Genomic DNA, 112,965 nt, shown 5'->3' with positions numbered 1-112,965 from the left:
CTGATCATCGTGGGTGTGGGTCTGGAGACCGTGAAGCAGATCGAGAGCCAGCTCCAGCAGCGCAATTACGAAGGGTTCCTCCGCTGATGCGAATCGTCCTCGTCGGGCCGCCCGGTGCGGGCAAGGGAACGCAGGCCGCGTTCCTCGCCAAGAACCTGAAGATTCCGCACATCTCCACGGGCGACCTCTTCCGCGCCAACATCAGCCAGGGCACGGAGCTGGGCAAGCGGGCGAAGGCGTACATGGACGAAGGCAATCTCGTCCCCGACGAGGTCACCATCGGCATGGCGAAGGACCGCATGGCGCAGCCCGACGCCGCGAACGGCTTCCTGCTCGACGGCTTCCCGCGGAACGTGTCGCAGGCCGAGGCCCTGGACGAGGCGCTCAAGGCGGACGGCCAGAAGCTCGACGCGGTGCTCGACCTCGAGGTCCCCGAGGACGAGGTGGTCAAGCGCATCGCTGGCCGCCGTATCTGCCGGAACGATTCCAGCCACGTCTTCCACGTGACGTACAGCAAGCCGAAGACCGAGGGCGTCTGCGACGTCTGTGGCGGCGAGCTGTACCAGCGCGGTGACGACAAGGAAGAGACCGTGCGCAAGCGTCTCGACGTGTACCACCGCGAGACCGAGCCGATCATCGACCACTACAAGGCCCAGGGCCTGGTGGTCACGATCTCCGCGCTCGGCAAGGTGGAAGAGGTCACCAAGCGCGCGATGGATGCGCTCAAGGGCGACAAGTAGCCAGTACGCTGTCTCGGCCGCGGTGCCCCTCGGGGGACCGCGGCCGTAGTGTTGTGTAGGTAGTCGGTTCGTGTACGTGGCCGGTTGTTGGACGGATGACGGAGAGCGGAAGCCCCATGGTGCAGATCAAGACCCCCGAGCAGATCGCGAAGATGCGTGAGGCGGGCCTTGTGGTCGCCGCCATCCACGCCGCGACGCGCGAGGCGGCGGTGCCGGGTGCCACCACGAAGGACCTGGACGACGTCGCCCGCAAGGTGATCGCCGAGCACGGCGCGAAGTCCAACTTCCTCGGGTACGGCGGCTTCCCCGCGACGATCTGCACCTCGGTCAACGAGGTCGTCGTCCACGGCATCCCGGACGACAAGACCGTCCTGAAGGACGGCGACATCATCTCGATCGACGCGGGCGCGATCATCGACGGCTGGCACGGCGACGCGGCGTACACCGCGTTCGTGGGAACCGGTCACGCCCCGGAGCTGATCGAGCTCTCCCGGGTGACCGAGGAGTCGATGTGGGCCGGCCTGGCCGCCATGAAGCAGGGCAACCGGCTCGTCGACATCTCCCGCGCGGTCGAGACGTACATCCGCCGCCAGCCGAAGCCGGGCGGTGGCAAGTACGGCATCGTCGAGGACTACGGCGGCCACGGCATCGGCACCGAGATGCACATGGACCCGCACGTCCTGAACTACGTCGAGCGCCGCCGTGGCAAGGGCCCCAAGCTGGTCCCCGGCCTCTGCCTGGCCATCGAGCCCATGGTCTCCCTCGGCACGCCCCGCACGGAGGTCCTGGAGGACGACTGGACGGTCATCACGACGGATGGCACGTGGTCCTCGCACTGGGAGCACACGATCGCCCTCACGGAAGAGGGCCCGTTCGTCCTGACGTCCCCTGACGGGGGTAAGGCGAAGCTGGCGGAGTACGGGGTCACTGTTGCTCCGGATCCGCTGGGCTGACGGGCCCCCGCCTGCGCCGTGGTGGGCGCTGCTTGGGACGATGCGTCCGGCAGTGGTGGGCTGTGCCCACCCTTCCCCAAGCTCTCGGCTTCGCTCGAGCAGGGGAGGCCCCAATCGCCCTGCGGAACGCCTGCCCACAGCGGAGGCGGCACGGCGCCGGCTGCTTAAGGATCTTCCCGATGGGGCATTCTTCCTCGATTCGTGTTTCCGGGGTGCCTGACGTAGACTGACTCGTCGGCTCTCGTGCATCCGTGTGTCTGCATGCGGCGTACGAAGTCGATCAAGGTAGTCGATTCGAAGGGCAAAGCGTGGCCAAGAAGCAAGGTGCCATCGAGATCGAAGGCACTGTCGTCGAGTCTCTCCCGAACGCCATGTTCAAGGTAGAGCTCCAGAACGGCCACCAGGTCCTGGCACACATCAGCGGCAAGATGCGCATGCACTACATCCGCATCCTCCCTGACGACCGGGTCGTGGTGGAGCTGTCTCCGTACGACCTGACGCGTGGCCGGATCGTCTACCGGTACAAGTAGATCTTGCCCGCACCCCATTCACGTGGGGTGATGGCACTGACCCGGAGAACCTCACCCAATGAAGGTCAAGCCGAGCGTCAAGAAGATCTGCGACAAGTGCAGGGTGATCCGCCGTCACGGCCGGGTCATGATCATCTGCGACAACCCGCGCCACAAGCAGCGCCAGGGCTGACGCACGACTGCAGTTCGCAGATTTTCGCGCGACGCACGTAAAGCACATATGCAGGACCCGTCCCTCTTCAGTGATGGAGGGCGACACCCCCGGTCGGAGGCCGGGGACCCAGGATGTACCACCTCTTTTCAGGAAGCGGTCGGCAGCTGGGAACGGTTCTGCTGAAGACCTCCGAAAATCAACAGGAGCCTTGAATGGCACGCCTTGAAGGTGTTGACCTCCCGCGCGAAAAGCGTGTTGAGGTTGCCCTCACGTACGTGTTCGGCATTGGCCGCACGCTGTCTCAGCAGACGCTGGACGCCACCGGTGTGGACCGCAACACCCGTGTTCGTGATCTGTCCGAAGAGGACCTGATCAAGATCCGCGAGTACGTGGACGCCAACATCCAGACGGAGGGTGACCTCCGCCGCGAGATCCAGGCCGACATCCGCCGCAAGGTCGAGATCGGTTGCTACCAGGGTCTTCGTCACCGTCGTGGCCTGCCCGTCCGCGGTCAGCGCACCAGCACGAACGCTCGTACCCGCAAGGGCCCGCGTCGCGCCATCGCCGGTAAGAAGAAGCCGGGCAAGAAGTAGTCCTCGCTCAGCGGTCTATCGACAGCTGTCGCTGCAGGACCGACCACCTCCCGTAGGAGTAATAGATGCCCCCCAAGGGTCGTCAGGGCGCTGCCAAGAAGGTGCGCCGCAAGGAAAAGAAGAACGTCGCTCACGGGCACGCCCACATCAAGAGCACGTTCAACAACACCATCGTCTCGATCACGGACCCCACGGGCAACGTGATCAGCTGGGCCTCCGCCGGCCACGTCGGCTTCAAGGGCTCGCGCAAGTCGACTCCGTTCGCCGCGCAGATGGCCGCCGAGTCGGCCGCGCGTCGCGCCCAGGAGCACGGCATGCGCAAGGTTGACGTCTTCGTCAAGGGTCCGGGTTCCGGTCGCGAGACCGCCATCCGTTCGCTGCAGGCGACCGGCCTCGAGGTCGGCTCGATCCAGGACGTCACGCCGACGCCGCACAACGGCTGCCGTCCCCCCAAGCGTCGCCGCGTCTGACGCACGTCGCTTGACCCAGGGATATTTCGGGCGGTGCGGCTCCTCGGAGCCGTACCGCCCGTACCCTTGTAACAACATCAGGGCATCAAATAGTGGGTGCCCCTGAGCTGAAGGAAACACTTCATGCTGATCGCTCAGCGTCCCTCGTTGACCGAAGAGGTCGTCGACGAATTCCGCTCCCGGTTCGTGATCGAGCCGCTGGAGCCGGGCTTCGGTTACACCCTCGGCAACTCGCTGCGTCGGACCCTTCTCTCCTCGATCCCGGGTGCGGCCGTCACGTCCATCCGCATCGACGGAGTCCTGCACGAGTTCACCACCGTGCCGGGCGTCAAGGAAGACGTCACCGACCTCATCCTCAACATCAAGCAGCTCGTCGTGAGCAGTGAGCACGATGAGCCGGTCGTGATGTACCTGCGCAAGCAGGGTCCGGGTCTGGTCACCGCCGCCGACATCGCGCCCCCGGCCGGTGTCGAGGTGCACAACCCCGACCTCGTCCTGGCCACGCTCAACGGCAAGGGCAAGCTGGAGATGGAGCTGACCGTCGAGCGCGGTCGCGGCTACGTCTCCGCCGTCCAGAACAAGCAGGTCGGCCAGGAGATCGGGCGCATCCCGGTCGACTCGATCTACTCGCCGGTTCTGAAGGTCACCTACAAGGTCGAGGCGACCCGAGTCGAGCAGCGCACCGACTTCGACAAGCTGATCGTCGACGTCGAGACCAAGCAGGCCATGCGCCCGCGCGACGCCATGGCGTCGGCCGGCAAGACCCTGGTCGAGCTGTTCGGTCTGGCCCGCGAGCTCAACATCGACGCCGAGGGCATCGACATGGGCCCCTCGCCGACGGACGCCGCCCTGGCCGCCGATCTGGCCCTGCCGATCGAGGAGCTCGAGCTCACCGTTCGGTCGTACAACTGCCTCAAGCGCGAGGGCATCCACTCCGTGGGTGAGCTCGTGGCCCGTTCCGAGGCGGACCTGCTCGACATCCGTAACTTCGGTGCGAAGTCGATCGACGAGGTCAAGATGAAGCTCAACGGCATGGGCCTTGCGCTGAAGGACTCGCCTCCCGGCTTCGACCCCACCGCTGCCGCTGACGCCTTTGGCGCCGACGACGACGCGGACGCGGGCTTCGTCGAGACCGAGCAGTACTAAGAGCTCGGCGCCGACCGTTTGATTTTGGCTGCGCGTGCGTTGTGGTTGCTCGCGCAGTTCCCCGCGCCCCTTACGGGGCGCGGTGCCACTGACCTCGGTACCTGATACGGCCGGGGCAGACAACAAGGAGAAACACCATGCCGAAGCCCACCAAGGGTGCCCGTATGGGCGGCAGCGCCGCGCACGAGAAGCTTCTGCTGGCGAACCTCGCCAAGCAGCTCTTCGAGTACGGCCGCATCACCACCACCGAGGCAAAGGCCCGTCGTCTGCGTCCCTACGCGGAGCGTCTGGTCACCAAGGCGAAGAAGGGTGACCTTCACAACCGCCGCCAGGTGCTGTCCGTCATCACCGACAAGAGCATCGTGCACACGCTCTTCACGGAGATCGGCCCGCGCTACGAGAACCGCCCGGGTGGCTACACCCGTATCACCAAGATCGGTAACCGTCGTGGCGACAACGCGCCCATGGCGATCATCGAGCTGGTGGAGGCCCTGACCGTGGCCCAGGAGGCCACCGGTGAGGCCGAGGCCGCCACCAAGCGTGCCGTCAAGGAAGACACCCTCAAGAAGGACGACGCGCCCGTCGAGGACGCGAAGCCGGTTGAGGCTGCTGAGGAGTCCAAGGACGCCTGAGGCTCTGCCTTGCAGTGAGCGGGTCCGCCCTTCGGGGCGGGCCCGCTTTCGCATGTCGGTCCGGCTGAGAGGATTGTTGATGTGAGTGATGAAGTAGAGCCCGGGTTCGTGCGGGTGCGGCTTGACCTTTCGTACGACGGCAAGGACTTCTCCGGCTGGGCCAAGCAGAAGCAGGGGCAGCGGACCGTCCAGGGGGAGATCGAGGCCGCGCTGAGGACCGTGACGCGGTCGCAGGAGACGTACGAGCTGACCGTGGCCGGGCGGACCGACAGCGGGGTGCACGCGCGCGGGCAGGTCGCCCACGTCGATCTGCCGGAGAGCGTGTGGGCCGAGCACAGTGACAAGCTGCTGCGCAGGCTCGCCGGGCGGCTGCCGCACGATGTGCGGGTCTGGAAGGTGGCCGAGGCTCCCGCCGGGTTCAACGCGCGGTTCGCGGCCGTGTGGCGGCGTTACGCCTATCGCGTGACCGACCACCCCGGCGGCGTCGACCCGCTGTTGCGCAGTCATGTGCTGTGGCACGACTGGGAGTTGGACCTCGATGCCATGAACGCCGCTGCCGAGAGGCTCATCGGCGAGCACGACTTCGCGGCCTACTGCAAGAAGCGCGAGGGTGCCACGACCATTCGTACGCTCCAGGAACTGCGGTGGGAGCGGCGGCCGGACGGGATTCTCGAGGCGACCGTGCGGGCCGACGCCTTCTGTCACAACATGGTGCGGTCGCTCGTCGGGGCGATGTTGTTCGTGGGGGACGGGCATCGGCCCGTGGAGTGGCCCGCCAAGGTGCTCGCCGCCGGGGTGCGGGACTCCGCCGTGCATGTCGTACGGCCGCACGGGCTGACCCTCGAAGAAGTCGGCTATCCCGCCGACGAGTTGCTCGCCGCGCGCAGCAAGGAAGCGCGCAACAAGCGGACGTTGCCCGGCGCCGGCTGCTGCTGAGCCGCCGGCGGCCGGGCCGCTGCCCGGCTACTGCGGGGCGTTGGCCGCGGCGGAAGCCTGGGCCTCGCCCCGCCGGTGGATCTGGCGGAAGGCGAAGCTGGACAGGTTGTCGCCGACCGTGTAGACCTTGCGCTCCTTGGGCGTGACGTCCTTGTCGCTGGTGAAGCCGGTGGTCGTGAAGTAGGCGTAGCGGCCGTAGGCGTTGTACGTGCCGCGGCAGACCGCCGTGCGGCAGAAGCTGGGCACGCCCTTGCCGGGCAGCGAGACGATCAGGCCCTTCTTCGCCTGTTCGGGCACCTTCTTGGCCTTGGCCTCCGTGTCGAAGACGGCGACGCTGACCGTCACGGCGATGTTGTCCCGCACGTAGCTGGCGCGGAAGAGCTGCTTGCAGTCGTTCTTGGTGAGGATCGTGCCGAGCTCGGGCTGGGCGACGCTCGCGCACTTCTTCGTGCTGTCCGTGGCGCCCTTCTTGTAGACGGCCTCGCCCGAGGTCAGCGTCTTGCCGGGGAAGAGCGTGTCGGCGCTGAGCGGCGCCTTGTCCTTCTTGGCGCTGGAGATGAACTCCTTGGGGTCCGGCGGGGGCGGCGGCGTCGTCTCCTCGAAGGACGGTCCTGGGTTCTCGCTCGCGCCGGGGATGTCCGCCGTCGAGGGCAGCTCGCTCGCCGGTTTGTTCGAGGCGGAGGTGTTGTCGCTGTTCGCGGAGACCACGGCGACGGCGACGGCGGCCGCGACCACGACGGTGGCGAGCGCGCCGCCGCCGATCATCAGCCACTTGCGGCGCCGGGTGCGCGATTCGGACGCCTCGGCGAGCGCCGCCCAGTCAGGGGTCCGTGAATCCCCTGGACCCCACTGAGGTCCCCCTTGCCCAAAGCTCATGCGCCGCATCTTAGACGGGGAGTTGGGGATGTTGAGCCGGGGCCGGGGGAGGTGCCCGACCTAGCCTGATCCCTATGAATACGGGCAAAGTAGCTGTAAGTGGGTGGTTGCTGCGGCCGGCGACCCGGCATGCCTGGGCGGCGCTCGGGGTCGTGCTGCTCGCCACGGTCATCCGGGCGGGGCTGCGGAACGCGGACGGCGGGATGGACAACGCCATCGTGGTGCGGGCCGCCGAGGCCTGGCTCGACGGACGTTCCCCCTACGCCGACCGGCACTTCCTCTATCTGCCGGGCGCCGTGCTCGCCGCGGTGCCGCAGGCGGTGCTTCCGCAGTCCGTCCTGCGGTTCCTCGTGCCGACGGGGGTCGCGGCCTCCCTCGTCTTCGGGTGGGGGTGTGCGCTGCGCATCCATGGGGTGGCCTGGCGCAGCCGGTTCGCGGTGCTCGGGCTGCTCGCGCTCGCCATGGGCTTCGCGCCGTTCGGGCATCTCGTCCGGCTCGGCAACTGGACCGCGGCGTCGGCGGCCGCGCTGCCGCTCGCGCTGCTGTTCGTGTGCCGGGGGAGGTGGGTGGCCGCGGGCCTGGTGATCGGGGCCGTCGTCGCCGTGAAGCCGCTGCTCGCGCCGGTGGTGCTGCTCTTCGTCTTCGCCCGCCGGTGGCGCGCGCTCGGCGGCGCGGTGCTCCTGCCCGCGGTGGTGTCGGTGGGCGCGGCGCTGGTCATGCCGGACCCCGCGGGGTTCTTCACGCGGACGCTGCCGTTCCTGCTGCGGGGCGACGACAGCTTCGTACGGCTCTACGAGGCGTCGCCCGCCGCGATCCTGCCGCGGCTCGGGGTGTCGCAGGGGGTGGCGTCGGTGTTCGCGCTCGTGGCCGCGGGCGTGGGGGTGTGGTGCGCGTGGCGGCGCTGGCGGGGCGGGGGCGCTCAGGTGCCGCGGGTGGTCGAGACGGCCGTGATGCTGATGCTGGCGGCCTTCCTGGTGTCCAGGCCCTCGTACGACCACTATCTGCTCGTCGTCGTGCCGCTGCTGCTCTCCGGGGCGCTGGTGCCGGGTGCGGTGGTCCGGGACAAGTGGTTCTGGCTGGCGCTCGTCCCACAGGTCCCCGGCTTCACCTGGCCCTGGCTCGAGCCCGGCACCAAGCGGGCCTTCCGGGACTGCGTCACGCTCTGTGTGCTGGCCTTCACGGTCGCCCGGTGCTGTCTGCGGCCGGGGGCGGTTACCCTGAATGCCGCAGAACCTCCTGAGGCGGTCGAGTCGGCGGTGCCGGTCTCCAGGTCCGCGTTTTGACCCGTACGGGGCGGCGCGGGTACTCTCGAGGATTGTTATACGTATTGGGTTTCGTCGTTCTCACGCGAAAGGGCCCTTACGTAGGTTCCCTGGAGCAGTTACCAGTGGCTCGCATACGGGCAGCGTCCCCGGCATTGTGAGCCCCAGCTGCATGATTCGCTTCCGGGGATCCGTGTGTCTGGACCCCATCCACTGAAGAAGCGAAGGCTACGAAGTGCGTACGTACAGCCCCAAGCCCGGCGATGTGACCCGCCAGTGGCACGTCATCGACGCTCAGGACATCGTCCTGGGCCGTCTGGCGACCACTGCCGCCAACCTCCTGCGGGGCAAGCACAAGGCGATCTACGCCCCCCACATGGACATGGGCGACTTCGTCATCATCATCAACGCCGACAAGGTTCACCTGTCCGGCAACAAGAAGACCCAGAAGCTGGCGTACCGCCACTCCGGTTACCCGGGTGGTCTGCGTTCCGTCCGCTACGACGAGCTTCTTGAGAAGAACCCCGAGAAGGCCGTCGAGAAGGCCATCAAGGGCATGATCCCCAAGAACACCCTGGGCCGTCAGATGCTCTCGAAGCTGAAGGTCTACGCGGGCGACCAGCACCCGCACGGCGCTCAGCAGCCGGTCCCGTTCGAGATCACCCAGGTCGCGCAGTAGTTCCGGCCACCACCCCCAAAGACGTAAGAAATTCTGAGGAGAATCGTGGCCGAGACCACCGTTGAGCAGCCGGTCGAAGAGACCGAGGTTGTTGACGTCGAGCAGTACACCACCGAGTCCGAGGCGCCCGTCGAGGGCGAGTACACCTCGGAGTCGAACGCCGCGCGCTTCGGCGACCCGCAGCCGGCCGCCGGCCTGGGCCGTCGCAAGAACGCCATCGCCCGCGTCCGGATCGTCCCGGGCACCGGCAAGTGGAAGGTCAACGGGCGCACGCTCGAGGACTACTTCCCGAACAAGGTCCACCAGCAGGAAGTCAACGAGCCCTTCAAGGTGCTCGAGCTCGACAACCGCTACGACGTCATCGCCCGCATCTCGGGTGGCGGCGTCTCCGGTCAGGCCGGTGCGCTCCGTCTCGGTGTCGCCCGTGCGCTGAACGAGGCCGACGTCGACAACAACCGTGGCGCCCTCAAGAAGGCCGGTTACCTCAAGCGTGACGACCGTGCGGTCGAGCGCAAGAAGGCCGGTCTCAAGAAGGCCCGCAAGGCTCCGCAGTACAGCAAGCGCTAATCTGCCTGCTTGTACTTCTCGTTCGCCCCGGCGGCACGTTGTGTGCTGCCGGGGCGTTCGTTTATCGCAAACCCTGGTGATGGAAGTCCGGAGGAGGACAGCAGTGGGACGACTCTTCGGTACGGACGGCGTGCGCGGTGTCGCCAACGCGGATCTGACGGCCGAGCTCGCGCTCGGGCTCTCCGTGGCGGCGGCTCATGTGCTCGGCGAGGTAGGAACGTTCGAGGGGCATCGGCCCGTCGCGGTGGTCGGGCGTGACCCGCGCGCGTCAGGGGAGTTCCTGGAGGCCGCGGTGGTCGCCGGTCTCGCGAGCGCGGGCGTGGACGTCCAGCTCGTCGGTGTGCTGCCCACCCCGGCGGTGGCGCATCTCACCGGTGCGCTGGGCGCCGACCTCGGCGTGATGCTCTCCGCGAGCCACAACGCCATGCCGGACAACGGCATCAAGTTCTTCGCGCGCGGCGGCCAGAAACTGGCCGATGAGCTGGAGGACCGCATCGAGTCCGTGTACGAGGAGCACCGCACCGGCGCTCCCTGGCAGCGCCCCACGGGCGCCGGCGTCGGCCGTGTGCAGACGTACGACCAGGGCCTCGACCAGTACGTGGCGCATCTCCTCGGCGTGCTGCCCAACCGCCTCGACGGACTGAAGATCGTCCTCGACGAGGCGCACGGCGCCGCCGCCCGTGTCTCGCCCGAGGCGTTCGCGCGCGCCGGTGCCGAGATCATCACGATCGGCGCCAAGCCGGACGGCCTGAACATCAACGACGGCTGCGGCTCCACGCACCTGGGCCTGCTCAAGGCCGCCGTCGTCGAGCACGGCGCCGACTTCGGTGTCGCGCACGACGGTGACGCGGACCGCTGCCTCGCCGTCGACCACACGGGCGCCGAGATCGACGGGGACCAGATCCTCGCCGTCCTGGCCCTCGCCATGCGCGAGCACGGCACGCTGCGCGAGAACACCGTCGTCGCGACGGTCATGTCGAACCTGGGCTTCAAGCTCGCCATGGAGCGCGAGGGTCTCTCCCTCGTGCAGACCGCCGTCGGCGACCGCTACGTCCTGGAGTCGATGAAGCAGCACGGCTTCGCCCTCGGCGGCGAGCAGTCCGGGCACGTCATCGTGCTCGACCACGCGACCACGGGCGACGGCACCCTGACGGGTCTGCTGCTCGCGGCACGCGTCGCCGAGACCGGGCGCAGCCTCGCCGACCTCGCCGGGGTCATGGACCGGCTTCCGCAGGTCCTGATCAATGTGCCCGACGTCGACAAGACGCGGGTCACCACCTCCGCCGAGCTGTCGGCCGCCGTCGCCGAGGCCGAGCGTGAACTGGGCGCCACGGGCCGGGTGCTGCTGCGCTCGTCCGGCACGGAGCCGCTGGTGCGCGTCATGGTGGAGGCCGCCGACATCGACCAGGCGCGGTCCGTGGCCGGGCGCCTCGCCGACGTGGTGAAGTCCGCGCTGGGCTAGGACGGCTGTTTGTCGGCGGTACGTTCGCGCTGCCTGGCCCAGAGGACCTTCTGGACGAGCAGCGTGAGCGTACCGGCGACGACGATGCCGAGCAGGTTGAGCAGGAGCTGCTCGGTGGAGCCCCAGGTCTGTTCCGCGTCGCCGTAGCTGAGCGCCACCGCCGCGTTGGCCGCGGCCGGGACGGTCGTCACCGAGATCGCGACGCCCACCAGGGCGCCCGACTTGGCCGAGGTCAGCGAGAGCATGCCGGCGGCTCCGGCCAGGACGGCCACGACGAACGAGAACCAGTCGGGCGCGTAGACGAAGCCGGTGTTGGGGCGCTCCTGCTCCAACTGCCGCTCGGTGAAGAGGCCGACCGCGTCCATGAAGTGGCTGAAGCCGACCGTCACCGCCATCGCGACGGCGAAGCCCACCAGGATCGCGACGAGCGAGCGCACGGCCAGGCGCGGAGCGCGCTGGACCAGGGCGGTGCAGAAACCCGCCAGGGGGCCGAACTCGGGGCCCACCGCCATCGCGCCGACGATCAGGATCGCGTTGTCCAGGACCACGCCGCAGGCCGCGATCATCGTGGCGAGCGTGATGAACGCGACGTAGGTGGCCGAGAGCGTCGACTCCTCGTGGGTCGCGTCGGAGAGCTGCTCCCACAGGACGGCGTCCGCGCCTTCGCCCGGGGCGTCCTCCTCGGCCTGGTCGGCGCGGTGGGACAGGGACAGGTCGATGTTCTCGACCGCGATCGACCCCGACTCGTCGATGCCGAGTGAGCGCAGACCGCCGATCAGCTCGTCGCCCGCCTCGCGGGCCACGTCGCACATCACGACGTCGCCCACGGGGTTGCGGGCCGCGCCGGGCACCACGGCGAGGTGGGTGGTGCCGACCGTCCTCTCGATCAGACGCACCACGTCGTCGGTCTTGTCCGCCGGGGTGATCAGGCGCAGATGCAGCATCCGCGCAGGGTACCGGGGACCACCGGGCTCACAGCTTGCGCAGGCTGAGCTTGCGCACCTTATGGTCCTCGCCCTTGCGGATGACCAGGGCGGCGCGGCCGCGCGTGGGGGCCACGTTCTCCAGGAGGTTGGGCTTGTTGATGGTGCGCCAGGTCGTGCGGGCGTAGTCCAGGGCCTCCTCCTCCGAGACCTGGGTGTACTTGCGGAAGTACGAGGACGGGTCCTGGAACGCCGTGGCGCGGAGCTTCTTGAAGCGGTTCAGGTACCAGCGCTCGATGTCCTCGGCGCGCGCGTCCACGTACACGCTGAAGTCGAAGTAGTCGGCGAGGCCCACGCGGGTGCGGCCGTCCTTGCCGGGCAGGGCCGGCTGCAGGACGTTGATGCCCTCGACGATGAGGATGTCGGGGCGGCGGACCGTCAGGCGCTGGTCCGGCACGATGTCGTAGATCAGGTGGGAGTAGACGGGCGCGGTCACCTCGTCCTTGCCCGCCTTGATGTCCGCGACGAAACGGGTGAGGGCGCGGCGGTCGTACGACTCCGGGAAGCCCTTCCTGGACATCAGGCCGCGGGCCTCCAGCTCCCTGGTGGGCAGCAGGAAGCCGTCGGTCGTCACACGCTCCACGCGGGGGTGTTCGGGCCAGCGGGAGAGCAGGGCCTGGAGGAGGCGGGCGACGGTCGACTTGCCGACGGCCACCGATCCGGCGACCCCTATGACGAAGGGGGTGCCCGACTGGGAGCCCTTCTCGCCGAGGAAGGTGTTCAGGGCGCCGCGCAGGCCGTCCGTCGCGCCCACGTAGAGGTTCAGGAGGCGGGAGAGCGGCAGATAGATGTCACGGACCTCGTCCAGGTCGATGACATCACCCAGGCCCCGGAGCTTCTCCAGCTCCTCGGCGGTCAGGGGAAGCGGCGTCTTGTCACGCAGGGCGCTCCACTCGGTGCGGGTGAGGTCGACGTAGGGAGTCGCCTCCGGCCTGTGCCGGTGGGCGCTCCGCGGGTTCGTCGCGGGTTCGGAGACCGATGAGATCACAGTCCATTGTTACGGCTGTTTGAACGGGCCGGGGGGTGGGGTGTGTCACCCCCTGCGGGGCTTGAACGGATGAGGTGGCCGGACTCGTAGGCTGCTGCCGTGATTATTGGGGTCGGAATCGACGTGGCCGAGATCGAGCGGTTCGAGGCGGCGCTCGAGCGCACGTCCGGGATGGCCGGGCGGCTCTTCGTGGAGCGGGAGTTGCTGCTGCCGAGCGGGGAGCGGCGGGGGATCGCCTCCCTCGCGGCCCGGTTCGCGGCCAAGGAAGCGCTGGCCAAGGCCCTTGGCGCGCCCGCGGGGCTGCGGTGGACGGACGCGGAGGTGTACGTCGAGGGGAGCGGGCAGCCGCGGCTTCGGGTCAAGGGGACGGTGGCCGCGCGGGCCGCCGAGCTGGGAGTGCGGTCCTGGCATGTCTCGCTCAGCCATGACGCGGGGGTGGCCTCCGCCGTGGTGATCGCCGAGGGCTGATTGCTGAGGGCTGGGCGCCGGGTGACACTCGGGGGTATGCGTATCGCGTATCCGGTGGAGACGGTCAGGGCTGCTGAGCGGGAGCTGATGGCGAAGGTGCCGGAAGGTGCCCTGATGCAGAGGGCGGCGGCCGGGCTCGCGGTGGTCTGTGCCGAGGTGCTCGGCAAGGTGTACGGCTCGCGGGTCGTGCTGCTCGTGGGGAGCGGGGACAACGGCGGCGACGCGCTGTACGCCGGCGCCCGGCTCGCCCGGCGTGGGGCCGGGGTGTCCGCGGTGCTGCTCTCGCCCGAACGGGTGCATGCGGGCGGGCTCGCCGCGTTCCGCGCGGCCGGGGGGCGGGTCGCCGCGGGCGAGGGCGTGTACGGTGTTCTCCGCTCGGCCGATCTCGTCGTCGACGGGATTGTGGGGATCGGCGGGAAGGGCGGGCTGCGGGAGCCGGCCGCGGAACTGGTCTCCGCCGTGCGCGGTGCGGGCACCCCCGTCGTCGCCGTCGACCTGCCGAGCGGGGTCGACGCGGACAGCGGGGTGGTCGACGGCGACGCGGTGCGGGCCGATGTGACGGTGACCTTCGGGGCGTACAAGCCGGGGCTGCTCATCGATCCCGGACGGGAGTACGCGGGTGTCGTGCGGCTGGTCGACATCGGGCTCGAGCCGGACCTTTCCGGGAGGGGCGGGGGCGAGGTCGAAGCTCTCCAGTACGCCGATGTCGCCTCGCTCCTGCCGATGCCGACCGGGGAGAGCGACAAGTACCGGCGGGGCGTCGTGGGGATCGTCGCCGGGTCAGCCCGGTACCCAGGGGCCGCGGTGCTCGCGGTCGCGGGTGCGCTGCGGGGTGGCGCGGGGGCCGTGCGGTACGTGGGGCACGCGGCGGACGCCGTCATCGCGCGGTTCCCGGAGACCCTCGTGTCCGCGGGTCCGCCGTCCAAGGCGGGGCGTGTGCAGGCGTGGGTGGTCGGGCCGGGGCTCGGGGACGACAGCGAGCGGCTCGCGGACGTGGTGGCCGCCGATGTGCCGGTGCTGATCGACGCGGACGGGCTGCGCCTCGCCGACGCGGCGGCCGTACGGGGGCGCCGGGCGCCGACCCTGCTGACGCCGCACGCGGGGGAGGCCGCCGCGCTGCTGGGGGTCGCGCGCGAGGAGGTGGAGCACGGGCGCCTCGCCGCCGCGCGGGAACTCGCGGGGCGGTACGGGGCGACGGTGCTGCTCAAGGGGTCCACGACGCTGATCGCGGGACCGGAGGGCGACGCTCCGGTCCGGGTCAACCCCACGGGAACACCGTGGCTGGCCACCGCGGGCAGCGGTGACGTCCTGTCGGGACTCGCGGGGGCACTGCTCGCCGCCGGCCTCGACGCGCGGGACGCGGGTGCGGTGGGCGCGTACCTCCACGGCCTCGCGGGCCGCCACGCGGCGAACGGGGCACCGGTGGGCGCGCACGACGTGGCGGAGGCGATTCCTGCGGCTTGGCGGGATGTGCGGGGGGAGTAGGGGGCGGCTGGGCGGTGCGGGTTCCCTGCGGGGCTGGGGCGGTGCGTTGCCGTCTGCGGGGCGACGTGCGGTGCTGCGGTGCCGCGCCGTGTGGGTGCGGGGCCGCGCCGGTATGTCCGTCCTCGCTATCGTCCGGTGGCCGCGGGGCTGCTTCGGCACTGGAGCGCCGGGAACCGTGCTCCGGGCAGACATACCGGCACGGCCCCTCGCGAGCGCTGCCGACTGCGGCTGTCAGCTGGTTGCTGCGGGGCAATCGGGTGGGTGGGCGGGAAAGCTTGTTCGGTCAGGGCTGGATGCGGGGGGAGCGGGCACAGGCCAGGGGCCAGGCACCGCTCTGAGACACTGGTCGGCGTTATGACTGAGACCGCACCTTTGCGTGCCCGCGCCGAGATCGACCTGGCCGCCCTCAGGGCCAACGTGCGGACTTTGCGTGCCCTCGCGCCAGGAGCCGCCTTCATGGCCGTCGTGAAGGCGGACGCGTACGGCCACGGGATGGTGCCCTGCGCCCGCGCCGCCGTCGAGGCGGGAGCCACCTGGGTGGGCACCGCGACCCCCGAGGAGGCCCTCGCGCTGCGCGCCGCCGGCATCCAGGGGCGCCTCATGTGCTGGCTGTGGACGCCGGGCGGGCCCTGGCGCGAAGGCGTCGAGGCGGACCTCGACATGTCGGTGAGCGGACTGTGGGCGCTGCGCGAAGTGTCCGCCGCCGCGCGGTCCGTGGGGCGTACGGCGCGTATCCAACTGAAGGCGGACACCGGCCTCGGGCGGGGCGGCTGTATGCCCGCCGACTGGCCCGAACTCGTCTCGCAGGCACTGCAGGCCGAGGCCGAGGGCCTGGTGCGCGTCACCGGACTCTGGTCGCACTTCGCGTGCGCCGACGAGCCGGGGCACCCGTCCATCGCAGCCCAACTCACGCTGTTCCGCGAGATGGTCGCCGCCGCCGAGGAGCGGGGCATCCGGCCCGAGGTGCGGCACATCGCCAACTCGCCCGGCACGCTGACCCTTCCGGAGACCCACTTCGACCTCGTACGTCCGGGGATCGCGATGTACGGGATCTCGCCGAGCCCCGAGGTCGGCACCTCGGAGGAGTTCGGGCTGCGCCCCGTCATGCGGCTCAGCGCCTCGCTCGCCCTGGTGAAGCACGCCCCGGGGGGTCACGGCGTGAGTTACGGGCATCACTACGTCACACCCGGCGAGACGACCCTTGGACTCGTCCCCGTCGGGTACGGGGACGGAATCCCGCGCCACGCGTCCGGCACCGGGCCCGTGCTCGTCGGCGGCAAGCTGCGGACGGTCGCCGGACGGGTGGCGATGGACCAGTTCGTGGTCGACCTCGGCGGTGACGAGCCGGCGGTGGGCTCCGAGGCGGTGCTGTTCGGCCCCGGCGACCGGGGCGAGCCGACCGCCGAGGACTGGGCGCAGGCGGCCGGCACGATCGCGTACGAGATCGTCACGCGCATCGGATCGCGTGTCCCGCGCGTCCATGTGAACGAGCGACCCGAAGAGTGAGGAGGAGCGGCACGTGAGCGAGACCAGCACGGGGGCGGTCGCGGACGCGGTGACGGAAGTCGCCGCGGCGGCCGGGAACTGGCGTCGGGCCGGCTTCGCCGGTGCCGCGATAGGTGTCGTCGCCGCGGGCGCGGCGGCCGGTGTCGCCATCGAGCGGCTGACCGTCGGCCGGGGCATGCGCAAGAAGGCGCGGCTCGCACTCGACGCGTCCGGTCCGTACGGCTCGCTGCGCGGCCTGCCGGGCACGGCGTACGCCGACGACGGCACGGAACTCTCGTACGAGGTGGACGAGATCGACGAGGGCGGGGCGGACGGCGAGCAGGCGCCGCGCCGCCGCAGGCTCTTCGGGCGCAAGGCGCCCGCTCCCGTCACCGTCGTCTTCAGCCACGGCTACTGCCTGAACCAGGACTCCTGGCACTTCCAGCGGGCGGCCCTGCGGGGCGTCGTGCGCTGTGTGTACTGGGACCAGCGCAGCCACGGCCGTTCGGCGCGCGGCAGGGCGCAGACGGACGGGACGCCGGTCTCCATCGACCAGTTGGGGCGGGACCTGAAGGCCGTCATCGACGCGGCGGCGCCCGAGGGACCGCTGGTCCTCGTCGGGCACTCCATGGGCGGCATGACGACGATGGCACTCGCCGACCACTACCCGGAACTGATCCGCGAGCGCGTCGTCGGCGTCGCCCTCGTCGGTACGTCGTCCGGGCGGCTCGGCCAGGTCAACTTCGGCCTCCCGGTCGCCGGGATGAACGCCGTGCGGCGCGTGCTGCCGGGGGTCCTGAAGGCCCTCGGGTCGCAGGCCGAGCTGGTGGAGAAGGGGCGGCGGGCCACCGCGGACCTCTTCGCCGGAGTCATCAAGCGCTATTCGTTCTCGTCGCGGGAAGTGGACCCGGCGATCTCGCGGTTCGCCGAGCGGATGATCGAGTCGACGCCCATCGACGTGGTCGCGGAGTTCTACCCGGCCTTCGCCGAGCACGACAAGGCGGAGGCGCTCAAGCACTTCGCCGGGCTTCCGGTGCTCGTCCTCGCGGGGGACAAGGACCTGGTGACGCCGAGCGAGCACAGCGAGGCCATCGCCGGCCTGCTCCCGGACGCCGAACTGGTGCTCGTGCCGGACGCCGGGCACCTGGCCATGCTGGAGCACCCCGAGGTCGTCACGGACCGCCTGGCGGACCTTCTCGCGCGCGCGGGGGCGACCCCCGCTTCGGCCGACGCACGGACCTCCAGCGGCTAACGTGGGTGGGCATGGAAGCACCGCACAACCCGGCCCCCGTGAACGACCCGGCCCCCGTGAACTCCCTCGGCATCACCGTCACCTCCCCCGAGCAGATGAGCGACCTGGGCCGCCGCCTGGCCAAGCTCCTGCGCCCCGGTGACCTCGTGATGCTCACCGGCGAACTCGGCGCGGGCAAGACGACCCTGACCCGCGGCCTCGGCGAGGGCCTCGGCGTGCGCGGCGCCGTCACCTCGCCGACCTTCGTCATCGCCCGCGTCCACCCGTCACTCTCCGAGGGACCGCCCCTGGTGCACGTGGACGCGTACCGCCTGGGCGGCGGACTCGACGAGATGGAGGACCTCGACCTCGACGTCTCGCTCCCCGAATCGGTGATCGTCGTGGAGTGGGGCGACGGCAAGGTCGAGGAGCTCTCCGACGACCGGCTGCGGGTCGTCATCGACCGGACCGTCGGCGACACGACGGACGAGGTGCGCGAAGTGACGCTGACCGGTGTCGGGCCGCGCTGGGCCGAGGCCGACCTCACGCTGCTTTCGGCCTGATCCTCGTCTTTTCGCCCAACATTCCGACAAGGCGTCGGGAAGATGTTGCGCGGCGCGCGTCGCGCGTGGTCACATGGATACCGGTACGGGTTAGGTCTACCTAACCACGTCTGCCCCCGGAGCCCAGGAGGCATCCATGTCGGCTTCAGAACATGACGCCAAGCCCCGGCCGCACGGGCTGTCGGGGCCGTCGGGGATTTCCATGCGCGACCTGCTCGCGTCCTGCGCGGCCGCGAGCGAGGTGTCCACACCGCCGCGCGATCCGGCTCCCAGGGGCGAAACGGCTACGGAACGACGACGACCTTCTTGCTGATCGTCGCGAACTCCCACATCGCGTTGCCGTCCTTGCGCGACTCGCGGATGCCGCCGGTCTTCTTCGACGGGTCGGGCTTCGGCGTCGAGCCGTCCACCGCCGCGCTGAAGCCGATCGCGATCCCGTCGACGGTCGCGAAGCGCACGACGTGCTCGATCGCCACGCCGTCCGTCCCGGTGACGGTGCCCGAGCGCGAGGTGACGGCGTACGTGCCGGGAACGGGGTCCACCGTGCTCGGCGTGACCTTGAAGGTGCGCTGCGCCTTGCCGGAGGCGCCGACCAGCCACACGCGGTCCTCGCCCACCGAGTAGACGACCCGCTCGCCCGCACCGGACTGCGCCGGCACCGTCGTCGGGTCGGCCTTCTCCTTGGGAGAGCGGGTCGTCGACGCGGAGGGGGAGGTGTCCGGTTTCTTGCCCAGGGTGTCCGGCGCGCTGGCCGAGGCCTGGAAAGCGAGGAAGCCGACCGCGGCGAGCGCAGCGGCGGTGAGCCCGGCCACGAATCCCGAGCTGCTCCTGGACACCTGCGCCACCCTCTTCGTACTCCGTACGGCTATGGGGTGACGTTAGCAGCAGGTGTGCGGCATCCCCGGGCGGCCGTGCTCCGGGCGTCGGAGCCGTAGGCTATTCGCGTGCTCTTGCTCGCTCTGGATACCGCCACCCCCGCCGTCACCGTCGCGCTGCACGACGGCACGTCCGTCGTCGCAGCCTCCAGCCAGGTGGACGCCCGCCGTCACGGCGAGCTGCTGCTCCCCGCCGTCGACCGGGTGCTCGCCGAGGCGGGCCGCAGGCTCGACGCCGTGACCGGCATCGTCGTCGGCGTGGGCCCCGGCCCCTACACCGGTCTGCGCGTCGGCCTGATGACCGCCGACACCTTCGGCCTCGCGCTCGGCGTGCCGGTGCACGGGGTCTGCACGCTCGACGGCCTCGCGTACGAGTCCGGCATCGAGGGCGGCCCCTTCGTCGTCGCCACCGACGCGCGGCGCAAGGAGGTCTACTGGGCGCGGTACGCGGACCCGCGCACCCGCCTCACGGATGCCGCGGTCGACCGCCCCGCCGACATCGCCGACGAGGTGGCGGGCCTGCCCGCCGTCGGCGCGGGCGCGGTGCTCTACCCCGAGACCTTCCCGGACGCCCGCGCCCCCGAGCACGTCTCGGCGGCGTCGCTGGCCGCGCTCGCGGCGGAACGGCTGGCCGCGGGCGAGGAACTGGCGGCGCCCCGGCCGCTGTACCTGCGGCGCCCCGACGCGCAGGTCCCCAAGAACTACAAGGTGGTCACCCCCAAGTGACATCCGTGACGACAGTCGTCCTGCGCGAGATGCGCTGGTGGGACATCGAGCCCGTCTTCGTCCTGGAGAAGGAACTCTTCCCGGACGACGCGTGGTCGCGCGGCATGTTCTGGTCCGAGCTCTCCCACGCGCGCGGCCCGACGGCCACCCGCCGCTACGTGGTCGCGACGGACGGGGAACGCCTCGTCGGGTACGCGGGACTCGCGTCGGCCGGCGACCAAGCCGACGTACAGACCATCGCGGTGGCCCCGAGCCACTGGGGCACGGGGCTCGGCTCCCGGCTCCTGACCGACCTGCTGAACGCGGCGACCGCCTTCGAGTGTGCCGAGGTCATGCTCGAGGTGCGGGTCGACAACACCCGGGCGCAGAAGCTGTACGAGCGCTTCGGCTTCGAGCCCATCGGCTTCAGGCGCGGCTACTACCAGCCGGGCAACGTGGACGCCCTCGTCATGCGCCTGACCGATCCATCAACTTCCGTACAAGGATCCGACACCCATGGCTGACTCGCGCGACCAACCTCTCGTTCTCGGCATCGAGACCTCCTGCGACGAGACCGGCGTCGGCATCGTCCGCGGCACCACCCTGCTCGCCGACGCCATCGCCTCCAGCGTCGACGAACACGCCCGGTTCGGCGGTGTCGTGCCCGAGGTCGCCTCGCGCGCGCACCTGGAGGCGATGGTGCCGACCATCGAGCGCGCCCTGAAGGAAGCGGGCGTCACGGCCAAGGACCTGGACGGCATCGCGGTGACCGCGGGGCCCGGCCTCGCGGGCGCGCTGCTCGTGGGCGTCTCGGCGGCCAAGGCGTACGCGTACGCCCTCGGCAAGCCGCTCTACGGCGTGAACCACCTGGCCTCGCACATCTGCGTCGACCAGCTGGAGCACGGCGCCCTGCCCGAGCCGACGATGGCGCTGCTCGTCTCCGGCGGCCACTCCTCGCTGCTGCTCTCCACCGACATCACCTCGGACGTGCGCCCGCTCGGCGCGACCATCGACGACGCGGCGGGCGAGGCCTTCGACAAGATCGCGCGGGTGCTCGACCTCGGCTTCCCCGGCGGCCCCGTCATCGACCGGTACGCGAAGGAGGGCGATCCGAAGGCGATCGCGTTCCCGCGCGGTCTCACCGGGCCGCGCGACGCGGCGTACGACTTCTCCTTCTCCGGCCTGAAGACGTCCGTGGCGCGCTGGATCGAGGCCAAGCGGGCGGCGGGCGAGGACGTTCCCGTGCGTGACGTGGCGGCGTCCTTCCAGGAGGCGGTCGTCGACGTGCTGACCCGCAAGGCCGTGCGGGCCTGCAAGGACGAGGGCGTGGACCACCTGATGATCGGCGGTGGCGTGGCCGCCAACACGCGGCTGCGCGCCCTGGCGCAGGAGCGCTGCGAGGCGGCCGGCATCCGGCTGCGGGTGCCGCGGCCGAAGCTGTGCACGGACAACGGCGCGATGGTGGCCGCGCTGGGCGCCGAGATGGTGGCGCGCAACCGCTCGGCCTCCGACTGGGACCTCTCGGCGGACTCCTCGCTCCCGGTGACGGAGCCGCACGTGCCGGGCCACGCACACGGCCACGATCACGTGCACGAGGTCAGCAAGGAGAACCTGTACTCGTGACCGTCGCCCTGATGTGGGAGGCCCGCGCCGCCGACGGGCGGGGCGAGGAACTGCTCGCGTGGGCGCGGGCCCAGGTCCTGGACGGTGAGCCGGTCCGCAGGGAGAGCTTCCGCGCCCCGCAGGACCGGGTCCTCGTCCTGACCTGGTGGGACGCCACGTACGACGCCGACCTCCCCGAACTCCCCGAGCCTTCCCCGGAGTTGGTCACGCGAGCAGTGCACCGCTGGCGGTTCGAGTCGGTCGGTCTGGGCTGACGCCCCGTACCGGCCGGGGATGGGTCAGGTGCGTCGCGCCTGACCCAGAAGCCCGTCGATGACCGCCCCCAGCTGCTTCGACGCGTCGTACTGCGCCGTCAGTTCAAGCCAGCGGCCGGCGAGCGCGGTCATGCGGGGGAGCTCGGCGGCGTCCGCGTCGTCGAGCATGTCGGGGAAGTGGCGCTTGCGGTCCGGCTCATCGGCGCGGCGGGCCATCGCCTGGCGGAAGACCAGGTCGCCGTAGACGCAGTGCCAGATGGTGCGGTAGGCGGCGACGGCCTCGGACGGGGTCAGACCGCAGGCTTCGCACGCGGCGATGATCTCCTCGACCATCCACAGGGCGCCCTTGTCGGTGAGGTCGCCCAGGCTGAGCACCTCAACCACCCAGGGCATGCGCGCCAGCGTGCCGTGCATGTGCACGGAGACCGCGAGCATCCGGTCGCGCGGATCGTCGGGCAGTTCGGGGCGCGGGACCGTGTCGGCCGTGCCGGACAGGGTGAGCATCAGGAGCTCGTCCTTGTCGTGCACGTGGTGGTAGAGCGCCATCGGGGTCGTGCCGACCTCCTTGGCGACCCGGCGCATGCTCAGGGCGGCCACGCCCTCCTCCTGGAGGATGCGGCGCGCGATGCCGACGATCGTGTCGAGGTCGATGCGGCTCGGGCGACCGCGCTTCCTCTTCTCCGCTACGGGCTTCGCTGCCTCTGGCGCTGGTTTCTCTGCTTCCACGTGGCTCATTGTCGCGCCCGCGCCGGGCGGTCGCCGCATGGCGTCGAGCTTTCCCGTTTATTTTCTATACGCGTATAGTAATGTGCGTGGGCATGGTGAATACCGCTGAGTTGAAGTCCTCAGGGGCCCGTTGGCTGCTGCCGGTGCTGCTCACCGTGCAGTTCCTGGTGTCCCTCGACATGTCCGTCGTGAACATCGCGCTGCCCGACATCGGCGACGATCTCGGCTTCGGCGCCGACTCGCTGCTCTGGGTCGTCAACGCCTACGCGCTCGCCTTCGGCGGCCTGCTCATGCTGGGCGGACGCCTTGCCGACGTGGTGGGGCGGCGGCGCACCCTGATCGCCGGTTTCGTGGTCTTCGGCGTCGCGAGCCTGGTGGGCGGTCTCGCCCAGACGCCGGGGCAGCTCCTCGCCGCGCGGGCCGTGCAGGGCGCCGGGGCGGCGGCCCTCGCCCCCGTCGCGCTCGCACTCATCACCGTCAACTACGCTGCCGGGCCCGCGCGTTCACGGGCGCTCGGCCTCTGGGGCGCGGCCGGCGCGCTCGGCGGCGCGGTCGGGGTGATGGCGGGCGGCCTGCTCACGGACTGGGCGGGCTGGCGCTCCGTGATGCTGATCAACGTCCCGGTGGTGCTCGCCGTGCTGCTCCTCTCCCGGCACGGAGTACCCGCCGACCGGCGCACCGGGACCTCGCCGCGCCTCGACGTGACGGGGGCGCTGCTCGTCACGGCGGGTATGGCCGCGCTCGTCCTCGGCCTCGTCCGCACGGAGACGTACGCGTGGGGATCCGGCACGACCCTGGGCACCCTGGGCGCGGCCGCCGTGCTGCTCGGCGCCTTCGCCGTCGTCGAGTCCCGCAGCCGGGAGCCGCTGCTGAGGCTCGGCCTGCTCGGGAACCGGCCCGTGCTCTCCGCGGACGCCTTCGCGCTGCTGATGTCGTCGGGGCAGTTCGCCGCCTTCTACTTCACCTCGCTCTACCTCCAGGAGGTCATGGCGTACGGGTCGACTGCGGCGGGGGCGGCGTTCCTGCCGTTCTGCGGGGGCATCGTCGCCGGGTCGGTGATCTCGGCCCGGACGGTGGGGCGCTTCGGGGAGCGGGCGCTGCTGGTGACCGGGGGGCTGCTGGGTGCGGTGGGATTCGGGTGGTTCGCCGTGACGGTCGGGCCCGACGGCACCTTCCTGGGGTCCGTCCTGGGGCCCTCGCTGGTGGCGAGCGTCGGAATCGGCATGTGCTTCGTGCCCTTGGGCGCGGCGGCGACCTCCGGTGTGGCCTCCGAGGAGACCGGCATGGCCTCGGGGCTGCTCAACAGCTCCCGGCAGCTGGGGGGTTCGCTGGGGCTCGCGGTCCTGGTGACAGTGGCGTCGGGCGTCACCGGGGAGAGGCGGGGGCCGGGCGGGCTCGCGGACGGCTACGCGACGGCGTTCGGGGTCGCCGCGGCGCTGCTCGTGGCGGCGGCCGTGGCCACGGCGGTGCTGCATCGCGCCCCCGCGCGGCCGCGACCTGCTAAAACGTATGCCCGAGAAAATTCTCCGAAGAATCCGGGCGGCGGTGTCGATCCGGGTGTCTCCCGTTCGACGCATGGGTGAGAGGCGAGGAGAAGCCCCGCCTCCACCTGTTGGGAGATCACCATGCCGCGCTTTCTGACGATGATCCGCGTCGACGAGAAGAACTCGCCCGAGGGCGGCCCGAGCCCCGAGATGGGTGAGCGCATGGGCGCGCTGCTCGAGGAGATCACCAAGGCCGGGGTGATGCTCGAGACCGCGGGCCTCACCCCGAGCGCCCAGACCACCCAGGTGCACTGGGAGGGCGGTCGACTCTCCGTCACGGACGGGCCGTTCACCGAGGCCAAGGAGGTCGTCGGCGGCTACTCCATCACGCAGTGCAAGGACAAGGCCGAAGCGGTCGAGTGGGCCGGCCGGTTCCTGAGGACCCACGACGAGCAGTGGACCGTGACGGCGGAGGTCCGGGAGATCATCGAGGGCTGACGCCCCCGACGCCGACCCTTTGCGGTGCCTCGCGCAGGGTGCTCTGATGGGTGGCCGTGACGGCCCACTCCTCAGAGCCCCCTCGCCCGGCCTCTCCTCGCCCGGCCCCTCCTCGCCAGGACACTTCTCGGCCGGACTCTCCTGACCGCGCCATCGAGACCGTCTTCCGCATCGAGTCCCCGCGCCTCATCGCGGGCGTCGCCCGGATCGTGCGCGACGTGGGCATCGCGGAGGAGCTGGCGCAGGACGCGATGGTCGCCGCCCTCGAACAGTGGCCGCGGACCGGCGTCCCCGACAACCCGGGCGCCTGGCTGACGACCACCGCCAAGCGCCGCGCCATCGACCTCGTACGCCGCAGGGAGCGCTACGCGCGCAAGCTCGCGGAGATGGGCCGCGACCTGGAGGCGGCGCCGCCCCACGTCGATGAGCCCATGGACCCCGACGACATCGACGACGACCTCCTGCGCCTCGTCTTCACCGCCTGCCACCCGGTGCTCTCCGCCGAGGCCCGCATCGCCCTCACCCTGCGCCTCCTCGGCGGTCTCGCGACGGCGGAGATCGCCCGCGCGATGCTGGTGCCCGAGGCGACGGTGGCCCAGCGCGTCGTGCGCGCGAAACGCACCCTCGCGACCAAGGGCGTGCCCTTCGAGGTGCCGTACGGGGCCGAGCGCGAGGCCCGGCTCGGGTCGGTGCTCGAAGTCATCTACCTCATCTTCAACGAGGGGTACGCGGCCACGGCGGGCGACGACTGGCTGCGGCCCTCCCTGTGCGAGGACGCCCTGCGTCTCGCGCGCGTGCTGGCGGGGCTCATGCCCCGGGAGCCCGAAGTGCACGGCCTGGCCGCGCTGTTGGAGCTCCAGGCGTCCCGTTCGGCGGCGCGTACGGGGCCGAAGGGCGAGCCGGTGCTCCTCGCGGACCAGGACCGGCGGCACTGGAACCGGCCGCTGATCCGGCGGGGCTTCGCCGCGCTCGCCCGTGCGCGGGCCACATCGACGGGCGGCCCCGGTCCCTACGAGCTCCAGGCCGCGATCGCCGCCTGCCACGCCAACGCGCCCTCGTACGAGAAGACGGACTGGCCTCAGATCGTCGCCCTGTACGAACTGCTCTCGGCGCGGGCTCCCTCACCGGTGGTCGAACTGAACCGCGCGGTCGCGGTGTCGATGGCCTCGGGTCCCGCGGAGGCGCTGCTGCTCGTGGACGCGCTCGCGGAGGAACCCGCCCTGAAGGACTACCACTTGCTGCCGAGCGTGCGGGGCGACCTGCTGGCACGTCTTGGGCGTGCGGCGGAGGCGCGTGCTGAGTTCGAGCGGGCGGCGGGGCTCACGCGGAATGGGCGGGAGCGGGAGTTGTTGCTGGGGCGAGCCGAAGCAATCAGCCCGTCCGGCGTTTGAGGACGAACTCGGCGGAGCCGGTGATCAACGGTGCCCGGGGCCGCTGCTCTCAGGAACGTCCACCGGCTGCCCGATCAGCATCGCCGGCGCGCCCGCCACCCGCGTGAGGAACACCGTCGCCGAGTTCTTGCCCTGCGGTTTCACCTTCCGCCGCAGTTCCTCCGGCTCCACCGCGGAGCCCCGCTTCTTCACCGTCAGGATGCCGACCTCCCGCTCCCGCAGCACCGCCTTCAGCTTCTTCACGCCGAAGGGGAGCTGATCGGTGATCTCGTACGCCACCGCGTACGGCGTCGCGTGCAGGGCGTCGGAGGTGACGTACGCGATGGTCTCGTCGATCAGACCGCCCTCCACCCGCGCGGCCACCTCCGCGACCAGATGCGCGCGGATGACGGCGCCGTCCGGCTCGTACAGATAGCGCCCCACCGGACGCACCCCGGGATCCGGCAGCATCGCGTCGAGCGAGGACCACAGCGATGCGCCCGAGGGCAGCAGGGTCGCGCGGTGCGAGGACGGGGTGTCCGTGCCGAACCACAGCACGGCCTCCTTCACGTCCCCGCCGTCCGAGATCCACTCCGCCGCGGCGTCGGCGGGCACCGCCTCGTGCGGGATGCCGGGGGCGATCTTCAGCGCCGCGTGCGGGGCCTTGCGGGCGGCCTCGATCGCCCAGGAGAACGGCGGGGAGTAAGCCTCCGGATCGAAGATGCGGCCCCGCCCGCCGCGCCGCGCCGGGTCCACGAAGACCGCGTCGTACGCGGACGTGTCGACCTCGGTGACATCGGCCTCGCGCACCTCGATGAGGTCGGCGAGGCCAAGGGCGTCCGCGTTCGCGCGCGCCACCGCGCAGGTCAGCGGGTCACGGTCGACGGCGAGGACGGCGACCCCGGCCCGCGCGAGGGCGATCGCGTCACCGCCGATGCCGCAGCAGAGGTCGGCCACGCTCCGTACGCCGAGCGCCCGGAAGCTCTCGGCGCGGTGCACGGCCACGCTCGTACGGGTCGCCTGCTCGACGCCGTTCGGGGTGAAGAACATCCGCCTCGCGTCCTCGGCCCCGAACTTCGCCACCGCGCGGCGCCGCAGCCGCGCCTGCGCGAGCACCGCCGTGACCAGCTCCGCCGGGTGGTCGCGGCGCAGGCGCGTCGCGACGGCCAGCTCCCGGGCCGGATCGGCCTCCCGTACCTCGTCGAGATCGAGCAGGGACCGGCCTTCGGGGGTGAGGAGCGCGGAGAAGGAGGTCAGGGCGGTCGAGGCGCGGTCGAGGTCGTTCACCCGGCCCATTGTGGGCCAGTCGGTGGATGGTGCGCGCCCGGTGGCGGTGTCGGCCCGGCAGCGGGCCTGTGAGCTGCAAAGATCCGGCGCCATGCAACTAGTACGACAAAACGACAAATTCAGTCCAAGGTGGAAGAGCCGGAGGCGGGGCCCGGCGCGGCGTCGGGCCAGGGGACAGGTGCGCGCCGGGGTGGCCGTGCTCGTCGTCGCCGCCATCGCCTCCGGCTGTGCCTCGGGCGCCGACGGCGGAGCGAACCCCGCCCCCGGTCAGCAGCGCCTGGACGCGCCGCCCGCCCGCGCCCTGGACTCCTACGCCCACAAACTCCGCGTCGCCCAGGTCGCCCGTGCCGCCGCCGCGAAGCGCTGGGGCCTGGCGAAGACCCCGCTGGCCGCGCCGCCCGCACCGGCCAAAAAGCCGACGATCACCACCCGCAAGGGGTTCGAGGTCAAGGGGCAGGCGAGTCTGCCGCCCGTCTTCACGACGATCCCGACCAAGAAGAAGATCGTCTTCCTGACCATCGACGACGGCGCCGAGAAGGACCCGGCGCTGCTCAAGATGATGAGCGAACTGCAGATCCCGTACACCGCGTTCCTCAGCGACTACCTGGTCAAGGAGGACTACGGCTACTTCAAGAAGATGCAGTCGCGCGGTGTCGTCCTGAACAACCACACCCTCAACCACCGCTACATGCCGGGCCTCTCGTACGCGGGCCAGCGCCGCGAGATCTGCGGCATGCAGAACGTCATCCAGAAGCGCTACGGCAAGCGGCCCGAACTCTTCCGCCCGCCGTACGGCAACTACAACGCGGACACGCTGCGGGCCGCCAAGTCCTGCGGCATCAAGGCCGTGCCGCTGTGGGCGTCCGAGGCCTTCGCCGACCACATGGAGTGGCGCGAGTGGGACCGGGACCTGCACCCCGGCGACATCATCCTCACGCACTTCCGGGGGCGCGAGGACTGGAAGGGCAGCATGCCCGACATGGTCCGCAAGGTCATGAAGACGGTCACCGACAAGGGGTACGCGGTGGCCAGGCTGGAGGACTACCTGTGACCGGGCGGGCGCGGGCGCGCCGCTGCCTCGCCGCGGCCGTCGCGGCGGGTGTGCTCGCGCCCGCGCTGCTCACCGGGTGCGCACAGTCGGTGGACCCGATCGAGCGCCTCGGCCGCAAGGCGGCGGAGAACGTCCCGCCGCGGAAACCGGGGGCGTCGCCCAGCTGCGCCCCGCCCGCGGGGTCGCCGGAATCCGGGCGGCACACGGCCCCGGAGACGGAACCGCCCGGCGCGAAAGAACGTTGCCCCGAGGGGCGCGGGGGCCCCTCGGCGTCCCCTTCAAGATAAGACCCGCGTCAGCGAATTAGCAGTCCGCTTGACCGAGTGCTAATCGTCGTCCTAGTCTCGGCCTTGGCACTCACCACTGGAGAGTGCCAACCAGCGACGGGCAGGTCCGGCACCCGCGACGACGGATCCACCTGGTCGCCACCCCAGACTGTTAACCCCGTAGATCTCCGAAGGGGGAGACCGGATCGTGACGACCGCCAGCTCCAAGGTTGCCATCAAGCCGCTCGAGGACCGCATTGTGGTCCAGCCGCTCGACGCCGAGCAGACCACGGCCTCTGGCCTGGTCATTCCGGACACCGCGAAGGAGAAGCCCCAGGAGGGTGCTGTCCTCGCCGTGGGTCCGGGCCGCTTCGAGAACGGCGAGCGCCTGCCGCTCGACGTGAAGGTCGGCGATGTCGTGCTGTACAGCAAGTACGGCGGCACCGAGGTGAAGTACAACGGCGACGAGTACCTCGTCCTCTCGGCTCGCGACGTCCTCGCGATCGTCGAGAAGTAATTCACCTGCTTCACCAGTTTTGCTTTTGAGTTGCGCCCCTGGTCACCCCGCTGCTGATTGCCGGGCGGCGAGGGGCGCAGTTCGTTTGAAACCGATTTTTCGAGAGGGCTGAACCGCTCCCATGGCGAAGATCCTGAAGTTCGACGAGGACGCCCGTCGCGCCCTCGAGCGCGGCGTCAACAAGCTTGCCGACACGGTCAAGGTGACGATCGGCCCCCGCGGCCGCAACGTCGTCATCGACAAGAAGTTCGGCGCTCCCACCATCACCAACGACGGCGTCACCATCGCCCGTGAGGTCGAGGTCGAGGACCCGTACGAGAACCTCGGCGCGCAGCTCGTCAAGGAGGTGGCGACCAAGACCAACGACATCGCGGGTGACGGCACCACCACCGCGACCGTGCTCGCCCAGGCCCTGGTCAAGGAAGGCCTGCGCAACGTAGCCGCCGGCGCCTCCCCGGCCGCCCTGAAGAAGGGCATCGACGCCGCCGTCGCGGCCGTCTCCGCGGAGCTCCTCGCCACCGCGCGCCCGATCGACGACAAGGCCGACATCGCGGCCGTCGCCGGTCTGTCCGCCCAGGACCCGCAGGTCGGCGAGCTCATCGCCGAGGCGATGGACAAGGTCGGCAAGGACGGTGTCATCACCGTCGAGGAGTCCAACACCTTCGGTCTCGAGCTGGACTTCACCGAGGGCATGGCCTTCGACAAGGGCTACCTGTCCCCGTACATGGTGTCCGACCAGGAGCGTATGGAGGCCGTCCTCGACGACCCGTACATCCTGATCCACCAGGGCAAGATCTCGTCCATCCAGGACCTGCTGCCGCTGCTCGAGAAGGTCATCCAGACCAACGCCTCGAAGCCGCTCCTGATCATCGCCGAGGACGTCGAGGGCGAGGCCCTGTCGACCCTGGTCGTGAACAAGATCCGCGGCACCTTCAACGCCGTCGCGGTGAAGGCCCCCGGCTTCGGCGACCGTCGCAAGGCCATGCTCGGTGACCTCGCCACCCTCACCGGCGGCACCGTCATCGCCGAAGAGGTCGGCCTCAAGCTCGACCAGGTCGGCCTGGACGTGCTCGGCACCGCCCGCCGCGTGACCATCACCAAGGACGACACCACGGTCGTCGACGGCGGCGGCAACGCCTCCGAGGTCGAGGGTCGCGTCAACCAGATCAAGGCCGAGATCGAGGCCACGGACTCCGACTGGGACCGCGAGAAGCTCCAGGAGCGCCTCGCGAAGCTGGCCGGCGGCGTGTGCGTCATCAAGGTCGGCGCCGCCACCGAGGTGGAGCTCAAGGAGAAGAAGCACCGTCTGGAGGACGCCATCTCCGCGACCCGCGCCGCGGTCGAGGAGGGCATCGTCTCCGGTGGTGGCTCCGCTCTGGTGCACGCCGTCAAGGTCCTCGAGGGCAACCTCGACAAGTCCGGCGACGAGGCCACCGGTGTCGCGGTCGTCCGCCGCGCCGCCGTCGAGCCGCTGCGCTGGATCGCCGAGAACGCCGGCCTCGAGGGCTACGTCATCACCTCGAAGGTCGCCGAGCTCGACAAGGGCTTCGGCTTCAACGCCGCCACCGGTGAGTACGGCGACCTGGTCAAGGCCGGCGTCATCGACCCGGTCAAGGTCACGCGCTCCGCGCTGGAGAACGCCGCGTCCATCGCGTCGCTGCTCCTGACGACCGAGACGCTGGTCGTCGAGAAGCCGGCCGAGGAAGAGGGCGACGCTGGCGCTGGGCATGGGCACGGTCACTCTCACTGACCCCGCTTGACGCTGCCGCGTAGCTGAACTGAGGCCCGGAGCCCCTGATGGGGGCGCCGGGCCTCAGTGTTTTCGGATGCTCGTCTGCCGGGTTTCTCGCCGTCGCCGTCTGCGGATCGGCGTCCGTCCTCGCGCAGTTCCCCGCGCCCCTTACGGGGCGCTCTACTGCGGGCCGTACTTCCTGCCCGTCCTCGACGTCACTCCGCCCAGCAGCGCCCTCGGCGTCACCTTCACCACGCCCATCAGTGCCTTGTAGCGGGGGTCCGGGATGGAGAGGGTCTTGCCCCGCGCCAAGTCGGCGAGCGCGGCCGCGACCAGCTTGTCCGCGTCGAGCCACATCCATTTGGGGATGTTCGACGTCCCCATCCCGGCCCGCTCGTGGAACTCGGTCCGTACGAACCCGGGGCACAGGGCCATCAGCCGCACCCCGGAACCGGCCAGGTCCTTCGCCGCCCCCTGCGTGAACTGCACGACCCACGCCTTCGAGGCGCCGTACGTCCCGCGCGGCACGAACGCCGCCACGGAGGCGACGTTGACGACGCCACCGCGGCCCCGCTCCCGCATCGACTCCGTCGCCGCCGACGTCAGCCGGAGCACCGCCTCGCAGTGCACCTTGAGCATCGTCAGCTCTTCCTCGATCGGCACCTCCAGGTACTGGCCCTTGTTGCCGAACCCGGCGTTGTTCACCAGGAGGTCGACCGCGTTCCTGCGGTCCGCGAGGCGCTTCTCGACGGCGGCGATCCCGTCGTCGGTCGCGAGGTCCGCGGTGAGCACCTCCGCCTCGATGCCGTGCCGGTCGTGCAGTTCGGTCGCCTGTTCCCGCAGCCGCTCGGTGTTCCGTGCCACCAGGACCAGGTTGTGGCCGTCACCGGCGAGCCGCCGGGCGAAGGCCGCGCCGATACCGGCGGTCGATCCCGTAATCAGAGCCGTAGTCATGGACCAAGGCTAGTGAGATCCGGGGACCACCGGTCACGGCGTCCGTGAACCGTACTTGTCCGCGTACTTACGAGCCGCCTCGATCACCTCGGGGTGCAGCGCGTCCCCGGCGGCCAGCAGGCTCGGCAGCAGGTGCTTCTCCGTCATCACCGCCCTGAACTGGAGGGCGACGGTGACGTCGTGCTCCGGCCGGTGCACGACGGCGATGGCGTCCCCGGCGCGGATCTCGCCCGGTTCGATCACCCGCAGATAGGCGCCGGGGAGGCCCCGCTGAGTGAAGCGCTTGACCCACTTCGTCTCGCCGAGATGTCCCTGGAACGTCTGGCAAGGGATGCGGCCCGACGTCACCTCCAGGAGCAACTCGGGCCCGACGCGCCAGCGTTCGCCGATCTTCGCGCCGCTCACGTCGAGGCCGGACGTCGTGAGGTTCTCGCCGAAGGAGCCATGGGGCAGCGCGCGGCCGAGCAACTGCTCCCACGCGTCGAGGTCCTCGCGCGCGTAGGCGTACACGGCCTGGTCGTCGCCGCCGTGGTGCCGCGTGTCGCAGACCTCGTCCCCGGCGAGGCCGCTCCCGCCGACGCCTTTCGGGCCCGGAGCTGTCACCCGTACGGCCCCTTCGGCGGGCTGCTTGTCGATTGCGGTGCCGCCCGAAGGGGCGTCGGTGTAGTCCACGGCCTTGAACCGGCCCTGATTCACGGAAAGAAGCTTCATGGCGGAAGGCTAGGCGAGCTAGCCCAAAGCGTCGACGCATTATTGGGCGATCACCCCAAGCGTCACTTATGCTTGATCCATGATCGAGGCCCGTCATCTCCGTGTCCTGCGTGCGGTCGCCCTCAGCGGCTCCTTTTCCGCCGCCGCGCGCGAGCTCGGCTGTACGCAGCCCGCCGTGAGCCAGCAGATGAAGGCGCTCGAAGCGTCCGCGGGTACGACGCTGCTGATCCGCACCGGGCGCGAGATGCGCCTGACCCAGGCCGGCGAGGCCCTGGTCCGGCATGCCACCGGAATCCTGGCGGGCCTGACGGCCGCCGAGGAGGAGGTCGCCGCCATCGCGGGCCTGCGGGCGGGCCGCGTCCGCCTCGTCTCCTTCCCCAGCGGCAGCTCGACGCTGGTGCCGAGCGCGCTGGCCGCCCTGCGCGCCGCCCACCCCGGCACCCGGGTCTCGCTCGTGGAGGCCGAACCGCCGCGCTCGGTCGAGATGCTGCGCGAGGGCGACTGCGACGTGGCGCTCGCCTTCCGCTACGAAGGCGCGTCCGCCGCCGAGGAGTGGGACGACCTGGTCGTACGGCCCCTGCTCGCCGACCGACTCGTCGGTCTCGTGCCCGAGGGGCACCGGCTCGCCAAGGCCGAGTCGGTCGCCATCGGGGAACTGGCCGACGAGCCGTGGATCGCGGGCTGTCCGCGCTGTCGCAGGCAGCTGGTCGAGGTCTGCGAAGGGGCGGGTTTCGTGCCCCGGATCGATTTCGCGACGGACGACTATCCGGCGGTGATCGGCTTGGTCGGCGCGGGCCTCGGGGTCGCGGTGCTGCCCGAACTGGCCATCGAATCTGTTCGCCCCAAAGGTGCACGCACAGTGACGGTGGAGCCTGCCGTCCAGCGCGAGATCGTCGCGCTCACCCTGCCCGATCTGGCGCAGGTGCCCGCGGTGGCGGCCACGCTGGACCACCTCGCGCGCGCCGCGGAGCGCTGAGCGCTCGGCGTGGAGTGCTGAGCGCTTCTTGGAGAAACGTTCCTTCAGGTGTGCGTGATCATGCCGCCGTGTGAGGCCGACGCCGAAGGCGCCGACGTGGTGACCAGGCGGTTGCGCGCGCGGCCCATGAGCTCTTCGCGCTCGTCCTCGGTGAGCCCGCCCCACACGCCGTACGGCTCCCGTACCGCGAGGGCGTGAGCCGCGCACTCCGCGCGTACCGGGCACCTCATGCAGACCTCCTTGGCGGAGTTCTCACGCGCGCTGCGTGCCGCGCCCCGCTCGCCCTCGGGGTGGAAGAAGAGCGAGCTGTCGACCCCGCGGCAGGCCGCGAGGAGCTGCCAGTCCCAGAGATCAGCGTTCGGTCCGGGAAGGCGGGAGAAATCTGCCATTGCTTGTCTCCTGGTAGCCGTTCTGCGCGGATACGGTGCCCACGACCGTACATCTACTGTCTAAGGAGATGAAAATATGACTCATTGGAAAATCTAGCCACAGACACCAGCAAAAGGGAAGGAAGAGGGCTAAATGGGGCATGGGTTGTGATGAAAGGTTGAGGGTCTCTTGCGCTGTCTGCTCTGTGTCCGCGCCCTCACGTAGAGTGCCGAACGTGGCTGACCGCCCCGTAACTCTTTCGGGTGACCGTCGTTGAGAGTGCGAGGCGGTTGAAAGAACAAGCGCTCGGGCAGATGTCCGAGAGCGTCAACCGCACAGGTGACGAATATGTACCAGCCTGGAGGCTCAAGGTGACGCGCAGCAGCTGTGAGAGCCGCGGAGGACAGTCATGACATCCGTCCTCGTCTGCGACGACTCCCCGCTTGCCCGAGAGGCGCTCCGCCGCGCGGTGGCGACCGTGCCCGGCGTCGAGCGTGTGACGACGGCGGCCAACGGCGAGGAAGTCCTCCGCCGCTGGGGCGCCGACCGCTCGGACCTGATTCTGATGGACGTACGCATGCCCGGACTGGGCGGCGTGGAGACGGTCCGGCGGCTGCTGTCCGCCGACCCCGGTGCGCGCATCATCATGCTCACCGTGGCCGAGGACCTGGACGGCGTGGCGCTCGCGGTCGCCGCGGGTGCCCGCGGCTATCTGCACAAGGACGCCTCGCGCGCCGAGCTGCGCGCGACCGTGACCCAGGCGCTCGCCGACCCGACGTGGCGGCTGGCTCCGCGCAGACTGCGTTCGGCCGAGATGGGCGCCGCGCCCACCCTCACCGCGCGTGAGATCCAGGTGCTCGAGGGCATGAGCCACGGCCGGTCCAACGCCGAGATCGGACGTGAGCTTTTTCTCTCCGAGGACACGGTCAAGACCCACGCCAGGCGGTTGTTCAAGAAGCTCGGCGCCTCGGACCGCGCGCACGCCGTGGCGCTCGGTTTCCGCTGGGGCCTGGTCCGATAGGTGTGCCGCCGTGCGGGCACGGCGATCCCCGCCCGCCGTGTGGTGGGCGGGGTGACGGACGCCCGTCGCTCCCCCTCGCGGGAGCGGTTGCCGTTGCTTCGCCGCCGATGCCGCATCCTTGAGGTGTGGAGTTCCTCGGGGACAGGTCGGTCGAGCGGGAGGGGAGGGCGCACGAGATGAGTTCCGGCGCACCTGCTCATAACGCTTCGGTGCACAACTACGGACGTGGTGCCACGGATCAATCGGCGCCAAGGCACCATGGACCGATGCGCGATGACAAGACGACGGTGATCGGTGCCCTCGTCCTTCGCGCGGTCGAGGGTGACGAACAGGCGACGCACGATCTGCTCGCTCATGTACATCCCCTGGCGCTGAGGTACTGCCGCACCAGACTCTCCCGACTCCCCGGAGACGCGCGGCACTTCGTGGAGGACCTGGCGCAGGAAGTGTGCGTCGCGGTCCTCCTCGCGCTGCCGCGGTACAAGGACACGGGGCGCCCCTTCGAGGCCTTCGTCTTCGCCATCGCCGCGCACAAGGTCGCCGACCTGCAGCGCGCCGCGATGCGCCATCCCGGATCCACCGCGGTGCCGTCGGACGAGATGCCCGAGCGGCCCGACGACTCCCTCGGCCCCGAGGAGCGCGCGCTGCTCAGCAGCGATGCCGCGTGGGCCAAGAAGCTCATGGCGAACCTTCCGGAGAACCAGCGCGAGCTGCTGCTCCTGAGGATCGCGGTCGGTCTCACGGCCGAGGAGACCGGGCAGATGCTCGGCATGTCACCGGGTGCGGTGCGGGTCGCGCAGCATCGCGCGTTGAGCCGGTTGCGGGCACTGGCCGAGCAGTAACGATCACCGGTCGCTCGGTGAGCGCCTTCAGGGTCCGTTCTCGACGTATGAACGTACAAACCTGATCGATGATCTTGATCGTGGAATGAGACACCCTCCGTTCCCGTTAGCATGGACATCCGCACCGATCAAGGCCATTTGGGGAAGGTGTCATGACTGCAAACGGCGGTTCTTCGACGGGGGTACCCGATAAATTCGCGACGCTCGGGCTGACCTACGACGACGTGCTGCTGCTGCCCGGCGCGTCGGAAGTGCTGCCGAACGCGGTCGACACCTCGTCCCGCATCTCCCGCAACGTGCGTGTGAACATCCCGCTGCTCTCGGCGGCCATGGACAAGGTCACCGAGGCCCGCATGGCCATCGCCATGGCGCGGCAGGGCGGCGTGGGCGTGCTCCACCGCAACCTGTCCATCGAGGACCAGGTCAACCAGGTCGACCTCGTGAAGCGTTCCGAGTCCGGCATGGTCACCGACCCGATCACGGTGCACCCGGACGCGACGCTGGCCGAGGCGGACGCGCTGTGCGCGAAGTTCCGCATCAGCGGTGTCCCGGTCACCGACCCGGCGGGCAAGCTGCTCGGCATCGTCACCAACCGCGACATGGCCTTCGAGAACGACCGCAGCCGTCAGGTGCGCGAGGTCATGACGCCGATGCCGCTGGTCACGGGCCAGGTCGGCATCAACGGCGTGGACGCCATGGAGCTGCTGCGCCGCCACAAGATCGAGAAGCTTCCGCTGGTCGACGGCGCCGGGGTGCTCAAGGGCCTCATCACCGTCAAGGACTTCAAGAAGGCCGAGCAGTACCCGAACGCGGCCAAGGACGCCGAGGGCCGCCTCCTCGTGGGTGCCGCGGTCGGCGCGAGCCCCGAGGCGCTTGAGCGGGCCCAGGCGCTGGCCGGGGCGGGTGTGGACTTCCTCATCGTCGACACCTCGCACGGCCACAACAGCAACGCGCTGAGCTGGATGGCGAAGATCAAGTCCAGCGTCGGCGTCGACGTCATCGGCGGCAACGTCGCGACGCGTGACGGCGCCCAGGCCCTGGTCGACGCCGGTGTCGACGGCGTCAAGGTCGGTGTGGGCCCCGGCTCCATCTGCACCACGCGTGTGGTCGCCGGCATCGGTGTCCCGCAGGTCACCGCGATCTACGAAGCGGCGCTCGCGGCCCGCGCGGCCGGCGTCCCGGTCATCGGCGACGGCGGTCTGCAGTACTCCGGCGACATCGGCAAGGCGCTCGCTGCCGGAGCCGACACGGTGATGCTGGGCAGCCTGCTCGCCGGCTGCGAGGAGTCTCCCGGCGAGCTCATGTTCATCAACGGCAAGCAGTTCAAGTCGTACCGCGGCATGGGTTCCCTCGGGGCGATGCAGTCCCGCGGGCAGGGCCGCTCGTACTCCAAGGACCGCTACTTCCAGGCCGAGGTGGCCTCGGACGACAAGCTCGTCCCCGAGGGCATCGAGGGCCAGGTGCCCTACCGCGGCCCGCTGGCCAACGTGCTGCACCAGCTCGTCGGCGGTCTGCGCCAGACGATGGGCTATGTGGGCGCCGCCTCCATCGACGAGATGGAGACCAAGGGCCGCTTCGTGCGCATCACGTCGGCAGGTCTCAAGGAGAGCCACCCGCACGACATCCAGATGACGGTCGAGGCGCCGAACTACGCGAACAAGCGCTGACCCCCTTGGCTGACCTCGTTCGCTGACCCGTTCTCGCCGCGCACGCGCGCGTAGGGGCGGTCCGGATTCCCCGGGCCGCCCCCTTCGTGCGCGTCGGGGATACTGGAGCGGCAGACCGAGTGCCGAAGTGCCGAAGAAGTGCGAAGTACCGAAGAAAGCTGAAGGGCCACCCACGTGACTGAGATCGAGATCGGGCGCGGCAAGCGCGGCCGCCGCGCGTACGCCTTCGACGACATCGCCGTCGTGCCGAGCCGTCGTACCCGCGACCCGAAGGAGGTCTCGATCGCCTGGCAGATCGACGCCTACCGCTTCGAGCTGCCCTTCCTGGCGGCGCCGATGGACTCGGTCGTCTCCCCGCAGACCGCGATCCGCATCGGCGAGCTGGGTGGTCTGGGCGTACTGAACCTCGAGGGCCTGTGGACGCGGTACGAGGACCCGCAGCCGCTGCTCGACGAGATCGCGGAGCTGGACACCGACAACGCCACCCGGCGCCTCCAGGAGATCTACTCCGCTCCGATCCAGGCCGACCTGATCGGGCAGCGCATCAAGGAGGTGCGCGACTCGGGTGTGGTCACCGCCGCCGCGCTCTCCCCGCAGCGCACCGCCGAGTTCTCCAAGGCCGTCGTGGACGCCGGTGTCGACATCTTCGTCATCCGCGGGACGACCGTCTCGGCTGAGCACGTCTCCGGTGCCGCCGAGCCGCTCAACCTCAAGCAGTTCATCTACGAGCTCGACGTGCCGGTGATCGTCGGCGGCTGCGCCACGTACACCGCCGCGCTGCACCTGATGCGCACGGGCGCGGCCGGTGTCCTCGTCGGCTTCGGTGGCGGCGCCGCGCACACCACGCGCAACGTCCTGGGCATCCAGGTGCCGATGGCCACCGCCGTCGCGGATGTCGCGGCCGCCCGCCGTGACTACATGGACGAGTCCGGCGGCCGGTACGTGCACGTCATCGCCGACGGCGGCGTGGGCTGGTCCGGCGACCTGCCCAAGGCCATCGCCTGCGGTGCCGACGCGGTGATGGTGGGCTCCCCGCTCGCGCGCGCCACGGACGCGCCCGGCAAGGGTCACCACTGGGGCATGGAGGCCGTCCACGAGGACGTGCCGCGCGGCAAGCGCGTCGACCTCGGTGTGGTCGGCACGACGGAGGAGATCCTCACCGGTCCCTCGCACATCCCGGACGGCTCGATGAACTTCTTCGGGGCGCTGCGCCGGGCGATGGCGACGACGGGCTACAGCGAGCTCAAGGAGTTCCAGCGCGTCGAGGTGACGGTCGCGGACTCGCAGCACAGCCGCTGACGGTTCAGTCCAGCTGACGGTTCAGTTCAGCTCTACGGAGGGCCCCGGTACGCGTACCGGGGCCCTTCTTGTGTGTCGTGGCGCCCTCAGAGGCGGTGGGCCGCGCCTGCCGGGGTCGCGCCGCGGGTGTCGAGGAGCAGTTGCGCCTTCACGGCGAGACCTTGCAGGTCGTACGTGCGGTGGTGCTGGAGCAGGATCGTGAGGTCGGCGTCGGCCGCCGCCTCGTAGAGGGAGTCCGCGCGGGGGACGGGGTGGCCGAGCACGCTCCAGCTGGGCACGTAGGGGTCGTGGTAGCTGACGGCGGCGCCCATCTCCATCAGGCGGGTGGCCACCTCCTGGGCGGGGGAGCCCTGCTGGTCGGCGAGGTCGGGCTTGTAGGTGACGCCGAGGAGCAGGACGCGGGCGCCGCGGGCCGACTTGCCGTGTTCGTTGAGCAGGGTCGCCGAGCGCTGGATCACGTACCGGGGCATCCGGTCGTTGACCTGTTGGGCCAGTTCGACCATGCGCAGGGGGTGGGCGCCGCGGCCGGGGCCGGGGATGTCCAGGGGGACGCCGTGGCCGCCGACGCCGGGTCCCGGGCGGAAGGCCTGGAAGCCGAACGGCTTGGTCTCGGCGCAGCGGATGACGTCCCACAGGTCGATGCTCAGGTCGTGGCAGAGCACGGCCATCTCGTTGACGAGGGCCATGTTCACGTGCCGGTAGTTGGTCTCCAGGAGGTGCACCGTCTCGGCCTCGCGGGGGCCACGCGCGCGTACGACCTTGTCGGTGAGGCGGCCGTAGAAGGCGGCGGCCGATTCGGTGCAGGCCGGGGTGAGGCCGCCGATGACCTTGGGGGTGCCGGCGTAGCCGTGATTGCGGTTGCCCGGGTCGAGGCGGCCGGGGGAGTGGGCGAGGTGGAAGTCGCGGCCCGCGCGCAGGCCTGAGCCCTCTTCGAGGATGGGGCGCAGGAATTCCTCCGTGGTTCCGGGGTAGGCGGGTGACTCAAGGATCACCGTGGTGTGCGGGCGCAGCCGTGCGGCCAGGGCGCGGGCGGCTTCGGCCACCTGGCTCAGGTCGAGGCTGCGGTCGGCGGCCGGAGGGGTGGGGGCGCAGATGACCGCGGTGCGCACCCGGCCCAGCTCGACCGGATCGGTGGTGGGCCGGAAGCCCCCCGAGAGCATCCGGCGGACATCGGCGGCCGTGAGGGTTCCCTCGGCGCCGTCGCAGGGCAGGCGCCCGTTGGCCAGGTCGACGGCGCGGGCGGGGTCGTAGCCGATGGTGGCGATGCCGCCGGAGACGGCGGCCTGGGCGAGGGGCAGGCCGAGGTGGCCGAGACCGATGACGGCGAGATCTGCGGGCATGGCGGTGGGCCGTCCTCCCAATAGCCGGAGCGGGACGAGCGCGCAAGCCCTGTGGACAAGGTGGACCAGCGCAATGTCAGACTAGGAGTAAATATGACCGTTATGCGGCATTGCGCTGTACCGGGCGTCGGAGTGTTGGCCGCGCGTTGTCCACAGGCGGCGGCCGAACTCAGCGGACCCGGCCAGAATCTGGGCATGATGTGAGCGCGACCACACCCGACAGCAAACGGGAGGCAGCGGTGAGGACAGCGACCTTGGGACCGGCGGAGCGTGCCGAGTCACTTGCGGGAATGGCCGAGCGGGAGCTGGATGTCCTGGTCGTGGGTGCCGGAGTGGTCGGTGCGGGCACCGCACTCGACGCCGTGACCCGCGGCTTGTCCACCGGCCTCGTCGAGGCGCGGGACTGGGCGTCGGGCACGTCGAGCCGGTCGAGCAAGCTGATCCACGGCGGCCTGCGCTATCTGGAGATGCTCGACTTCGCGCTGGTGCGTGAGGCGCTCAAGGAGCGCGGCCTGCTCCTCGAGCGGCTCGCCCCCCACCTCGTGAAGCCGGTGCCGTTCCTCTATCCCTTGCAGCACAAGGGCTGGGAGCGGATCTACGCCGGATCGGGCGTCGCGTTGTACGACGCCATGTCGATGTCCCGAGGGCACGGCCGAGGTCTGCCCATGCACCGCCACCTGACCCGGCGTCACGCCCTGCGCGTCGCCCCGTGCCTGAAGAAGGACGCACTGACGGGGGCCATGCAGTACTACGACGCGCAGATGGACGACGCGCGCTACGTGGCGACCCTCGTGCGCACGGCCGCGGCGTACGGCGCCAAGGTCGCCAACCGCGCGCGGGTCACGGGCTTCCTGCGCGAGGGCGAGCGCGTCGTCGGGGCCAAGGTCCAGGACGTCGAGGGCGGCGGGGAGTACGAGGTCCGGGCCAAGCAGGTGGTCAACGCCACCGGGGTGTGGACGGACGACACCCAGGCGATGGTCGGGGAGCGGGGACAGTTCCACGTCCGGGCCTCCAAGGGCATCCATCTGGTCGTACCCAAGGACCGGATCAACTCCACGACGGGCCTCATCCTGCGGACGGAGAAGAGCGTCCTCTTCGTCATCCCGTGGGGACGGCACTGGATCGTGGGGACGACCGACACCGACTGGGATCTGGACAAGGCGCACCCCGCGGCCTCCAGCGCCGACATCGACTATCTGCTCGAGCACGTGAACTCGGTGCTCGCAGTGCCCCTTTCAAGGGACGACGTCCAAGGGGTGTACGCAGGGCTCAGGCCGCTGCTCGCCGGAGAGTCGGACGCCACGAGCAAGCTGTCGCGCGAGCACACGGTGGCGCATCCGGCACCGGGCCTCGTGGTCATCGCGGGCGGCAAGTACACGACGTACCGCGTCATGGCGAAGGACGCCGTGGACGAGGCGGTGCACGGCCTGGACCAGCGGGTCGCCGAGTGCGTCACCGAGGACATCCCGCTGGTCGGCGCCGAGGGGTACAAAGCGCTGTGGAACGCGCGCGCCAGGATCGCGGCCCGCACGGGCCTGCATGTGGTCCGGGTGGAGCATCTGTTGAACCGGTACGGCTCACTGGCCGAAGAGGTCCTCGCCCTCGTCACGGCCGATCCCACCCTGGGTGAGCCGCTGCCCGCCGCGGACGACTATCTGCGGGCCGAGATCGTCTATGCCGCGTCGCACGAGGGGGCACGGCACCTGGACGACGTGCTGACCCGGCGCACGCGCATCTCGATCGAGACGTTCGACCGGGGCACGCGCAGCGCGCGGGCGTGCGCGGAGCTGATGGCGCCGGTCCTCGGCTGGGACAAGGACCAGGTGGAGCGGGAGGTCCAGCACTACGAGAAGCGGGTGGAGGCGGAGCGGGAGTCGCAGCGGCAGCCGGACGACCTGACGGCGGACGCGGCGAGGCTGGGGGCGCCGGACATCGTGCCGCTCTAGGGCGCTCCGTGGGCAGCCGTCACGGCGCTCCAGGGCAGAACTGGGCTGCCAGGAGTGTCCGTTCGAGAGCCGGGTCGGCCAGTCGGTCCGTGTTGACCCGGAAGGTGAGGACGCGGTCGCCGTCGCGGGTGGCGGCGGTGCGCACGTAGCTCCCGCTGATGCGGCCGTTGTGGCCCCAGACCGTGGTGCCGCAGGGCAGCTTCTCCGGGAAGAGGCCCATGCCGTAGTGGCCTTGCGCGGCACGGGTGTTGAGCATCTGGCGGAGCTGGGGCACCGGGAGCAGCCGGCCGGTGAGCAGGGCGGCGTAGAAGCGGTCCAGGTCGGCGAGCGTGGAGATCAGTTCCCCGGCGGCGCCCGCGACGGCCGGGTTGAGGGCGGTGACGTCCCGGCCCCCGGTCGTGTACGCGCGGCCGTGCGGGGGCGGGAGCGTGGTGCGGGTGCCGGGGAAAGAAGTGCCTGACAGGCGAAGGGGGGTGATGATCCGGCGCGCGGTCTCAGCGGCGTACGAACGGCCGGTGACCTGTTTGATCACCATGCCGAGGAGGACGTAGTTGGTGTTGGAGTACGACCAGCGGCCGGGGGTGGTCGCCGGGAGGGCGAGGGCGGTGCGGACCGCTTGCGTCGGAGTGAGGGGGACGAGACCTCTGGGGCCGGTGGTGTGGTCCGCGAGGCCGCTGGTGTGGGTGAGCAGCGCGCGCAGGGTGGGCGCGCGCCCGTCGAGAGCATTGCCGCGGGCGAGGCCGGGCAGATGACGTTTCACGGGGTCGGACAAGGACAGACGGTGCTCGGCGGCGAGTTGAAGGACGACCGTCGCGATGAACGTCTTGGTGATGCTGCCCGCGCGGAAGTGTTCGGCGCGGCGGATGCGCGTGGCGTCGCCGTCGCTTTTGTCGGCTGTAGGCCGGTTGACGTGGGCGAAGTGCCAGAGGGGCCGTTGGGTCGCCCGCCGGTCCGGTGGGGGATCAGGGGCTCCCGGCACGGTCGTTGACCATGGGGCCTCGCGGGCCAACAGAGCGGCGGCGGGGGCCTTGCCTCGGGTGACGAGCAACGGAAGAGTGGCCTCCGTGGCCGGTTTCGCGGCCGGTGGCGCACTGGCGGAAGCCAGGCAGATGAGGGTCACCGCAAGGGGTATGGCCAGCAGTGTCCGTGTATTGGGCATGGCGGTCCCTCCTCGTGCGGAGCCCATCATGAGGGACGTCGGACCCTGGGCGTTGACCAGTCCTTGAGTAAGGGACAATGGAGGCTCTGTCAGGGCGGGTTGCGCGGGTAGCAGCGGTAGCAGCAGAGGGGACGCATGTCGGACGCGGAGAAGACGGGTCAGTCCCGTCAGGACAAGAGCGAACGTCTCCTCTCCGGGCGCTACCGGCTGGGAGAAGTGCTCGGCCGCGGCGGAATGGGAACCGTCTGGCGCGCCAAGGACGAGACACTCGGTCGTACGGTCGCGGTGAAGGAACTGCGTTTCCCGTCGAGTATCGACGAGGACGAGAAGCGCCGGCTCATCACGCGTACGTTGCGTGAGGCCAAGGCGATCGCGCGGATCCGCAACACCAGTGCGGTGACCGTGTACGACGTGGTCGACGAGGACGACCGGCCGTGGATCGTGATGGAGCTGGTCGAGGGCAAGTCCCTCGCCGAGGCCATCCGCGAGGACGGGCTGCTCACGCCGAGGCGCGCGGCCGAGGTCGGGCTCGCCGTGCTCGACGTCCTGCGGTCCGCGCACCGCGAGGGAATCCTGCACCGCGACGTGAAGCCGTCGAACGTGCTGATCGCCGAGGACGGACGGGTCGTTCTCACGGACTTCGGCATCGCGCAGGTCGAGGGCGACCCGTCGATCACCTCCACCGGCATGCTCGTCGGCGCGCCCTCGTACATCTCGCCGGAGCGGGCGCGCGGGCACAAGCCCGGCCCGGCCGCCGACCTGTGGTCGCTCGGCGGGCTGCTGTACGCGGCCGTGGAAGGCGTGCCTCCGTACGACAAGGGGTCGGCGATCGCGACCCTCACCGCGGTCATGACCGAGGACGTCGAACAGCCGACGAACGCCGGGCCGTTGGAGAAGGTCATCTACGGCCTGCTCGCCAAGGACCCCGAGCAGCGGCTCGACGACGCGGGGGCGCGGGCGCTCCTGCTCGACGTGATCCACGCGCCGGAGGTCAAGGACGAGCCGGAGCCGGTGGACGCGACGAAGGTCGTGCCGTTGCCTCCGGTGCCGCCGGCGTTCGGGATGGCGAAGCGGTTCGGCAAGGGCAAGGGAAGCTCCGGTGCAGGGGCCGCTGGGGCCGCTGGGGCTTCTGGTTCGGCGGGTACGGCGGGTACGGCTGAGACTTCCGGGGGCTCTGGGGCTGCGGGGGCCACTGGGTCCGCTGGGGATTCCGGTCAGACGGGCGCGGAGGCCGGTGAGCGGCTGAAGGGTGCGCTCCGGTCGGTGCGGAAGGCCGCGGCTGCGGCTACTACGCGGGGCTCGGGGGCGGGTACGGGCACGGGTGCTGGGACTGGGGCGGCTGCTTCCGGTTCTGCTTCCGGATCTGCATCTTCTACTTCGCCTGCTGACTCCGGTACGGGTTCTGGTGGCCGCCCTGGCTCTGCTTCTGGGGCGGTGGCGGGCAAGCCTTCGCGTTCGGGGGCGGCTGGTGCGGGGGCGGTCGCCGGTGCCTCCGGTGCTCGCTCCAATTCCGCGAAGACCTCCGCTTATCCCGCTTCCGCTTCCTCTTCCGCTTCGACACCGCCGCGTACGGCGCCTCCCAAGGCCTCGCTCACCGACGTGGTGCCCCGGCGCACCCTCGTGATCTTCTCCCTGGCCCTCGCGCTCGCGGTGCTCGGGACCGTGCTCGCGTTCGCGTTGAGCGACGGGGACGAGAGCGGCGGGCGGGACAGCAAGAACGGCGGCGACAAGGCCGCGTCCAGCGGGGCGACCGCGGGCAGCGGCGAGAAGGAGCAGGACAAGGACAAGGGCACCGGGCAGGACGACGGTGCCGACGAGGGCAAGGGCAAGGGCGACGCGGAGACGGGTGCCGGGGCGAGCCCCGGTGAGGGCGAGAGCCAGGATCCGGGCGAGGACGGCGACGGCGGCGACGACTCCGGCAAGGAGCCGGGGGACGCGGTCGAGTCGACGTACAAGCACTCCCAGGGGTTCTCGGTGGGGCTCCCCAAGGGCTGGAAGTACCAGTCCACGGGTGCCGCGGGCGCACGCTTCACCGGGCCGGACGGGCAGAAGCTGCTGATCGGCTGGACCCCGACTCCCAAGTCGGACCCCGTGGCCGACTGGAAGAAGCAGGAGTCGTACATGGTCCGGTCGCAGTACAAGCGGATCCGGATAGAGAAGGCCGACTACCGCGGCTGGAACACGGCCGACTGGGAGTTCACGTACGTCGACGGCGGCACGAAGTACCGCTCGATAGACCGGGGCACCGTCGTCAACGACCACCAGGGCTACGGAATCATGTATACGGCCAAGGCAGCCAAGTGGGACAGCGACGAGCGCAAGGACACGTGGCGGACCTTCGCGAAGACGTTCGAGCCGAAGAAGTAGCCGGGCTCGGCGGTACGTGCCGGTGAGAATCTCGCATCCCCTCAATGTGGTTTGCCTCCGGCACGTATCGTGAGTGCTTGCGGACGGTACGCAGCCGCAACAGGGCGTAAGGCGAACGGAATTGACCACCGGGCGGTCGGGGAGGCGTCGTGGACGAATACGCGGGGCGGGTACTCGCCGACCGCTACCGCCTCCCCTTGCCTCCCGCGGATGAGTACGAACTCGCCGAGACCCGGGCCTTTGACACGTACAGCGGGCAGGAAGTCCTGGTCAGGCAGGTTCCGTTGCCCGAGGTCGTCGACGCGGAAGTGCTCGAGCTCGATGAGCGCGACCTCCCGGAAGGGGAGCTTCCGGCCGGGTTCGTGAGCGCGGGGGCGGTACGGCGGCCGTCGGCGCGTACGACGCGTCGCCCGTCGGATCCGGCGGTGCGCCGCGCGATAGAGGCGGCGCAGGCCGCCGCGCAGATCCCCGACCACCCTCGGCTCGACCAGGTCTTCGACGTGTTCGCCGAGGGCGGTTCGCTGTGGATAGTCAGCGAGTTGGTGGCGGCGAGGCCGCTCGCCGCGCTGCTCGCGGACCGGCCGCTGAGTCCGTTCCGGGCGGCGGAGGTCGCGTCGGACGTGGTGACGGCGCTGCGGGTGCTGCACGCGCACGGCTGGGTCCATCGGAACATCACCGCGCGCACGGTCCTGGTCTGCGACGACGGCCGAGTGGTCCTCACGGGCCTCGCGGCGGGCGCGGCGGAAGAGGCACTGTGCGGGTACGACCCTCGGCCCGAGGAGTTCCTCGCGGGGTTCGAGGGCGGGGACACTGCGGGTGCCGGTGCGGCTGTTTCGTCCGGTGGTGCGTCCGGTGGTGCGCCCGAGCCCGTTGAGCCTCATGGCGCCGAAGACGCCTACGAGACGTACGAGGCGTACGAGGCTGACGACCACGACCCTTCGCGAGGCCAGGCCGCGATCGAGGCGGCCCCGCCTCCGGCCCCCGCCCAGGACCCCGGAGGCGGCGCGCGGCCGGCCCGCACCAGCGCCATAGCCGAGTATCGTGCCGGGGCGCGTGCCGCGGCGCGGGTGAGCGAGGACGAGGGGCGCCGGAGCTCCGAGTTGCCGGGCCCGAGGAGCGGCGAAGGCCCGCAGGGCAGGGGCGGCGAGGCCGAGCCCGGGGCCGCCGGACGGATCCTGGACCCGTACGGCGTCGCGGGCACGAAGCCGTGGCACGGGGCGATGCCGAGGGGCGGAGGCCCTGGGGCCACGAGTCCCGCCGCGGGCAGCGGCGTCGAGCGTACTGGAGGCACTGCCGGGGGTTACGCCCCCGTGGAGCCGCACAGGGGCGGGGCACCGGAGTTGGGCGGTGCGCGGTCCGGCGAGGGCGGGCCCGGCCGTGGCGGTCAGGGCGGCCAGAGCGGTCAAGCCGGCCAGAGTGGTCAGGGCGGCCAGAGCGGTCAGGGCACGCATGGTTCCGCGGGCGGCCGCGGCCGGATGGGAGCCACCACCGGCCACGCCGTTCCGGCCCCCGCCCAGGCCCCCGTACCCGGCCAAGCCCCCGCGCCCACACCCCCCAAATCCCCCGCCACCTCCGCGTCATCCGGCCACAGCTACTGGGACGCCCTCGTCGCCGAGCGGAGTGGGGCCCGGCGTGGTCCCGCCACCGCGCTTGCCGCGGAGCGGGCCCGGCACGCGCGGATGACCGTGGTCGGAGGCGTGACCGAGCGCTGGGCGCCCGAGCAGGCCGGCCCCGTGCACGAGAACTGGCAGCTCGCCCCGCCCATCGGGCCCGCCACCGACCTCTGGGCCCTGGGCGCACTGCTGTTCCGGGCCGTGCAGGGCCACGCGCCCTACCCGGAGGAAAGCACCTTCGAACTCGTCCAGTTGGTGTGCGCCGAGCCGCCCGCCTTCGCGGAGGAGTGCGGCGCCCTGCGACCCGTCGTCGAGTCGTTGCTGCGTCAGGACCCCACCGAGCGCCTCGACATCGAGGAACTGAGCGGCTGGCTGCGGTCCCTGGTGCGCTCGGCACCCGAGCCGGAGGCCGGTGCGAACGTCGTGCCCGCGCCGCCGTTCGACGCCCGGCGGCTGCCTGTCGTACGCCGCCGCGGTGATCTCGTACGCCGTAAGAAGCGGCGTGCCCCCGCGCCCGCCGCCACCTCGAACTCCCGGCAGAACGGCCGACGCAAGCACAAACACAAGCGAGGACGTGAGGCCAGGCCGCCGGCCGCCGCCGAGGCCACGCCGAGGCGGACAGCCGCCATGCCCATGCCCGAGAGGGCTGCCCCGGCGCCCAGGCCCAAGCAGAACGGCACAGGGCGGCCACGTTCCCTGGGGCGCCTTTTACTCCTGCTCATCCTGGTCGGCCTCGCCGCGGCGATCGCGTACGCCATGGTCTTCATGCCCAAGTCGAAGGAGAACGAGGGCAGCGAGCGCGCGGGCTCCGCGGGGGACCCCGGCACCAGTCAGGCGCCCGACCCCGGCAGTACTTCCGGCACCCGGCCGAGCGAGGAGGGCAAGTCCGATGAGCCGAGCGGAAAGCCGGACAAGAGCCCCAGCTCGCAGAAGCCGCAGACCAGCGGGCCCGAGGTGCCGCAGGGCTTCACGCTGCGCAAGGACGCCGAGGGCTTCCGGATAGCCGTCGCCAGCGGCTGGGACCGGCAGCCCAAGAACGGGCGGGGGCAGGTCGTCTACACGAAGGGCGACTTCGAACTGATCGTCGTGCCGGGACGGGACGGCACGGACGAGTACGGCAGCGACCCCATGAAGTACCAGCGCGAGCACGAGCGCGAGCTGCAGCCGTTCCGCGACTCGACCTGGGCGGAGTCCTCGGGGATGCGCAGGATCGATGTGGGCGGACGGGTCATGGGGGAGGGGCAGTTCACCTGGCAGGGTCCGGGCGGCGGCGAGGTCTTCGTACGTAATCTCGCGATGATCGTGGGCGGGAAGTACCACGTCGTGCAGATCCGCGGGCCCGAGTCGGAGCGCGACGAGGTGGACCGGCTCTACGAACAGGCCTCCTCCACCTACCAGGTCACGGATTCCTGATCGGCCATCAAGCACCTCGCGCCAGCCATCGCTCTCGCGTCATCATGTTTCACTTCATGCACGGTGTTTGACTGTTCCTGACCGCTTTCGCGGTGTTGATCGGCCGCGGAAACGGCCCGGCGTCGTTGCGTCGCGCGTCACAGTGAGGTCTCCGGGCACCCCCGGAGGTTCCACGTACGCCGAGTGCTCCCTAATCTGTGCCATGTCAGAACCATTGCGGGGGATCGTGAATCAGATGCAGGGCCTGCTCCTCGCGGGCCGCTACCGGCTCGGAGAGTCCATCGGCCGCGGCGGCATGGGACGGGTGTGGCGCGCACAGGACGAGGTGCTGCACCGGACCGTCGCCGTCAAGGAACTGACGGCCGCGCAGTTCGTGGCCGAGTCCGACCGCGCGATCCTCTTCGCCCGTACGCACGCGGAGGCGCGGGCCGCAGCCCGGATCAACCACCCCGCGGTCGTCACCGTCCATGACGTCCTCGAGTACGACGACCGGCCGTGGATCGTGATGGAGCTGGTCGAGGGCTGTTCGCTTGCCGACGCCGTCAAGGAGCAGGGCCGCATCGAGCCCGGCGAGGCCGCCCGCATCGGCCTGTGGACCCTGAAGGCCCTGCGCGCCGCGCACGCCGCCGGTGTCCTGCACCGTGACGTCAAGCCCGGCAACGTACTCCTGGCGGACGACGGGCGCATCCTGCTCACCGACTTCGGGATCGCCGCGATCGAGGGCGACACGACCATCACGCGGACCGGCGAGGTCGTCGGCTCCGTCGACTATCTGGCGCCCGAGCGCGTCAGCGGGGCCAACCCCGGGCCCGCGTCCGACCTCTGGGCGCTCGGGGCGACCCTCTACACGGCGGTCGAGGGGAACTCCCCGTTCCGGCGCACGTCTCCGCTGGGCACCATGCAGGCCGTGGTCACGGAGGAGCCCGCGCCGGCCGAGCACGCGGGCGCGCTCGCCTCGGTCATCGGCGCCCTGCTGCGCAAGGACCCGGACACCCGGCCGACCGCGGAGGCCGCCGAGTTGATGCTGGCCGAGGCGGCGGAGGGACGACAGCCGAGCGCGGCACAGGCGTACGTACCGACGCAGGTCCACGCCACGTCCCAGCAGCCGCAGACACAGCCGCAGTCGCGCAACCACCCACAGCAGCAGTCCCACACCCCGCAGTTCGGCCACCGCTCCGTGGAGCCCGGCACCGTCCCCGGCGGCAGCGGCAGCGGCTACGGGAACGGCAACGGTTACGGGAGCGGCGGTGGCTACCGCAACGGCTACGGAGACACTGCCGGTTCCTCCCTCTCCTCCGGCACCGTCGTCCACAACTCCCACCAGCCCCCGGCCACCCACCCCCCGAAGCGCCGCAAGGCGCCCGTGATCGTCGCGGCGGCCACGGCGGTCGCGCTGCTCGGCGGCGGCACCGCGGGCTACCTGTACTACGCGGACGGTGACGACGGCGGTACGCGGCAGTCCGCCGATGGAGGGGAGGCCAAGACCGTCGGAGGCATTCCCGCGGACTGGCACCGCGTGAAGGACGCCGAGGGCTTCAGCATGATGTTGCCCAAGGGCTGGGAGCGCGAGGCCAACGGCAGTCAGATCGACTACACGCCCGACCACGGCCGCCACTTCGTACGCATCGGCATCGACCGCAACTCGACGTGGGAGAGCCCCTACACGCACCAGGTGGACCTGGAGAAGAACCTCCGGGTCAAGCTGCCCCGCTACAAGCGGCTCCAGCTGGATTCGAACACCTTCCGTGACCGGGCGGGATCGCTGTGGGAGTTCAGCTGGACCGCGGGTGCGAACGACACCACAGCGGGTCCGCGCCGTGCCATCTCACAGACCTATCTCGGCCGTGACGGCGTCGAGTACGTGATTTACATGTCGTCCCCCGCAGAAGACTGGAACAAGGCGCGCCAGCAGTTCGACGCGATGCTCCGGGGCTGGCGGGAGAGCTGAATGCGGCCGCCCGTGGCCGGGACGACTGGGACAAGCGGCCGGAACCAGTCCGCCCCGCAGGCCCACAGGGTCCGACCGCACACGTGTGGGGCATGATGGCCGCATGGGGAGCGTGGGGGACAACGCCCGGGTCATAGCTGGCCGTTACCGCCTGGATGTGCGGCTCGGCAGGGGTGGCATGGGCGTGGTCTGGCAGGCCACGGATGAGTTTCTCGGCCGCCGGGTGGCCGTCAAGGAACTCGCCCTCGACGACACGCTCTCCGAATCCGACGCGACGCAGCAGCGCGAGCGGACCCTGCGCGAGGCGCGGGCGGCCGCGCAGCTCAGGCATCCGCACATCATCGTCGTCCACGACGTCGTCGTGCAGAGCGACCACCCGTACATCGTCATGGAGTTGATCGAGGGCGGTTCGCTGGCCGGGCGGATCGCGCGGGCGGGCCCGATGGGCGCGCGGGAAGTGGCCCGGATGGGCATCGCCCTCCTCGGCGCGCTGCGTGTCGCGCACGCCGCCGGGGTCCTGCACCGCGACATCAAGCCCGCGAACGTCCTCATGGAGGAGACGACCGGCCGCGTCGTCCTCACCGACTTCGGGATCGCGCAGGTCAGCGGGGCGACGACACTCACGGAGATCGGGTCGTTCGTCGGCTCCCCCGAATACACCGCGCCCGAGCGGATGTCGGGCGAGCGGACGGGGCCCGAGTCCGACCTCTGGTCGCTCGGCGCGCTCCTCGTCGCCGCGCTGACCGGCGAGTCGCCCTTCCGCCGGGATTCGATCAGCGGTGTGCTGCACGCCGTCGTCTTCGACGAGATCCGTCCGCCGCCCGCCGCCGCACCGCTGCTGCCCGTCATCCTCGGCCTGCTCGAGCGCAACCCTGACCGGCGCCTCGGCACGGTGGACGCCGAGCGGCTGCTGCGGACGTACGTCGAGACGGGTCGGATGCCGTCGACGCCCGCGGGCCGGGCCGGCGGCCAGCCATCGGCGCTGCCGGGCACCGGGCCCGGCGGCTACACGCCCACCTACCGTGACCTGCCCACACGCCCACCCGCGCAGACGGCGGGACCCTCCCGTCGCCGACGCAGAGCCATGCTCATAGCGGCCGCGCTCGTGGCCGCGGTGGCCGGCGCCGGGGTCTCCGCCGCGCTCCTGATGAGCCGGGACGGCAACGGCGGCGGTACGCCCACCACCCCCGCCACGCAGTCCGCGCAGACGAAGACGGTGAGCCCCACACCGTCGCCGACCCCCACGGTGACCGTCACGCGAGGCTCCCGCACCCCCAAACCCTCCACGCCCGAGCCCCCCGAGGGCTACCGCGTCACGAAGGACCCCCGCGGCTTCACGCTCGCCGTGCCGGACGGCTTCACGCGCGAGGTGGACGGACCCCGCACTTTCTACAAGTCGGCGGGCGGCACCTTCCGCATAGGCATCAAGGAGTCGGCCCCGGAGCCGGGCGGCCCGCTCGCCGTGCAGCGCCGCTCCGACGCCAAAGGGCCGCAGAACAACCCCGGTTACCGGGACGGAGAGGTCACCGAGACCTCGCACAACGGACGGCCCGCCGCTCTCTGGCAGTTCAGCTGGGACGGCTTCACGCAGGCGGAGGGCGACCGGCACACGTTCGACCTGTGCTGGGAGGAGGGCGGCCGGATGTACGACGTGTGGGTCTCCGCGCCGGTCGACAAGGCCAAGGAAGGGCGGCGGTACTTCGACACGGCGGTGGACTCGTTCGTGCGCCGTTGAGGCCTCGCCGGGCGTCTTGCCGGGCGCATCACCCCTGTCACAACTCAGTGACCCGGGTGGAACCCCGGGCTGTCGGCAAGGTAGTCATGGGGCATGAGCAATGACGGGGGAGCCTCCTACGGCCCGTACGAGCCAACCAGTTTCGGGCTGCAGCCACCGCAGCCCGCAGCTCCCGGGCAAGGGGGGCAGGGCAGTCCGGGCGGCGGCAACCCGTACGCCCAGCAGCAACAGCAACAGCAACAGCAGCAGCAACAGCAGCAGCGGCAACAGCAGCCCGGCCCGCCGGCCCCGCCCCCGTCGCCGTACGCCCAGCCCACCCAGGTGGTGCCGAACCAGCCGTCCGAGCCGGAACCGGGCGCGGGCCGGCTGATCGCGGGCCGCTACCGCCTGCTGTCCAAGCTCGGCCACGGCGGCATGGGCACGGTCTGGCGCGCGAAGGACGAGACGGTGGACCGCGAGGTCGCCGTCAAGGAACCCCGCATCCCCGACCACCTGCCCGAGCGCGAGCGTGCCAACGTCTTCGAGCGGATGCGCCGCGAGGCGCGCGCAGCGGCCCGCCTCGACCACCCGGCCGTGGTCAACGTCCACGACGTGGCGGTGGAGGACGGCCAGCCGTGGATCGTCATGGAGCTGGTCCAGGGCCGCTCGCTCGGCGCCGCGCTGCAGGAGGGCACCCTGGGCGCCCGCGACGCCGCCCGCATCGGCCTCGAGGTGCTCGGCGCCCTGGACGCGGCCCACCAGGCGGGCATCCTGCACCGGGACGTCAAGCCGGACAACGTGATGCTGGGGCAGCACGACCGCGTCGTCCTCACCGACTTCGGCATCGCCCAGATCGAGGGCGAGACCAACCTGACGGACACCGGCGGCTTCGTCGGTTCGCCCGAGTTCATCGCCCCGGAGCGGGTCCTCGGCCAGCGTCCGGGGCCGGCCTCCGACCTCTGGTCGCTCGGCGTGGTCCTCTACGCCGCCACGGAGGGCGTCTCGCCGTTCCGGCGCAACAACACCCCGGCGACGCTGCAGTCCGTCCTGAACGCGACTCCCGCGGCGCCCGCCTCGGCCTCGGGCCCGCTCGCCCAGGCGATCAACGGCCTCCTGGACAAGGATCCCGGCCAGCGGCCGCGCGCCGCGCAGGTCCGCGCCCTTCTGGAGGAGGCGGCCCGGCCCCCGCAGGCGGCGCCGACGCGGGTCGTGCAGGTCGGTGGCGGCGCTGGTGCCTCGGGCGGCAAGGGCGTCACCCTCGGCCGCAAGGGGCTCATGGGCGTCGGCGCGGTGGTCGTCGCAGCCGTGGTCGCGGGCGTCCTCGTGGTCATGAACCCGTTCGCGGCGGCCGAGGCGGACAGCTGGAAGACGCACGAGGAGAAGGCGCTCGGCGCGACGCTCGCGGCGCCTCCGCACTACGTGAAGTCCGTGCCGGACGGCATCAATAAGACCGAGCACTGGGTCAGGTACACCGACCCGAGCACCGCGATCTCGATCACGCTGTACCTCTCGAAGAAGTCCGAGGACGCCACCGGTGAGATGGCGGGGTCCGCAGCCGCGCAGGCGTACAGCGACGGCGACGCGATCGAGGGCGGCGACCAGAGCAACATGGCCGAGACGCCCGCGCCCCGGAGCCGCACCGCGAAGACCACGTACAAGGACCGGGAGTCGGCCGAGAACACGGTCACCTACGTCGACGACTCGGACTCGGACGCGCCGAGACCGCGCGAGGCGAAGGTCTTCTACTACAAGACCGCCAAGCCCGGCGACATGTACAAGCTCTGGATCGACTACCCGGGCAAGGGCGATTTCGTCGAGCGGGGCCGTGAGGTCGCCGAGACCGCGATCGCCGAACTGGAGATCGCGAAGCCCTGACGCGCGGCCGGGTCCGCGGGTGCCTGGTCGTCCTGTCCACGGGTGCCGCTTCAATTGGTGACCCGTTGTTGATCAACTGCGGCTAAGCCCCTGATCAGGGGCTTTACCGCCAGTGAACGCTGGCATCGTGTGTGTGCTCGGTGAAAGCTGATTACCGACGGGTACCCAAAATCCTGACCTGGGCCTACGCTCACCCACATGACGGACTCGCAGGCCACCGCAGCGCCCCTCGGCACGAACCCGACAGCCACCGCCCCGGATGGCGCGCGCACCGCCGCCGACGTGGTGACTCCCGAGCTCATCGCGCAGCTCACCCGCGACGTGATCGGAACGGGCCGGACCGCCAACCACACGCCGTTCACCGGCGAGAAGCTGGCCGACCTGCCCGAGTCGACCCCCGAGGACGTGGCCACCGCCTTCGAGCGCGCCCGCGTCGCCCAGATCTCCTGGGAGCGCACGCCGGTCCGGCAGCGCGCGGCGGTCCTGCTCCGCTTCCACGACCTGGTCCTGCAGCGCCAGGCCGAGGTCCTCGACCTCATCCAGCTGGAGACCGGCAAGGCCCGCCTGCACGCGCACGAGGAGCTGCAGGCCGTCGCCGTCGCCGCCCGGCACTACGGGCGCAAGGCTCCCGCGTATCTGAACCCCAAGCGGCACACCGGTGTCGTACCGACCCTCACGAAGGTCACCGAGAACCGGCAGCCGCGCGGTGTGGTCGGCCAGATCGCGCCCTGGAACTACCCCTTCGAGCTGTCCATCGGCGACGCCCTCCCCGCGCTCGTCGCGGGCAACGCGCTGGTGATGAAGCCCGACACGGAGACCTGCCTGACCGCTCTGTGGGCCCGCGACCTCATCATCGAGGCGGGTCTGCCCTCCGAGGTCTTCCAGGTCGTCATCGGCGAGGGACCCGTCGTCGGGCCCGAGATCGTCCGGCACGCCGACTACGTCTCCTTCACCGGCTCCACCCGCACCGGCCGCGAGGTCGCCCAGGGCGCGGCAGGGCGGCTCGTCGGCGTCTCGCTCGAACTGGGCGGCAAGAACGCGATGTTGGTGCTGCACGACGCCGACATCGACAAGGCGGCCGCGGGCGCGGTGCGCGCCTGCTTCTCGTCCGCCGGCCAGCTGTGCATCTCCATCGAGCGGCTCTACGTCCATGAGTCGATCGCGGACGAGTTCGTTGAGCGCTTCGCCGCGCGGACGAAGGCGATGCGGCTCGGCCGCTCCCTCGCGTACGGCGCGGAGATGGGCTCGCTGGTCGGCGAGCGGCAGCTGGAGACCACCAAGCGGCACGTCGACGAGGCGGTCGCCAAGGGCGCCACGCTGATCGCGGGCGGCGTCCCCCGGCCCGACATCGGCCCGTACTTCTTCGAGCCGACGATCCTGGACGGTGTCGAGGCCCCGATGGCGGTGTGCGCCGAGGAGACCTTCGGCCCGGTCGTCTCCATCTACCGCTTCACCGACGAGAACGAAGCGGTCGAGCTCGCCAACTCCACGCCGTACGGCCTCAATTCCTCGGTCTGGACGAAGGACGGCAGCCGCGGCCGCAAGATAGCCGCCCGTCTGCGCACCGGCACGGTCAACGTGAACGAGGGCTTCGCGCCCGCCTACGGCAGCGTGCAGTCGCCGATGGGCGGCATGAAGGACTCCGGCCTCGGCCGCCGCCACGGCTCCGAGGGCATCCTGAAGTACACCGAGGCGCAGACCGTCGCGCACCAGCGGCTGATGCCGCTCGCGCCGTCCTTCGGCATGGACGACGAGAAGTACGCCGCGTTCATGAGCCTCAGCCTGAAGGTCATGAAGTCCCTGCGCCTGCGCTAGATCTCAAAGAGGAGAGTCAATGTCACAGGAGAGCTCTGTCCAGAAACAGCCGGACAGTGAGGCGGGTGGGTACGGCGGAGACGGTTCGGACGGCGCAGCGTCGTACGACTACGACGTCCTCGTCGTCGGGTCCGGCTTCGGCGGCTCCGTCTCCGCCCTGCGGCTGACGGAGAAGGGCTACCGCGTCGGCGTGCTCGAAGCGGGCCGCCGCTTCACCCGCGAGTCGCTCCCGAAGAACTCCTGGGACCTCAAGAACTACCTCTGGGCACCGGCTCTCGGTCTGTACGGCATCCAGCGCATCCATCTGCTTGGCAACGTGATGGTGCTCGCCGGGGCGGGCGTCGGCGGAGGTTCGCTCAACTACGCGAACACGCTCTACGTGCCCCCCGCGCCGTTCTTCAACGACCCGCAGTGGAAGGACATCACGGACTGGCAGGAGGAGCTCGGCCCCTACTACGAGCAGGCCAAGCGCATGCTCGGGGTGCGGCTCAACCCGACCACGACTCCCTCCGACATCCATCTGAAGGCGACCGCCGAGGCCATGGGAGTGGGCGACAGCTTCCACATGGCGCCGGTCGGCGTCTTCTTCGGAGACGAGCAGGACGCCTCGGGTACTTCAACGGCCGGGCCCGGCGAGGAAGTTCCCGATCCGTACTTCGGGGGCGCGGGACCTGCCCGCAAGGCGTGCAACGAATGCGGCGAGTGCATGACGGGCTGCCGGCACGGCGCGAAGAACACCCTCAACGAGAACTACCTCTACCTCGCGGAGAAGGCGGGAGCCGTCATCCACCCGATGACGTCCGTCGTCACCGTCACCGAGGACTCGCGCGGCGGATTCGCCGTGGCGACCCTGCCCACGAACGCCAAGCGCAAGGGCAAGGGGCGCACCTTCACGGCGCGCCAGGTCGTCGTCGCGGCAGGCACCTACGGCACCCAGACGCTCCTGCACCGCATGAAGGACACCGGTCTGCTCCCGCGCATCTCCGGCAAGCTCGGCGCGCTCACCCGCACCAACTCCGAGGCCCTGGTCGGCTCGCAGACCACCGACCGCCGCTACCGCAAGCAGCACGGCGCCGAGAAGGTGGACTTCACCAAGGGCGTCGCGATCACCTCGTCGATCCACCCGAACGCCACCACGCACATCGAGCCGGTCCGCTACGGCAAGAAGTCCAACGCGATGGGCGGCCTGACGATCCTCCAGGTGCCGTACAGCATCAAGGGCGGCAAGGCACGCGTGGCCGGCTGGGCCGGCAACGTCGTCAAGCACCCCTGGCTGATGGTCCGCTCGCTCTCCAACCGGCGCTGGTCGGAGCGGACCATCATCGGCCTCGTCATGCAGACACTCGACAACTCCCTGACCACGTACCGCAAGGAGAAAGGCATAGGCAAGGGCCTGCTGACCGCCCGGCAGGGCCACGGCGCGCCCAACCCGACGCAGATCCCCGAGGCCACCGAGGCCGCGTCGCTGCTCGCCAAGGAGATCAACGGCTTCGCCGGGTCGAACATCGGTGAGCTGATGGGCACTCCGCTGACCGCGCACTTCCTGGGCGGCTGCCCGATCGGCGACTCGGCCGACTCCGGAGTCATCGACCCGTACCACCGCCTCTACGGCCACCCCGGCATCTCGGTCGTCGACGGCGCCGCGGTCTCCGCGAACCTGGGCGTGAACCCGTCCCTGACGATCACCGCACAGGCCGAGCGCGCGATGTCGTTCTGGCCCAACAAGGGCGCCGAGGACACGCGTCCCCCGCAGGGCGCGCAGTACGTGCGCCTCGCCGCCGTCGAGCCGAAGTCCCCCGCGGTACCGGCGGACGCGTTCGGCGCCCTGAAGCTGCCCTTCCTGGGGATGCCCGCGGTGCCGGCCAAGAAGTAGCCGGGCGGCCGACTGCCCCCACGTACGCCAAAGGACCTGCACCCCCCTCCGAGCGCAGGTCCTTTCGCGTGCTTCGGTGCCGCTGAGCGGCGTGCCGATACCGGTGCTTACGCGGTGGCGTCGGCCTTCTTGCGGCGGACGACGAAGACCGCGCCCGCGCCGGCGATGACGGCGACACCGCCGACGAGGCCGATGGTCGGCAGCATGGAGCTGGAGCCGGTCTCGGCGAGGTTGCCGGTGACCGGGATCTCCTTGGCGCCGCCCACGGGCGTCTTGCCACCGTTGGGCGTCTTGCCGCCCTCGTTCTCGTCGGCCTCGCCCGGGTTCTCGTTCTCGCTGCCGGCCTTCAGGACCGTGAACTCGTAGAAGGAGAACGCGTTGCGCACGCAGTTCTCCTCGGAGTCCAGGTAACCGCCGAGGCCGAGCGCGTAGCCGTCGCCGGCCGGGGCCTTGGCGCTGACGTTGAGGCGCAGCTTGATGTCGACCTTCTCCTTGGCGCCCAGCGGGGTGGAGCCGAAGTAGAAGCCGCCCGAGACCTCGTCCGTGATGGACTCCCAGGCCTTGGTGTCGGGGTTGAAGTACTGGATCTGCGCGTAGTTGGCGAGCCAGTCCTTCTCGTTCTCGCTCTCGGTGTAGTTGTCCACCATGGCGAGCCACTGGACCTCACCGAGGTCCTGGTCGCTCGGGTTGGAGGCCGTCAGCTTGAACTGGTGCCAGCCGCTGCCCGCGACGATCTTGCCGGGCAGGCCCGAGAGCCCGATCTCCAGCTTCGAGTCGGCGTCGCCGTCCTCGTCGACCGGGCAGTCCGTGGGCTCCTCGGTCGGCTCTTCCTCGGTGGGCTCCTCGGTCGGCTTGGCCGTCTCCGAGGGCTTGGCCGTGTCGGTGGGCGTCCCGCCCGGCGCCGGCGTGGTCGGCGCGGTGGTCGTCGGGCTCGGCGGCGGCGTCGTGGACGGCGTCTCGGTCGGGGTGCCCGAGGCCGGAGGCGTGGCCGACTCGGTGGCCGTCGCGCTGGGGCTCGGCGTGGTGTCCGGGGTCGCGTAGGCGGCAGGGGCCGACAGCAACGCGATCGGGGCTATTGCGGCGGTCGCGGCCGCGGCGGCCATGACACGGCGAAGCTTCATGAAGACCTCAGTGAGTCCGGCGTACCACCGGGCGGGCGGTACGGAGGTGGAGGCCTCCGCGGTGGGGACGCGGGTGTGGCCGTTGTGACGCATGCATGACCTGCGTCGCCTGTGAATGGTTGTCCTCGAACTCACAGAATTCTTATGTGGTGTGGATCACATGGCTTGTGTGTCTGTTGCCCGGTGCCGTAGAAATTCCTCCGCTCGACGGTGATCGTCGGGGTCAGGGGAAGCAGCAGGAGGGGGCGGGCGTGGGGGAGCAGGGCGAAAGACCGGACCGAATACCGGACCACATACCGGACGAGGTGTGGGAGCGGTTCGAGCGCGACAGTCTGCGCGACATCCGCACCTCGGCGCCGAAGGAGCCGTCGGCGCGGGCGCGCATGGTGGCCGAGCGGCTGCGGCGCCTCGACGAGGAGGCAGCGCGCCGACAGGCGGCGGAATCCCGTGCCCTTGGCCGTCGGCGCCGGAAGCGCAAGGCCGCGCGGGGAGAGGGCACCGCCGGGGCGTGGCGGCCGGACGAGTGGCGCGCCGCGCCGACCGGGCCACGGCGCGGCGGGCGTTCGGAGCGCAGCCGCCGGGTGTGGAGCGTGGTGATCGTGGTGGGCTTCATGGCGCTGGCGATCGTGCTCCTGAGCCCGTTCCGATTCTGGATCTGGCAGTAACCCGAGAACCCGGGGTGGGGCCCCGGGGCGGGGAACCGCTCGTAACGATCTTCCGTCGTAGGAGGGGTGCGGGTGACTCCGCAGGGGCGGGTGACACCGCACGATGCGTACGAAAGTGGGGGAGCGGGGACGTGAAGTCAGCTGTGTCGCGTGGCGTGGTGGCTGTTTCGACCGTGGCGGTACTCGGCCTGACGGCGGCGTGCAGTGGCGGCGGCAGCGGTGGCGATGGGGATGGAGCGGGCAAGGGCGAGAAGCCAGGGAGGGCGGACTCGGCCTCCACCCCGGCCTCCACCCCGGCTTCGGCCTCGGCGAAGCTGGAGAAGGCGGCCCTCGCCTCGGGCGACCTGAAGAAGTACAAGGTCGAGCCCGGTCCGGGAGAGGCCAAGGACAAGGCCCGGCCGTCGGCCCGGCGCGTGAACCCGGCCGAGTGCCGCCCGCTCGCCGAGATGCTCACGGCTGCCGCTCCGGCGACGTCGAAGGCGCACGTCAGCCGCACACTGACCAGCACCGACGTCGCGGACACCACGACGACCGAGGTCGTGCTCCTCGCGTACGGCCAGGCCGACTCCGAGAAGACCATGGACACCCTGCGCGTGGCGACGAAGGCGAAGAAGTGCGCCACGTTCGGGGACGGCGGCCGTCGGTACTTCGGTGTCAGGCCGCAGCCTGGGCCGGTCGACGGCGATGAGGCCGTCTCGTACAAGCTCGCGAGCCGGACCGGTGAGTTCCTGCACAGGGACCGCGTCACGGTCGTACGCAGCGGCTCGACGCTCATCGCCTTCCGCGCCTCGAACATCTTCGACCCGACGTCGGCCCGCTCCGACGAGGACGGCGACCCGAAGGTGGCCGACGCGATCGTCGAGGCACAGCTCGCGAAACTGGCCGGGGCGAAGCAGAAGCAGAAGTAGAAGGAGAAGTGGAAGCAGAAGTGGGCGCAGAAGTACCAGGACAGGCGAGTCGGGGGCGCCGACCGCAAAGCTAAGGGCCCCGCGGGACGGAACCGCGGGGCCCTTGGCCGTCAGCACCGACGTCAGGGCAGCGTCGGTGCCCGGAGCGGCGCCGGGGGAGTGCGCCGCAAGGTTGATTCGCGCCGGTGGCCTACCCGGCGCACGAGGGGCGCACGAGTGGTCTCGACCAATGGCAATGGAGTTGTGCAGTACCGCGCGAACGGCCTGCCTGCTACGCATCGTGGTGGATGCGCCGTGACCCGCGCAACCGGTTCGACGTGATCCGGACGAACTGGGACACCTGGGTCTACACAGGGGGACGTAGGAGCCTGAAAGCTGAGGGACCTGGGGGCTGGGGGACCCGGGGGGACGGCTTGGAGACATGGAGACACGGCTTCACGGCTGAGGGATGCTTTCGGGACTGAGGCCGGTCGGCTTCGGGCGTCCCCGAAGCCGACCGTTCCCTGGGTGACCGGGCTGCTGTCCCCTGCCGTCCGGTCACGTCTCTGGAGCGAGGTCCCACGGCGCACACGAGATGTGCGCCTCATCGCTCCAGCGGAGCCACGCGTGGTTTTTCCGTGCCCGCCCCTGGCTGGCACGGACATCGGGACCAACGAAATCCCTCCGGGCCTGGTCACGCGCCGTACGGGTGAGAGCGGACCCGAACTCAGATCCGGTGGGGTTCCGGGGGCCTCCGGCTTGCGTCGTGGGGTGCTCAGACCCGGCCCCTGCACAGCTCGAGGAGCGTCATCGCGAGCGACGTGCCGGGCTTGCCGAGCGCGTCCCTGTAGTGGCCGAGGACCTCCATCTCGCGGGAGAGGTTCACGCGGCGGCCGCCCGAACCGATCCGGGCCTCCTGGATGACGGCCGAGACGGCCATCCGTTCCTGTACGAGACCGATGATGCGGTCGTCGAGTGCGTCGATGCGGTCGCGTGCGCCCTCGATCACGTCGGCGGCCTCGGGGGTGCGGGCGCCGGTCTTGTCGGTCGTGGCGATGGTCATCTGGGGCTCCTGATCGGATGTGGATCTCGGTGGAGTGCCCCGGAGCGACAAGGTCCGGAAATGACAGAACGCCCCGGGCCTTGTCGGCCCGGGGCGCCTGGGAAGTCGCTTGTCAGTGGATCAAGCAGCTCGACCATGGCAGCCGGCGGGCCGGTTGCCATAGGTAAAGAGGAAGCTGAGGTGCTTGGTCACGGGGCCAGTATGCCCCCACGCGCGCGTGCCCGGTCAACACGGGCTCCGGCGCGGCTCGGATACTGAGACGCCCGCCCCCTCCGGGCCCCAGCGCGCCGGCCGGCATCCCGCCCGGCGCTCGTCCGGTACCTCGTCCCGCACCTCGTCCGGCACCCCGCGGTGGGGCGGGCTCTGTCGGATGTGACCAAGGGGGTGTCCGCGGGCCCGTTAGAATCGACAAAACAGACCCCCTGCTCACGCACGAGCCCCAGCTCACGCTCAAGCTCACGCTCAACGCCGGAAGGCCGCCGCCGTGCCATCAGCGTCCCCCGCTGCCGCCGCCCCCGACACCGTTCTGGTCGTCGACTTCGGAGCGCAGTACGCCCAGCTCATCGCCCGCCGCGTCCGCGAGGCCCGGGTGTTCAGCGAGATCGTGCCGAGCACCATGCCGGTCGCCGAGATGCTCGCCAAGAACCCCGCCGCGATCATCCTCTCCGGCGGCCCCTCGTCGGTGTACGCGGACGAGGCACCGCGTCTGGACCGCGCGATCTTCGAGGCCGGAGTCCCCGTCTTCGGCATGTGCTACGGCTTCCAGCTGATGGCGATCACCCTCGGCGGCACCGTCGACAACTCGGGCGCGCGGGAGTACGGCCGCACGCCCCTGGCCGTCTCCAAGCCCGGCTCGACGCTCTTCGAGGGCACCCCGTCCGAGCAGCCCGTGTGGATGTCGCACGGCGACGCGTGCAGCGCGGCGCCCGAGGGCTTCACCGTCACCGCGTCCACGGACGTCGTGCCGGTCGCGGCCTTCGAGAACGACGAGAAGAAGCTGTACGGCGTGCAGTACCACCCCGAGGTGATGCACTCCACGCACGGCCAGCAGGTCCTGGAGCACTTCCTCTACCGGGGAGCCGGCCTGAAGCCCGACTGGACCACCGGCAACATCGTCGAGGAGCAGCTCGCCGCGATCCGCGAGCAGGTCGGCAACAAGCGCGCGATCTGCGGCCTCTCCGGAGGCGTCGACTCCGCCGTGGCCGCCGCCCTCGTGCAGAAAGCCATCGGTTCGCAGCTGACCTGCGTGTACGTCGACCACGGTCTGATGCGCAAGGGCGAGACCGAGCAGGTCGAGAAGGACTTCGTCGCGGCCACGGGCGTACAGCTCAAGGTCGTCGACGCGCAGGAGCGCTTCCTGAGCGCGCTGGCCGGGGTCTCCGACCCCGAGCAGAAGCGGAAGATCATCGGCCGCGAGTTCATCCGCGTCTTCGAGCAGGCCCAGGCGGAGATCATCGCCGAGGCGCCGAACGACCAGCCCGTCGAGTTCCTTGTCCAGGGCACGCTCTACCCCGACGTCGTCGAGTCCGGCGGCGGCACCGGCACCGCGAACATCAAGTCCCACCACAACGTGGGCGGCCTCCCCGAGGACCTCGAGTTCCAGCTGATCGAGCCGCTGCGCCAGCTCTTCAAGGACGAGGTGCGGATGGTCGGGCAGGAGCTCGGTCTGCCGGACGAGATCGTCCAGCGCCAGCCCTTCCCGGGCCCCGGCCTCGGCATCCGCATCGTCGGCGACGTCACCAAGGAGCGTCTCGACCTGCTTCGCGAGGCCGACGCGATCGCCCGCGAGGAGCTGACGGCGGCCGGGCTCGACCGGCAGATCTGGCAGTGCCCCGTGGTGCTGCTCGCGGACGTGCGCAGCGTGGGCGTGCAGGGCGACGGCCGGACCTACGGCCACCCGATCGTGCTGCGTCCCGTCTCCTCCGAGGACGCCATGACCGCCGACTGGTCGCGTCTCCCCTACGACGTCCTCGCGAAGATCTCGACGCGCATCACGAACGAGGTCGCCGACGTCAACCGCGTCGTCCTCGACGTGACGAGCAAGCCGCCGGGCACCATCGAGTGGGAGTAGTCCTCCCCGGGTTCCTTCCCGCGGTCCTTCCCGCGGAAGTCGCCCCGCAGCGCTGAGACGGCGCCGTCCACCGAGGTGGGCGGCGCCGTTCGCGTGTGTCAGGTCCGCCTGGTCGTCCGCGCGGGACCGCCCGGCTTCCACAGCTGCACCGCCAGATACTTCTCGTCCTCGATGTACGTCCGGACCACCTCCGTGAGCTCCGTACGGAAGAGATGGAACGCGTCCGGGTCCGGCGGGTTCACCTCGCCCGCGTACCGCGCGACGACCTCGGGGTCCTTGACCTCGATCGCCCGCCCAGAGATCCGGATGTCGCCGCCCGCCATCTCCGTGCCCGGTCCCGGGTTCGCCTGGAGCGAGAAGCGCGGATCGCGGCGCAGGTCCAGCGCCTTCATCGAGCCCGGCATCATGCCGAGCCACAACTCCCCGTGCAGGAAACGGACTTCGAGCCCGGTGGTGCGCGGCGACCCGTCCTTGCGGAGCGTGGCGAGGACGTGGTGCGTGAACAGGCCGAACCGCTCCTCGGCGGTCCGCGCGAAGGTGGGTTCTGCTGCGCTGAAGGCTGCCCAGTTCGTCGTCATACGGCGAGTGTCCCGCCGATACCCGACACCTTCTGTCCGGCATGACGCACCGATTTCCGCCCGGCCGCGCGTCCCGATTGCGCACTCTCTTCACAGGGAGCCCCTGTCTTCCTGCGCTGACCGGCGGTAACTTCCGCTCCGTACAGCCAGGGATGGAGGACACATGCAGGCGCCCACACCGATACCCGTCGAGCGGTTGCAGTTCGCGATGCCGCCGGTGCACGACTCGCCGGCGGACGAACGGCGCCACCGCAAGGAACGGCTCGCCGGAGCGCTGCGGATCTTCGGGCGGCTCGGGTACGAGGACGGGGTGTCCGGGCACATCACGGCGCGGGACCCGGAGCACGAGGACTGTTTCTGGGTGAACCCCTTCGGGATGCCCTTCAAGCACATCACTGTGGGCGATCTGGTCCTCGCCAACGCGGAGGGGCAGGTCGTCGAGGGGCGTCACCACGTCAACCAGGCCGCCTTCACCGTGCACGCGCAGGCGCACCGGGCGCGGCCGGACGTCGTCGCCGTCGCGCACTGCCACTCGCTGCACGGCCGGGCCCTGTCCACGCTCGGCGAGCTCCTCGACCCGATCACCCAGGAGTCCTGCGCCTTCTACGAGAGCCATGCGCTGTACGACGGCTACACGGGCGTCGTCGTGGACTCGGACGAGGGCCGGCGGATCGCCTCCGCGCTCGGCGACCACAAGGCCGTCATCCTGCGCAACCACGGGCTGCTCACTGTCGGCGACTCCGTCGACGCCGCTGCCTGGTGGTTCCTCACGATGGAACGCTCCTGCCAGGTCCAGCTGAGCGCGCGCGCCGCGGGCCGCCCGATCCTCATCGGCCACAAGCAGGCGGTGGCGACCCGCGAGCAACTCGGCAGCGATCTCGTGGCGTGGATCAACTACCAGTCGCTGTGGCAGGACATCAGCCGCAGCGAACCCGATCTCCTGGCCTGAGCCCGCCGTCAACACGCGTCCGGGTGAATCACCCTCGCTGACCTGACCCAGGGAAGCTGATCGTCTCCTAGTACGGCACAATCCCCTTTCATCGCAAGGAAGTTCACGTTTCGGGGTTCGAACCAGGGTGGGGAAGGCGGCGTACGCGGTGGCGGTGCAGGAGGCGCGCGACGGCGCACACGGGGGCGGCTGCACATGTGGCGACTGCCCGCACGGCGCGCGTGAGGGGCATCGGCGTGCCGTGGCCGCGTTCCTCGCCAAGCGCGACGAGCTGGCGGCGGGACAGGGGCTGCCCGCGGCGGTCGCCCACTCGGCGGGCGCTTCCCGGCAGTGGGTGTCGGACGAGCTGACCCAGTCCGCGCACGCCGTCGCCGAACGCGGCAGGGCCGAGGGGCAGGCCTGGCTCGCCCATCTCTGGCGCCGCACGGCCGCCGTGGTCTGGGCGGGCGTGGGCGTCCTGCTCCTGGTCCAGGCGCTCACCGCGATCGGCACCGGGTGGACCCTGGCCCGGACCGCAGGGGTACTCGCGGCCGCGGTCGTCGCCGCTCTGCTGACCGGCGCCGGATACGCGCACCGAGCGCGCGGCGGCATCCTCGCCCCGCTGATCGGTGAGGACAACCGTCTCTCCACCTCCCGTGCCGTGGCGGCCTGTTGGGTCCTCCTCCTTGTCTTCGCCGTCCTCGTCCTCGTCGGTGAACTCGCCGGGGCGTCGGGCCACCGGGAGCGGGACGAGCTGATCGCCGGGCTCGACCTCGCCCGCGCCGCCGGTGCCGTGACCGTCCTGGCGGTGGTCTGCGGGGTCGCCGTGCTCGTACGCCGCGTGGTCGGTCTGCGCGTTCTTGGCCAGCGGCTGCAGAAGGTGCCCGCCGACCGGCCCCGGGCCGCCGATCTGCTCACCGACGACGCGGGCCGCGGCAGCTTCGCCGACGCCCAGTACGTCCTGGTCAGCACCGTCGCGATGATCTTCGCCGCCGTACGCCTCGCGCGCCGTCCCGAGCAGCTGCCCGACCTGCCGTGGGGCCTCGCCCTCCTGGTCCTGGTGTCGGCGGCGACATACCTGGCGGGCAAGTACGCCGAGGGCGGCCGGCCCGTGATCCTCTCCGTGGTGCGCGCCAGGGAGGCCGGCGATCTCGACGCCCCCATCCGCACGGGCGACGACATCGAGATCCGCGGCGCCGGTTTCGTGCCCCCGGGCGGGCAGACCGCCGATCGTCTCGCCCGGATGGTCGTCCGCATCGGGACCGTGCACGTCCACGTGCCGCTCGTCCCCGTGCCGGGCGGGTTCACCAACCCGACCGACGCTTCCCTGACCGTCCCCGTCCCGGTGGACGTGGAGCCCGGACGCGTCGACGTCCAGGTGATCACGGCCGCGGGCGTGGAGACGAACCGCTGCACGATCGACGTCACGGACTGAGTCACACGGCCCGGCCACGGGCCGGACATCGCGAATTCGGTGCAAGCCACTGAGCAGCGCCCCCTCTTCGTACGTATCGTCAGATGACGGGTCAATGGGCGAGGCGGGTCACGGGAGAGGCGGCGAGAGCGATGGCACACGGCATGCGTACCGACAGCCACACCAGCTACGTCAGAAGCAGCGGCTGGCGGGACAGCGCCTCCCGATACGCCCTGCTGCCGCTCCGGATCTTCCTCGGCGTCACGTTCATCTACGCGGGCCTGGACAAGATCACCGACAGCGCCTTCATGTCCGCCGCCGGGGATGGCTCCATCGGCCAGCAGATGGAGAGCGTCCGCGACATCTCCGCCATCCCCGAACTCGTCGACCTCGCCCTCAAGAGCCCGGTCGGCTTCGGCTACGCCATCGCCCTCGGTGAACTCGCCGTCGGCATCGGCACCCTCATCGGCCTGTTCGCCCGGATCGCCGCGCTCGGCGGAGCGCTGATCTCGCTCAGCCTCTGGCTGACCATGAGCTGGTCCACCGAGCCCTACTACTACGGCAACGACCTGATCTACCTGATGGCCTGGCTGCCGCTGATCCTCGCGGGGGCGTCCGTCTTCTCGGTCGACTCGATGATCGCCGACCGGCGAAGGCACGCCTCGGGCCTCGCCTGACCACCCACCGGACGGGACGGCTAGGCGTCCGTGGAGCCGTCGGCCCCCCGGTCCGCCGTACGGGCCGTGGGCCGGCCGCGTATGCCGTACGACACCGCTGCCGCCGCGCCTCCGAGGAGCAGACCCGCCAGCAGGAGCGGGAAGGCCAGGAACCACGGCGTGTCCCATATGCCGCCCGCGTCGCCGGCGTAGGCGATCGCCGCTATCAGCAGGAACAGGCCAAGGACCAGCTTGCCGGGATGGAACTCATGGCGTAGCACGGGTCACCTCCACCTGTCCGATGCCCACTTCGACGTGCAGCTCGAGCGTGCCGCCGCCCTTGCTTCCCGCGACCGGGTTGAGCGTCACCGACTTCTCCTTGCCCGGAGCGATGTCCACGTCCTGCTTGCGGTCGTCCGGCAACTGGATGTCGCCGACGCCCACTTCGATGTCCAGTTTCACCGTGCTGTCCTTCGGCAGGATCACCTTCAGCTGACCCGCCCCCACCTCGGCGCCGGTGGTCAGGGTCCGGCCCTTGCCGGGGCCGGCCCGGGTCAGGTCGAGCGTGCCGATGCCTGTCCCCAGCTCATACTGCGGCTGGACCTGCCCGGCCGCGGTCGGTATCCACTCGGTCTCCGCCCAGGTGGTGCTGATGTCCTTGGGCAGGGCGGCCGAGCCCGCGAGCAGCCCCGCCGTGATCACCGCGAGGATGATCGAGCCCACTCCGGTGCGCCCGAGGAAGGCGCTGACGGCGATGCCCGCGCCGAACACCCCGAGCGCGAGCGCGAGGCCGGTCTGCAAACTGGTGCCGAGCGGCTGCTCCTGCCAGGTGAGGCCGGTGCCGAGGCCTCCGGCCAGCAGCGCTCCCAGGAAGACGAGGCCGCCGATCCAGCGGGGGCCTCGCGGCTTGGGCTGGGGAGGGGGCTCGGGGGCGCGCTGCCGCGGCTGCCCGTGCGGCGGATCGGGCTGGTACTCGACGGTCAGCCCCGGGGGCCCCCAGAAATAGCCCGAGATCCCGTCGTGCGTGCCGTCCTTGATGATCGGGTCCCGCCACCACGAGGGAGCGCCTGCCACCGGCGGTGCCTTCGCCTCGGGCGGCGCGTCCGCCACGGCCTGAGCCGCCACCGGATCGGGATCGGTCGTGCTGCGCTGCTGCGACCAGTACCCCGCGCCCGCCAGGAGCAGGGCGAGGACGGCCGCGAAGGTGAGCGCCCCGCCGTTGTTCAGCAGGGAGAGGAAGACGCCGCAGCCGACGAGCGCGAAAAGCACGGCCGTCAGCGCCTGACCGTCCACCCGGCCGGAGAGGAGCCTGCGCGCCTCGTTCTCCTCCTCGTCGTCGAAGGGGACGAACAGCCACGCGAAGCCGTAGAAGACAAGGCCGAGACCGCTGGTGAGAGAGAGGAGCGCGAGCCCGATCCGGAAGATCACCGGATCCATGTCGCAGTGCCGGCCGAGCCCCGCGCACACGCCGCCCAGCTTCTTGTGCCGGCGGTCGCGGCGGAAGGCCAGGACGTCCATCGGCCCGCCCGGCTCCTGCGCCGTGGCGAAACGAGGATCGCGCGATGCGGCCTGCGGGCCCGACCCGGCGGGCTGCTCGTCTGTCATGTGTCCATGGTGACGGGCCGGAGGCCGCCGCGGCAGTCGGGACAACCCTGGCCGAACCCTGAGATCGTCCCTGACACACCCCTGCCCTGACCTCCGCGGCCTGCCCGTCCGGGTCGGAGATCAGGGACGTCTCGGGGGTCGACCCTGATGCCCGCGCCCGCGTACGCGTGTGAATATCGGAGACATGCCGGAAGCCGCAGCAGTATCCATCGAAGACGAGCGGCCGCTGCGAAAGCTCTATCGCAGCGGTGACGGCCGTTGGCTCGGCGGTGTCGCGCGCGGCCTCGCCGGTCATCTCGGCCTGCCCGTCGTCTGGGTGCGGCTGATCTTCGTCGGCCTGTTCATGGCGGACGGGCTCGGCGGCCTGCTGTACGCGGCGTTCTGGTTCTTCGTGCCGCTGGGCGTCGGCGGGGTCGACGCGATGCGCCCGCCCTCGGCCGTCACATCCGAGACGGCACCCGACGGGCGCCGCAGACTCGTGGCTCGCAAGCCGGACAGGGGCCAGCTCGTCGCGCTGCTCGCGATGGTCATCGTCGCCATGGTCTTCGTCGGGAACGTGGACCTGGGCAACTCGACCAAGGCCTATCTCTGGCCGACCCTGCTCGTCGCCGCCGGTGTCGCCCTGGTCTGGCGGCAGGCCGACAACGCCCGCCGGGCCCGCTGGATGGCCGTCGGCCGGCGCAGGCGCACCCTGACCATCGCCCGCGCGGGGGCCGGAGTGCTGCTGGTCGGCGCCGGTGTCTCCGGCATCGTCGTGCTGCAGGGCTCCACCTCGCACCTCAGCTCCGTGCTGCAGGCCGCGCTCGCCGTCCTTGTCGGCGTCGCCCTGCTCGCCGGCCCCTATCTCGTGCGCATGATGCAGGACCTCTCCGAGGAGCGGCTGATGCGCATCCGCGCTCAGGAGCGGGCGGAGGTGGCCGCCCATGTGCACGACTCGGTCCTGCACACCCTGACCCTGATCCAGCGCAACGCCGAGAATGCCTCGGAGGTGCGCCGCCTGGCCCGTGCCCAGGAGCGTGACCTGCGGCAATGGCTCTACAAACCCGAGGGCACAGGCAAGGACGAGGCGGACGAGCCCGACACCCTCGCCGAAGCGGTCCGCCGCGACGCCGCGGAGGTGGAGGACAAGCACGGCGTCCCCATCGAGGTCGTCATAGTCGGCGACTGCCCGCTGGACGACCGCCTCACGGCGCAGACCCAGGCCGCGCGGGAAGCAATGGTGAACGCCGCCAAGTACGGTGGCGAGGGCGGTGCGGTGCAGGTCTTCGCCGAAGTCGAGGGGGAGACGGTGTTCGTGTCCGTCCGGGACCGTGGCCCCGGGTTCGACCTTGATTCCGTTCCGGACGACCGCATGGGCGTACGAGAATCGATCATCGGCCGTATGCAGCGCAACGGCGGCACGGCGCGGCTGCGCGCGGTGCCGGGGGGCGGCACGGAAGTCGAGCTGGAGATGGAGAGGACGGCGACGACATGAGCGACGCGAGCGAGCCCGTGGGGCCCAGGGGCGGATCAGAGGGCGCGGCCGAGTCGGCTCAGCCCGCCGATGCGACGGCCGACGCGGCCGAAGCGACCGGTGCCGCCGCGGGCGGTGCCCCGGAGGGCCGCCGGGCGCGCGTCGTCCTCGTCGACGACCACCGGATGTTCCGCACGGGCGTCCAGGCGGAGATCGGCAGGACCGCGATCACCGGCGTCGAGGTGGTCGGAGAGGCCGCGGACGTCGACCAGGCGGTCACGGTGATCACGACCGCGCGCCCCGAGGTCGTGCTCCTGGACGTGCACCTTCCGGGCGGCGGCGGCGTCGAAGTGCTGCGCCGCTGCGCGCCGTTGATGTCCGACGCCGAGAGCCCCGTGCGGTTCCTCGCGCTCTCCGTCTCGGACGCCGCGGAGGATGTCATCGGAGTCATCCGCGGCGGCGCCCGCGGTTATGTCACCAAGACGATCACCGGCACCGACCTGGTCGACTCCATCTTCCGGGTGCAGGACGGCGACGCGGTGTTCTCGCCGCGCCTTGCCGGGTTCGTCCTCGACGCCTTCGCGTCGACCGACGCGCCCCCGGTCGACGAGGACCTGGACCGCCTGACGCAGCGCGAGCGGGAGGTGCTGCGGCTCATCGCGCGGGGGTACGCGTACAAGGAGATCGCCAAGCAGCTGTTCATCTCCGTCAAGACGGTCGAATCACATGTGTCGGCGGTGCTGAGGAAGCTCCAGCTGTCCAACCGTCACGAGCTGACCAGATGGGCGACGGCACGGCGGCTGGTCTGACCCTCGGACGGGCCCCAGGCTTCGGCCCGCCCCCGGCTCAGCGGTGCGCGCCGCTCGCCACCGGGGCGGGGCCCAACTTCCGTAGCGCCCAGCGGTAGTGGCCCACGGCTTTGGTGATGCCGATGAGGCCCGTCAGCCACGCGATGAGGCCCGCCCCCATGCCGAGCGCGACGTCGCTGTACGAGTCCCTGCCGGGCTCGGCGTAGGCGGCGGCCGCGAAGGACGCCCACAGGCCGAGCGCGCACACGGCGAGGGACGAGAGGAGCCAGCAGAGGCTGAGGGCGGGAGAGCGCAGAGCGGAGTCCGACGCCGGATCGCTGTCCAGAGCCAGCCAGCTGTCGGTGAGTTCACGGAGCTTGCGGTCGTTGCGGACGCCGATGACGACGCCCACGACCGAGGGAGCGATGGCCCCGAGGCCCAGGACCGCGCAGATCGGACCCATCACGAAGGCCATCGGATCGTGGTCCTCGATCATCTCGAGCGGCACCGCCAAGAGCGCCCAGCCGATGACGCAGCCGAGCGCCAACAGCCAGAGCAGCAGCAGGCGGTGCACGCCCAGGCTTCGTCGGCGCAGGTCCTCCAGGGCCATGCCGCGGTCGTACAGCAGTGCGTTCCGGTCTGGCCAGGTGCGCAGATGGGCGGGTGGCGGAGGCGGCGGCAGCGTACGGCGGGTCATGGCCCTGACAGTACCGGCGGACCCGCGCGGCCTCGGGGGAGGCTCTGCAGCCCCCTATGCCCCTCACGCCACGCGCGTCGCCCCCGCGAACGGCATCTGGCTGATCGGTGCGAGGCGGACCGGCGCGCTCGGATTCGGGGCGTGGATCATCTGGCCGTTGCCCACATAGAGGCCCACGTGGCTGATGCCCTGGTAGAAGAAGACCAGGTCGCCCGGCTGGAGTTGGGAGCGCGGGACACGCTCGCCCGCGGCGATCTGCGCGTACGTCGTGCGCGGCAGGCCGACGCCCGCCGACCGGTAGGCGGCCTGCGTGAGCCCCGAGCAGTCGAAGGCGTCGGGGCCGGTGGCTCCCCACACATAGGGGCTGCCGAGGGCCTTGTAGGCGTACGAGACGGCCGCCGAGGCGCGGGCGTTGGGTGCCTTGCCCGGGGCTCCCCCGAGGCCGTCACGGCCCGCGTCACGCGACGCCCTGTCCTCGCCCGCGAGCTCCGCGCGCTGGTCGGCGGTGAGCTGGGACAGGAGCCGCTTGGCCGCGCCGAGCTTTCCGTTGACCGTCTTCTTGTGCTTTTTCAGCTCCGCCTGGCGGGACTTGAGGTGCGCGAGGGTGCCGTCGGCCTCGGTGCGCAGCTGGTCGATCTCGCGAAGCTGCTTCCGCACGCCGGTGACGGCCGCCGCCTGGCGGTTGTCCGCGCGGTCGGCGATGGCGGCGCGCTCGAGGTACTGGTCGGGGTCGGAGGAGAGCGCGAGCTGGACGGCGGGGTCGATGCCACCGCTGCGGTACTGCGCGGCGGCGATCGAACCGAGCCCTTCGCGCGCCGAGTTGAGCTTCTCCGTCTTGCGGGCGGCCTCGTCACGCAGCTCGCGCAAAGACTTCTCGGCGCCCTCGGCCTTCTCCTTGGCGCCGTTGTACTTCTCGGTGGCGATCTCGGCCTCGCGGTAGAGGGCGTCGACCTTGGACTTCACCTCGGCCGGGCTGAGCCGTGGGTCCGCGTGTCCCGTGCCGTCGAAGGCGGTGGCCGTGGCGGCTCCCGCGAGGGCGATGGTGGCGGCGGTACGGGCCGTATGGCCACTGAGCGAGCGCTGTTTCGGCTTGCGGTGCGCTGCCACGAAGGGGGGGCTCCTTAAGGTTCCGGCGACGGCCCGCACAGGGGGAGCGGGCCGCCGCCGGATTCTCGGCGGGGGTGGCCGACTGCCGCCCCGGGTCCGGGCGGCGGTGGGGAGCCAGTCACCTGACGAAGGACGCTAAACCTGACTGTCACGGGTTGGTGACGGATTGTGCGCAACTGACGGAAGTGTGGCCTTCGGTGACCTCAAGTGACCGCGCGATCTGCCGGACCGGGCCCCTTCGGAGACACGCGTGATCGATGCGGCCCTAGGGGCCCACCTGGCTACGGAGCGGTGATATGGCCCCGGTTAGGCTCCGGAACCATGGACGTTCTCACCCATCTCTTCGTCGGCCTGCACATCATCGGCATCGCCTCCCTCCTGGGCGGCTTCCTCACCCAGATGAAGCAGATGGGTCAGGGCACGGCCCGCTTCAGCCCCGCGATGCTGCACGGCGCGCTCACGATGCTCGTCACGGGCGTGATCCTGGTGGGCCTCAACCAGGCGGACGACAACCCCGTCAACAACGTCAAGATCGGCATCAAGATGGCCGTCCTGATCGTGATCCTCGCGCTGGTCTACGTGAAACGGGACGACGAGAAGGTGGACAAGGGGATGTTCGGCGCCGTCGGCCTGCTGACCGTCGCGAACATCTTCATCGCGGTGCTGTGGACCTGAGTCCGCGCATCCGACCGACCCACCACGCGCGCGTGGCCCGCATCCCCCCGGGAATGCGGGCCACGCGCGCGTAGTGGGTTCCTGGGCGAGTGCTCAGGCGGGCCGCACCACACTGTGGATCGGCATGTAGTAGATCGACTCGACGCGGACGTTCGCACCCGGCTTCGGGGCGTGGATCATCTTGCCGTCGCCGATGTAGATCCCGACGTGGCTGATGTCGTCGTAGAAGAACACCAGGTCACCGGGCTTGGCGTCGGCCGTTTTCACGGTCGTGCCGACCTTCACCTGGTCCCACGTCGTACGCGGCAGGGAGATCCCCGCGGCCTTCCACGCGTCCTGGGTGAGCCCGGAGCAGTCGTAGGAGTCGGGACCGGTCGCGCCCCACACATACGGCTTGCCGATCTGGGCCTCGGCGAAGTTGATCACCTTCGCGGCCTTCGTCGCGTAGCCACTGTCCGTGCCGCCGGAGCCGGAGCCGGCACCCGTGCCGGTGTCGGAACCCGAGCCGGCGCCCGTGCCCGTTCCCGCGTCCGGGGTTTCCTTCTCGCGCTCCTTGGCCGCGGCCTCTTCCGCCGCCTTGCGCTTGGCCTCCTGCTTGCGCGCCAGCTCGGCGGCCTTGCGCTTGGCCTCTTCTTCCTTCTTCTTCTCGATCGCCGCGAGCCGTGCCTTCTCCTCGGCCGTCAGCTCCGAGAGCAGCGTGCGCGCCTCGCCCAGCTTCTTCTGGACGGTCTGCTTGCTCGTCCGCAGGTCGTCCCGTGAGTCGCTGAGTGTCTCCAGGCTCTTGGCGGCCTTCGTGCGCTGCTTCGTGGCCGAGGCCTGCTGCGTCTGGTAGTCGTCGACCGCCTTCTTCTGGCGTGCGGTCAGCCGGTCCGACAGGTGGTTCTGGTCGAAGTACCCCTGCGGGTCGTCGGCGAGCATCATCGTGGCGGTCTCGGAGACGCCGCCGGTGCGGTACTGGGCCGCGGCGAACGTGCCCAGCTGCCGGCGGGCCTCGTTCAGCTTGTCGGCGCGCTCGGCCACGTCGTCGAGAAGGGTGTCGACCTTCTTGCGCTGCTTGTCGGTGCGCTCCTTGACCGAGTTGTACTTCTGGGTGGCCACGCCCGCCTGCTGGTAGAGGTCGTCGACCTTCTTCTGTACTTCTTCGAGGCTGGGCTTCTGGGGCGCTGACGGTGCCGCCTGCGCGCTCTGTGACAGGAGGGCCACGGAGGTGAGGGCTGCCGTCGTGATGCCGAGGGCCGGAGCGGTGCGTAGGCCGGTGATGCGGGCCCGCGGCTTGCGGTGCGACGCCAAGGGAGGCGACTCCTTCCGTAGACCGCCTACCGGGTTAGCTGTCGGGTTCGGGCGGGTGGTTCCGGAAGGTTGCCCTACGGTCCCGTACTGCGTACGGGACCGATTCACCCCAAGTTCATCGTGGGTCCCCGGCTCCGAGGAGATCGAACTCGGCGGAGGCCACCCGTTCCCGGCGGGGTTCGCCGGTGGGAGTACGAGCAGCCCGCGGAGCACGGTAGCCAACTCGTGTGGTCCGTGTGAAGGTTGATGTTCGATATGCCCGATACGTTTTCGTTACTTTGCGAAGCCCTTGACGCGGACACGCGGCGCCGTCGCGGAACGTGACGATTCGCGGGCAGGCCGTGTGCCGGCCGTATGCGGGGGGACCTGGCCGGAACCCGGGGCGGGTTGTCAGTGGGGCCGCCTAGACTCGGGAGGCGATGAGCAGCCTCTTTGATGACAGCTTCCTGGCGGACCTCCAGCCCTCGCGGGCTTCCGAGGAGGAGCCCCCGCCGCCGCCCGAGGACAGTGCCCCGGAATCCGTTCCGGACGATCTGTTCGACGGGAAGTTCGACGCGCCCACGCCCCGGGACGCGCACTACCGCGGCGGCGCCCCGCGCCCCGTGATCGACCCGGCGGCCCTGCTCGACGGGCTGAACGAGAACCAGCGCGCGGCCGTCGTGCACGCGGACTCCCCGCTGCTCATCGTCGCGGGCGCGGGCTCCGGCAAGACCCGGGTCCTGACGCACCGCATCGCGTATCTCCTGGCCGAGCGGCACGTGCACCCGGGGCAGATCCTGGCGATCACGTTCACGAACAAGGCCGCGGGCGAGATGAAGGAGCGCGTCGAGCAGCTCGTCGGGCCGCGGGCGAACGCGATGTGGGTGTCGACGTTCCACAGCGCGTGCGTGCGCATCCTGCGCCGTGAGTCGAAGAAGCTCGGCTTCACCTCCTCCTTCTCGATCTACGACGCCGCCGACTCCAAGCGGCTGATGGCGCTGGTCTGCCGCGACCTGGACATCGACCCGAAGAAGTTCCCGCCGAAGTCCTTCAGCGCCAAGATCTCGAATTTGAAGAACGAGCTGATCGACGAGGAGACCTTCGCTGGTCAGGCCGCCGACGGCTTCGAGAAGACGCTCGCCCAGGCGTACGCGATGTACCAGTCGCGGCTGCGCGAGGCGAACGCCCTCGACTTCGACGACCTGATCATGACGACGGTCCACATGTTCCGTGCGTTCCCGGACGTCGCCGAGCACTACCGCCGCCGCTTCCGCCACGTGATGGTCGACGAATACCAGGACACCAACCACGCGCAGTACGCCCTGGTGCGCGAGCTGGTGGGCCCCTCCGGAGGCGAGGACGACGACCCCGCCGAGCTGTGTGTCGTGGGTGACGCGGACCAGTCGATCTACGCCTTCCGCGGCGCGACGATCCGCAACATCCTCCAGTTCGAGGAGGACTACCCGGACGCGACCACGATCCTCCTGGAGCAGAACTACCGCTCCACGCAGACGATCCTGACCGCCGCCAACGCCGTCATCGAGCGCAACGAAAGCCGCCGCCCCAAGAACCTGTGGACCAACGCGGGCGCGGGCGCGGGCATCATCGGCTACGTCGCGGACACCGAGCACGACGAGGCGCAGTTCGTCGCCGACGAGATCGACCGGCTCACCGACGCGGGCGACGCGAAGGCGGGCGACGTCGCGATCTTCTACCGGACGAACGCGCAGTCGCGTGTCTTCGAAGAGATCTTCATCCGCGTCGGCCTGCCCTACAAGGTCGTCGGCGGCGTGCGCTTCTACGAGCGCAAGGAGGTCCGGGACGTCCTCGCGTATCTGCGGGTGCTCGCCAACCCGGAGGACTCCGTCCCGCTGCGGCGCATTCTGAACGTGCCCAAGAGGGGCATCGGCGACCGCGCGGAGGCGATGATCGACGCGCTCTCGCAGCGCGAGAAGATCTCCTTCCCGCAGGCCCTGAAGCGCGTCGACGAGGCGTACGGGATGGCGGCCCGCTCGGCCAACGCCGTCAAGCGTTTCAACGTGCTGATGGAGGAGCTGCGGACCATCGTCGAGTCCGGCGCGGGACCCGCCGTCGTCCTGGAGGCCGTCCTCGAGCGCACCGGGTACCTCGCCGAGCTGCAGGCCTCGACCGACCCGCAGGACGAGACACGTATCGAGAACCTCCAGGAACTCGCCGCCGTGGCCCTGGAGTTCGAGCAGGACAGCGGCACGGCCGCCGCTGAAGGCGAAAGCGAAGGGGAAGGCGAAGGGGAAGGCGAGACCGAGGGGGAGGAGGCCGCGGGCACCGGTGTGTCCGGCACGCTCTCGGAGTTCCTGGAGAGGGTCGCGCTCGTCGCCGACTCGGACCAGATCCCGGACGAGGAGGACGACGGCTCCGGAGTCATCACGCTGATGACGCTGCACACCGCCAAGGGCCTGGAGTTCCCCGTCGTCTTCCTGACCGGCATGGAGGACGGCGTCTTCCCGCACATGCGCTCCCTCGGCCAGGTCAAGGAGCTGGAGGAGGAGCGCCGCCTCGCGTACGTGGGCATCACGCGCGCGCGTGAGCGGCTCTATCTGACGCGGTCCTCGATGCGCAGCGCCTGGGGACAGCCTTCGTACAACCCGCCCTCACGCTTCCTGGAGGAGATCCCGGAGGCGCACCTGGACTGGAAGCGCAAGGGTTCCGTCGGCGCGCCGGCGACGTCCGGCCCCGCGGCCGGGATCGCCTCCTCCTTGTCGTCGTCGCGCTCGCGGACCGGCGGCGCCCAGGGCTTCGCCACGCGCCGCGCGTCGGAGAAGCCGGTGGTCGCGCTCGCGGTCGGGGACCGGGTCACGCACGACCAGTTCGGCCTCGGGACCGTGGTCGGCGTGAAGGGGACGGGCGCGAACGCCGAGGCGACGGTGGACTTCGGAGAGCCGAAGCCGAAGCGGCTCCTCCTGCGGTACGCACCGGTGGAGAAGCTCTAGCGCCCCCAGGGCCGCGGGGGCGGCCGGAGTTACGTCGGGTCGAGGTTGTGGCTGCGCAGCCACGGCAGCGGGTCGATGGCCGAGCCGCCCGCGGGACGCACCTCGAAGTGCAGGTGCGGGCCCGTGGAGTTGCCGGAGTTCCCGGAGAAGGCGATGGGGTCGCCCGCCTTCACGGGGCCGCTGGAGATCTTGTGCGTGGAGAGGTGGCAGTACCACGTCTCCGTGCCGTCCTTGGCGGTCACGATCGCCATGTTGCCGTAGGCGCTGTTCCACTTCGTGGAGACCGTGCCGTCGGTGGCGGCGAGCACCTCGGTGCCGTACGACACCGGGAAGTCGATCCCGGAGTGCGCGGACATCCAGTTGACGCCGGCCTGCCCGTAGTACGCGCTCAGACCGTGCTGCTTCACCGGCAGCGAGAACTTCGGGCGCAGGCGCTCCTTGCGCGCGGCTTCCTCGGCGGCCTTCTTCTGGGCGGCGACCTTCTCCGCCTTGAGGTCGATACGTTCCTGCGTGCGGCTCGCGCGGTCGGCGAAGTCACCGGCGTCCGCCGAGAGGTTCGCCAGCTGCGTGTCGAGCTTGTTGTTGGCGGCGGACGGCTGCACCGACGCGGGGTCCGGGGCCGTTGCCGCCTGCGTCTCCTTGCCGTCGTCGCCGCCGAAGTTGCCCACGGAGGCCGCGGCGATACCCGCGACGCCCATCACGCAGGCGGAGGGCACGGCGACGGTGAAGAGCGCGGAGCGCTTGGCGGGGGAGCGGCGGCGGGCCCGGGAACGGGAGCCGTGCGCACGGTCCATGAGCGGCGGCTCGTCGTCACCCGCGGAAACCCTGCGGGTCGGCTCGACCGGGCCGAGTGAATCGGCGGGAGCCTCGTCGGGTGTGAACTCGTGCTCGGCGGGAACCTGTTGGTCGTAGGTGTCGGCGGAGAGAAAGCCGGAGTCGTACGACGCGGTGGCGTAGGACCCGGTGTCGTAAGGCGAATGCTCGTACGGTTCGGGGGCCTCGTACGTGTCGGGCGCTCCGGGCGTGTCCTGGGGCTCGTACGTGCCGTGCGCCTCAAGTGTCTCGGGCGTGCCGTGCGCCTCGTGCGTCGCGGTGGCCCCGTACGTCATGTCCTGGCCGGCGGAGTTCCACGCGGTCGCGTCGTAGGCGCCGGTGTCGAAGGCCTGGGTCTCCCACTGGCCGGTCTGCTGCGGCTGGTCCCAGGTGCCCGTGTCCCACTGGCCCGTGGCCTCGGGACCCGGTTGCTGCGCCGGGATGTCGGCGGAGAGGTGCTGGTGGCCGCCGGTCGACCACATGGCGCCGGTGTCGTAACCACCGGTGTCGTAGCCGCCGTTCTCGTACCCACCGGTGTCGTACGCGGCTTGGTGCTGCGCGGCGTACGGGTCGTGGTTCAGCGTCTGTTGGGTTCCCGTGGTGGACCACTGGCCGGTGTCGTACGAACTGCCGGGCATGTCGCCGAAGAGCGGGTCGGACGCAAAGCTTCCGGTGTCGTGACCGGCCGCCGCATAGCTGCCCGTGGTGTCGAAGCTTCCGGTGGAGTAGCTGTCGTACCCGGTGTAGGCGCCGTGCTGGGTGCTCTGCGGGTCATACGCCGCGTAGGGCGCATGGTCGGCGGGTGCCGAGGCCGGGGGTGTCGAGCTCCCCGACGGGTGACGGTCGTTCACCAACTTCTCTTTCGCCTCGGCAGCAGGGGGCAGAGCAGTGCGGCGACTGTACCCGGCGGTATGCGGGCACGACAATCTTCGGCAGGTTTCGTGCTCTCAGGAAACGGGCATTCGGCCGCCTTTCGGCGGTCGGCGGGCACAGCTTTGGCCTTGCGTTCGAGCTCCGTTCGACAATTTTCCCTCGCCGCGGGGTGCGCGAGCTGCTCCTCAGGCCACGGTGAGTCCGTTCTCGGCGCCCTTCGCGGGGGTCCCCGGAGCAGCCAGGTCGAGGGCCTGACGGATTCCGGAGGCGACCGCGGGGTGCACGGGCAGGGCGAGATGACCGATACCGGAGACACGTACGTTCTGGGCGATCAGGTCGGGGTGGTTGACGCAGGCCGTCTCGAGCGGGGCCATCAGCTGGTCCAAGTCGCTCCAGAAGCTCACGAAACGGGTCCGGCAGCCCGGTGCGGGCTCCCGCAGCTCCTCGATCACGTCCGATCCGGGGCGCATCTGGCGCACGATCGGGTGCGCGTCGGCGAACGGCACGACGCGCGTTCCCTCGTGCGGGGTACCGAGGGTGACCAGTGTGCGAACGCGCTCGTCGCCGCCCAGACGCTGCGCGTAATAGCGAGCTATGAGGCCGCCGAGGCTGTGCCCGACGATGTCCACCTGGTGGTGGCCCGTGCGCTCGCAGATCTCCTCTATGTGGCGGCCGAGCAGCTCGGCGGCGGTGCGGATGTCGCAGGTGAGAGGGGAGTAGTTGAGGGACTCCACGTGCTGACCGCCGTGCTGGGCCAGGGAGCGGCGCAGGAGGACGAAGACCGAGCGGTTGTCGATGAAGCCGTGCAGGAGGACGACCGGCGGGCGGCTCTCCGCGGGGAGCCGGGGGGCGTCGGGAGGCGGCAGCTCGGCGGCGATCCTGCGTTCCTGTGCGATGCCCGACGGGTAGAGGAGGAGATGCCCGGCGAGGATCGCCACCTCCAGTGCGGTCGCCTTCAGCAGGGCGATGGAGAGCCCCGCCAGTCTGGCGGGCAGCAGAGAACAGGGCGGGCGAAAGGGCAGGACCCTCGTGATGGTCATGGTCGACCTCCCGGTCGGCACGCCGGGGGACGGCTCTGACCCCCGTGTGCCCATAGTGGGGAGGCGTGGCAGAGGTCGTACGGCGGTACGTGGTCAGCGCCGACGGCGCACCCTGTACCGGCGCGATCGCCGATCCGCCGCATCACCACGGCGCGCAGCGGACGGCGCGGTGGCACGGCGACCTCGTTGCGGCTCCCCTTGCGCCGTCCCATGGGCGGTCCCAAAGCCGCTGGACACGGGAGTGGCGCGCAGCGAACGTGTCCCTTCGTGTGATTTCCCCCTCGCTCTCCACCGTGAAACTGCCGGGTGCGAGATGCTGGGGATAACGTTCGTTCACTTCCCCGGCCCGTGCGGCACGGGGTGCCAGTGCTTGGACAGATGGATATCGGTACATGGAGGCAGTGATGGGTGTGGCAGCCGGACCGATCCGCGTGGTGGTGGCCAAACCGGGTCTCGACGGTCATGATCGCGGAGCCAAGGTGATCGCGAGGGCACTGCGTGACGCGGGTATGGAGGTCATCTACACCGGCCTGCATCAGACGCCCGAGCAGGTCGTGGACACCGCGATCCAGGAGGACGCCGACGCGATCGGCCTGTCCATCCTCTCCGGCGCCCACAACACGCTCTTCGCGCGCGTGATCGAACTCCTCAAGGAGCGCGACGCCGAGGACATCAAGGTGTTCGGCGGCGGCATCATCCCCGAGGCGGACATCGCGCCGCTCAAGGAGAAGGGCGTCGCGGAGATCTTCACTCCCGGGGCCACCACGGCTTCGATCGTGGACTGGGTACGGGCGAACGTCCGTCAGCCGGCAGGCGCCTGACGGCCACCGTGCCGGAGTGGGGACGCCCGGCCGCCTGGGCCTCGTGATCGGTCCGTCGCCCGGCCTCTTGATGGGGGTGCCTAAGATGACGGCACCCCCGGATCTTCCGGCGCCGAGCCCGGCTTCACCGGCTCCGCGCCCGGCCTGACCGGCTCCGCACCCGGCCCGACCGGCTCCGCGCCCAGCTCCGCCCGCATCGCCGCGCGTAGACGCAACGTACTGACAAGCCGCTGGAAAGCCTCCGACCAGTAGCCGCCCGCGCCGGGTGACGCGTCCTCCGGCTCGTCCGGTACCGCCGTCAGTACGTCGAGCCGGACCGCCTCCGCCGGGTCGAGGCAGCGCTCCGCCAGACCCATCACCCCGCTGAAGCTCCACGGGTAACTCCCCGCGTCCCGCGCGATGTTCAGCGCGTCCACCACCGCCCGGCCCAGGGGCTCCGACCAGGGCAGCGCGCAGACGCCGAGCAGCTGGAACGCCTCCGAGAGGCCGTGCGTCGCGATGAACCCGGCGACCCACTCGGCCCGCTCCCCGGCCGGCAACGCGGCGAGGAGCTTCGCGCGCTCGGCGAGCGAGACCGCGCCGGGCCCCGCCGCGTCGGGGGACGAGGGGGCCCCGAGCAGCGCACGGGACCACATCGCGTCGCGCTGCCGCACGGCCGCGCGGCACCACGCGGCGTGCAGCTCGCTCTGCCAGTCGTCGGCCACGGGAAGCGCCACGATCTCGGCGGGGGAACGGCCGCCGAGCCGTTCCTGCCAGATGCCGAGCGGGGCCGCCTCCACCAACTGACCGAGCCACCACGACCGTTCGCCCCGGCCCGCCGGTGGCTGCGGGATGACGCCGTCGCGCTCCATGCCCGCGTCGCACTCGTGCGGCGACTCGACGGTGAGCGTCGGCTCGTTCTTCGTACCCTGCGCATGGTCTATGGCCACGCAGGACGCCGCCCGGTCCGCCATCCGTGCGGCGAGAGCCGACGAGGGAAGCGCGGAGAGGAGCTCGGCCGCGGTGGCGCGGACGTTGCGGCTGCGGTCGGTGAGGGCCTGTTCCAGGAACGGCTCGTCCGCGTCGTTCAGATGGGTGCGCAGGGAGTCGAGAAACATCAGGCGGTCCTCCGCACGCTCCGTGCTCCAGGTGGAGGCGAGCAGGTCTCGCGCGGCGGCCGGGTCGTGCGCTCGCACGGCGCCGAGCAGGGCGACCCGTTCGGCGAACAGACCCTCCTCCCAGAGCTGTTGCACCTGTGCTGTCTCCTCCGGGGCGGGCAGCGCCACACCGCCGCCCGGAGTCGAACGGAGCGCGAACTTCCAGTCCGGGTTGAGCCGGGCGAGCCACAGCGCCCGCGGCCCCGCGAAGGCGAGGGCCTGGGGGCGAAGGTCGGTGCGCCCGCGGGCCGCGTTCAGGAGGGCGGGAAGCAGCTCGGGGGGCGCCGCGAAGCCACGGTTGTTGGCCAACGCCAGCCACTGGGGCAGCAGTTCCATCAGGTCGGGCACCGCGCCCCGGCGCCCGCCGCCGCCCGCCCCGGGGTGATCGGTGAGCAGAGTGGCGAGCCTGCGCCGTGCCGCCGGCGGCACCAGGGGCCTCGGGTCGTCCGCGGCGGGCTCGGAAGGTGTGGCCGCGGGCGCGGGGGAAAGCCCGGCTCTGCGCCGCACGGTCTGCACCGCGGCCGCGTCAAGGAGGGCGGTCGGTGCGTCCTTGTCCTGGGCGCGTACGGGGGGTGTGCGGCGGTCGGTGCCGAGGAGCGCGGCGGTGACCAGGTCCTCCCAGGGGGTGGCGGTCGCTTCGGTGAGTGCGGTGGTGCCGGTCATGTGGACTCCTCACCCGGACGGGACTCTCGGGTCTTTGTGTTCCTTCGGGATCGCTGAGGGCTTGCAGGTCTCTCAGGGCTTGCAGGTCTCTCAGGGCTTCCAGGTCTCTCAGGTTTTCCAGATCTCTCAGGTCTTCCAGCGGTCTTCACGAAGCTCGCGTTGTGCGCGTCGCTCGCCTGGCTCGCGGGTTTCGCATCCTTCGGGTCTTCGTCCGGCGGTGCCGCCTTGGATCTGCCGGGTTCCGCTGATCTGCCGGAGCGAGGTCAGCACAGGGCGACTGCCTCTCCCGCTCCGCGCGGCCAGGCAGTCAGAGGGGTGAAGCCCTCGTGACCACACTCGCCGAAGACCGTCACCGGAGCGCCTCCGGAAAGTGCCACCAGCCGCCACAGGCCCGCTCGGGACGCGGCGGAAGGGGTGATCGGCAGCGCCATGTCGCCTTCCGCATCCACCAGTTGCCAGCCGTCGGATGCGGGCCCCGGGTGTGGGGTCGGTATGACGTCGCTCAACGTCACCGGCCAGGAATCCAGCCAGGGGTCGTCCCGCAGCATGTCCCCGTAGCGACGCGCGGCCTGTTCCGTTCGCACGCCCGGCGGCCGAACGGTGGTCGGCGCGGGAGCACCGAACTGCTCGCCCAGGTCGGCCCGCAACTGCCCGGCACCCGGATACGAGGCCAGCTCGGCGTCCAGCGCGAGGCCCACCGGGAGCGCCAGGGCAGGTGCGCGTCCGGCGGCTCCGTACGAAAGGAGCAGGGCCGTCCGTCCAGACTCCGTGCCGTACAGCCATATCCGGCGGGTGGTGAGCTTGCTGTCCGCCGTGTCGTACTGCGCGAGCACCAGCCACTGGTCCCGCGCCGGCGGGCCCTGCGCCGGGGTGGGCAGGCCGATACGGGAACGGACCGTGGCCGCCAAGGGCTCAGGCAGCCGCTCGCGGTGCAGCCAGCCCTGGTCCAGGAGGTGCAGGAGCGCGCACTCCTCCAGCATCCGTACCGGCCAGCCGGGACCCGAGGACGGTATGGCACCCAACTCCCGCACGCGCGAGGCCAGACCAGGCGCCTGGGCGTCCACCATGCGGGCGGCCGTCTCCTCCCACAGGCCGTACCCCGTCTGCTCAGCGGCGGCTATGCCGCCCCGCAGCAGATCGGAGAGGCGCTGCTCCAGCTCCGTCACCCCCGCCGTGACCCGCTCGGCCCGGCGCTCCGCCCGGCGGCGTGCGCCCTCGGGATCGGCGACCGGCGAGCCCGGCCCGGTGTCCGGGGCCCGCTTCGTCTCCGCTCTCTTGCGCCGCCCCGCCAGCCACTCCTCGGCCCACTCCGGCGGCTGTGCGTCCGGCACCGCACCGACCGAGCCGTCCTCGCCCGACCAGAGCAGCAGCAGCCCGAGCGCGTGTTTGCACGGGAACTTGCGGCTCGGACAACTGCACTTGTACGCCGGGCCCGCGGCGCCGGTGATGTCCGCGATGTCGACGATCGTCTGATACGGCTTGCTGCCACTGCCCTTGCACAGTCCCCACACCGCCCCCTCGCCCGAACTGCCCGCCTCCGACCATGGGCCGGCGACGCCGAGTTTGCTTCCCGCCTTGCGTGACGGGACGTCAGGCGCCAGTGCCAGCACCTGATCCGCCGTCCAGCGCACCCCCTGCTGAGTCATGTCATCGAAGGTAGATCCCGCCACTGACAATCGATCTCGCGATCGGTATTCGTGCAGGTCAGAGGCGTGCAAGGGTCGATTGTCAGTGGCGTGGTGCACGGTGGGAACCACATCCGGGCCAGATGCGCCCGGACGAGTTGGAGGGGGATCGCTCCATGACCGTGTCCGTCGACTCGACGACCTCGTCGACCGAGAACCAGCCCGCGTCCACGACCGCCGCGTCCGCTGCATCCACGGCCGCGCCCGCGGGGGACGCGGAGGCGCTGCGGCCGCACGCCGAGCAGGCGTTCGCCGCCGAACTGGCCGCGCTCGCCGCGCAGGACGACCGGCCAAGGCCCGCCCGCTGGCGGCTCTCGCCCTGGGCGGTCGCGACGTATCTGCTCGGTGGCACGCTGCCCGACGGGACGGTGATCTCGCCGAAGTACGTGGGGCCGCGCCGGATCGTCGAGGTCGCCGTCACCACCCTCGCCACGGACCGTGCCCTGCTCCTGCTCGGCGTGCCCGGCACCGCGAAGACCTGGGTGTCCGAGCATCTGGCGGCCGCCGTCAGCGGGGACTCGACGCTGCTCGTGCAGGGCACGGCCGGCACGCCGGAGGAGGCGATCCGGTACGGCTGGAACTACGCGCAGCTGCTCGCGCACGGCCCAAGCCGCGACGCGCTCGTGCCGAGTCCCGTCATGCGGGCCATGGCCGACGGCATGACGGCGCGGGTCGAGGAGCTGACCCGCATTCCCGCGGACGTACAGGACACGCTGATCACGATCCTGTCGGAGAAGACGCTCCCCATACCGGAGTTGGGCCAGGAGGTGCAGGCCGTGCGCGGCTTCAACCTCATCGCCACGGCCAACAACCGCGACCGCGGGGTCAACGACCTGTCGAGCGCGCTGCGCCGCCGCTTCAACACGGTGGTCCTTCCGCTGCCCGAGACCGCGGAAGCCGAGGTCGACATCGTGTCGCGGCGCGTCGACCAGATCGGGCGCTCGCTCGACCTGCCGTCCGGGCCCGAGGGGATCGACGAGATACGCCGCGTCGTCACCGTCTTCCGCGAGCTGCGGGACGGGGTGACGGCCGACGGGCGCACGAAGGTGAAGTCGCCGAGCGGCACGCTCTCGACGGCTGAGGCGATCTCCGTGGTGACCAACGGCCTCGCCCTGGCTGCCCACTTCGGGGACGGCGTGCTGCGGCCGGGGGATGTCGCGGCGGGCATCCTCGGCGCGGTCGTCCGTGACCCGGCGGCGGACCGGGTGATCTGGCAGGAGTACCTGGAGGCGGTGGTGCGTGAGCGTGACGGTTGGAAGGACTTCTACCGCGCGTGCCGTGAGGTGAGCGCGTGACGAACGGGGGCGTGGGCGTGGCTGTGGGTGTCGGTGTGACGGTGGCTGGTTCGCGGGTGACGGGGAGGAGCGGACATGAGCGGCGAGGTGCGGGGGATGACGACACGGGCTGGCGAGGGGCCTTTGCTGCTGGGAGTGAGGCATCACGGGCCGGGTTCGGCGCGTGCGGTGCGGGCCGCGCTTGAGGCGGGTGCGCCGCGTGTGGTGTTGATCGAGGGTCCGCCGGAAGCCGACGCGCTGGTGGCGCTCGCGGCGGACGAGGGGATGCGGCCGCCGGTCGCGCTGCTCGCGCATGTGGTCGACGAGCCGGGCCGCTCGGCGTTCTGGCCGCTGGCGGAGTTCTCGCCGGAGTGGGTGGCGATCAAGTGGGCCGCGGGGGCGGGGGTCCCGGTCCGGTTCATGGATCTTCCGGCGGCGCATTCGCTGGCGCGGGCCGAGGGGGCGCAGGACGCCGCGGAGGGGGAACCGGGCGAACCCGGGGACGCGGGAGCCGCGGGGGACGCGGATGTCGACGCGGTGCGGATCGATCCGCTGGCGGTGCTCGCCGAGGCCGCCGGGTACGACGATCCGGAGCGGTGGTGGGAGGACGTCGTCGAGCACCGGCACGGAGGCGGGGACGCGTTCGCGCCGTTCGACGCGCTGGGCGAGGCCATGGGGGCGCTGCGCGAGGAGTACGGGACGGGCGGGCACGACCGCGATCTGGTGCGCGAGGCGTACATGCGCATTCAAGTGCGGGTGGCGCAGCGGGAGTTCGGGGCGGCCGACGTCGCGGTCGTGTGCGGGGCCTGGCATGTGCCCGCGCTGCGGCAGAAGGTGACGGCCGCTGCGGACCGGGCGCTGCTCAAGGGGCTGCCGAAGGTGAAGGTCGACATGACCTGGGTGCCCTGGACGCACCGCCGCCTCTCCCGGGCCAGCGGATACGGCGCGGGAATCGCTTCGCCGGGTTGGTACGGGCATCTGTTCGGCGCGCCCGACCGGCCCGTCGAGCGCTGGCTGACCAAGGTCGCGCGGCTCCTGCGGGACGAGGACAGGATGGTGTCGTCCGCGCATGTCATCGAGGCGGTGCGGCTCGCGGACACGCTCGCCGTGATGCGGGGGCGCCCGCTGCCGGGGCTCACCGAGACGACGGACGCGATCCGGGCGGTGATGTGCGAGGGGTCGGACGTGCCGCTCTCCCTCGTGCACGACAAGCTCGTCGTCGGGGATGTCCTGGGGGAGGTGCCGGACTCCGCGCCGGCGGTGCCGTTGCAGCGGGATCTCACGCGGCTCCAGCGAAAACTCCGGCTCAAGCCCGAGGCGCTCGAGCGGGAGTTGGAGCTCGACCTGCGCAAGGACACGGACGCGGCGCGCAGCAGGCTGCTGCATCGCCTGCGGCTGCTCGGCATCGGCTGGGGCGAGCCCGTGGAGTCGCGGGGGAGCACGGGGACGTTCCGGGAGACGTGGCGGCTGCGGTGGGAGCCGGAGCTTTCCGTGCGGGTGGCGGAGGCGGGGGTCTGGGGGACGACCGTGTTGGCTTCGGCCACCGCGCGGGCGGAGTCCGATGCCGTCGGGGCCGGGGCGCTGTCCGATGTCACGGCGCTGGCCGAGCGGTGTCTGCTGGCCGAGTTGCCGGACGCGCTGCCCGTGGTGATGCGGGTCCTCGCGGACCGGGCGGCGCTGGACGCGGATGTCGGGCATCTGGCGCAGGCGTTGCCCGCGTTGGTGCGGTCGCTTCGGTACGGGGATGTGCGGGGCACGGACACCGTTGCCCTCGGTGAGGTGGCCGTGGGCCTGGCCGAGCGGGTGTTCGTCGGGCTGCCGCCAGCGTGCGCGGGACTCGACGGGGACGCGGCGCTCGAGATGCGGGGGCATGTGGACGCCGTGCACCAGGCGGTGGGCCTGCTGGGGGAGCTGGGCGAAGGCCGGGCGGGTGCGGGGGAGGCGGGGGTGCGGCCGACCCCGCTCGGGGCCGGTATGCGGGGTCGCTGGTACTCCGTTCTGCGAGTGCTCGGGGAGCGGGAGAGCATTGCGGGGGTGGTCCGTGGGCTGTGCGTGCGCATCCTCACGGACAGCGGGGAGTTGGCCGAGGACGAAACCGCCCGGCTCATGGGGCTCGCCCTGTCACGGGGGACCGAGCCCGCCGAAGCAGCGGCCTGGATCGAGGGCTTCGTGGGAGGCGGCTCGGGCGGCGGGATGTTGCTCGTGCACGACGAGCGGCTGCTCGGTCTGGTCGACGCCTGGCTGACCGGGGTCCCCGACCGCGCCTTCACCGACGTACTCCCACTGCTGCGGCGCACCTTCTCGGCGTACGAACCGGGGGTACGGCGGACGCTGGGTGAATTGGTGCGACGCGGCCCGGCGACGGGCGGCGCCGCGACCCTCGCCGGCGGGATACCCGGCTTCGGGGCGGAGTTGGACGGGGAGCGTGCGGACGCGGTTCTGCCGGTGCTGCGTCTGTTGCTGGGGGAGGGGGCCGGGGCTGGGTCCGGCGCCGATGGCGGGCCTGAGGGCGGACTTGGGGCCGATGACGGTATCGATCTTGTGGGGGTGAGCCGATGACGCAGGACGTCGCTCAAGGCAGGTCAGGGGGCGCTGAGGCCATGACGGGCGGGGATGCGGCCGGGGAGCGGATGCGGCGGTGGCGGCTTGTGTTGGGTGGGGGCGAGGGCGAGGGGACCGGGTGTGAGCTCGCCAGGCGGGACGCGGCGATGGACGGGGCGCTCGGGGCTTTGTACGGGGGAGAGGGAAGGGACGGAGGGAAGAGGGAGCGGTCGCGGGAGCGGTCGGCGGGGCTCGGGGCGTCCGCGCCGTCCGTGTCGCGTTGGCTCGGGGACATCCGGAAGTACTTCCCCACGTCCGTCGTCCAGGTGATGCAGCGCGACGCCATCGAGCGGCTCGGTCTGTCGACGCTGCTCCTGGAGCCAGAGATGCTGGAGGCCGTGGAAGCCGACGTACACCTGGTGGGGACGCTTCTCTCCCTCAACAAGGCCATGCCGGAGACCACGAAGGAGACCGCGCGGGCCGTCGTGCGCAAGGTGGTCGAGGACCTCGAGAAGCGGCTCGCCACGCGCACCCGCGCCACCCTCACCGGCGCCCTCGACCGCAGCGCCCGGGTCAGCAGGCCGCGCCATCACGACATCGACTGGAACCGCACGATCGCGGCCAACCTCAAGAACTACCTGCCGGAGTACAAGACGATCGTGCCCGAGCGCCTCATCGGGTACGGACGGGCAGCGCAGTCCGTGAAGAAGGAGGTCATCCTCTGCATCGACCAGTCGGGCTCGATGGCCGCGTCCGTCGTCTATGCCTCGGTGTTCGGTGCCGTGCTCGGTTCGATGCGGTCGCTCAACACACGGCTCGTCGTCTTCGACACGAACGTCGTCGATCTGACCGATCAGCTCGACGATCCGGTGGATGTGCTGTTCGGCACGCAGTTGGGGGGCGGTACCGACATCAACCGGGCGCTCGCCTACTGCCAGTCGCAGATCACCCGGCCCGCCGACACCATCGTCGTCCTCATCAGCGACCTCTACGAAGGGGGCATACGCAACGAGATGCTGAAGCGGGTCGCGGCGATGAAGGCGTCCGGCGTGCAGTTCGTGACGCTGCTCGCGCTCTCCGACGAGGGGACGCCCGCGTACGACCGTGAACACGCGGCGGCGCTCTCGGCGTTGGACGCACCGGCCTTCGCCTGCACCCCCGACCTCTTCCCGGAGGTGATGGCAGCGGCGATCGAGAAGCGTCCTCTGCCCATACCGGACATGAATACGCATCGGTAACAGGGGGCTTGCGCGAGGGCGGGCAGCCCGTGCGAGGATCGGCGGGCTTCACTCCCGGAGCGAACGCCGTCCGGGAACTCCCGGCCCAGCAGAGGAACCTTCTCGTCTTGACTCCCGCAGCAGTCGTTCTGCCCGATGCCGCTGTGCGCGTGACGCGCGCCGTGGCCGGGCGGCGTGCGCTGCAAGTGGTGCTGTTGCTGGTCGGGTTGCTCGCGCTGGGATTTCTGTGCGGTGAGCGCGCGCAGGCGGCGGATGGCGTGCCGGTCCCGGAACGTGTGGAGTCGGTGCGGTCTGCGGAACCGGTTCGGTCTGCGGAGCCGGTTCGGTCTGCGGAACCGGCTCGGGAGCGGGTGGCCGAGGCCGCTCGGGGCGGGCGCGACGCCGTGCGTCATGCTGCGGCCGAGCCCGTCGTGGAGCCTGTGGTCGAAGCCGCCGAGCCCGTGGTGCGGGGCGCCGCGCGGGGTGTTGTGCGGCCGGTCGTGGACGGGGTCACCGGAGTCGTCGAGGGTGCGCCGCAGCGGGTCCTCCCCGAAGCTCCCGGGATGCCGGGCGCGCCCGATTTGCCTGGCGTTCCCGGCGTGCCCGGCGTGCCCGGCGTGCCCGGTGTTCCAGAGCTGCCGCAGCCCGGCGCTGGCTCCGGCACGGGCGACGGCGAAGGTGGCGGTTCCGAGCCCCAGGTTCCCAATGCCGGGCAGGGCGAGGCGGCTTCCGCGAAGCACGTGACGCGGGGCGAGTCCTCGTACGGAACAGGTGCCCGCGCCCGCACTCTCCCCCTGCCCCTTCCCCTGGCCCTGCCCCTCACCTACGCGCATACCGGCGACGCGAACCGGACCGGGCAGGAGCCGTTCCCGTCCGTGCCCGGTGATCCCGCGCGGACGCTGGGCGGGCAGTCGGCCGGTGACGGCAGTTCGTTGCGCCACGGTGATCCGTGTGCCGCCTCGTCCGACAGCCGTGCGCCCGTGCGGCTTCTGCGGGGCGTCGAAGCCGCTCAGGTTTCCGCGCCGGTCCTCGAACGACACCGGGACATTCCCGAATTCCCTGGCTAGGGCAGCCCTTTCCCTGCGAAGACCTGCCGCGCGGGGGTGGCAAAGGTCTGCCCGCCGACCGGACGTACGTACGCCTCCAGGTCGGATTCACAGCCAGAATTCGAAGGATCTGAAGCACGCATGAACAAGAACATCCGTCGTTCCATCGTCATAGCCGCCGGTGTCACGGGTGCCTGGGCACTCGGTTCCGCCGTGGCCAGCGCGGACGAACTGCCGCAGCACTCCGTCGCCCTGCCGGACAACACCTTCGACGCGGTCGACGCGGTCGACGCGGTCGACGACGTCAAGGCCGAGGCTGAGTCCACCGTCGCCGAGGCGAAGTCCACCGTCACCGAAGCGAAGACCGAAGCGAAGCCCGCCACCCAAAAGGCCGCAGAGCAGATCAAGACCCCCGAGGTCAGCACCCCGGACGTCAGCACCCCCGAAGACTCCGTCGACTACCTTTTCGGTCCCCTCTCCGCCTTCGCACCGGAGGTCGAGGCCGCCGCGACCAAGGCTCCCGAGACCGCCACGCGGACCGCCGCCCCGATCGTCGACGAGACCGCCACGGCCGTGCTGCCGCCGGTCGCCGCCACCGCGGTCGACGGTGTCGTGCCGGTCGCAGGGCAGGCGGTCGGCGACGCCGGATACCTGGCGCAGGGTGTGGTCGGCGACGTCCAGCCGTTCGCCGGTGGGATCGTCGGCGAGGTCCCGCCGTTCGCGCAGGGTGTCGTCGGCGACGACGTGCGGCCCTTCGCGGGCGGAGTCGTCGGCTCGGTCTCGCCGCTCGTGCGGACCGTCACCGACCAGGTGCGGCCGGTCGTGCAGGGCGTCGGCGGCAGCGCGGGCGAGCTCGCGTACGGCGTCACGAGCGACGTCCAGCCGTTCGCCGGCGGGGTCGTCGGCCAGGTCTCGCCGTTCGCGCAGGACCTGACGGGCACCGTCGCCCCCGACGCGCAGGCCCTCGCCGGGAACGCCGTCTCCGGCGTCCAGGGCGTGGCCGGCTCGGTCACCCCGGATTACCTGCCGACGTACGAGCAGGCGTACAACGCCACGACGTACGCATTCTGACATGCGAGCCGTCTGACGTGCGAGCCGTCTGACACGTACGCCCTCGGCCACCTGAAGAACAAAGCTGTACCAGTCGTAACAGCAGCAAACGGGCGGCCCCTGTCACCTCAGGGGCCGCCCGCTCCGTTCCCGGGCCCGTGATCTGTGACAGTCATCACCGCCCAAATGTGATCTGCGATTTAGGGACCTACGGCCCACGGCGATAACCTGCGAGACGGACATGCCGCGTACCGGACTCCGTCCTACGCCTCCCTTGTGACAGCGCAGTCACGTTGCCCTCCGCGGCACGCCCACGCAGACAGCTGACCACAAAGCAGCGAGATCGCAGCGAGATCACGGAAAAGGGACGGACGCGCGTGGACCTGTTCGAGTACCAGGCGAGGGACCTCTTCGCCAAGCACGGTGTACCGGTGCTGGCCGGTGAAGTCATCGACACGCCTGAGGCGGCGCGCGAGGCCACCGAGAAGCTGGGCGGCAAGTCGGTCGTCAAGGCCCAGGTGAAGGTCGGTGGCCGCGGCAAGGCCGGCGGCGTGAAGCTGGCCGCCAACCCGGATGAGGCCGTCGCTCGCGCGACGGACATCCTCGGGATGGACATCAAGGGCCACACGGTCCACAAGGTGATGATCGCCGAGCTGTCCCCGGAGATCGAGGCGGAGTACTACGTCTCGTACCTCCTCGACCGCACCAACCGCACCTTCCTCGCCATGGCGTCGGTGCAGGGCGGCATGGACATCGAGGAGGTCGCGGAGAAGACCCCCGAGGCCCTCGCGAAGGTCCCGGTCAACGCCGTCGAGGGCGTGAACATCGAGAAGGCCCGCGAGATCGTGGCCCAGGCGAAGTTCCCGGCCGACGTGGCCGAGGGTGTCGCCGAGGCCATGGTGACCCTGTGGGACACCTTCGTCGCCGAGGACGCGCTCCTCGTCGAGGTCAACCCCCTCGTCAAGACCAAGGACGGCCGCATCCTGGCCCTGGACGGCAAGGTCTCGCTCGACGAGAACGCCGACTTCCGCCAGGCCGACCACGAGGCGCTCGAGGACAAGGACGCAGCCAACCCGCTCGAGGCTGCCGCCAAGGCCAAGAACCTCAACTACGTGAAGCTCGACGGCGAGGTCGGCATCATCGGCAACGGTGCCGGTCTGGTCATGTCGACGCTGGACGTCGTCGCGTACGCCGGTGAGAACCACGGCGGCGTGAAGCCGGCCAACTTCCTCGACATCGGTGGCGGCGCCTCCGCCGAGGTCATGGCGAACGGCCTGGAGATCATCCTGGGCGACTCGGACGTCAAGTCCGTCTTCGTCAACGTCTTCGGTGGCATCACCGCGTGCGACGAGGTCGCCAACGGCATCGTGCAGGCCCTCGAGCTGCTCGCCTCGAAGGGCGAGAAGGTCGAGAAGCCGCTGGTCGTGCGCCTCGACGGCAACAACGCGGAGCTGGGTCGCAAGATCCTGAGCGACGCCAACCACCCGCTCGTGCAGCGCGTGGACACCATGGACGGCGCGGCCGACAAGGCCGCCGAGCTCGCGGCTGCGAAGTAAGGGAAGAGGTTAAGACACCACCATGGCTATCTTCCTCAACAAGGACAGCAAGGTCATCGTCCAGGGCATGACCGGTGCCACGGGCATGAAGCACACCAAGCTCATGCTGGGTGACGGCACCAACATCGTCGGCGGCGTGAACCCGCGCAAGGCGGGCACGAAGGTCGACTTCGACGGCACCGAGGTACCGGTCTTCGGCTCGGTCAAGGAGGCCATGGAGGCCACGGGCGCCAACGTGTCCGTCCTCTTCGTGCCGCCGGCCTTCTCCAAGGCCGCCGTCGTCGAGGCGATCGACGCCGAGATCCCCCTCGCGGTCGTCATCACCGAGGGCATCGCCGTCCACGACTCCGCCGCCTTCTGGGCGTACGCGAAGTCGAAGGGCAACAAGACCCGCATCATCGGCCCGAACTGCCCCGGTCTCATCACCCCGGGTCAGTCGAACGCCGGCATCATCCCGGGCGACATCACGAAGCCGGGCCGTATCGGCCTGGTCTCGAAGTCCGGCACGCTGACGTACCAGATGATGTACGAGCTCCGTGACATCGGCTTCTCCTCGGCCGTCGGCATCGGTGGCGACCCCGTCATCGGTACGACGCACATCGACGCGCTCGAGGCGTTCGAGGCCGACCCCGACACTGACCTGATCGTCATGATCGGCGAGATCGGCGGTGACGCGGAGGAGCGTGCGGCGGACTACATCAAGGCCAACGTGACGAAGCCGGTCGTCGGTTACGTCGCCGGCTTCACCGCGCCCGAGGGCAAGACCATGGGCCACGCCGGTGCCATCGTTTCTGGCTCCTCCGGTACGGCTGCCGCCAAGAAGGAAGCGCTTGAGGCTGCGGGTGTGAAGGTGGGTAAGACTCCTACCGAGACGGCGAAGCTTGCGCGGGCGATTCTGGCCGGCTGAAGCTTTTGAGCTTTTGAGCTTTGAAGGTGGGCCCGCATCTCCCTTGCGCGAGATGGGGGCCCACCTTTTTTGTCTGCGGGCTCGCTGTGGCTGGTCGCGCAGTTCCCCGCGCCCCTGAAAGACTGCGCCGTTCCCCGCGCCCCTGAAAGCGTGCGCTAGCCCCCGTGCCCCTGAAAGATTGCGCCGTTCCCCGCGCCCCTTTCGGGGCTTCTCATCTCGCCAGGGGTGTCAGTTTTTCTGGGCCGCTGGACAAGTCCTCGCGGAGTTTCTTGTGGAGGAGTTGGTCCGCGTAGGTCAGGTGGGCGGGGCCCATGTGTGGGGGGATGTCGTTGATGGCCTTGCCCGGGGATTGTGGGGGTTCGTAGTGGGTGGGGGCCGATCTCAGGGTGAGGGCCGTCGCGCCGACGATCAGGGCCGTGAAGGCGATCGCCGCGCGGGTCCAGAAGCGGGCGCGGTGTTCGCTGCCGGTGCGTACCCGGGCCGCGTTCGGCGGCCGTAGTTTCTCCGCGCCGCACAGTTCGCCGAGGCGCTGGTGCAGGGCTTCGGGGGTCGACGCCTGGTCGGGGAGTTTCTCGGCGATCACCTCGCGCGCGTTCAGCAGCCGGTTGGCCGTCGCGGGCGTGCTCGCCTCCGTCTCGGCCGCGGTGTCCGGCAGGTCGAGGCCGACGCCGTCGTAGAGCAGGAGGGTGCGGCGCTGCGCGGGCGGCAGGCTCATCAGAACCTTCAGGAAGGCGCGGTCGGCCGCCTCGGCAGGTGGGGCGTCGGGGTGCCGGTGGGTGGGGCGCAGCCGGTGCCAGGGGGACATCGCGTACTCGTACGCCGCCGCCCGCACCCAGCCCGCCGGGTCGCGGTCCACGGCGACCTCGGGCCAGCGCTGCCAGGCGAGCTGGAAGGCGCGTTCCACCGATTCCTGGGCGAGGGTGCGGCGGCCGGTGAGGAGATAGGTCTGGCGTACGAGGCCGGGGGCGCAGGTCACGCAGAGCGTGTCGAAGGCTTCGGCGGGGGTGGTGGCTCCCGCGCGGGGCCCGGACGGATCGGGCCCGGCCGCGGACGGAGCGGCGGGCGGTGTCCGCACCACCGGGTCGGGTCGGGTGTGGCCGTTCATCGCCGCGCCCACCGGGATGCGCGCGGGGGACTTGCCGTCCTTGGCGTCGATGGCGGGGGGCGCGTCCCGGGCCCAGCTGGGGCGCCGTACGGAACGCTCGCCCGCGCGCTCGCCGGTGAGCTCGCCCGCGACGGTCCGCTCGTTCGCGAGCTCGGCGAGCAGCCTCGCGTAGATGTCACGCTTGCGGCCGCGCGGCTTCGAGCGGCCGGCCTCCCAGGAGCGGACCGTCTCCCGGGTGACGCCCACCCGGGCGGCGATCTCGGCCTGGCTCAGGGACTTCGCCTCGCGCAGACGTCGGCGTTCCTTGGGGGACGGCAACGGTGTGGCAGGGCTCTGGGTCATGTCGGACTCTCCGCGCCGTGGGCCGTGGGCGTTCGTGCGGCGGGCAGGCGGGCGCGGCCGGTCCGTCGTACGAAAAAGTACATAAACGTATCTTGTGCGACACATCGGGTATTCGCCTGTTACAGGGAGAAAGCGCGTGTCGTTGGGAGCATGGCCGGTGTGACTCACCTCACCGACCGCAGCTCCCCGTTGCCGCCCCTCAAGACGCTCGTCGAACGGTTCCGGGACCGCTCACCCGGACTGGCGACGTGCCTGTTCGGCGGTGCTGTCGCGGCCGGGCTCGGCCTGGGCTCGTGCGCCGTCCTGGTGATGGTCCTCTGGATCAGCTCGCCCTATCCCGACAGCGGGCCCGACGGAGCGCTGCATGTCGCTGCCGCGGTGTGGCTGATCGCCCACGGCACGGAGCTGATCCGTACGGACACGGTCTCCGGGGCCCCGGCGCCGGTCGGCGTCACGCCGCTGCTCCTGATGGTGCTGCCGGGCTGGCTCGCGCACCGCGCCGCGCGGGACGCGGCGGACCCTCAGGAGCGCGGCATGGCGCCGCGGACCGCGTGGTGCGGGGTGGTCGGCGGCTATCTGCTGGTCGGCGCCGCCGCGACGCTGTACGCGGCCGGGGGCGAGCTGCGGCCGTCGTGGCCGAGCGCGGTGCTGCACCTGCCGATGGTCGTGACCTGTGCGGCGGCGGTGGGGGTGTGGACCGCGGTCGGACGGCCCCGGAAGCCGCTGCCGGGTGTGGTGCGGGGCGGTCTGCACGCGCTGCCCGCGGCGGTACGTCCCTTCCTCGTACGCCGACACGTCCGCGCCGTCACGCGGGCCGCGTCGGCCGGGGCGGTGGTGCTGGTCGGCGGGGGAGCGCTGCTGGTCGCGGTGTCGCTCGCGCTGCACGGCGGCCTGGCGAGGGCGTCGTTCGCGCAGGTCACGGACGTGTGGTCGGGGCGTTTCGCGGTGCTGCTGCTCGCCATGGCGCTGGTGCCGAACGCGGCCGTGTGGGGCGCGGCGTACGGCCTCGGCCCCGGCTTCGCGCTCGGCACGGGGAGTGTGGCGGGGCCGCTCGCCGTGAGCCAGGCCCCGATGCTGCCGGAGTTCCCGCTGCTCGCGGCGGTGCCTGCGCAGGGGCCCGGTACGCCGTGGACGTGGGCCGTGGGTGCGGTGCCGGTGGCCGGGGGGCTCGCCCTCGCGTGGTTCACGGCGGGGGCGGCGGCGCCTGTCCGCGGCGAGCGGGGCGAGGCGTGGACCCGGAGCCGGACGGCGCTGGTCGCCGTGGCGGCGGCGGCGCTGTGCGGGGTGTTCATGGCGGGGCTCGCGGCGCTGGCGGGCGGCCCGATGGGGGTGGCCGTCCTGGCCGAGTTCGGGCCGGTGTGGTGGCAGACGGGGGCGGCGGCGCTGGGGTGGACGGTGGTGGTGGGCGTGCCGTTCGCGTTGGCGGTACGGTCCTGGCGCCTGCGGACGCGCAGGGCCACGCCTCGCCTGCCGTGGCTCCGGTTGCCGAAGCCGCGGGTCCCTCAGCTGCGGCTGCGGGCTCCTCATCTACGGCTGCCTCGCCTTCCCCGCCGCCGGGAGCCGCAGCCGCCGGCGCCTTCGCCCGCACCGGATCCGTACGAGCCGTTCGAGCCGTACGACTTCTTGCCGCGGTCGCCTGCGGCGGGGCCGGGACCGGTGGAGGGCTGGCACGACGAGGCGTCCCGCGAGGCGCGGTGGGCCGCCCTGCGGGACGCCGGCGTTGAGCGGCCGCCGGGAGCTTGAGGGGCGGCGCCTTGCAGTCGCCCCCGCCAAAAACCGCCGCTTCGCGGCAAAAGCTTTCCCACCCACCCGCCCGTTACCCGGCGGGGCCATCGAGTGGGGGGGCGGGAAGAACCGCCGGGGGCTTGAAAGTGCTGGCGGTCCGTTGCCCCTGCGGGGGCGGGCAGCCCAGGCCCTGGGGGCGTCGCCCTGCTGCTGCGCTTGTCGACAAGCTGCCGCTTCGCGGCACAAGCTTTCCCGCCCACCCGCCCGGCACCCCGCGGGGCCATCGAGTCGGTGGGCGGGAAGAACCGCCGGGGGCTTGAAAGCGCTAGCGGTCCGTCTCCCGCCGGCGGTCGTTGCCCCTGCGGGGAGCGGCAGCCCAGGACGCTGAGGCGTCGGCCTGCCGCTGCGCTTGTCGACGGACCGCCGCTTCGCGGCACAAGCTTTCCCGCCCGCCCGCCCGTTACCCCGCAGGGCGATCGGGTGGGTGGGTGGGAGAAATTCGCCGCGAAGCGGCGCTCAGCGCACGCGCCGCGGAGCCAGGGCGGATTGACCGCCCGAGGCCCCCGGCCAGGAGTCAGTCCCGCTCCCCCAGCAACGGCCGCAGCTGCTTCGGCAGGAGGTCGTTGCATTCCTGTTTCGACTGGCTTGTCAGGGCGTCGCTCACGCATGTGTAGTAGTCGCGGTACACCAGCTGTGCCGCGAACGTCGCCGCCACCATCGCGAGCGCGAGCGACGCCGTCACCAGGCCGCTGACCGCCGCCGTGGTCTGCGGCTTCGTGCCCGTGGGGTCGGCCGCCGGCTGCTGCGGGGCCGGTGCCGTCGGATCCGGCTGCTTCGGCTTCGACCGCAGCGAGCTGATGCCCCAGTGCAGCGCGAGCGCGCCCAGGAGCAGGGCCACGTACCGCCAGCCGAAGAGGGCGAAGAAGAAGGCCCACATGCCGGAGAGCAGGGCGTACCGAGCGCGGCGCTGGGCGGGATCGGTCGGGTCCCAGCGCATGCCGGAGCCGGGCCCGGAGCTTCCGTCGGGACCCTGGCCGCCGCCCTCCTTGCCGGGGCGCTCGCCGAAGCCGCCGCCCTGGGAGCGGCCGGGCTGCCGGTCGCTCCACTGGCTGCCCCAGGGGGAACGGCCCTTGCCGTCGGGGCTGTCGCCGCCGTTGCCGGGGCGGGGCCGCCACGGCTGGTCCGGGGTCCCCTCCGGCGGCGGCGCGAAGGGATTGTCGTCCTTCGAGGACCCGGAGTCGCCCGAGCCGCCCGAGCCGCCCGCGGAATCGGACCCTCCGGAGCCCTGGGAGTCCTGCGGCGGGGACGACGGGCGGCCGTCGCGCAGCAGCGTCGAGCCGCGCCCCCCTGCGTGCGTCAGTCCGAACGCGAGGGACAGCGGAAGGCGGAGGCTACGGTCCGGCATCAGGTGTGCGTCTTCCCCTTGGTCGATCGAGCGTGTCGAGTCAGTGCGTCGAGCGAGCTTCTGGACGGTGTGACGTCATGTGACGTCTTGGTGCAGACGCTACCTTCCGGCCGCGCCCCCGTCCCGTGAGGGGCCGCACCGTGTGCCGGTATCGTTGCTGACGGTCGGCCGCTTCGTAGAGTTCCCCGTATTGGAAGATGCGAAGCCTTTGTACGACCCTACAAAGACGCACCTCCCCAGAAAGGGCCCCGCTGTGGCCAAGAGCCCTGTGGCCAAGCGCCTGGTCGTGCTGGTCTCCGGATCAGGCACGAATCTGCAGGCTCTGCTCGACAAGATCGCGACGGACGGGACGGCCGGCTACGGCGCCGAGATCGTCGCCGTCGGCGCCGACCGCGACGGCATCGCGGGGCTCGAACGCGCCGAGCAGGCCGGGATTCCCACCTTCGTCTGCCGGGTGAAGGACCACGGGACCCGCGCCGAGTGGGACAAGGCGCTCGCCGAGGCGACCGCCTCGTACGCGCCCGATCTGGTCGTGTCGGCCGGGTTCATGAAGATCGTGGGGAAGGAATTCCTCGCTCTGTTCGGCGGCCGGTTCGTCAACACGCACCCCGCCCTGCTGCCCAGCTTCCCCGGGGCCCACGGCGTACGCGACGCGCTCGCGTACGGCGCGAAGGTCACGGGATGCACCGTCCACTTCGTCGACGACGGCGTCGACACCGGCCCGATCATCGCCCAGGGCGTGGTCCCGGTCGGGGATGAGGACGACGAGAGCGCTCTGCACGAGCGCATCAAGGAAGTCGAGCGAAGGCTGCTCGTCGATGTCGTGGGGCGTCTGGCCCGTAACGGCTACCGCATTGAGGGACGAAAGGTACTTATCCCGTGACCGCCGAAGGTACGCACGGCTCGCAGCGCCCGATCAAGCGCGCGCTCATCAGCGTCTATGACAAGACCGGGCTCGAGGAGCTCGCGCGCGGGCTGCACGAGGCCGGCGTCGAGCTCGTCTCGACCGGTTCGACCGCCGCGAAGATCGCCGCCACCGGGGTGCCCGTCACCAAGGTCGAGGAGCTCACCGGCTTCCCCGAGTGCCTGGACGGCCGGGTCAAGACGCTGCACCCGCGCGTGCACGCCGGGATCCTCGCCGACCTGCGCCTGGCGAACCACCAGCGCCAGCTCGCCGAGCTCGGCATCGAGCCGTTCCAGCTGGTCGTCGTGAACCTCTACCCCTTCAAGGCGACCGTCGCGTCCGGCGCGACGCCCGACGAGTGCGTGGAGCAGATCGACATCGGCGGCCCCTCGATGGTCCGCGCCGCCGCCAAGAACCACCCCTCGGTGTCGGTCATCACGAGCCCCGACCGGTACACCGACGTCCTCGCCGCCGTCCGTGACGGCGGGTTCGACCTGACCGCGCGCAAGCGCCTCGCCGCCGAAGCGTTCCGTCACACCGCGGAGTACGACCTCGCGGTCGCCTCGTGGTTCGCTGACGCCCGCGGCGGAGCCGCTGATGAACACAGCGCGGCCGACAGTACGGACTTCCCCGAGTTCCTCGGCAGCGCGTACGCCCGCAAGAACGTCCTGCGCTACGGCGAGAACCCGCACCAGGGCGCCGCCCTCTACGTCGACGGCAATGGCGGCCTCGCCGAGGCCGAGCAGCTGCACGGCAAGGAGATGTCGTACAACAACTACACGGACACGGACGCCGCGCGCCGTGCCGCGTACGACCACGACGACCCCTGCGTCGCGATCATCAAGCACGCCAACCCGTGCGGCATCGCGATCGGCGCGAACGTCGCCGAGGCGCACCGCAAGGCGCACGCCTGCGACCCGCTCTCCGCGTTCGGCGGCGTGATCGCCGTCAACCGCCCGGTCTCCAAGGAGATGGCCGAGCAGGTCGCCGACATCTTCACCGAGGTCATCGTCGCGCCCGAGTACGAGGACGGCGCGCTCGAGGTCCTCACCAAGAAGAAGAACATCCGCGTCCTGCGCGCCCACCAGGCCCCGGCCAACACGGTGGAGGTCAAGCAGATCGACGGCGGCGCGCTCCTCCAGGTCACCGACCGCCTCCAGGGCGAGGGCGACAACCCCGCCAACTGGACGCTCGCCACGGGTGATGCCCTGAACGCGGGCGAGCTCGCCGAGCTGGCCTTCGCCTGGAAGGCGTCGCGCGCGGTGAAGTCCAACGCGATCCTGCTGGCCAAGGACGGCGCGTCGGTCGGCGTCGGCATGGGTCAGGTCAACCGCGTCGACTCCGCGAAGCTCGCCGTCGAGCGGGCGGGCGAGGAGCGCGCGCACGGTGCGTACGCCGCGTCGGACGCGTTCTTCCCGTTCCCCGACGGCCTGGAGATCCTGACGGCCGCGGGCGTCAAGGCCGTGGTGCAGCCGGGCGGTTCGGTCCGCGACGAGCTGGTCGTCGAGGCCGCGAAGAAGGCGGGCGTGACGATGTACTTCACGGGCACGCGCCACTTCTTCCACTGAGCCGCCTAGCGGCGTCCGGTGCGCGTACGACGGTGGCCGCGCCCTTCCTCCGGGAAGGGCGCGGCCACCGTCAGTGCCCTGTGCAGGGCCAAGTCGCTCAGTAGCGCGGGCGGTTGAACCACGCGGTGCCGCTCGGCACGACCGGGGCGATCGTGATGATGACGGCGAAGGTGACCCAGATCAGCGGGCCGATGATGGCAGTCGCGAGACCGGAGTCGAGGCCGACGAAGAGGCCGATCAGGCCGACGATGCCGCCGAGCGCGCCGTAGACGACCGTGGTGATCCGCACACCCTGGCCACCGCGGCTGAACTTCACGCCGAGCATGATGGAGAGCACCGCGAGGCCACCGGCGATCAGCGCGCCGATGATCGCGATACCGGCCACGGCGTCCCCGGCCTCACCCATGCCGCTGAGGCCCAGGTCCTCGCCGCTGTCGCCGGCGTCGCTGGCGATCGCACCCACGTACAGGTAGATGATCGCGAAGAGGATCTGCACGGCCGAGATCAGGAACAGGAAGACGCGCGCCGTCACCAGGAGCCCCGGCATCGACTGCTGCATCATGTTGCCGCCCGGGTAGCCGGGGTACGCCGGCTGCTGCGGGTAGCCGTAACCCTGCTGCGGCGGGACGCCGGGCGGGGCCTGGGGGTAGCCGTATCCGGGAGCGGCCGGGGGCTGCTGGGGCGGCTGCCCGTAAGGGTTGTTCGGGTCGCCGTAACTCATGGCGGTCTTCCTCCGTCGGGTAGTGCGGGGACGACGCGGCACATCACGGAGGAAAGTTCTACAGATGCGGTCCGTCCCCCCGACACTGCCCGCGGCACTGTGCCGCATATCGTTCTTTAGGCCAGGCTTATTTGTCCAGCCGCATTCCCTATGCGTTGTGCAAGTGCAACAGAGCTGGTCAGGTCTCGGGACACAGCTGAGACACAGTCGGCCCGCGCGGGCGACCTGATTGGTACCGGGCGGGTCTCATCCGGGAAGATGGAGTCATGACCGCCCAGATTCTCGATGGCAAGGCCACCGCAGCCGCGATCAAGTCCGAACTGACCGCCCGCGTGGCGGCCCTGAAGGAGAGGGGCTTCACGCCCGGCCTCGGGACTGTCCTGGTCGGTGACGACCCGGGCAGCCAGAAGTACGTCGCCGGCAAGCACCGCGACTGTGCGCAGGTCGGCATCGCCTCCATCCAGCGCGAGCTGCCCGCGACCGCGACGCAGGAGGAGATCGAGGCCGTCGTCCGCGAGCTCAACGAAGACCCGGAGTGCACCGGCTACATCGTGCAGCTCCCGCTCCCCAAGGGCATCGACGAGAACCGCGTCCTGGAGCTGATGGACCCGGACAAGGACGCCGACGGCCTGCACCCGATGAACCTCGGCCGCCTCGTCCTGAACGAGCCCGCGCCGCTGCCCTGCACGCCCAACGGCGTGATCACGCTGCTCCGCCAGCACGGCGTCGAGATCAACGGCGCCGAGGTCGTGGTCGTCGGCCGCGGGGTCACGATCGGCCGCTCCATGCCGCTCCTGCTCACCCGCCGCTCGGAGAACGCGACGGTGACGCAGTGCCACACCGGTACGCGCGACCTGGCCTTCCACCTCCAGAAGGCCGACATCATCGTGGCCGCCGCGGGCGTGCCGCACCTCATCAAGCCCGAGGACGTGAAGCCGGGCGCCGCGATCCTGGACGTCGGCGTCTCGCGCGACGAGACCGGCAAGATCGTCGGCGACGTGCACCCGGGCGTGCGCGAGGTCGCCGGGTGGATCTCGCCGAACCCCGGCGGCGTCGGCCCGATGACCCGTGCCCAGCTGCTCGTCAACGTCGTCGAGGCGGCCGAGCGCGCCGCGACCGCGACCGCTGCCGCGAGCTGAACCGGGAAGGGGTGAGCCCATGAGCGCCGAACCTGATCAAGGGGCGTCACCGGCCGATGTCACCGAGGGCGATGTCACGGAGGCCGAGGCCGTGGAGGACGCCGAGGCCAAGGGTGCCGTCAGCGCTCCCGGCCCCGACGGGCCGAAGAAGACCACGCGGCGCTTTCCGCTCCTGACCCGCGACACCGCGCGGCCCGAGGGCGGCGGCCGGGCCGCGGGCGGCGACGCCCCCGCGCCCGCCCGGCAGTGGCCGCTGCTCACCGTGCTGTCGATGGTGGGGCTCGGGCTGCTGCTCACGGCCTTCGACGTGTTCCGCGTCGGCACGATACTGATCGGCCTCGCGCTGATCACGGGCGCCGTCATGCGGTGGGCGCTGCCCGGCGTCGGCATGCTGGCGGTGCGGTCGCGCTTCACGGACATGGTCACGTACGGCGCGCTCGGCGTCGTCATCGTGCTGCTCGCGCTGATGGCGCAGCCGAATCCCTGGCTGCAACTTCCGTTCCTGGGCGACGCGTTGCATCGGACGATCGACACCTAGGCGGCACGCGAACGTGACGGTGGCCCGTCCTCTCCCCCGGGGAGGACGGGCCACCGTCTTGCGTGGGGCTGCCTCAGCAGCCGGGGTTCTTCAGGGCACGCCAGGTGTTCTTGCCGACGATCCCGTCGTCCTTCAGGTTGCAGTACTTCTGCTGGAACTTGATGACGGCCTTCCTGGTGTCCTTGCCGAAGTCGCCGTCGACCCCGCTCGGACCGACGCTGAAGCGCCAGTGCTTCAGCAGGCACTGGGCCTGCTTCACGGCCTTGCCCTGGCTGCCGAGGCTGATCTCCGGTGTGGCGGAGGTGTAGTTGCAGCCGTACTCCCCCCTGGTGCCCACGGAGCCGGCGTCCGAGGCCACGGCGGCCGTCGGCACGATGGCTACGCTGCCCAGTGCCGCGGTGGCGAACAGGAGGCCGATGCGCTTACGGGTGATCATGGTTCCCCTTTCGTGGCCGCGAGCCGGGTCCCCCCGTTGGGTCCCCCGACGGCCCGCGATCCGTGGCGCCGGTGGTCGGCCGGTGCCGTGGTGCTGGAGCAAGAAGTTACGGAGACGGGGCGGGGGAGTCGTCCCGTGCAGGGTTGAGCTTTGCGCGCACCCCGTGGAGTACCGCCGCGGTTCCTGCAACTCTCGCTGTACCGCCGTAGTTTGACGTTGCGGTGCCCGCACCGGGGCTACGCTGCGGCGATGCGGATTCGTCCCCTCGTCGCCGATACGTCGATCGCGGTCGCCCTGACCACGGTCGCCGTGCTCCTCGGGCAGGAGTCGACGCGGCAGGGGTGGCCCGAACTCGACGCGTGGGGATACGTGTTGGTGGCCTTGGTGAACGTACCGATTGCCGCCCGCAGCAAGGCACCGCTCACCGTCCTCCTCGCCGTGCACCTGGCATGGATCGTGTACGTCACCGCCGGCTACTGGCCGGTGGTGAACACCTTCGGCCCCATGCTCGCCGTCTACACGGTCGCCGCCCTGAGACCCCCGCGCACCTCCCTGCCCTGCGCCGCCCTGATGAGCGCCGTCTGGATCTACTCGGGCATGGTGAGCGAAGGCGCGGCCATGGCCTCCGTGGTCGGGCAGGCCATCGGCTTCCCCGTGGTGATCTGGCGGTTCGGGCACGTCGCGCGCCGGTCCGCCGAACTGGCCCGGCAGCTGAAGCGCGAGCAGGACGAGCGGGCGCGGCGCGAGGTGGCCGAGGAACGCGGGCGCATAGCGAGGGAGTTGCACGACGTCGTCGCCCACCACATGTCGGTGATATCCGTGCAGGCGGGCCTCGCCAAGTTCGTCTTCGCCTCGGACCCGGCCACCGCCCACGCCGCGCTCTCCACCATCTCCGGCACCAGCGGCGAGGCGCTTGAGGAGCTGCGCCGCATGCTGCGGGTGCTGCGGGCGCGGGAGGAGGACGACGGCGCGCCCGACGCCCCGATGCCGGGCCTCGCGCGGCTCGGCGAGATGGTCGAGCGGGTGCGGGCCGGGGGAGTCGACGTGGAGCTGCGCGTGGCGGGCACCCCGCGGCAGCTCGCCCCCGGGGTCGAACTCTGCGCGTACCGCGTGGTCCAGGAGGCGCTGACCAACGTACTGAAGCACGCGCACGGCGCCGCGACGGTGGTCGAACTGCGCTATCGGCCCCACCATGTGACGGTTTCGGTCACCGATGACGGGGAGGGGGTGATTCCGGACAGAGTGGGCACAGGGAGCGGCCATGGGTTGATTGGGATGCGGGAGCGGGCCAAGCTCTACGGCGGGACGATCAGCATCGGCCCGCGGAGCGAGGGAGGGTTCGCCGTGCGACTGACCCTGCCGACTTCCGCGCAGGCCGCACCGCAGGGGGACGGCGCGACGTAGATGACCAGGGTGCTCGTGGTCGACGACCAGTTCCTCATCCGGGCCGGGCTTGTGGGCCTGCTGCGTGCCGCGCCCGGCATCGAGGTCGTCGGTGAGGCGGGTGACGGGGCGGAAGCCGTCGCGCTCGCCGCGACGACGCGGCCCGACGTGATCCTGATGGACATCCGCATGCCCGGCATGAGCGGCATCGTGGCCACCGAGAAGATCCTCGCCGAGGCGCCCGAACCGCCGCCGCGCGTCCTGGTGCTGACCACGTTCGACCTCGACGAGTACGTGTACGGGGCGCTGCGGGCCGGGGCTTCGGGCTTCCTGCTCAAGGACTCCGGGCCCGAGCGCCTGCTCGCGGCGGTGGCCGCCGTCGGAGGCGGTGACGCGCTCTTCGCGCCCAGTGTCACCTGCCGGCTCGTCGAGGCCTTCGCCCGGCAGGCCGGGGCCGCGTCCGACGACCGGGCCGAGCCGCCGCCGGACCTGCGGGCGCTGACCCTGCGCGAGGTCGAGGTCCTGAAGCTGATCGCCACCGGACTGTCCAACGCGGACATCGCCGACCGCCTCTACATCAGCGAGGCCACCGTCAAGACCCACCTCAACCGGACGATGTCCAAACTCGATCTGGACAGCAGGGCGCAGGCGGTGGTGGTGGCGTACGAGACGGGCCTCGTCACGCCGGGCGGCGGCGGTCGCTGAAGGGCGTCCGCGACCCGGAACAGGGGACGGCGCCCGTCCTCACCCCCGTGGGAGGACGGGCGCCGCCGGTCTGTGGGGGGCCGTGCCAACGGGAACCAGCGTCATGCCCCCGCCAATTCCGTTCAAGGGATGCCTTGCCCCTGTGGCACGGAGGTGACCATTCCGCAATGCTGTTCCCAGCCCGCAACAGGGTGCGAGGGGGTGTGACGGGGCGCGGAGGGAACCACTTCGGGTCGCCGGGCCGTCATGGGGGCAAACTGGGCACATGCTGGGGGTGAAGCATGAGTGCTGCCTGGCAGCCGCTTCCGGAGGCACTTCCGCCGGAGGTACGGCACTTCGTGGAGCAGCTGCGGCTGCTCAAGGACCGCACCGGCCTGAGCCTGATCGCGCTCGGCGAGGAGACGGCCTACAGCAAGTCCTCCTGGCAGCGCTACCTCAACGCACGGCAGCCGCCGCCCCGGCAGGCGGTCGCGGCACTGTGCCGGGTGGCGGGCGCGGACAGCGAACGGTACTGCGCGCGCTGGGAGTTGGCCGTCCGGGTGTGGCCGCGGGGCGCGGCACTCTCCGGTGCGAGATCCGCCCCGGAGGGTGCCGGGCCGCCCGCCGCGGGCGTCGTCCTGAGCAAGCAGGGCGAAGGCGTGGCCCCGGCGCCTGCACGGCCGCGCGGGTCGCGGCGGCCCTCGCGTGCCCGCTCGGCGTGGACATGGCGCTCCACCGTCGGCGTCACCGCCTTCCTCGTGCTCATGGTGCTGTTCGAGGGGCTGATGCGCTTCCTCATGCGTTAGGGCCGCCGTCGCCGGCGGCCCTGTGCGGGGGTGCGGGTACGGAACCCGGGACCGTGGGACTGGGATCAGCCGCGCCAGTTGTACGCGGCCTTCTTCCACTTGCCGTCGATCTTCACGTAGTACGTGCCGGAGAGGCGCTTGAAGCCGACGTCGTGCTGGTAGCCGCTGTAGGTGACGTGGCCGCCGCCGCTCGGGCCGTTCAGGAAGTCGTCCGCGACACCGAACGTCTCCTTGCCGACGATGCCGTCGACGTCCTCCACGTCCTCGCGCTGCTGCCAGTACTTGGTGGCCGACTCGGTCTTACGTCCGAAGCTGCCGTCGATGTCCCACTTCTTGAAGGTGTGCCGCTTGCCGTTGCTGTCCTTCCACTTGGCCCCGTCCGCGTACAGGACGTTCTGCCAGAGGCGGGTGGCGTTGCTGTTCGCGTGGCTGTGGCGGGACAGAGTGCCCTCGTCGCCCCAGTCGTTGTGCGCGGAACCCTTGCCGTCGACGACATGTGGCCCACTGGCCTGCGCGAGCGACGCGGTCCCGCCCAGCGCGATCGCCGCCCCCGCCGTCACGGCCCCCGCCGCGCCGAGCAGCCGCTTCGGCCTGCCCTTGCTGATGCGCATGTATTCCCCCTAGGTGCTGCGTTGACGTCTCCGATGCTCCCTCCCGGAGGCGATGCGCAAAAGGGTCAACCAGCACAATCGGGACGGTTTGGGACGTCCCAAGCCGCTACCAGGGGTTCCGCATCGTGGAGCGGGACAGCGATGGGACACTGGACGCAGGACCGCACGGAGTGCGACGGTGCACGCCCGTGGCCCGAACGCTCCCGTGCGCCCCCGGTCCGGGAACTGACATCCTGACTTTTGGCATCCCTCTGGGTAGCCCATGACAGGAACAGCGGGGGCTGCCTCATGGGCAGAGCGGGGGGAACCACGCGCGGGGGCACGTTGGCACGTACGGGGGGATGAGGGGGAGTAATGCCTCGTTGGAAGGCACTACCGGATGAGCTGGATCCGCAGGTCAGGGAGTTCGCGAGTCAGCTGCGCAGGCTCGTCGACCGCAGTGGTCTCAGCATTGCCGCGGTGTCGGACCGCACCGGGTACAGCAAGACCTCGTGGGAGCGGTATCTGAACGGGCGGCTGCTCGCCCCGAAGGGTGCGATCGTCGCGCTTGCCGAGGTGACAGGCACCAACCCGGTGCACCTCATCACCATGTGGGAACTCGCCGAGCGCGCCTGGAGCCGCTCCGAGATGCGGCACGACATGACCATGCAGGCGATCCGGATCTCCCAGGCGCGGGCCGCGCTCGGCGAGCTGGGCCCGAACCCGCCCAACGGCGGCAGCAAGGGCAAGGGCAAGGGGAACGGCGGTGCGGTGCGTGGCGGTGCCGCCGGTCCCGGTGCCGGAGTCGGCACCGGGATCGACTCCGCCGACCGCCCCGAGGGCCCCAGCCGTCCGGGTGGCAGCGTCACCGGGGTCGCGGGCCCCGCGGGTGTCTCTCCGGTGGTGCCCCCGCAGGCCCCGTCATACGCGGGCGGGGGCGGCGTCGCGGCGCCGCCCGGCCCGGCTCAGCCGGCCCGTGGCGGCGACTCGCCCGACCGGCAGCGGCGGCGCAGGAAGCTGACGATGTTCCTTGCGGGCGTCGTCGGGGCGCTCGTCGTCATAGCCGCCGCCGTCTTCCTGACCGACTTCGGCAAGGACGACAAGGGCAACGAAAGCGCCAAGCCGCCGGCCTCGCCCAGCACCAGCGACAAGGACCTGCCCGCGGGCGTCGAGTGCAGCGGCAAGAGCTGCACCGGCAAGGACCCCGAGACCATGGGCTGCGGCGGCGAGCTGGCCGCCACGACGACACGCGCGACGGTGGGCAAGGCCCTGATCGAGGTCCGCTACAGCAAGACGTGCGGTGCGGCGTGGGCGCGCATCACGCAGGCGGCGCCGGGCGACAAGGTCACGATCACCGGCGACGGCGCCAAGCAGAACGGCACCGTGAACGCGGACTTCGACGCGTACACACCGATGGTGGCCGTCAAGGACGGTGCCTCGGCGGAGGCGTGCGCGACCCTCAAGGCCGGCCAGACCGGCTGCACGAAGTAGCTGCACGAAGGAGCGGGCACGAAGCGGTGGGCACGCCGCGCGAAGTGCGCACACACGAAACCGGCCGCACCTGAATCAGGTGCGGCCGGTTTCGTGCTCGGGAGTGACCACCGGGGGGAGGTGGCGGCCGCCAACACAGGGGGGGGAGCGTGGCGGCCGCCTGGGGGTGTGACCACTCCCGTGGGGGTACTCGTGCGTGTGCCCTGACCTACGCACAACATGCCTGTCGATTCACGAGAAATTTTTCGGGAGCCTGTGAGCCGCTGTTTCCCGCCGGAAAATCACCCGTGAACAGCGAGGGTGGATCTTTGTGGGGTGGGCCACACCCTCCCGGGGTTCGGGGGTCGGCGGGGCGCGATAGCCTGAGCGGCGGATCTCTCTTGATGCCAAGAGATCGATCATCGAGGGCGTCGGTGGGGATCCAGCACAAGGGGACCCCGCACAAGGGGCAGGGACCCCCACCGCCTGCTGTCTTACGGAGATCGCCATGACCCGCACTCCCGTGAATGTCACCGTCACCGGCGCGGCCGGCCAGATCGGCTACGCGCTGCTCTTCCGCATCGCCTCCGGCCACCTGCTCGGCGCGGACGTGCCGGTCAACCTTCGCCTCCTGGAGATCACTCCGGCCCTGAAGGCCGCCGAGGGCACCGCCATGGAGCTCGACGACTGCGCCTTCCCGCTGCTGAACTCGATCGAGATCAGCGACGACCCGAACGTCGCCTTCGACGGCGCCAACGTCGCCCTCCTCGTCGGCGCCCGCCCCCGCACCAAGGGCATGGAGCGCGGCGACCTGCTCTCCGCCAACGGTGGCATCTTCAAGCCGCAGGGCAAGGCGATCAACGACAACGCCGCGGACGACATCAAGGTCCTCGTCGTGGGCAACCCGGCCAACACCAACGCGCTCATCGCGCAGGCCGCCGCCCCGGACGTACCGGCTGAGCGCTTCACCGCGATGACCCGCCTGGACCACAACCGCGCGCTGTCGCAGCTGTCGAAGAAGACCGGCGCCCCGGTCTCCGACATCAAGCGCCTCACCATCTGGGGCAACCACTCGGCCACCCAGTACCCCGACATCTTCCACGCGGAGATCGCCGGCAAGAACGCCGCGGACGTCGTGAGCGACCAGTCCTGGCTCGCCGACGACTTCATCCCGACCGTCGCCAAGCGCGGCGCCGCGATCATCGAGGCCCGTGGCGCGTCCTCGGCCGCCTCCGCCGCCAACGCCGCCATCGACCACGTCCACACGTGGGTGAACGGCACGGCCGCCGGTGACTGGACCTCCATGGGCATCCCCTCGGACGGTTCGTACGGCGTTCCGGAGGGCCTCATCTCCTCCTTCCCCGTCACCACCAAGGACGGCAAGTACGAGATCGTCCAGGGCCTGGAGATCAACGAGTTCTCGCGCACGCGCATCGACGCGTCCGTCAAGGAGCTCACCGAGGAGCGCGAGGCGGTTCGCGGCCTCGGCCTCATCTAGTACGCACTGCCTCCAGCAGGCACTGCCTCTGGCACGCACTGCCTCGCCCCCGGCGGCCGCTCGATCGGCTGCCGGGGGCGAGGTGCGTCCGGGCCGGGCACATCCGGCCGGAATTCACTTGTCCGAGGGGCATAATCACCTTTCCGTGGCCTCTGCGTACACGCTCAGTTACGCTCCAATTCCGCTTCATCCAGACGGAGTTGGCCATGGCAGGTAACACCGAGGCCACCAGACTGCTGTGTGCCGGCGTCCACCTGGACGCGGTGTTCCGCAGACGGGTCGTCTCCGAACTCGTCGGTCACGCGGAGCGCCCCGTGGCGCCGCCGCTCGGTGCCGATGTGCTTCCGGTGCTCGCGCACGCGCTGCGCGCCCGGCGCGAGGAACTGTTCAGCGCGCTGCTCCTGGCGGCCGTGTGGATCGGGTTCCTCGTCACCGACGCGGTGATGATCTGGGACGCCCTCGAAGACTCCCGGGGCGGCGAGTCGGGTGTCTCCGGCGCCGATCTCGCGCTGCTGGCCTTCGACCCGGACGACCTCGTGGACACCGGCCCCGACGGCACGTTCGGCGCCTTCGTGCCGGGCGGCTGGGCGATCGCGTACGCCGTGGTGGTCCTGCTGCTGTGGCTGGCCCGGGTGGTCTCGGGCCGCGGCGCGGACGGCGGCACCCTGCGGCAGCTGGAGCTCCCGGCGCCGCTGGCCTGGCTGCGGCGCCGGATCGGCTGGCTGGTGACCGCCTTCGTGTGGTGGTGCGCGGCCGCGTACACGTACTCCGCGATCACCGTGATCAGCGAGACGCCGTACCCCGTGATCTTTCCGCTGCTCGTCGCGGCCGTGGTGTGGCGCCACCAGTTCCTGCGCAAGCGGGTCCTGCGCACCCAGCTCGCCCGCCAGACCTTCGCCGAGACCGAACAGCCGCGCATCCCACGACGCTTCTCCCGCATCGCCGCCTGCATCCACCGCGAGCAGAACGCCCCGGTCACCCTGTACGACGCCAACCGCCCCTTCGTGGGCGCCGGAAAACCCCGCAAACCGTGGTCGGTCGTCCTGGAGCTGCAGCGCACCGCCGAGAAGAATCCCGACGGCGGGGTGCCGCCCCAGCGGGCGTACGAGCCGCTGGCCGCCCGCGAGGTCATCAAGATGATCGAGCCCCGCCTGAAGGACCTGCGCAGGTCCGCCGCGGCCACCAGCGTGGACCGGCTGCGGGACCTGGAGATCGAGGAGTTCGTCTACCTCCCCGCGGGCGCGGGCCGCGACGAGCAGCTCTACACCGGACAGGGGTACGAGACCGCGGGGCTCTACGACGCCGGGCAGGCGGCCCGGCACATCGAACGGGCGGCCGGTGAGGGCGGGGAGGCGCGGCGCCACTTCCTGCGCGTCCGGGTCGGTGCCTGGAACGAACAGGTCGTGGTCTCGCTCCTGGTCAGGGTGCACACCCAGGGCGGCATGCTGGTCCTCGAAGTGGTGCCGCACGTGCTCGGGCCGATCGTCCCCGCGTTCCGTGAGGTCGACACCATCGTGGCCAGTGAGCCCGAAGGGCCCGTCCACGACGCCCTGCGCGCCTGCGTCGACGGTCCCGCGGTCGGCGTGGCGATCGGCATCGCCGCCCTGCGCACGCTGCCCTCGCTCGTGCCCTCGTTCCGGCTCTGGCTCGCGCAGCCGGAGCCCGCCGAGGGGGAGGTGCCCGTGCCTCCGGTCGCGCGTGCCGTGCGGTCCGCGTGCTCCTGGCTCGGGATCGGGCGCCCCGTGCAGGCGCCGCCGGACGCGCCGCTCGTCTCGCTGCGCCAGCTGGCGAGCACCGACGACCTCTCGCTCTTCCAGGAGATGGACGTCGCCCGCTACACCCGCACCCTCCAGGACCGCATCGGCGAGGGCGTCCGGGACGCGCTGCGGGCCGGCGGCTTCCGCACGGACCGCCTGGAGCAGAACATCACGCAGATCAGCAACAGCGGGGTCTACATCACGGAGATGTCCGGCGGCGCCCTCGCCACGGGCACCCACGGCCAGGCCACGCACACGACCGAGGGGAGCACGGCATGAGCGGCGACGGGGACACCGGCGGCGGTGCGCACGTCCAGATCGGCTCGATCACCGGCGGCTCGCAGGCCTTCGGTTCGCACGGCAGGGCCGAGTCCACCAACCACACGGTGGTGGTGTCCGATCCGGCACAGCAGCACCTGCTCACCCAGGTCCGGGCCCTGCGCGCCGAGCTGCGCCAGGCCACCGGGCGGACGGCCGAGGACGACGCGCTCGACGTCGAACTGGGCGAGGTGGAGGGGGAGATCAGTCGTGCGGGCCGCAGTGACGGTGGTTTGCTCGGCAGGCTTCGTGGTCGGCTCGAGCAGTACGGGGCCGCCGCCGCGACGGCCGCGTCCGTGACCGCCGTGGTCCAGGCGATCGCCCAGGTCACGGGCTGAGGGACGAGCGGTGCGGATCTTCGACGCGGACCGCCAGGAGTGGGTCGGCCACGAGCAGGAGCGGCGGATCGCCGCGCTCCACGACCGGGACGCGACGCGCCAGGGCAAGGCGCTGCGGGGTGTCGTGACGGTGCTGGCCCTGTGCGGGCTGGGCTTCGGGGGCTGGGCGCTCGGGTG

Annotated in this window: 101 protein-coding genes and 1 riboswitch (2 of these 102 running past the window's edge); of the genes, 73 read left to right on the top strand and 28 right to left on the bottom strand. The window is 71.0% G+C overall.

Annotated features, from left to right (window positions below; genetic code table 11):
• The 10 genes from secY to truA form a co-directional block, all read left to right on the top strand.
• Positions 1–87, top strand: partial view of a preprotein translocase subunit SecY gene (secY, locus tag AB0M70_RS26790; protein ID WP_365823541.1) — the 3' portion only. Its footprint begins 1,227 nt before the window's first position; the window shows 87 of its 1,314 coding nt (coding positions 1,228–1,314); its start codon lies beyond the left edge, outside the window; it ends in the stop codon at positions 85–87.
• Positions 87–740 (top strand): adenylate kinase, encoded by a 654-nt coding sequence (locus tag AB0M70_RS26785; RefSeq protein ID WP_365823539.1) that lies wholly within the window; start codon positions 87–89, stop codon positions 738–740. The genes secY and AB0M70_RS26785 overlap by 1 nt, the downstream gene beginning before the upstream one ends.
• Positions 741–856: 116 nt before the next feature.
• Positions 857–1,693, top strand: coding sequence for a type I methionyl aminopeptidase (gene map / locus AB0M70_RS26780; RefSeq protein WP_365823537.1), 837 nt, complete (start codon positions 857–859; stop codon positions 1,691–1,693).
• A 308-nt stretch (positions 1,694–2,001) separates the two neighbouring features.
• Positions 2,002–2,223, top strand: a complete 222-nt coding sequence (infA, locus tag AB0M70_RS26775) for a translation initiation factor IF-1 (protein ID WP_003948620.1) — start codon at positions 2,002–2,004, stop codon at positions 2,221–2,223.
• Positions 2,224–2,281: 58 nt separating this feature from the next.
• Positions 2,282–2,395: a 50S ribosomal protein L36 gene (gene rpmJ / locus AB0M70_RS26770; RefSeq protein ID WP_003948619.1), complete on the top strand. Its 114-nt coding sequence runs from the start codon at positions 2,282–2,284 to the stop codon at positions 2,393–2,395.
• Between the two features lie 194 nt (positions 2,396–2,589).
• Positions 2,590–2,970 (top strand): 30S ribosomal protein S13, encoded by a 381-nt coding sequence (rpsM, locus tag AB0M70_RS26765; RefSeq protein ID WP_135332566.1) that lies wholly within the window; start codon positions 2,590–2,592, stop codon positions 2,968–2,970.
• A gap of 65 nt (positions 2,971–3,035) precedes the next feature.
• Positions 3,036–3,440, top strand: coding sequence for a 30S ribosomal protein S11 (rpsK, locus tag AB0M70_RS26760; protein ID WP_003948617.1), 405 nt, complete (start codon positions 3,036–3,038; stop codon positions 3,438–3,440).
• 123 nt (positions 3,441–3,563) lie between these two features.
• A complete protein-coding gene (locus AB0M70_RS26755) occupies positions 3,564–4,586 on the top strand; it encodes a DNA-directed RNA polymerase subunit alpha (protein WP_016645160.1) in 1,023 nt (340 codons plus the stop codon).
• A gap of 137 nt (positions 4,587–4,723) precedes the next feature.
• On the top strand, positions 4,724–5,218 hold the full coding sequence (rplQ, locus tag AB0M70_RS26750; protein ID WP_365823534.1) for a 50S ribosomal protein L17: 495 nt from the start codon (positions 4,724–4,726) through the stop codon (positions 5,216–5,218).
• Positions 5,219–5,299: 81 nt separating this feature from the next.
• Complete coding sequence (truA, locus tag AB0M70_RS26745; RefSeq protein ID WP_365823532.1) at positions 5,300–6,154, top strand: tRNA pseudouridine(38-40) synthase TruA; 855 nt, start codon at positions 5,300–5,302, stop codon at positions 6,152–6,154.
• A gap of 27 nt (positions 6,155–6,181) precedes the next feature.
• Here the strand turns inward: truA and AB0M70_RS26740 are convergent, their stop codons facing one another.
• Complete coding sequence (locus AB0M70_RS26740) at positions 6,182–7,030, bottom strand: hypothetical protein (RefSeq protein WP_365823530.1); 849 nt, start codon at positions 7,028–7,030, stop codon at positions 6,182–6,184.
• Positions 7,031–7,104: 74 nt separating this feature from the next.
• Between AB0M70_RS26740 and AB0M70_RS26735 the strand changes: the two genes are divergently transcribed.
• From AB0M70_RS26735 to glmM, 4 genes are all read left to right on the top strand, one after another.
• Positions 7,105–8,313: a glycosyltransferase family 87 protein gene (locus tag AB0M70_RS26735; protein WP_365823528.1), complete on the top strand. Its 1,209-nt coding sequence runs from the start codon at positions 7,105–7,107 to the stop codon at positions 8,311–8,313.
• A gap of 214 nt (positions 8,314–8,527) precedes the next feature.
• On the top strand, positions 8,528–8,971 hold the full coding sequence (gene rplM, locus AB0M70_RS26730) for a 50S ribosomal protein L13 (RefSeq protein ID WP_160506678.1): 444 nt from the start codon (positions 8,528–8,530) through the stop codon (positions 8,969–8,971).
• Positions 8,972–9,016: 45 nt separating this feature from the next.
• Positions 9,017–9,538, top strand: a complete 522-nt coding sequence (rpsI, locus tag AB0M70_RS26725) for a 30S ribosomal protein S9 (RefSeq protein ID WP_266870006.1) — start codon at positions 9,017–9,019, stop codon at positions 9,536–9,538.
• A 103-nt stretch (positions 9,539–9,641) separates the two neighbouring features.
• The gene (gene glmM, locus AB0M70_RS26720) at positions 9,642–11,000 is read left to right on the top strand and encodes a phosphoglucosamine mutase (RefSeq protein WP_365823525.1); all 1,359 of its coding nucleotides are present in this window, start codon (positions 9,642–9,644) and stop codon (positions 10,998–11,000) included.
• On the opposite strand, the gene AB0M70_RS26715 is transcribed toward glmM, so the two are convergent.
• Both AB0M70_RS26715 and coaA read right to left on the bottom strand, forming a co-directional pair.
• On the bottom strand, positions 10,997–11,944 hold the full coding sequence (locus AB0M70_RS26715) for a DUF389 domain-containing protein (RefSeq protein WP_365823523.1): 948 nt from the start codon (positions 11,942–11,944) through the stop codon (positions 10,997–10,999). The two genes, glmM and AB0M70_RS26715, sit on opposite strands and share 4 nt — an antisense overlap.
• A 28-nt stretch (positions 11,945–11,972) precedes the next feature.
• Positions 11,973–12,968: a type I pantothenate kinase gene (gene coaA, locus AB0M70_RS26710; RefSeq protein ID WP_365823803.1), complete on the bottom strand. Its 996-nt coding sequence runs from the start codon at positions 12,966–12,968 to the stop codon at positions 11,973–11,975.
• Between the two features lie 102 nt (positions 12,969–13,070).
• Between coaA and AB0M70_RS26705 the strand changes: the two genes are divergently transcribed.
• The 5 genes from AB0M70_RS26705 (at position 13,071) to tsaE (ending at position 18,203) form a co-directional block, all read left to right on the top strand.
• Complete coding sequence (locus AB0M70_RS26705; RefSeq protein WP_365823521.1) at positions 13,071–13,439, top strand: holo-ACP synthase; 369 nt, start codon at positions 13,071–13,073, stop codon at positions 13,437–13,439.
• Between the two features lie 36 nt (positions 13,440–13,475).
• Entirely contained in the window at positions 13,476–14,924 is a 1,449-nt protein-coding gene (locus AB0M70_RS26700) for an NAD(P)H-hydrate dehydratase (RefSeq protein ID WP_365823519.1), read from the top strand.
• Positions 14,925–15,278: 354 nt separating this feature from the next.
• Positions 15,279–16,430: an alanine racemase gene (alr, locus tag AB0M70_RS26695; protein WP_365823516.1), complete on the top strand. Its 1,152-nt coding sequence runs from the start codon at positions 15,279–15,281 to the stop codon at positions 16,428–16,430.
• Positions 16,431–16,443: 13 nt separating this feature from the next.
• Positions 16,444–17,661, top strand: coding sequence for an alpha/beta hydrolase (locus AB0M70_RS26690; RefSeq protein ID WP_365823514.1), 1,218 nt, complete (start codon positions 16,444–16,446; stop codon positions 17,659–17,661).
• A gap of 11 nt (positions 17,662–17,672) precedes the next feature.
• The gene (gene tsaE, locus AB0M70_RS26685; RefSeq protein ID WP_365823512.1) at positions 17,673–18,203 is read left to right on the top strand and encodes a tRNA (adenosine(37)-N6)-threonylcarbamoyltransferase complex ATPase subunit type 1 TsaE; all 531 of its coding nucleotides are present in this window, start codon (positions 17,673–17,675) and stop codon (positions 18,201–18,203) included.
• A gap of 284 nt (positions 18,204–18,487) precedes the next feature.
• Here the strand turns inward: tsaE and AB0M70_RS26680 are convergent, their stop codons facing one another.
• Positions 18,488–19,039 carry a hypothetical protein gene (locus AB0M70_RS26680; RefSeq protein WP_365823510.1) on the bottom strand — a complete coding sequence of 184 codons (552 nt, stop codon included), beginning with the start codon at positions 19,037–19,039 and terminating at the stop codon, positions 18,488–18,490.
• A gap of 108 nt (positions 19,040–19,147) precedes the next feature.
• Here AB0M70_RS26680 and tsaB point away from each other — a divergent pair, with 108 nt between their 5' ends.
• The 4 genes from tsaB to AB0M70_RS26660 are packed head-to-tail and all read left to right on the top strand — an operon-like array spanning position 19,148 to position 21,660.
• Complete coding sequence (gene tsaB, locus AB0M70_RS26675; protein ID WP_365823508.1) at positions 19,148–19,804, top strand: tRNA (adenosine(37)-N6)-threonylcarbamoyltransferase complex dimerization subunit type 1 TsaB; 657 nt, start codon at positions 19,148–19,150, stop codon at positions 19,802–19,804.
• A 29-nt stretch (positions 19,805–19,833) separates the two neighbouring features.
• The gene (rimI, locus tag AB0M70_RS26670) at positions 19,834–20,307 is read left to right on the top strand and encodes a ribosomal protein S18-alanine N-acetyltransferase (protein ID WP_363209369.1); all 474 of its coding nucleotides are present in this window, start codon (positions 19,834–19,836) and stop codon (positions 20,305–20,307) included.
• Positions 20,300–21,406 (top strand): tRNA (adenosine(37)-N6)-threonylcarbamoyltransferase complex transferase subunit TsaD, encoded by a 1,107-nt coding sequence (gene tsaD, locus AB0M70_RS26665; RefSeq protein ID WP_365823506.1) that lies wholly within the window; start codon positions 20,300–20,302, stop codon positions 21,404–21,406. Before rimI ends, tsaD begins: the two co-directional genes overlap by 8 nt.
• Positions 21,403–21,660 carry a hypothetical protein gene (locus AB0M70_RS26660; RefSeq protein ID WP_365823504.1) on the top strand — a complete coding sequence of 86 codons (258 nt, stop codon included), beginning with the start codon at positions 21,403–21,405 and terminating at the stop codon, positions 21,658–21,660. Before tsaD ends, AB0M70_RS26660 begins: the two co-directional genes overlap by 4 nt.
• Positions 21,661–21,684: 24 nt before the next feature.
• Here AB0M70_RS26660 and AB0M70_RS26655 read toward each other — a convergent pair whose 3' ends face one another.
• The gene (locus tag AB0M70_RS26655) at positions 21,685–22,386 is read right to left on the bottom strand and encodes a helix-turn-helix domain-containing protein (protein ID WP_365823502.1); all 702 of its coding nucleotides are present in this window, start codon (positions 22,384–22,386) and stop codon (positions 21,685–21,687) included.
• Between the two features lie 92 nt (positions 22,387–22,478).
• Here AB0M70_RS26655 and AB0M70_RS26650 point away from each other — a divergent pair, with 92 nt between their 5' ends.
• The 3 genes from AB0M70_RS26650 (at position 22,479) to AB0M70_RS26640 (ending at position 25,759) form a co-directional block, all read left to right on the top strand.
• Positions 22,479–23,969 carry an MFS transporter gene (locus AB0M70_RS26650; protein WP_365823499.1) on the top strand — a complete coding sequence of 497 codons (1,491 nt, stop codon included), beginning with the start codon at positions 22,479–22,481 and terminating at the stop codon, positions 23,967–23,969.
• Positions 23,970–24,011: 42 nt separating this feature from the next.
• Positions 24,012–24,368 carry a YciI family protein gene (locus AB0M70_RS26645; RefSeq protein ID WP_365823497.1) on the top strand — a complete coding sequence of 119 codons (357 nt, stop codon included), beginning with the start codon at positions 24,012–24,014 and terminating at the stop codon, positions 24,366–24,368.
• Between the two features lie 152 nt (positions 24,369–24,520).
• A complete protein-coding gene (locus tag AB0M70_RS26640; RefSeq protein WP_365823800.1) occupies positions 24,521–25,759 on the top strand; it encodes an RNA polymerase sigma factor in 1,239 nt (412 codons plus the stop codon).
• 24 nt (positions 25,760–25,783) lie between these two features.
• Here the strand turns inward: AB0M70_RS26640 and AB0M70_RS26635 are convergent, their stop codons facing one another.
• Entirely contained in the window at positions 25,784–27,034 is a 1,251-nt protein-coding gene (locus AB0M70_RS26635; RefSeq protein WP_365823798.1) for a methyltransferase domain-containing protein, read from the bottom strand.
• Positions 27,035–27,116: 82 nt separating this feature from the next.
• Between AB0M70_RS26635 and AB0M70_RS26630 the strand changes: the two genes are divergently transcribed.
• The 3 genes from AB0M70_RS26630 to groL all read left to right on the top strand — a co-directional run bounded on the left by AB0M70_RS26630 (position 27,117) and on the right by groL (position 30,609).
• Positions 27,117–28,076, top strand: a complete 960-nt coding sequence (locus AB0M70_RS26630) for a polysaccharide deacetylase family protein (protein ID WP_365823495.1) — start codon at positions 27,117–27,119, stop codon at positions 28,074–28,076.
• Positions 28,077–28,550: 474 nt separating this feature from the next.
• Complete coding sequence (gene groES / locus AB0M70_RS26625) at positions 28,551–28,859, top strand: co-chaperone GroES (RefSeq protein ID WP_006347174.1); 309 nt, start codon at positions 28,551–28,553, stop codon at positions 28,857–28,859.
• A 121-nt stretch (positions 28,860–28,980) separates the two neighbouring features.
• Positions 28,981–30,609 (top strand): chaperonin GroEL, encoded by a 1,629-nt coding sequence (gene groL, locus AB0M70_RS26620; protein ID WP_365823492.1) that lies wholly within the window; start codon positions 28,981–28,983, stop codon positions 30,607–30,609.
• A 162-nt stretch (positions 30,610–30,771) separates the two neighbouring features.
• Here groL and AB0M70_RS26615 read toward each other — a convergent pair whose 3' ends face one another.
• Together AB0M70_RS26615 and AB0M70_RS26610 are read right to left on the bottom strand one after the other, a co-directional pair.
• Positions 30,772–31,545, bottom strand: coding sequence for an SDR family oxidoreductase (locus AB0M70_RS26615; RefSeq protein ID WP_365823490.1), 774 nt, complete (start codon positions 31,543–31,545; stop codon positions 30,772–30,774).
• A gap of 33 nt (positions 31,546–31,578) precedes the next feature.
• A complete protein-coding gene (locus AB0M70_RS26610; RefSeq protein ID WP_365823488.1) occupies positions 31,579–32,256 on the bottom strand; it encodes an MOSC domain-containing protein in 678 nt (225 codons plus the stop codon).
• 79 nt (positions 32,257–32,335) lie between these two features.
• Here AB0M70_RS26610 and AB0M70_RS26605 point away from each other — a divergent pair, with 79 nt between their 5' ends.
• Entirely contained in the window at positions 32,336–33,232 is an 897-nt protein-coding gene (locus AB0M70_RS26605; RefSeq protein ID WP_363208747.1) for a LysR family transcriptional regulator, read from the top strand.
• A 44-nt stretch (positions 33,233–33,276) separates the two neighbouring features.
• On the opposite strand, the gene AB0M70_RS26600 is transcribed toward AB0M70_RS26605, so the two are convergent.
• A complete protein-coding gene (locus AB0M70_RS26600) occupies positions 33,277–33,621 on the bottom strand; it encodes a WhiB family transcriptional regulator (protein WP_363208748.1) in 345 nt (114 codons plus the stop codon).
• 389 nt (positions 33,622–34,010) lie between these two features.
• Here AB0M70_RS26600 and AB0M70_RS26595 point away from each other — a divergent pair, with 389 nt between their 5' ends.
• The 4 genes from AB0M70_RS26595 (at position 34,011) to AB0M70_RS26580 (ending at position 38,430) form a co-directional block, all read left to right on the top strand.
• A complete protein-coding gene (locus tag AB0M70_RS26595) occupies positions 34,011–34,622 on the top strand; it encodes a response regulator transcription factor (RefSeq protein WP_003948568.1) in 612 nt (203 codons plus the stop codon).
• A gap of 266 nt (positions 34,623–34,888) precedes the next feature.
• A complete protein-coding gene (locus AB0M70_RS26590; RefSeq protein ID WP_363208749.1) occupies positions 34,889–35,464 on the top strand; it encodes a sigma-70 family RNA polymerase sigma factor in 576 nt (191 codons plus the stop codon).
• Positions 35,465–35,616: 152 nt separating this feature from the next.
• Positions 35,617–37,131, top strand: coding sequence for an IMP dehydrogenase (gene guaB, locus AB0M70_RS26585; RefSeq protein ID WP_363208750.1), 1,515 nt, complete (start codon positions 35,617–35,619; stop codon positions 37,129–37,131).
• A 174-nt stretch (positions 37,132–37,305) separates the two neighbouring features.
• Positions 37,306–38,430, top strand: coding sequence for a GuaB3 family IMP dehydrogenase-related protein (locus AB0M70_RS26580; protein ID WP_365823484.1), 1,125 nt, complete (start codon positions 37,306–37,308; stop codon positions 38,428–38,430).
• Between the two features lie 86 nt (positions 38,431–38,516).
• Here the strand turns inward: AB0M70_RS26580 and AB0M70_RS26575 are convergent, their stop codons facing one another.
• The gene (locus AB0M70_RS26575; protein ID WP_365823482.1) at positions 38,517–39,770 is read right to left on the bottom strand and encodes a nucleotide sugar dehydrogenase; all 1,254 of its coding nucleotides are present in this window, start codon (positions 39,768–39,770) and stop codon (positions 38,517–38,519) included.
• A 239-nt stretch (positions 39,771–40,009) separates the two neighbouring features.
• Between AB0M70_RS26575 and AB0M70_RS26570 the strand changes: the two genes are divergently transcribed.
• Positions 40,010–41,716 (top strand): glycerol-3-phosphate dehydrogenase/oxidase, encoded by a 1,707-nt coding sequence (locus AB0M70_RS26570; RefSeq protein ID WP_365823480.1) that lies wholly within the window; start codon positions 40,010–40,012, stop codon positions 41,714–41,716.
• Positions 41,717–41,735: 19 nt separating this feature from the next.
• Here the strand turns inward: AB0M70_RS26570 and AB0M70_RS26565 are convergent, their stop codons facing one another.
• Positions 41,736–42,875, bottom strand: a complete 1,140-nt coding sequence (locus tag AB0M70_RS26565) for a serine hydrolase domain-containing protein (RefSeq protein WP_365823478.1) — start codon at positions 42,873–42,875, stop codon at positions 41,736–41,738.
• Between the two features lie 135 nt (positions 42,876–43,010).
• Between AB0M70_RS26565 and AB0M70_RS26560 the strand changes: the two genes are divergently transcribed.
• The 7 genes from AB0M70_RS26560 to AB0M70_RS26530 all read left to right on the top strand — a co-directional run bounded on the left by AB0M70_RS26560 (position 43,011) and on the right by AB0M70_RS26530 (position 57,493).
• The gene (locus AB0M70_RS26560; protein WP_365823476.1) at positions 43,011–45,242 is read left to right on the top strand and encodes a serine/threonine-protein kinase; all 2,232 of its coding nucleotides are present in this window, start codon (positions 43,011–43,013) and stop codon (positions 45,240–45,242) included.
• 149 nt (positions 45,243–45,391) lie between these two features.
• Positions 45,392–48,268 carry a protein kinase gene (locus AB0M70_RS26555; RefSeq protein WP_365823474.1) on the top strand — a complete coding sequence of 959 codons (2,877 nt, stop codon included), beginning with the start codon at positions 45,392–45,394 and terminating at the stop codon, positions 48,266–48,268.
• A 235-nt stretch (positions 48,269–48,503) separates the two neighbouring features.
• Positions 48,504–50,216 carry a serine/threonine-protein kinase gene (locus tag AB0M70_RS26550; protein WP_365823796.1) on the top strand — a complete coding sequence of 571 codons (1,713 nt, stop codon included), beginning with the start codon at positions 48,504–48,506 and terminating at the stop codon, positions 50,214–50,216.
• Positions 50,217–50,319: 103 nt separating this feature from the next.
• The gene (locus AB0M70_RS26545; RefSeq protein WP_365823472.1) at positions 50,320–51,951 is read left to right on the top strand and encodes a serine/threonine-protein kinase; all 1,632 of its coding nucleotides are present in this window, start codon (positions 50,320–50,322) and stop codon (positions 51,949–51,951) included.
• Positions 51,952–52,044: 93 nt separating this feature from the next.
• Positions 52,045–53,805: a serine/threonine-protein kinase gene (locus AB0M70_RS26540; RefSeq protein WP_365823470.1), complete on the top strand. Its 1,761-nt coding sequence runs from the start codon at positions 52,045–52,047 to the stop codon at positions 53,803–53,805.
• A gap of 198 nt (positions 53,806–54,003) precedes the next feature.
• On the top strand, positions 54,004–55,620 hold the full coding sequence (locus tag AB0M70_RS26535) for a succinic semialdehyde dehydrogenase (protein ID WP_365823468.1): 1,617 nt from the start codon (positions 54,004–54,006) through the stop codon (positions 55,618–55,620).
• 19 nt (positions 55,621–55,639) lie between these two features.
• The gene (locus tag AB0M70_RS26530; RefSeq protein WP_365823466.1) at positions 55,640–57,493 is read left to right on the top strand and encodes a GMC family oxidoreductase; all 1,854 of its coding nucleotides are present in this window, start codon (positions 55,640–55,642) and stop codon (positions 57,491–57,493) included.
• A gap of 107 nt (positions 57,494–57,600) precedes the next feature.
• Here the strand turns inward: AB0M70_RS26530 and AB0M70_RS26525 are convergent, their stop codons facing one another.
• Positions 57,601–58,707 (bottom strand): LAETG motif-containing sortase-dependent surface protein, encoded by a 1,107-nt coding sequence (locus tag AB0M70_RS26525; protein WP_365823464.1) that lies wholly within the window; start codon positions 58,705–58,707, stop codon positions 57,601–57,603.
• Between the two features lie 158 nt (positions 58,708–58,865).
• On the opposite strand from AB0M70_RS26525, the gene AB0M70_RS26520 reads away from it, so the two are divergent.
• A complete protein-coding gene (locus AB0M70_RS26520; RefSeq protein ID WP_365823462.1) occupies positions 58,866–59,279 on the top strand; it encodes a hypothetical protein in 414 nt (137 codons plus the stop codon).
• A 131-nt stretch (positions 59,280–59,410) separates the two neighbouring features.
• On the top strand, positions 59,411–60,187 hold the full coding sequence (locus tag AB0M70_RS26515; RefSeq protein WP_365823460.1) for a hypothetical protein: 777 nt from the start codon (positions 59,411–59,413) through the stop codon (positions 60,185–60,187).
• Positions 60,188–60,941: 754 nt separating this feature from the next.
• Here AB0M70_RS26515 and AB0M70_RS26510 read toward each other — a convergent pair.
• Positions 60,942–61,280: a chorismate mutase gene (locus tag AB0M70_RS26510; RefSeq protein ID WP_365823458.1), complete on the bottom strand. Its 339-nt coding sequence runs from the start codon at positions 61,278–61,280 to the stop codon at positions 60,942–60,944.
• Between the two features lie 433 nt (positions 61,281–61,713).
• On the opposite strand from AB0M70_RS26510, the gene guaA reads away from it, so the two are divergent.
• Positions 61,714–63,300 carry a glutamine-hydrolyzing GMP synthase gene (gene guaA / locus AB0M70_RS26505; protein ID WP_365823456.1) on the top strand — a complete coding sequence of 529 codons (1,587 nt, stop codon included), beginning with the start codon at positions 61,714–61,716 and terminating at the stop codon, positions 63,298–63,300.
• A gap of 98 nt (positions 63,301–63,398) precedes the next feature.
• On the opposite strand, the gene AB0M70_RS26500 is transcribed toward guaA, so the two are convergent.
• Positions 63,399–63,878: a pyridoxamine 5'-phosphate oxidase family protein gene (locus AB0M70_RS26500; protein ID WP_365823455.1), complete on the bottom strand. Its 480-nt coding sequence runs from the start codon at positions 63,876–63,878 to the stop codon at positions 63,399–63,401.
• Positions 63,879–64,041: 163 nt separating this feature from the next.
• Between AB0M70_RS26500 and AB0M70_RS26495 the strand changes: the two genes are divergently transcribed.
• The 3 genes from AB0M70_RS26495 to AB0M70_RS26485 all read left to right on the top strand — a co-directional run bounded on the left by AB0M70_RS26495 (position 64,042) and on the right by AB0M70_RS26485 (position 66,897).
• The gene (locus tag AB0M70_RS26495) at positions 64,042–64,827 is read left to right on the top strand and encodes a class II aldolase/adducin family protein (protein ID WP_365823454.1); all 786 of its coding nucleotides are present in this window, start codon (positions 64,042–64,044) and stop codon (positions 64,825–64,827) included.
• A 148-nt stretch (positions 64,828–64,975) separates the two neighbouring features.
• Positions 64,976–66,241 (top strand): hypothetical protein, encoded by a 1,266-nt coding sequence (locus AB0M70_RS26490; protein ID WP_365823794.1) that lies wholly within the window; start codon positions 64,976–64,978, stop codon positions 66,239–66,241.
• 131 nt (positions 66,242–66,372) lie between these two features.
• On the top strand, positions 66,373–66,897 hold the full coding sequence (locus AB0M70_RS26485; protein WP_365823452.1) for a DoxX family protein: 525 nt from the start codon (positions 66,373–66,375) through the stop codon (positions 66,895–66,897).
• 20 nt (positions 66,898–66,917) lie between these two features.
• Here the strand turns inward: AB0M70_RS26485 and AB0M70_RS26480 are convergent, their stop codons facing one another.
• Together AB0M70_RS26480 and AB0M70_RS26475 are read right to left on the bottom strand one after the other, a co-directional pair.
• Positions 66,918–67,157 carry a hypothetical protein gene (locus tag AB0M70_RS26480; RefSeq protein WP_365823450.1) on the bottom strand — a complete coding sequence of 80 codons (240 nt, stop codon included), beginning with the start codon at positions 67,155–67,157 and terminating at the stop codon, positions 66,918–66,920.
• A complete protein-coding gene (locus tag AB0M70_RS26475) occupies positions 67,144–68,481 on the bottom strand; it encodes a PspC domain-containing protein (RefSeq protein ID WP_365823448.1) in 1,338 nt (445 codons plus the stop codon). The genes AB0M70_RS26480 and AB0M70_RS26475 overlap by 14 nt, the downstream gene beginning before the upstream one ends.
• A gap of 184 nt (positions 68,482–68,665) precedes the next feature.
• On the opposite strand from AB0M70_RS26475, the gene AB0M70_RS26470 reads away from it, so the two are divergent.
• A complete protein-coding gene (locus AB0M70_RS26470) occupies positions 68,666–69,955 on the top strand; it encodes a PspC domain-containing protein (RefSeq protein WP_365823446.1) in 1,290 nt (429 codons plus the stop codon).
• Positions 69,952–70,743 carry a response regulator transcription factor gene (locus AB0M70_RS26465; RefSeq protein WP_365823444.1) on the top strand — a complete coding sequence of 264 codons (792 nt, stop codon included), beginning with the start codon at positions 69,952–69,954 and terminating at the stop codon, positions 70,741–70,743. The genes AB0M70_RS26470 and AB0M70_RS26465 overlap by 4 nt, the downstream gene beginning before the upstream one ends.
• A gap of 37 nt (positions 70,744–70,780) precedes the next feature.
• On the opposite strand, the gene AB0M70_RS26460 is transcribed toward AB0M70_RS26465, so the two are convergent.
• Positions 70,781–71,419 (bottom strand): hypothetical protein, encoded by a 639-nt coding sequence (locus tag AB0M70_RS26460; RefSeq protein ID WP_365823442.1) that lies wholly within the window; start codon positions 71,417–71,419, stop codon positions 70,781–70,783.
• A gap of 63 nt (positions 71,420–71,482) precedes the next feature.
• Positions 71,483–72,526 (bottom strand): NlpC/P60 family protein, encoded by a 1,044-nt coding sequence (locus tag AB0M70_RS26455; RefSeq protein WP_365823440.1) that lies wholly within the window; start codon positions 72,524–72,526, stop codon positions 71,483–71,485.
• Positions 72,527–72,847: 321 nt separating this feature from the next.
• Here AB0M70_RS26455 and AB0M70_RS26450 point away from each other — a divergent pair, with 321 nt between their 5' ends.
• On the top strand, positions 72,848–73,201 hold the full coding sequence (locus tag AB0M70_RS26450) for a hypothetical protein (RefSeq protein ID WP_365823438.1): 354 nt from the start codon (positions 72,848–72,850) through the stop codon (positions 73,199–73,201).
• A gap of 93 nt (positions 73,202–73,294) precedes the next feature.
• Here the strand turns inward: AB0M70_RS26450 and AB0M70_RS26445 are convergent, their stop codons facing one another.
• On the bottom strand, positions 73,295–74,491 hold the full coding sequence (locus AB0M70_RS26445) for an NlpC/P60 family protein (RefSeq protein ID WP_365823436.1): 1,197 nt from the start codon (positions 74,489–74,491) through the stop codon (positions 73,295–73,297).
• Positions 74,492–74,498: 7 nt separating this feature from the next.
• Positions 74,499–74,656: riboswitch (cyclic di-AMP (ydaO/yuaA leader) on the bottom strand.
• A 254-nt stretch (positions 74,657–74,910) separates the two neighbouring features.
• Here AB0M70_RS26445 and pcrA point away from each other — a divergent pair.
• Entirely contained in the window at positions 74,911–77,439 is a 2,529-nt protein-coding gene (gene pcrA / locus AB0M70_RS26440; RefSeq protein WP_365823434.1) for a DNA helicase PcrA, read from the top strand.
• Positions 77,440–77,468: 29 nt separating this feature from the next.
• Here pcrA and AB0M70_RS26435 read toward each other — a convergent pair whose 3' ends face one another.
• On the bottom strand, positions 77,469–79,103 hold the full coding sequence (locus AB0M70_RS26435; protein ID WP_365823432.1) for a M23 family metallopeptidase: 1,635 nt from the start codon (positions 79,101–79,103) through the stop codon (positions 77,469–77,471).
• Between the two features lie 207 nt (positions 79,104–79,310).
• Positions 79,311–80,165: an alpha/beta fold hydrolase gene (locus AB0M70_RS26430; protein WP_365823430.1), complete on the bottom strand. Its 855-nt coding sequence runs from the start codon at positions 80,163–80,165 to the stop codon at positions 79,311–79,313.
• Positions 80,166–80,569: 404 nt separating this feature from the next.
• Between AB0M70_RS26430 and AB0M70_RS26425 the strand changes: the two genes are divergently transcribed.
• A complete protein-coding gene (locus AB0M70_RS26425) occupies positions 80,570–80,986 on the top strand; it encodes a cobalamin B12-binding domain-containing protein (protein WP_160506729.1) in 417 nt (138 codons plus the stop codon).
• 80 nt (positions 80,987–81,066) lie between these two features.
• Here AB0M70_RS26425 and AB0M70_RS26420 read toward each other — a convergent pair whose 3' ends face one another.
• Both AB0M70_RS26420 and AB0M70_RS26415 read right to left on the bottom strand, forming a co-directional pair.
• Positions 81,067–82,785, bottom strand: coding sequence for a DUF5691 domain-containing protein (locus AB0M70_RS26420; protein WP_365823428.1), 1,719 nt, complete (start codon positions 82,783–82,785; stop codon positions 81,067–81,069).
• A 263-nt stretch (positions 82,786–83,048) separates the two neighbouring features.
• Entirely contained in the window at positions 83,049–84,431 is a 1,383-nt protein-coding gene (locus tag AB0M70_RS26415) for an SWIM zinc finger family protein (protein WP_365823426.1), read from the bottom strand.
• 155 nt (positions 84,432–84,586) lie between these two features.
• Between AB0M70_RS26415 and AB0M70_RS26410 the strand changes: the two genes are divergently transcribed.
• The 7 genes from AB0M70_RS26410 to sucD all read left to right on the top strand — a co-directional run bounded on the left by AB0M70_RS26410 (position 84,587) and on the right by sucD (position 94,061).
• Entirely contained in the window at positions 84,587–85,765 is a 1,179-nt protein-coding gene (locus AB0M70_RS26410) for an AAA family ATPase (protein WP_365823424.1), read from the top strand.
• Positions 85,766–85,861: 96 nt separating this feature from the next.
• Positions 85,862–88,303, top strand: a complete 2,442-nt coding sequence (locus tag AB0M70_RS26405; protein ID WP_365823422.1) for a DUF5682 family protein — start codon at positions 85,862–85,864, stop codon at positions 88,301–88,303.
• Between the two features lie 41 nt (positions 88,304–88,344).
• On the top strand, positions 88,345–89,523 hold the full coding sequence (locus tag AB0M70_RS26400) for a VWA domain-containing protein (protein WP_365823420.1): 1,179 nt from the start codon (positions 88,345–88,347) through the stop codon (positions 89,521–89,523).
• A 107-nt stretch (positions 89,524–89,630) separates the two neighbouring features.
• Positions 89,631–90,569 (top strand): hypothetical protein, encoded by a 939-nt coding sequence (locus AB0M70_RS26395; protein WP_365823418.1) that lies wholly within the window; start codon positions 89,631–89,633, stop codon positions 90,567–90,569.
• A gap of 120 nt (positions 90,570–90,689) precedes the next feature.
• The gene (locus AB0M70_RS26390; RefSeq protein ID WP_365823416.1) at positions 90,690–91,619 is read left to right on the top strand and encodes a hypothetical protein; all 930 of its coding nucleotides are present in this window, start codon (positions 90,690–90,692) and stop codon (positions 91,617–91,619) included.
• Positions 91,620–91,975: 356 nt separating this feature from the next.
• Complete coding sequence (sucC, locus tag AB0M70_RS26385; protein ID WP_365823414.1) at positions 91,976–93,154, top strand: ADP-forming succinate--CoA ligase subunit beta; 1,179 nt, start codon at positions 91,976–91,978, stop codon at positions 93,152–93,154.
• A gap of 22 nt (positions 93,155–93,176) precedes the next feature.
• A complete protein-coding gene (gene sucD / locus AB0M70_RS26380; protein WP_160506736.1) occupies positions 93,177–94,061 on the top strand; it encodes a succinate--CoA ligase subunit alpha in 885 nt (294 codons plus the stop codon).
• Between the two features lie 211 nt (positions 94,062–94,272).
• On the opposite strand, the gene AB0M70_RS26375 is transcribed toward sucD, so the two are convergent.
• Complete coding sequence (locus tag AB0M70_RS26375) at positions 94,273–95,508, bottom strand: helix-turn-helix domain-containing protein (protein ID WP_365823411.1); 1,236 nt, start codon at positions 95,506–95,508, stop codon at positions 94,273–94,275.
• A 150-nt stretch (positions 95,509–95,658) separates the two neighbouring features.
• Here AB0M70_RS26375 and AB0M70_RS26370 point away from each other — a divergent pair, with 150 nt between their 5' ends.
• Positions 95,659–97,251, top strand: a complete 1,593-nt coding sequence (locus AB0M70_RS26370) for a DUF6350 family protein (protein WP_365823409.1) — start codon at positions 95,659–95,661, stop codon at positions 97,249–97,251.
• Positions 97,252–97,807: 556 nt separating this feature from the next.
• On the opposite strand, the gene AB0M70_RS26365 is transcribed toward AB0M70_RS26370, so the two are convergent.
• Entirely contained in the window at positions 97,808–98,638 is an 831-nt protein-coding gene (locus AB0M70_RS26365; RefSeq protein WP_365823407.1) for a hypothetical protein, read from the bottom strand.
• Between the two features lie 253 nt (positions 98,639–98,891).
• Between AB0M70_RS26365 and purN the strand changes: the two genes are divergently transcribed.
• A complete protein-coding gene (gene purN / locus AB0M70_RS26360; RefSeq protein ID WP_365823405.1) occupies positions 98,892–99,521 on the top strand; it encodes a phosphoribosylglycinamide formyltransferase in 630 nt (209 codons plus the stop codon).
• A complete protein-coding gene (gene purH / locus AB0M70_RS26355) occupies positions 99,518–101,110 on the top strand; it encodes a bifunctional phosphoribosylaminoimidazolecarboxamide formyltransferase/IMP cyclohydrolase (RefSeq protein ID WP_365823403.1) in 1,593 nt (530 codons plus the stop codon). Before purN ends, purH begins: the two co-directional genes overlap by 4 nt.
• A 97-nt stretch (positions 101,111–101,207) precedes the next feature.
• Here the strand turns inward: purH and AB0M70_RS26350 are convergent, their stop codons facing one another.
• On the bottom strand, positions 101,208–101,831 hold the full coding sequence (locus AB0M70_RS26350) for a hypothetical protein (RefSeq protein WP_365823401.1): 624 nt from the start codon (positions 101,829–101,831) through the stop codon (positions 101,208–101,210).
• A 266-nt stretch (positions 101,832–102,097) separates the two neighbouring features.
• Here AB0M70_RS26350 and AB0M70_RS26345 point away from each other — a divergent pair, with 266 nt between their 5' ends.
• Both AB0M70_RS26345 and AB0M70_RS26340 read left to right on the top strand, forming a co-directional pair.
• Positions 102,098–102,970 carry a bifunctional methylenetetrahydrofolate dehydrogenase/methenyltetrahydrofolate cyclohydrolase gene (locus AB0M70_RS26345; RefSeq protein WP_365823399.1) on the top strand — a complete coding sequence of 291 codons (873 nt, stop codon included), beginning with the start codon at positions 102,098–102,100 and terminating at the stop codon, positions 102,968–102,970.
• 19 nt (positions 102,971–102,989) lie between these two features.
• Complete coding sequence (locus tag AB0M70_RS26340) at positions 102,990–103,508, top strand: DUF3017 domain-containing protein (RefSeq protein WP_365823397.1); 519 nt, start codon at positions 102,990–102,992, stop codon at positions 103,506–103,508.
• A gap of 73 nt (positions 103,509–103,581) precedes the next feature.
• On the opposite strand, the gene AB0M70_RS26335 is transcribed toward AB0M70_RS26340, so the two are convergent.
• Positions 103,582–103,944 carry a peptidoglycan-binding domain-containing protein gene (locus AB0M70_RS26335; protein ID WP_365823395.1) on the bottom strand — a complete coding sequence of 121 codons (363 nt, stop codon included), beginning with the start codon at positions 103,942–103,944 and terminating at the stop codon, positions 103,582–103,584.
• 249 nt (positions 103,945–104,193) lie between these two features.
• Between AB0M70_RS26335 and AB0M70_RS26330 the strand changes: the two genes are divergently transcribed.
• The 3 genes from AB0M70_RS26330 (at position 104,194) to AB0M70_RS26320 (ending at position 106,817) form a co-directional block, all read left to right on the top strand.
• Positions 104,194–105,348, top strand: coding sequence for a sensor histidine kinase (locus tag AB0M70_RS26330; protein WP_365823393.1), 1,155 nt, complete (start codon positions 104,194–104,196; stop codon positions 105,346–105,348).
• Positions 105,349–106,032, top strand: a complete 684-nt coding sequence (locus AB0M70_RS26325; RefSeq protein WP_365823391.1) for a response regulator transcription factor — start codon at positions 105,349–105,351, stop codon at positions 106,030–106,032.
• Between the two features lie 281 nt (positions 106,033–106,313).
• Positions 106,314–106,817, top strand: coding sequence for a helix-turn-helix transcriptional regulator (locus AB0M70_RS26320; protein WP_365823389.1), 504 nt, complete (start codon positions 106,314–106,316; stop codon positions 106,815–106,817).
• 65 nt (positions 106,818–106,882) lie between these two features.
• Here AB0M70_RS26320 and AB0M70_RS26315 read toward each other — a convergent pair whose 3' ends face one another.
• Positions 106,883–107,428: a peptidoglycan-binding domain-containing protein gene (locus AB0M70_RS26315; protein ID WP_365823387.1), complete on the bottom strand. Its 546-nt coding sequence runs from the start codon at positions 107,426–107,428 to the stop codon at positions 106,883–106,885.
• A gap of 354 nt (positions 107,429–107,782) precedes the next feature.
• Here AB0M70_RS26315 and AB0M70_RS26310 point away from each other — a divergent pair, with 354 nt between their 5' ends.
• The 5 genes from AB0M70_RS26310 to AB0M70_RS26290 form a co-directional block, all read left to right on the top strand.
• Positions 107,783–108,898: an XRE family transcriptional regulator gene (locus tag AB0M70_RS26310; protein WP_365823385.1), complete on the top strand. Its 1,116-nt coding sequence runs from the start codon at positions 107,783–107,785 to the stop codon at positions 108,896–108,898.
• A gap of 487 nt (positions 108,899–109,385) precedes the next feature.
• Entirely contained in the window at positions 109,386–110,375 is a 990-nt protein-coding gene (locus tag AB0M70_RS26305; protein ID WP_365823383.1) for a malate dehydrogenase, read from the top strand.
• A 206-nt stretch (positions 110,376–110,581) separates the two neighbouring features.
• Complete coding sequence (locus tag AB0M70_RS26300) at positions 110,582–112,411, top strand: hypothetical protein (protein WP_365823381.1); 1,830 nt, start codon at positions 110,582–110,584, stop codon at positions 112,409–112,411.
• Positions 112,408–112,788 (top strand): hypothetical protein, encoded by a 381-nt coding sequence (locus AB0M70_RS26295; protein ID WP_365823379.1) that lies wholly within the window; start codon positions 112,408–112,410, stop codon positions 112,786–112,788. The genes AB0M70_RS26300 and AB0M70_RS26295 overlap by 4 nt, the downstream gene beginning before the upstream one ends.
• A gap of 10 nt (positions 112,789–112,798) precedes the next feature.
• Positions 112,799–112,965: the beginning of a hypothetical protein gene (locus AB0M70_RS26290; RefSeq protein WP_365823377.1), read on the top strand. It continues 592 nt past the right edge of the window; 167 of the gene's 759 nt are visible here — the first part of the coding sequence; the start codon lies at positions 112,799–112,801; its stop codon lies beyond the right edge, outside the window.

The sequence above is a fragment of the Streptomyces sp. NPDC051214 genome, assembly GCF_040682375.1.
In the GTDB taxonomy this organism is placed as follows: Bacteria; Actinomycetota; Actinomycetes; order Streptomycetales; family Streptomycetaceae; genus Streptomyces.
This window is presented reverse-complemented; position numbering and strand designations above follow the sequence as displayed.

What these genes read in the sequence shown, in the direction of transcription:
- AB0M70_RS26785 (WP_365823539.1), top strand. Translation starts at nt 87, where the DNA reads ATGCGAATCGTCCTCGTCGGGCCGCCCGGTGCGGGCAAGGGAACGCAG.
- map (WP_365823537.1), top strand. Translation starts at nt 857, where the DNA reads ATGGTGCAGATCAAGACCCCCGAGCAGATCGCGAAGATGCGTGAGGCG.
- rpmJ (WP_003948619.1), top strand. Translation starts at nt 2,282, where the DNA reads ATGAAGGTCAAGCCGAGCGTCAAGAAGATCTGCGACAAGTGCAGGGTG.
- rpsM (WP_135332566.1), top strand. Translation starts at nt 2,590, where the DNA reads ATGGCACGCCTTGAAGGTGTTGACCTCCCGCGCGAAAAGCGTGTTGAG.
- rpsK (WP_003948617.1), top strand. Translation starts at nt 3,036, where the DNA reads ATGCCCCCCAAGGGTCGTCAGGGCGCTGCCAAGAAGGTGCGCCGCAAG.
- AB0M70_RS26755 (WP_016645160.1), top strand. Translation starts at nt 3,564, where the DNA reads ATGCTGATCGCTCAGCGTCCCTCGTTGACCGAAGAGGTCGTCGACGAA.
- rplQ (WP_365823534.1), top strand. Translation starts at nt 4,724, where the DNA reads ATGCCGAAGCCCACCAAGGGTGCCCGTATGGGCGGCAGCGCCGCGCAC.
- AB0M70_RS26740 (WP_365823530.1), bottom strand. Translation starts at nt 7,030, where the DNA reads ATGAGCTTTGGGCAAGGGGGACCTCAGTGGGGTCCAGGGGATTCACGG.
- AB0M70_RS26735 (WP_365823528.1), top strand. Translation starts at nt 7,105, where the DNA reads ATGAATACGGGCAAAGTAGCTGTAAGTGGGTGGTTGCTGCGGCCGGCG.
- AB0M70_RS26715 (WP_365823523.1), bottom strand. Translation starts at nt 11,944, where the DNA reads ATGCTGCATCTGCGCCTGATCACCCCGGCGGACAAGACCGACGACGTG.
- AB0M70_RS26700 (WP_365823519.1), top strand. Translation starts at nt 13,476, where the DNA reads ATGCGTATCGCGTATCCGGTGGAGACGGTCAGGGCTGCTGAGCGGGAG.
- alr (WP_365823516.1), top strand. Translation starts at nt 15,279, where the DNA reads ATGACTGAGACCGCACCTTTGCGTGCCCGCGCCGAGATCGACCTGGCC.
- tsaE (WP_365823512.1), top strand. Translation starts at nt 17,673, where the DNA reads ATGGAAGCACCGCACAACCCGGCCCCCGTGAACGACCCGGCCCCCGTG.
- rimI (WP_363209369.1), top strand. Translation starts at nt 19,834, where the DNA reads ATGCGCTGGTGGGACATCGAGCCCGTCTTCGTCCTGGAGAAGGAACTC.
- tsaD (WP_365823506.1), top strand. Translation starts at nt 20,300, where the DNA reads ATGGCTGACTCGCGCGACCAACCTCTCGTTCTCGGCATCGAGACCTCC.
- AB0M70_RS26650 (WP_365823499.1), top strand. Translation starts at nt 22,479, where the DNA reads ATGGTGAATACCGCTGAGTTGAAGTCCTCAGGGGCCCGTTGGCTGCTG.
- AB0M70_RS26645 (WP_365823497.1), top strand. Translation starts at nt 24,012, where the DNA reads ATGCCGCGCTTTCTGACGATGATCCGCGTCGACGAGAAGAACTCGCCC.
- AB0M70_RS26635 (WP_365823798.1), bottom strand. Translation starts at nt 27,034, where the DNA reads ATGGGCCGGGTGAACGACCTCGACCGCGCCTCGACCGCCCTGACCTCC.
- AB0M70_RS26630 (WP_365823495.1), top strand. Translation starts at nt 27,117, where the DNA reads ATGCAACTAGTACGACAAAACGACAAATTCAGTCCAAGGTGGAAGAGC.
- groL (WP_365823492.1), top strand. Translation starts at nt 28,981, where the DNA reads ATGGCGAAGATCCTGAAGTTCGACGAGGACGCCCGTCGCGCCCTCGAG.
- AB0M70_RS26615 (WP_365823490.1), bottom strand. Translation starts at nt 31,545, where the DNA reads ATGACTACGGCTCTGATTACGGGATCGACCGCCGGTATCGGCGCGGCC.
- AB0M70_RS26610 (WP_365823488.1), bottom strand. Translation starts at nt 32,256, where the DNA reads ATGAAGCTTCTTTCCGTGAATCAGGGCCGGTTCAAGGCCGTGGACTAC.
- AB0M70_RS26605 (WP_363208747.1), top strand. Translation starts at nt 32,336, where the DNA reads ATGATCGAGGCCCGTCATCTCCGTGTCCTGCGTGCGGTCGCCCTCAGC.
- AB0M70_RS26600 (WP_363208748.1), bottom strand. Translation starts at nt 33,621, where the DNA reads ATGGCAGATTTCTCCCGCCTTCCCGGACCGAACGCTGATCTCTGGGAC.
- AB0M70_RS26595 (WP_003948568.1), top strand. Translation starts at nt 34,011, where the DNA reads ATGACATCCGTCCTCGTCTGCGACGACTCCCCGCTTGCCCGAGAGGCG.
- AB0M70_RS26590 (WP_363208749.1), top strand. Translation starts at nt 34,889, where the DNA reads ATGCGCGATGACAAGACGACGGTGATCGGTGCCCTCGTCCTTCGCGCG.
- guaB (WP_363208750.1), top strand. Translation starts at nt 35,617, where the DNA reads ATGACTGCAAACGGCGGTTCTTCGACGGGGGTACCCGATAAATTCGCG.
- AB0M70_RS26575 (WP_365823482.1), bottom strand. Translation starts at nt 39,770, where the DNA reads ATGCCCGCAGATCTCGCCGTCATCGGTCTCGGCCACCTCGGCCTGCCC.
- AB0M70_RS26565 (WP_365823478.1), bottom strand. Translation starts at nt 42,875, where the DNA reads ATGCCCAATACACGGACACTGCTGGCCATACCCCTTGCGGTGACCCTC.
- AB0M70_RS26560 (WP_365823476.1), top strand. Translation starts at nt 43,011, where the DNA reads ATGTCGGACGCGGAGAAGACGGGTCAGTCCCGTCAGGACAAGAGCGAA.
- AB0M70_RS26550 (WP_365823796.1), top strand. Translation starts at nt 48,504, where the DNA reads ATGCAGGGCCTGCTCCTCGCGGGCCGCTACCGGCTCGGAGAGTCCATC.
- AB0M70_RS26545 (WP_365823472.1), top strand. Translation starts at nt 50,320, where the DNA reads ATGGGGAGCGTGGGGGACAACGCCCGGGTCATAGCTGGCCGTTACCGC.
- AB0M70_RS26540 (WP_365823470.1), top strand. Translation starts at nt 52,045, where the DNA reads ATGAGCAATGACGGGGGAGCCTCCTACGGCCCGTACGAGCCAACCAGT.
- AB0M70_RS26535 (WP_365823468.1), top strand. Translation starts at nt 54,004, where the DNA reads ATGACGGACTCGCAGGCCACCGCAGCGCCCCTCGGCACGAACCCGACA.
- AB0M70_RS26530 (WP_365823466.1), top strand. Translation starts at nt 55,640, where the DNA reads ATGTCACAGGAGAGCTCTGTCCAGAAACAGCCGGACAGTGAGGCGGGT.
- AB0M70_RS26525 (WP_365823464.1), bottom strand. Translation starts at nt 58,707, where the DNA reads ATGCGTCACAACGGCCACACCCGCGTCCCCACCGCGGAGGCCTCCACC.
- AB0M70_RS26500 (WP_365823455.1), bottom strand. Translation starts at nt 63,878, where the DNA reads ATGACGACGAACTGGGCAGCCTTCAGCGCAGCAGAACCCACCTTCGCG.
- AB0M70_RS26495 (WP_365823454.1), top strand. Translation starts at nt 64,042, where the DNA reads ATGCAGGCGCCCACACCGATACCCGTCGAGCGGTTGCAGTTCGCGATG.
- AB0M70_RS26485 (WP_365823452.1), top strand. Translation starts at nt 66,373, where the DNA reads ATGGCACACGGCATGCGTACCGACAGCCACACCAGCTACGTCAGAAGC.
- AB0M70_RS26475 (WP_365823448.1), bottom strand. Translation starts at nt 68,481, where the DNA reads ATGACAGACGAGCAGCCCGCCGGGTCGGGCCCGCAGGCCGCATCGCGC.
- AB0M70_RS26470 (WP_365823446.1), top strand. Translation starts at nt 68,666, where the DNA reads ATGCCGGAAGCCGCAGCAGTATCCATCGAAGACGAGCGGCCGCTGCGA.
- AB0M70_RS26465 (WP_365823444.1), top strand. Translation starts at nt 69,952, where the DNA reads ATGAGCGACGCGAGCGAGCCCGTGGGGCCCAGGGGCGGATCAGAGGGC.
- AB0M70_RS26460 (WP_365823442.1), bottom strand. Translation starts at nt 71,419, where the DNA reads ATGACCCGCCGTACGCTGCCGCCGCCTCCGCCACCCGCCCATCTGCGC.
- AB0M70_RS26450 (WP_365823438.1), top strand. Translation starts at nt 72,848, where the DNA reads ATGGACGTTCTCACCCATCTCTTCGTCGGCCTGCACATCATCGGCATC.
- pcrA (WP_365823434.1), top strand. Translation starts at nt 74,911, where the DNA reads ATGAGCAGCCTCTTTGATGACAGCTTCCTGGCGGACCTCCAGCCCTCG.
- AB0M70_RS26430 (WP_365823430.1), bottom strand. Translation starts at nt 80,165, where the DNA reads ATGACCATCACGAGGGTCCTGCCCTTTCGCCCGCCCTGTTCTCTGCTG.
- AB0M70_RS26425 (WP_160506729.1), top strand. Translation starts at nt 80,570, where the DNA reads ATGGGTGTGGCAGCCGGACCGATCCGCGTGGTGGTGGCCAAACCGGGT.
- AB0M70_RS26420 (WP_365823428.1), bottom strand. Translation starts at nt 82,785, where the DNA reads ATGACCGGCACCACCGCACTCACCGAAGCGACCGCCACCCCCTGGGAG.
- AB0M70_RS26415 (WP_365823426.1), bottom strand. Translation starts at nt 84,431, where the DNA reads ATGACTCAGCAGGGGGTGCGCTGGACGGCGGATCAGGTGCTGGCACTG.
- AB0M70_RS26410 (WP_365823424.1), top strand. Translation starts at nt 84,587, where the DNA reads ATGACCGTGTCCGTCGACTCGACGACCTCGTCGACCGAGAACCAGCCC.
- AB0M70_RS26405 (WP_365823422.1), top strand. Translation starts at nt 85,862, where the DNA reads ATGACGACACGGGCTGGCGAGGGGCCTTTGCTGCTGGGAGTGAGGCAT.
- AB0M70_RS26400 (WP_365823420.1), top strand. Translation starts at nt 88,345, where the DNA reads ATGACGGGCGGGGATGCGGCCGGGGAGCGGATGCGGCGGTGGCGGCTT.
- AB0M70_RS26390 (WP_365823416.1), top strand. Translation starts at nt 90,690, where the DNA reads ATGAACAAGAACATCCGTCGTTCCATCGTCATAGCCGCCGGTGTCACG.
- sucD (WP_160506736.1), top strand. Translation starts at nt 93,177, where the DNA reads ATGGCTATCTTCCTCAACAAGGACAGCAAGGTCATCGTCCAGGGCATG.
- AB0M70_RS26375 (WP_365823411.1), bottom strand. Translation starts at nt 95,508, where the DNA reads ATGACCCAGAGCCCTGCCACACCGTTGCCGTCCCCCAAGGAACGCCGA.
- AB0M70_RS26370 (WP_365823409.1), top strand. Translation starts at nt 95,659, where the DNA reads ATGGCCGGTGTGACTCACCTCACCGACCGCAGCTCCCCGTTGCCGCCC.
- AB0M70_RS26365 (WP_365823407.1), bottom strand. Translation starts at nt 98,638, where the DNA reads ATGCCGGACCGTAGCCTCCGCCTTCCGCTGTCCCTCGCGTTCGGACTG.
- AB0M70_RS26350 (WP_365823401.1), bottom strand. Translation starts at nt 101,831, where the DNA reads ATGAGTTACGGCGACCCGAACAACCCTTACGGGCAGCCGCCCCAGCAG.
- AB0M70_RS26345 (WP_365823399.1), top strand. Translation starts at nt 102,098, where the DNA reads ATGACCGCCCAGATTCTCGATGGCAAGGCCACCGCAGCCGCGATCAAG.
- AB0M70_RS26340 (WP_365823397.1), top strand. Translation starts at nt 102,990, where the DNA reads ATGAGCGCCGAACCTGATCAAGGGGCGTCACCGGCCGATGTCACCGAG.
- AB0M70_RS26335 (WP_365823395.1), bottom strand. Translation starts at nt 103,944, where the DNA reads ATGATCACCCGTAAGCGCATCGGCCTCCTGTTCGCCACCGCGGCACTG.
- AB0M70_RS26330 (WP_365823393.1), top strand. Translation starts at nt 104,194, where the DNA reads ATGCGGATTCGTCCCCTCGTCGCCGATACGTCGATCGCGGTCGCCCTG.
- AB0M70_RS26325 (WP_365823391.1), top strand. Translation starts at nt 105,349, where the DNA reads ATGACCAGGGTGCTCGTGGTCGACGACCAGTTCCTCATCCGGGCCGGG.
- AB0M70_RS26320 (WP_365823389.1), top strand. Translation starts at nt 106,314, where the DNA reads ATGAGTGCTGCCTGGCAGCCGCTTCCGGAGGCACTTCCGCCGGAGGTA.
- AB0M70_RS26315 (WP_365823387.1), bottom strand. Translation starts at nt 107,428, where the DNA reads ATGCGCATCAGCAAGGGCAGGCCGAAGCGGCTGCTCGGCGCGGCGGGG.
- AB0M70_RS26310 (WP_365823385.1), top strand. Translation starts at nt 107,783, where the DNA reads ATGCCTCGTTGGAAGGCACTACCGGATGAGCTGGATCCGCAGGTCAGG.
- AB0M70_RS26305 (WP_365823383.1), top strand. Translation starts at nt 109,386, where the DNA reads ATGACCCGCACTCCCGTGAATGTCACCGTCACCGGCGCGGCCGGCCAG.
- AB0M70_RS26300 (WP_365823381.1), top strand. Translation starts at nt 110,582, where the DNA reads ATGGCAGGTAACACCGAGGCCACCAGACTGCTGTGTGCCGGCGTCCAC.
- AB0M70_RS26295 (WP_365823379.1), top strand. Translation starts at nt 112,408, where the DNA reads ATGAGCGGCGACGGGGACACCGGCGGCGGTGCGCACGTCCAGATCGGC.